At 45.7% G+C, this 115,343-nt stretch carries 97 protein-coding genes, 1 tRNA gene and 1 pseudogene (2 of these 99 cut by a window edge); 56 read left to right on the top strand and 43 right to left on the bottom strand.

Annotation, left to right across the window (positions count from 1 at the left end; genetic code table 11):
- Nucleotides 1-263, bottom strand: the start of a protein-coding gene (malQ, locus tag ACYVE4_RS06665; protein ID WP_460996201.1) for a 4-alpha-glucanotransferase. It extends 1,318 nt beyond the left edge of the window; the window shows 263 of its 1,581 coding nt (coding positions 1-263); its start codon is at nt 261-263; the stop codon falls past the left edge of the window.
- 299 nt (nt 264-562) lie between these two features.
- On the opposite strand from malQ, the gene atpD reads away from it, so the two are divergent.
- The 4 genes from atpD (at nt 563) to udk (ending at nt 3,934) form a co-directional block, all read left to right on the top strand.
- Nucleotides 563-2,089 carry a F0F1 ATP synthase subunit beta gene (atpD, locus tag ACYVE4_RS06660; RefSeq protein WP_460996200.1) on the top strand — a complete coding sequence of 509 codons (1,527 nt, stop codon included), beginning with the start codon at nt 563-565 and terminating at the stop codon, nt 2,087-2,089.
- 108 nt (nt 2,090-2,197) lie between these two features.
- Nucleotides 2,198-2,833 carry a hypothetical protein gene (locus ACYVE4_RS06655; protein ID WP_460996199.1) on the top strand — a complete coding sequence of 212 codons (636 nt, stop codon included), beginning with the start codon at nt 2,198-2,200 and terminating at the stop codon, nt 2,831-2,833.
- Between the two features lie 79 nt (nt 2,834-2,912).
- On the top strand, nt 2,913-3,158 hold the full coding sequence (gene atpC / locus ACYVE4_RS06650) for an ATP synthase F1 subunit epsilon (RefSeq protein WP_460996198.1): 246 nt from the start codon (nt 2,913-2,915) through the stop codon (nt 3,156-3,158).
- A gap of 158 nt (nt 3,159-3,316) precedes the next feature.
- The gene (gene udk, locus ACYVE4_RS06645; protein WP_460996197.1) at nt 3,317-3,934 is read left to right on the top strand and encodes a uridine kinase; all 618 of its coding nucleotides are present in this window, start codon (nt 3,317-3,319) and stop codon (nt 3,932-3,934) included.
- A 19-nt stretch (nt 3,935-3,953) separates the two neighbouring features.
- Here the strand turns inward: udk and ACYVE4_RS06640 are convergent, their stop codons facing one another.
- Complete coding sequence (locus tag ACYVE4_RS06640; RefSeq protein WP_460996196.1) at nt 3,954-4,997, bottom strand: 2Fe-2S iron-sulfur cluster-binding protein; 1,044 nt, start codon at nt 4,995-4,997, stop codon at nt 3,954-3,956.
- Between the two features lie 197 nt (nt 4,998-5,194).
- On the opposite strand from ACYVE4_RS06640, the gene nadA reads away from it, so the two are divergent.
- The 17 genes from nadA to ACYVE4_RS06555 all read left to right on the top strand — a co-directional run bounded on the left by nadA (nt 5,195) and on the right by ACYVE4_RS06555 (nt 20,275).
- Entirely contained in the window at nt 5,195-6,184 is a 990-nt protein-coding gene (gene nadA, locus ACYVE4_RS06635; RefSeq protein WP_460996195.1) for a quinolinate synthase NadA, read from the top strand.
- 17 nt (nt 6,185-6,201) lie between these two features.
- Nucleotides 6,202-6,432, top strand: coding sequence for a DUF433 domain-containing protein (locus tag ACYVE4_RS06630; protein ID WP_460996194.1), 231 nt, complete (start codon nt 6,202-6,204; stop codon nt 6,430-6,432).
- 180 nt (nt 6,433-6,612) lie between these two features.
- On the top strand, nt 6,613-8,202 hold the full coding sequence (gene nadB / locus ACYVE4_RS06625) for an L-aspartate oxidase (RefSeq protein ID WP_460996193.1): 1,590 nt from the start codon (nt 6,613-6,615) through the stop codon (nt 8,200-8,202).
- A gap of 48 nt (nt 8,203-8,250) precedes the next feature.
- Nucleotides 8,251-9,624, top strand: coding sequence for a glutamine synthetase family protein (locus tag ACYVE4_RS06620; protein ID WP_460996192.1), 1,374 nt, complete (start codon nt 8,251-8,253; stop codon nt 9,622-9,624).
- Between the two features lie 42 nt (nt 9,625-9,666).
- Nucleotides 9,667-10,707, top strand: coding sequence for an aminoglycoside phosphotransferase/kinase family protein (locus ACYVE4_RS06615; RefSeq protein ID WP_460996789.1), 1,041 nt, complete (start codon nt 9,667-9,669; stop codon nt 10,705-10,707).
- Nucleotides 10,708-10,729: 22 nt separating this feature from the next.
- Nucleotides 10,730-11,326 carry an RNA polymerase sigma factor gene (locus ACYVE4_RS06610; RefSeq protein ID WP_460996191.1) on the top strand — a complete coding sequence of 199 codons (597 nt, stop codon included), beginning with the start codon at nt 10,730-10,732 and terminating at the stop codon, nt 11,324-11,326.
- Nucleotides 11,327-11,400: 74 nt separating this feature from the next.
- Nucleotides 11,401-11,700: a hypothetical protein gene (locus ACYVE4_RS06605; RefSeq protein WP_460996190.1), complete on the top strand. Its 300-nt coding sequence runs from the start codon at nt 11,401-11,403 to the stop codon at nt 11,698-11,700.
- 3 nt (nt 11,701-11,703) lie between these two features.
- The gene (locus tag ACYVE4_RS06600) at nt 11,704-12,252 is read left to right on the top strand and encodes a Spy/CpxP family protein refolding chaperone (protein ID WP_460996189.1); all 549 of its coding nucleotides are present in this window, start codon (nt 11,704-11,706) and stop codon (nt 12,250-12,252) included.
- Nucleotides 12,253-12,300: 48 nt separating this feature from the next.
- A complete protein-coding gene (locus tag ACYVE4_RS06595; protein WP_460996188.1) occupies nt 12,301-13,137 on the top strand; it encodes a YHYH protein in 837 nt (278 codons plus the stop codon).
- The gene (locus ACYVE4_RS06590) at nt 13,109-13,711 is read left to right on the top strand and encodes a toxin-antitoxin system YwqK family antitoxin (protein ID WP_460996187.1); all 603 of its coding nucleotides are present in this window, start codon (nt 13,109-13,111) and stop codon (nt 13,709-13,711) included. The genes ACYVE4_RS06595 and ACYVE4_RS06590 overlap by 29 nt, the downstream gene beginning before the upstream one ends.
- A complete protein-coding gene (locus ACYVE4_RS06585) occupies nt 13,680-14,351 on the top strand; it encodes an SCO family protein (RefSeq protein ID WP_460996186.1) in 672 nt (223 codons plus the stop codon). Before ACYVE4_RS06590 ends, ACYVE4_RS06585 begins: the two co-directional genes overlap by 32 nt.
- A 77-nt stretch (nt 14,352-14,428) precedes the next feature.
- Nucleotides 14,429-15,277 carry a TIGR01459 family HAD-type hydrolase gene (locus ACYVE4_RS06580; protein WP_460996185.1) on the top strand — a complete coding sequence of 283 codons (849 nt, stop codon included), beginning with the start codon at nt 14,429-14,431 and terminating at the stop codon, nt 15,275-15,277.
- Nucleotides 15,278-15,478: 201 nt separating this feature from the next.
- On the top strand, nt 15,479-15,718 hold the full coding sequence (locus ACYVE4_RS06575; RefSeq protein ID WP_018617787.1) for an acyl carrier protein: 240 nt from the start codon (nt 15,479-15,481) through the stop codon (nt 15,716-15,718).
- 92 nt (nt 15,719-15,810) lie between these two features.
- Entirely contained in the window at nt 15,811-17,061 is a 1,251-nt protein-coding gene (gene fabF / locus ACYVE4_RS06570) for a beta-ketoacyl-ACP synthase II (protein ID WP_460996184.1), read from the top strand.
- A gap of 3 nt (nt 17,062-17,064) precedes the next feature.
- Nucleotides 17,065-17,826, top strand: a complete 762-nt coding sequence (gene rnc / locus ACYVE4_RS06565; RefSeq protein WP_460996183.1) for a ribonuclease III — start codon at nt 17,065-17,067, stop codon at nt 17,824-17,826.
- 249 nt (nt 17,827-18,075) lie between these two features.
- Nucleotides 18,076-18,543 (top strand): Hsp20/alpha crystallin family protein, encoded by a 468-nt coding sequence (locus ACYVE4_RS06560; protein WP_460996182.1) that lies wholly within the window; start codon nt 18,076-18,078, stop codon nt 18,541-18,543.
- A 208-nt stretch (nt 18,544-18,751) separates the two neighbouring features.
- Nucleotides 18,752-20,275 carry a Do family serine endopeptidase gene (locus ACYVE4_RS06555; protein ID WP_460996181.1) on the top strand — a complete coding sequence of 508 codons (1,524 nt, stop codon included), beginning with the start codon at nt 18,752-18,754 and terminating at the stop codon, nt 20,273-20,275.
- A 128-nt stretch (nt 20,276-20,403) separates the two neighbouring features.
- Here the strand turns inward: ACYVE4_RS06555 and gmd are convergent, their stop codons facing one another.
- Nucleotides 20,404-21,516: a GDP-mannose 4,6-dehydratase gene (gene gmd, locus ACYVE4_RS06550; protein WP_460996180.1), complete on the bottom strand. Its 1,113-nt coding sequence runs from the start codon at nt 21,514-21,516 to the stop codon at nt 20,404-20,406.
- A gap of 80 nt (nt 21,517-21,596) precedes the next feature.
- Nucleotides 21,597-22,187, bottom strand: a complete 591-nt coding sequence (locus ACYVE4_RS06545; protein ID WP_460996179.1) for an SPOR domain-containing protein — start codon at nt 22,185-22,187, stop codon at nt 21,597-21,599.
- A 102-nt stretch (nt 22,188-22,289) separates the two neighbouring features.
- Between ACYVE4_RS06545 and murB the strand changes: the two genes are divergently transcribed.
- Entirely contained in the window at nt 22,290-23,318 is a 1,029-nt protein-coding gene (gene murB, locus ACYVE4_RS06540; RefSeq protein ID WP_460996178.1) for a UDP-N-acetylmuramate dehydrogenase, read from the top strand.
- 148 nt (nt 23,319-23,466) lie between these two features.
- Here the strand turns inward: murB and ACYVE4_RS06535 are convergent, their stop codons facing one another.
- Together ACYVE4_RS06535 and ACYVE4_RS06530 are read right to left on the bottom strand one after the other, a co-directional pair.
- Complete coding sequence (locus ACYVE4_RS06535; RefSeq protein WP_460996177.1) at nt 23,467-24,381, bottom strand: ROK family protein; 915 nt, start codon at nt 24,379-24,381, stop codon at nt 23,467-23,469.
- Nucleotides 24,382-24,602: 221 nt separating this feature from the next.
- On the bottom strand, nt 24,603-25,277 hold the full coding sequence (locus tag ACYVE4_RS06530; protein WP_460996176.1) for an SDR family oxidoreductase: 675 nt from the start codon (nt 25,275-25,277) through the stop codon (nt 24,603-24,605).
- A 152-nt stretch (nt 25,278-25,429) separates the two neighbouring features.
- On the opposite strand from ACYVE4_RS06530, the gene ACYVE4_RS06525 reads away from it, so the two are divergent.
- Together ACYVE4_RS06525 and ACYVE4_RS06520 are read left to right on the top strand one after the other, a co-directional pair.
- The gene (locus tag ACYVE4_RS06525) at nt 25,430-26,161 is read left to right on the top strand and encodes an MlaE family ABC transporter permease (protein WP_460996175.1); all 732 of its coding nucleotides are present in this window, start codon (nt 25,430-25,432) and stop codon (nt 26,159-26,161) included.
- 95 nt (nt 26,162-26,256) lie between these two features.
- Nucleotides 26,257-27,003 carry an ABC transporter ATP-binding protein gene (locus ACYVE4_RS06520; protein WP_460996174.1) on the top strand — a complete coding sequence of 249 codons (747 nt, stop codon included), beginning with the start codon at nt 26,257-26,259 and terminating at the stop codon, nt 27,001-27,003.
- Between the two features lie 279 nt (nt 27,004-27,282).
- Here ACYVE4_RS06520 and ACYVE4_RS06515 read toward each other — a convergent pair whose 3' ends face one another.
- Nucleotides 27,283-28,911: a YceI family protein gene (locus ACYVE4_RS06515; RefSeq protein WP_460996173.1), complete on the bottom strand. Its 1,629-nt coding sequence runs from the start codon at nt 28,909-28,911 to the stop codon at nt 27,283-27,285.
- A gap of 448 nt (nt 28,912-29,359) precedes the next feature.
- Between ACYVE4_RS06515 and ACYVE4_RS06510 the strand changes: the two genes are divergently transcribed.
- Nucleotides 29,360-31,111 (top strand): FAD/NAD(P)-binding protein, encoded by a 1,752-nt coding sequence (locus ACYVE4_RS06510; RefSeq protein WP_460996172.1) that lies wholly within the window; start codon nt 29,360-29,362, stop codon nt 31,109-31,111.
- A 173-nt stretch (nt 31,112-31,284) separates the two neighbouring features.
- A complete protein-coding gene (locus ACYVE4_RS06505; protein ID WP_460996171.1) occupies nt 31,285-31,452 on the top strand; it encodes a hypothetical protein in 168 nt (55 codons plus the stop codon).
- 262 nt (nt 31,453-31,714) lie between these two features.
- Here ACYVE4_RS06505 and ACYVE4_RS06500 read toward each other — a convergent pair whose 3' ends face one another.
- Both ACYVE4_RS06500 and ACYVE4_RS06495 read right to left on the bottom strand, forming a co-directional pair.
- Nucleotides 31,715-33,787, bottom strand: coding sequence for a ComEA family DNA-binding protein (locus ACYVE4_RS06500; RefSeq protein WP_460996170.1), 2,073 nt, complete (start codon nt 33,785-33,787; stop codon nt 31,715-31,717).
- A gap of 95 nt (nt 33,788-33,882) precedes the next feature.
- On the bottom strand, nt 33,883-35,142 hold the full coding sequence (locus ACYVE4_RS06495; protein WP_460996788.1) for a hypothetical protein: 1,260 nt from the start codon (nt 35,140-35,142) through the stop codon (nt 33,883-33,885).
- 203 nt (nt 35,143-35,345) lie between these two features.
- On the opposite strand from ACYVE4_RS06495, the gene ACYVE4_RS06490 reads away from it, so the two are divergent.
- On the top strand, nt 35,346-35,975 hold the full coding sequence (locus ACYVE4_RS06490) for a thymidine kinase (RefSeq protein WP_460996169.1): 630 nt from the start codon (nt 35,346-35,348) through the stop codon (nt 35,973-35,975).
- Nucleotides 35,976-36,044: 69 nt separating this feature from the next.
- On the top strand, nt 36,045-38,324 hold the full coding sequence (porZ, locus tag ACYVE4_RS06485; RefSeq protein ID WP_460996168.1) for a type IX secretion system anionic LPS delivery protein PorZ: 2,280 nt from the start codon (nt 36,045-36,047) through the stop codon (nt 38,322-38,324).
- Between the two features lie 188 nt (nt 38,325-38,512).
- On the opposite strand, the gene ACYVE4_RS06480 is transcribed toward porZ, so the two are convergent.
- Complete coding sequence (locus ACYVE4_RS06480) at nt 38,513-40,945, bottom strand: TonB-dependent receptor domain-containing protein (RefSeq protein WP_460996167.1); 2,433 nt, start codon at nt 40,943-40,945, stop codon at nt 38,513-38,515.
- A gap of 454 nt (nt 40,946-41,399) precedes the next feature.
- Between ACYVE4_RS06480 and ACYVE4_RS06475 the strand changes: the two genes are divergently transcribed.
- Both ACYVE4_RS06475 and ACYVE4_RS06470 read left to right on the top strand, forming a co-directional pair.
- On the top strand, nt 41,400-42,380 hold the full coding sequence (locus ACYVE4_RS06475; RefSeq protein ID WP_460996166.1) for a pyruvate dehydrogenase complex E1 component subunit beta: 981 nt from the start codon (nt 41,400-41,402) through the stop codon (nt 42,378-42,380).
- Nucleotides 42,381-42,586: 206 nt separating this feature from the next.
- Complete coding sequence (locus ACYVE4_RS06470) at nt 42,587-42,937, top strand: hypothetical protein (RefSeq protein ID WP_460996165.1); 351 nt, start codon at nt 42,587-42,589, stop codon at nt 42,935-42,937.
- Nucleotides 42,938-43,050: 113 nt separating this feature from the next.
- On the opposite strand, the gene nadC is transcribed toward ACYVE4_RS06470, so the two are convergent.
- The 3 genes from nadC to ACYVE4_RS06455 all read right to left on the bottom strand — a co-directional run bounded on the left by nadC (nt 43,051) and on the right by ACYVE4_RS06455 (nt 48,897).
- Nucleotides 43,051-43,884 (bottom strand): carboxylating nicotinate-nucleotide diphosphorylase, encoded by an 834-nt coding sequence (gene nadC / locus ACYVE4_RS06465; protein WP_460996164.1) that lies wholly within the window; start codon nt 43,882-43,884, stop codon nt 43,051-43,053.
- A 34-nt stretch (nt 43,885-43,918) separates the two neighbouring features.
- Entirely contained in the window at nt 43,919-44,896 is a 978-nt protein-coding gene (locus ACYVE4_RS06460; protein WP_460996163.1) for a hypothetical protein, read from the bottom strand.
- A gap of 404 nt (nt 44,897-45,300) precedes the next feature.
- The gene (locus tag ACYVE4_RS06455; protein ID WP_460996162.1) at nt 45,301-48,897 is read right to left on the bottom strand and encodes a T9SS type A sorting domain-containing protein; all 3,597 of its coding nucleotides are present in this window, start codon (nt 48,895-48,897) and stop codon (nt 45,301-45,303) included.
- Nucleotides 48,898-49,097: 200 nt separating this feature from the next.
- On the opposite strand from ACYVE4_RS06455, the gene ACYVE4_RS06450 reads away from it, so the two are divergent.
- From ACYVE4_RS06450 to ACYVE4_RS06430, 5 genes are all read left to right on the top strand, one after another.
- Complete coding sequence (locus ACYVE4_RS06450) at nt 49,098-49,484, top strand: hypothetical protein (protein ID WP_460996161.1); 387 nt, start codon at nt 49,098-49,100, stop codon at nt 49,482-49,484.
- Between the two features lie 123 nt (nt 49,485-49,607).
- Nucleotides 49,608-52,700, top strand: a complete 3,093-nt coding sequence (gene secDF, locus ACYVE4_RS06445; RefSeq protein WP_460996160.1) for a protein translocase subunit SecDF — start codon at nt 49,608-49,610, stop codon at nt 52,698-52,700.
- A gap of 168 nt (nt 52,701-52,868) precedes the next feature.
- Nucleotides 52,869-54,371, top strand: coding sequence for an APC family permease (locus ACYVE4_RS06440; RefSeq protein ID WP_460996159.1), 1,503 nt, complete (start codon nt 52,869-52,871; stop codon nt 54,369-54,371).
- A gap of 148 nt (nt 54,372-54,519) precedes the next feature.
- Nucleotides 54,520-55,317, top strand: a complete 798-nt coding sequence (locus ACYVE4_RS06435; RefSeq protein ID WP_460996158.1) for a sulfite exporter TauE/SafE family protein — start codon at nt 54,520-54,522, stop codon at nt 55,315-55,317.
- A 53-nt stretch (nt 55,318-55,370) separates the two neighbouring features.
- On the top strand, nt 55,371-56,774 hold the full coding sequence (locus tag ACYVE4_RS06430) for an MBL fold metallo-hydrolase (RefSeq protein ID WP_460996157.1): 1,404 nt from the start codon (nt 55,371-55,373) through the stop codon (nt 56,772-56,774).
- Nucleotides 56,775-56,990: 216 nt separating this feature from the next.
- Here ACYVE4_RS06430 and ACYVE4_RS06425 read toward each other — a convergent pair whose 3' ends face one another.
- Nucleotides 56,991-59,840 carry a M16 family metallopeptidase gene (locus ACYVE4_RS06425; protein ID WP_460996156.1) on the bottom strand — a complete coding sequence of 950 codons (2,850 nt, stop codon included), beginning with the start codon at nt 59,838-59,840 and terminating at the stop codon, nt 56,991-56,993.
- Nucleotides 59,841-59,908: 68 nt separating this feature from the next.
- Complete coding sequence (locus tag ACYVE4_RS06420) at nt 59,909-60,304, bottom strand: hypothetical protein (protein ID WP_460996155.1); 396 nt, start codon at nt 60,302-60,304, stop codon at nt 59,909-59,911.
- Between the two features lie 297 nt (nt 60,305-60,601).
- Here ACYVE4_RS06420 and ACYVE4_RS06415 point away from each other — a divergent pair, with 297 nt between their 5' ends.
- The 3 genes from ACYVE4_RS06415 to ACYVE4_RS06405 all read left to right on the top strand — a co-directional run bounded on the left by ACYVE4_RS06415 (nt 60,602) and on the right by ACYVE4_RS06405 (nt 66,310).
- Entirely contained in the window at nt 60,602-62,074 is a 1,473-nt protein-coding gene (locus tag ACYVE4_RS06415) for an ATP-binding protein (RefSeq protein WP_460996154.1), read from the top strand.
- 41 nt (nt 62,075-62,115) lie between these two features.
- On the top strand, nt 62,116-62,799 hold the full coding sequence (locus tag ACYVE4_RS06410; protein WP_460996153.1) for a response regulator: 684 nt from the start codon (nt 62,116-62,118) through the stop codon (nt 62,797-62,799).
- Nucleotides 62,800-62,938: 139 nt separating this feature from the next.
- Nucleotides 62,939-66,310 (top strand): fibronectin type III domain-containing protein, encoded by a 3,372-nt coding sequence (locus ACYVE4_RS06405; protein ID WP_460996152.1) that lies wholly within the window; start codon nt 62,939-62,941, stop codon nt 66,308-66,310.
- A 7-nt stretch (nt 66,311-66,317) separates the two neighbouring features.
- Here ACYVE4_RS06405 and ACYVE4_RS06400 read toward each other — a convergent pair whose 3' ends face one another.
- From ACYVE4_RS06400 to ACYVE4_RS06385, 4 genes are all read right to left on the bottom strand, one after another.
- The gene (locus tag ACYVE4_RS06400) at nt 66,318-67,481 is read right to left on the bottom strand and encodes an acyltransferase family protein (RefSeq protein WP_460996151.1); all 1,164 of its coding nucleotides are present in this window, start codon (nt 67,479-67,481) and stop codon (nt 66,318-66,320) included.
- Between the two features lie 45 nt (nt 67,482-67,526).
- Nucleotides 67,527-68,300, bottom strand: a complete 774-nt coding sequence (locus ACYVE4_RS06395; RefSeq protein ID WP_460996150.1) for a hypothetical protein — start codon at nt 68,298-68,300, stop codon at nt 67,527-67,529.
- Nucleotides 68,301-68,477: 177 nt separating this feature from the next.
- Nucleotides 68,478-70,442: a glucosamine-6-phosphate deaminase gene (gene nagB / locus ACYVE4_RS06390; RefSeq protein ID WP_460996149.1), complete on the bottom strand. Its 1,965-nt coding sequence runs from the start codon at nt 70,440-70,442 to the stop codon at nt 68,478-68,480.
- Between the two features lie 197 nt (nt 70,443-70,639).
- Nucleotides 70,640-71,404, bottom strand: coding sequence for an NUDIX hydrolase (locus tag ACYVE4_RS06385; RefSeq protein ID WP_460996148.1), 765 nt, complete (start codon nt 71,402-71,404; stop codon nt 70,640-70,642).
- Nucleotides 71,405-71,549: 145 nt separating this feature from the next.
- On the opposite strand from ACYVE4_RS06385, the gene ACYVE4_RS06380 reads away from it, so the two are divergent.
- The 8 genes from ACYVE4_RS06380 (at nt 71,550) to ACYVE4_RS06345 (ending at nt 78,833) form a co-directional block, all read left to right on the top strand.
- Nucleotides 71,550-72,056 carry a (2Fe-2S)-binding protein gene (locus ACYVE4_RS06380; protein WP_460996147.1) on the top strand — a complete coding sequence of 169 codons (507 nt, stop codon included), beginning with the start codon at nt 71,550-71,552 and terminating at the stop codon, nt 72,054-72,056.
- A complete protein-coding gene (locus ACYVE4_RS06375; protein ID WP_460996146.1) occupies nt 72,053-74,245 on the top strand; it encodes a molybdopterin cofactor-binding domain-containing protein in 2,193 nt (730 codons plus the stop codon). The genes ACYVE4_RS06380 and ACYVE4_RS06375 overlap by 4 nt, the downstream gene beginning before the upstream one ends.
- A 2-nt stretch (nt 74,246-74,247) precedes the next feature.
- Nucleotides 74,248-75,411 carry an XdhC family protein gene (locus ACYVE4_RS06370; RefSeq protein WP_460996145.1) on the top strand — a complete coding sequence of 388 codons (1,164 nt, stop codon included), beginning with the start codon at nt 74,248-74,250 and terminating at the stop codon, nt 75,409-75,411.
- Nucleotides 75,392-76,015 (top strand): nucleotidyltransferase family protein, encoded by a 624-nt coding sequence (locus ACYVE4_RS06365; RefSeq protein ID WP_460996144.1) that lies wholly within the window; start codon nt 75,392-75,394, stop codon nt 76,013-76,015. The genes ACYVE4_RS06370 and ACYVE4_RS06365 overlap by 20 nt, the downstream gene beginning before the upstream one ends.
- A gap of 93 nt (nt 76,016-76,108) precedes the next feature.
- The gene (gene ruvX / locus ACYVE4_RS06360; protein WP_460996143.1) at nt 76,109-76,522 is read left to right on the top strand and encodes a Holliday junction resolvase RuvX; all 414 of its coding nucleotides are present in this window, start codon (nt 76,109-76,111) and stop codon (nt 76,520-76,522) included.
- An 81-nt stretch (nt 76,523-76,603) separates the two neighbouring features.
- Entirely contained in the window at nt 76,604-77,176 is a 573-nt protein-coding gene (gene def, locus ACYVE4_RS06355; protein WP_460996142.1) for a peptide deformylase, read from the top strand.
- A gap of 74 nt (nt 77,177-77,250) precedes the next feature.
- Nucleotides 77,251-78,033 carry an amidohydrolase gene (locus ACYVE4_RS06350; RefSeq protein ID WP_460996141.1) on the top strand — a complete coding sequence of 261 codons (783 nt, stop codon included), beginning with the start codon at nt 77,251-77,253 and terminating at the stop codon, nt 78,031-78,033.
- A 14-nt stretch (nt 78,034-78,047) separates the two neighbouring features.
- Entirely contained in the window at nt 78,048-78,833 is a 786-nt protein-coding gene (locus ACYVE4_RS06345) for an HAD family hydrolase (protein WP_460996140.1), read from the top strand.
- 13 nt (nt 78,834-78,846) lie between these two features.
- On the opposite strand, the gene ACYVE4_RS06340 is transcribed toward ACYVE4_RS06345, so the two are convergent.
- Entirely contained in the window at nt 78,847-79,527 is a 681-nt protein-coding gene (locus tag ACYVE4_RS06340) for an HAD family hydrolase (RefSeq protein ID WP_460996139.1), read from the bottom strand.
- A 167-nt stretch (nt 79,528-79,694) separates the two neighbouring features.
- On the opposite strand from ACYVE4_RS06340, the gene ACYVE4_RS06335 reads away from it, so the two are divergent.
- Nucleotides 79,695-81,212 (top strand): DUF4301 family protein, encoded by a 1,518-nt coding sequence (locus ACYVE4_RS06335; protein WP_460996138.1) that lies wholly within the window; start codon nt 79,695-79,697, stop codon nt 81,210-81,212.
- Nucleotides 81,213-81,313: 101 nt separating this feature from the next.
- Here the strand turns inward: ACYVE4_RS06335 and ACYVE4_RS06330 are convergent, their stop codons facing one another.
- From ACYVE4_RS06330 to ACYVE4_RS06255, 16 genes are all read right to left on the bottom strand, one after another.
- The gene (locus tag ACYVE4_RS06330; RefSeq protein WP_460996137.1) at nt 81,314-81,763 is read right to left on the bottom strand and encodes an RrF2 family transcriptional regulator; all 450 of its coding nucleotides are present in this window, start codon (nt 81,761-81,763) and stop codon (nt 81,314-81,316) included.
- Between the two features lie 371 nt (nt 81,764-82,134).
- Entirely contained in the window at nt 82,135-82,470 is a 336-nt protein-coding gene (locus ACYVE4_RS06325) for a phage holin family protein (RefSeq protein ID WP_460996136.1), read from the bottom strand.
- 83 nt (nt 82,471-82,553) lie between these two features.
- Nucleotides 82,554-83,162: a bifunctional phosphoribosyl-AMP cyclohydrolase/phosphoribosyl-ATP diphosphatase HisIE gene (gene hisIE, locus ACYVE4_RS06320; RefSeq protein WP_460996135.1), complete on the bottom strand. Its 609-nt coding sequence runs from the start codon at nt 83,160-83,162 to the stop codon at nt 82,554-82,556.
- A 16-nt stretch (nt 83,163-83,178) separates the two neighbouring features.
- Nucleotides 83,179-83,970, bottom strand: a complete 792-nt coding sequence (gene trpA / locus ACYVE4_RS06315) for a tryptophan synthase subunit alpha (RefSeq protein WP_460996134.1) — start codon at nt 83,968-83,970, stop codon at nt 83,179-83,181.
- Nucleotides 83,971-83,985: 15 nt separating this feature from the next.
- Entirely contained in the window at nt 83,986-85,185 is a 1,200-nt protein-coding gene (gene trpB, locus ACYVE4_RS06310) for a tryptophan synthase subunit beta (protein WP_460996133.1), read from the bottom strand.
- Between the two features lie 4 nt (nt 85,186-85,189).
- Entirely contained in the window at nt 85,190-85,438 is a 249-nt protein-coding gene (locus ACYVE4_RS06305) for a PIN domain-containing protein (protein WP_460996132.1), read from the bottom strand.
- A 170-nt stretch (nt 85,439-85,608) separates the two neighbouring features.
- Nucleotides 85,609-85,764, bottom strand: a complete 156-nt coding sequence (locus ACYVE4_RS06300) for a hypothetical protein (protein WP_460996131.1) — start codon at nt 85,762-85,764, stop codon at nt 85,609-85,611.
- Between the two features lie 57 nt (nt 85,765-85,821).
- On the bottom strand, nt 85,822-86,460 hold the full coding sequence (locus ACYVE4_RS06295) for a phosphoribosylanthranilate isomerase (protein WP_460996130.1): 639 nt from the start codon (nt 86,458-86,460) through the stop codon (nt 85,822-85,824).
- The gene (gene trpC / locus ACYVE4_RS06290) at nt 86,457-87,281 is read right to left on the bottom strand and encodes an indole-3-glycerol phosphate synthase TrpC (protein WP_460996129.1); all 825 of its coding nucleotides are present in this window, start codon (nt 87,279-87,281) and stop codon (nt 86,457-86,459) included. The genes ACYVE4_RS06295 and trpC overlap by 4 nt, the downstream gene beginning before the upstream one ends.
- Nucleotides 87,282-87,370: 89 nt before the next feature.
- Nucleotides 87,371-88,360: an anthranilate phosphoribosyltransferase gene (gene trpD, locus ACYVE4_RS06285; protein ID WP_460996128.1), complete on the bottom strand. Its 990-nt coding sequence runs from the start codon at nt 88,358-88,360 to the stop codon at nt 87,371-87,373.
- 23 nt (nt 88,361-88,383) lie between these two features.
- A complete protein-coding gene (locus tag ACYVE4_RS06280) occupies nt 88,384-89,067 on the bottom strand; it encodes an SAM-dependent methyltransferase (RefSeq protein WP_460996127.1) in 684 nt (227 codons plus the stop codon).
- On the bottom strand, nt 89,064-89,630 hold the full coding sequence (locus ACYVE4_RS06275) for an anthranilate synthase component II (protein ID WP_460996126.1): 567 nt from the start codon (nt 89,628-89,630) through the stop codon (nt 89,064-89,066). Before ACYVE4_RS06275 ends, ACYVE4_RS06280 begins: the two co-directional genes overlap by 4 nt.
- 95 nt (nt 89,631-89,725) lie before the next feature.
- A complete protein-coding gene (locus ACYVE4_RS06270) occupies nt 89,726-91,162 on the bottom strand; it encodes an anthranilate synthase component I family protein (RefSeq protein ID WP_460996125.1) in 1,437 nt (478 codons plus the stop codon).
- 284 nt (nt 91,163-91,446) lie between these two features.
- Nucleotides 91,447-91,523 (bottom strand) — tRNA-Pro (locus tag ACYVE4_RS06265).
- A gap of 76 nt (nt 91,524-91,599) precedes the next feature.
- Entirely contained in the window at nt 91,600-92,067 is a 468-nt protein-coding gene (locus ACYVE4_RS06260; protein ID WP_460996124.1) for a DUF2141 domain-containing protein, read from the bottom strand.
- A gap of 150 nt (nt 92,068-92,217) precedes the next feature.
- Complete coding sequence (locus ACYVE4_RS06255) at nt 92,218-94,131, bottom strand: RecQ family ATP-dependent DNA helicase (RefSeq protein WP_460996123.1); 1,914 nt, start codon at nt 94,129-94,131, stop codon at nt 92,218-92,220.
- A 162-nt stretch (nt 94,132-94,293) separates the two neighbouring features.
- On the opposite strand from ACYVE4_RS06255, the gene msrB reads away from it, so the two are divergent.
- The 3 genes from msrB (at nt 94,294) to ACYVE4_RS06240 (ending at nt 98,780) form a co-directional block, all read left to right on the top strand.
- Nucleotides 94,294-94,701 carry a peptide-methionine (R)-S-oxide reductase MsrB gene (msrB, locus tag ACYVE4_RS06250; protein ID WP_460996122.1) on the top strand — a complete coding sequence of 136 codons (408 nt, stop codon included), beginning with the start codon at nt 94,294-94,296 and terminating at the stop codon, nt 94,699-94,701.
- 153 nt (nt 94,702-94,854) lie between these two features.
- Nucleotides 94,855-97,476: a T9SS type A sorting domain-containing protein gene (locus ACYVE4_RS06245; RefSeq protein WP_460996121.1), complete on the top strand. Its 2,622-nt coding sequence runs from the start codon at nt 94,855-94,857 to the stop codon at nt 97,474-97,476.
- A gap of 23 nt (nt 97,477-97,499) precedes the next feature.
- The gene (locus ACYVE4_RS06240; RefSeq protein WP_460996120.1) at nt 97,500-98,780 is read left to right on the top strand and encodes a D-alanyl-D-alanine carboxypeptidase; all 1,281 of its coding nucleotides are present in this window, start codon (nt 97,500-97,502) and stop codon (nt 98,778-98,780) included.
- 5 nt (nt 98,781-98,785) lie between these two features.
- Here the strand turns inward: ACYVE4_RS06240 and ACYVE4_RS06235 are convergent, their stop codons facing one another.
- The 4 genes from ACYVE4_RS06235 to ACYVE4_RS06220 form a co-directional block, all read right to left on the bottom strand.
- Complete coding sequence (locus ACYVE4_RS06235; protein WP_460996119.1) at nt 98,786-99,838, bottom strand: exo-alpha-sialidase; 1,053 nt, start codon at nt 99,836-99,838, stop codon at nt 98,786-98,788.
- Between the two features lie 29 nt (nt 99,839-99,867).
- Complete coding sequence (locus ACYVE4_RS06230) at nt 99,868-101,748, bottom strand: heparinase II/III domain-containing protein (RefSeq protein WP_460996118.1); 1,881 nt, start codon at nt 101,746-101,748, stop codon at nt 99,868-99,870.
- Between the two features lie 92 nt (nt 101,749-101,840).
- Nucleotides 101,841-102,347, bottom strand: a complete 507-nt coding sequence (locus ACYVE4_RS06225) for a hypothetical protein (RefSeq protein WP_460996117.1) — start codon at nt 102,345-102,347, stop codon at nt 101,841-101,843.
- Between the two features lie 203 nt (nt 102,348-102,550).
- The gene (locus ACYVE4_RS06220) at nt 102,551-103,852 is read right to left on the bottom strand and encodes an APC family permease (protein ID WP_460996116.1); all 1,302 of its coding nucleotides are present in this window, start codon (nt 103,850-103,852) and stop codon (nt 102,551-102,553) included.
- A gap of 117 nt (nt 103,853-103,969) precedes the next feature.
- Here ACYVE4_RS06220 and crcB point away from each other — a divergent pair, with 117 nt between their 5' ends.
- The 3 genes from crcB (at nt 103,970) to ACYVE4_RS06205 (ending at nt 106,494) form a co-directional block, all read left to right on the top strand.
- A complete protein-coding gene (gene crcB / locus ACYVE4_RS06215) occupies nt 103,970-104,359 on the top strand; it encodes a fluoride efflux transporter CrcB (protein ID WP_460996115.1) in 390 nt (129 codons plus the stop codon).
- A gap of 75 nt (nt 104,360-104,434) precedes the next feature.
- Complete coding sequence (locus tag ACYVE4_RS06210; RefSeq protein WP_460996114.1) at nt 104,435-105,892, top strand: M14 family zinc carboxypeptidase; 1,458 nt, start codon at nt 104,435-104,437, stop codon at nt 105,890-105,892.
- A gap of 227 nt (nt 105,893-106,119) precedes the next feature.
- Complete coding sequence (locus tag ACYVE4_RS06205; RefSeq protein WP_460996113.1) at nt 106,120-106,494, top strand: RidA family protein; 375 nt, start codon at nt 106,120-106,122, stop codon at nt 106,492-106,494.
- A gap of 74 nt (nt 106,495-106,568) precedes the next feature.
- Here ACYVE4_RS06205 and ACYVE4_RS06200 read toward each other — a convergent pair whose 3' ends face one another.
- Nucleotides 106,569-107,015: a TonB family protein gene (locus tag ACYVE4_RS06200; RefSeq protein ID WP_460996112.1), complete on the bottom strand. Its 447-nt coding sequence runs from the start codon at nt 107,013-107,015 to the stop codon at nt 106,569-106,571.
- Nucleotides 107,016-107,108: 93 nt separating this feature from the next.
- Nucleotides 107,109-113,519, bottom strand: coding sequence for an alpha-2-macroglobulin family protein (locus ACYVE4_RS06195; RefSeq protein WP_460996111.1), 6,411 nt, complete (start codon nt 113,517-113,519; stop codon nt 107,109-107,111).
- 317 nt (nt 113,520-113,836) lie between these two features.
- Here ACYVE4_RS06195 and ACYVE4_RS06190 point away from each other — a divergent pair.
- From ACYVE4_RS06190 to ACYVE4_RS06180, 3 genes and pseudogenes are all read left to right on the top strand, one after another.
- Nucleotides 113,837-113,917: pseudogene (locus tag ACYVE4_RS06190) on the top strand (hypothetical protein); the annotation flags it as partial.
- A 221-nt stretch (nt 113,918-114,138) separates the two neighbouring features.
- Nucleotides 114,139-114,336 carry a hypothetical protein gene (locus ACYVE4_RS06185; protein ID WP_460996110.1) on the top strand — a complete coding sequence of 66 codons (198 nt, stop codon included), beginning with the start codon at nt 114,139-114,141 and terminating at the stop codon, nt 114,334-114,336.
- A gap of 54 nt (nt 114,337-114,390) precedes the next feature.
- A complete protein-coding gene (locus ACYVE4_RS06180; RefSeq protein WP_460996109.1) occupies nt 114,391-114,972 on the top strand; it encodes a peptidylprolyl isomerase in 582 nt (193 codons plus the stop codon).
- A 2-nt stretch (nt 114,973-114,974) separates the two neighbouring features.
- Here ACYVE4_RS06180 and ACYVE4_RS06175 read toward each other — a convergent pair whose 3' ends face one another.
- A protein-coding gene (locus ACYVE4_RS06175; RefSeq protein WP_460996108.1) for a PVC-type heme-binding CxxCH protein crosses the window boundary here: on the bottom strand, nt 114,975-115,343 show its end. The gene runs 2,808 nt beyond the window's last position; the window shows 369 of its 3,177 coding nt (coding positions 2,809-3,177); the start codon falls outside the window, past its right edge — the gene reads right to left on this strand; the stop codon is at nt 114,975-114,977.

The following is a 115,343-nucleotide window of genomic DNA, read 5'->3' as shown; positions in this document are numbered from 1 at the left end:
TCCTGGCTCAACCAATTTTCATCCGCTAACTTTTCCAGACTGATCATCAAAATATTACCCGCAAATGCAGATGGACTGCTGTAGGGCGAAAAACCCGCACCCGGATCAACGGGCGTCAACGGCAGAATTTGCCAGTAAGTTTGCCCAGATGCTTCCAGAAAATCAGCAAAACGATACGCTTCAGGCCCTAAATCGCCGACACCATGTGCCGATGGCAGCGAAGTAATATGAAGCAATAAGCCACTTGAACGTTGTTGAAGCATGAAATGAAGTCATTGAGTAATAGTCGATAGTCACGGTCGCCGTTGCGGACCGTGAGCGTCATTCGCCGTACAGAATTAATTTCTATAGACTGATTAGTTGACCATCGACTTGTTTTTGTACAAATCCGCTCCAGACTGTTTTTGTTTGCCTTTTTTTGTAAAAAGCTTATTGCCAACCCTCTTCTATAAATGATTGCCTAGAAAATGAGTGGATTGCAACTTGACCTTACGCAGTTTTTCTCCTAATTTTGCAGTCCCAAATGAAGGGCAATAATTCAATAAAGTAATATCCTATACAAATGAATACGGCAACGGTAGTCAATACAGGTAAGATTACACAAATAATCGGACCGGTTGTGGACGTGAGTTTCGAGGGCGAAGGCACCCGGATTCCAGCCATTCTGGACGCGCTCAAAGTAACCAAAACCAATGGGCAAGAGGTAATTCTGGAAGTTCAGCAACACCTCGGCGAAGATCGCGTTCGGGCTATCGCGATGGATTCAACGGACGGATTGTTCCGTGGTTTAGATGTAATTGACCTCGGCACTCAAATCACAATGCCAGCTGGTGAAGGTATCCGTGGTCGGCTTTTCAACGTAGTGGGCCAAGCCATCGATGGTATTGTTCAGCCAACATCGACGGGTAAAGGTTTGCCAATTCACCGGAGCGCTCCCAAATTTGAAGATCTTGCTACCTCGACCGAAGTACTTTTCACGGGTATCAAAGTAATTGACCTGCTGGAGCCTTACGCAAAAGGTGGTAAAATTGGTCTGTTCGGTGGTGCCGGTGTAGGCAAAACCGTATTGATTCAGGAGTTAATTAACAATATCGCGAAAGCATACTCAGGTCTGTCAGTATTTGCCGGTGTGGGCGAACGTACTCGCGAAGGAAATGACCTGCTTCGCGAAATGATTGAAGCCGGTATCATCAAATATGGTGAAGGTTTCAAGCATTCGATGGAAGAAGGCGGTTGGGATTTGACCAAAGTTGATTTGGAAGAAATGACCAAAAGCCAGGCAACGTTCGTATTCGGTCAGATGAACGAGCCACCGGGAGCCCGCGCTCGGGTAGCCCTGTCAGGTCTGACGATCGCTGAACACTTCCGCGATGGTGATGGCGAAGGTGCTGGTCGTGATATTCTGTTCTTCGTTGACAACATTTTCCGCTTCACGCAGGCTGGTTCTGAAGTATCGGCTCTGTTAGGCCGGATGCCATCAGCCGTAGGTTATCAGCCTACGCTGGCTACCGAAATGGGTGTGATGCAAGAACGTATTACGTCGACCAAACGCGGTTCGATCACCTCTGTACAAGCCGTTTACGTACCTGCCGATGACTTAACTGACCCCGCTCCTGCTACGACCTTTGCTCACTTGGATGCAACGACTGTATTGAGCCGGAAAATTTCGGAATTAGGTATCTATCCTGCGGTGGACCCACTCGATTCTACGTCACGGATTCTGACCGCTGAAATCCTTGGCGATGAGCATTATAACACAGCTCAACGTGTAAAAGAAATTCTGCAACGCTACAAAGAATTGCAGGATATCATCGCGATTCTGGGTCTGGAAGAACTTTCGGAAGAAGATAAACTGGTTGTTGCCCGCGCTCGTCGTGTACAACGCTTCTTGTCGCAGCCGTTCTTCGTAGCTGAGCAGTTTACGGGTCTGAAAGGCGTTCTGGTTCCGATTGAAGATACCATCAAAGGTTTCAACCAGATCATCGACGGTAAATACGATCACCTTCCAGAAGCAGCGTTTAACCTGGTTGGTACCATCGAAGATGCGGTTGCCAAAGGAGAGAAACTGCTGAAAGAAGCTGGCCAGTAACTAACTAATTTCCAGCATACGGGTAATTTAATCGCGAATTAACCGTATGCTGGAAACGAAATCCTGTTCCTCAAGTCTAATACTCGTAATCAACATAAAACATAGTGTATGAAAACGATTCGATTGAGTGCAGGTATCGTATTACTGCCATTAACGCTTTTGACAGGGACTGTTACAATTGCCAAGGGGCTAACGCCTGTTACAAAGATAACCTCAGTCGCTCTGGTACAGGACAGCTCCGCTGTTACTCATTTGGATAACGCAGTGGCTGCTTTGGATAAAGGCGATAAAGCAGCAACGACGCAGGAATTGCAGGCAGGAATCACTGGTTTAGAAACACAGGCTAAAACAGCGCCACCATCTTTTAAAGATAAATTACTGAGCCAGGCAACCAAATTGAAAGCCTTGCTTCCGTTGATTCCAGATGGTGCTTTGGGCAATGGCGTACTAGGCAAGGCGGTCAGTTTAGCCAAATTAGCCTCTGGTGGTAGCAAACTTGAAGGGCTTTTGGCAGCTGGTTCATTGCTGGGTAAAGGCAGTCAGCTGACGAGCGGTTTATCAGGTATTAGTAGTGCTTTATCCGGTCTGGGTGGTAGCACTCAATCGTCAGGCCAGTCGCTGATTTCCAAAGCATTGTCTACGGTTGGTAAGCTTGATCAAGGCGGTTTAGTAGCTAAAGCCGCCGAACCCGTTGCCAAGACCGAAGTTGGCGGTGTACTTAATTTGATAAAAGGAGTTTTATAAAAGTGATGAGTGATAAACGATGAGTTTGCTGACGCAACCATAATACTCATCATTCATCACTCATCGTTCATCACTCAAAATGACACTAGATATTATCACTCCCGACCGTAAGGTCTTTTCTGGCGAAGCCAATGCGGTTACGTTTCCAGGTAGCGAAGGGCAGTTTCAGGTGCTGAATAATCATGCCCCACTGGTTAGTACGCTGGATCGTGGCCCCATTATTGTGCAAACTACTTCTGGCCAAGAAACCTTTACGGTTGATGGTGGAGTCGTAGAAGTACTTCAGAATAAAGTGCTTGTGCTGGCAGAAGCTATCGTAGCGTAGTTTTCAACGCATATAGTGCGATTTCTTACTCGAAAATTTGTCCTAAGAGTGCTAAAGCGATCTGTTTATGATGAACAGATCGCTTTTTTATGATTCTTACAAACGCTGTTTTTGATTTCGCGTAATCCTGTTTTCTTTGTTATTCAGCTTACTTCATCATGACTACTAAACCATTCATCGTTGGTATTACGGGCGGTAGTGCATCCGGTAAAACGTCGTTTCTAAAAGACGTACTAAACGCATTTACCGAAGACCAAATCTGCCTGATTTCGCAGGACAATTACTACCTCAGTCGCGATGTTATTCCAGTAGATGATCAGGGGATCCACAATTTTGATTTGCCAGAAACAATCGATCATCATCTCTATGCCCAACATATTGGTCAGTTACATAATGGCGAGATTGTAACGCAAATGGAATACACGTTCAACAATCCGACCATTATTCCTAAGCTATTAACCTTTAAGCCAGCGCCAATCATTATCGTTGAGGGAATTTTCGTTTTCCATTTCCGCGAACTAGCCGATCAGATGGATCTCAAAATTTTCATTGACGCCAAAAACAGCATTAAACTCGAACGACGTGTTCGACGAGATGCAGAAGAACGGGGCTACGATCTCGACGACGTGATGTATCGCTGGAAATATCACGTAAAGCCAACCTATCGGCAATTTATCAAGCCTTACCGCGCTGAAGCGGATATTGTTATTCCCAATAATCACCACTATAAAAGAGGCCTTGACGTAGTGGTTGCCTATCTGAAGACAAAGGTTTAATAGGTTGCCTAATCCGGTATTATACAACCTCAATCACGACCCCATCACTTTCAGGATAACCCGTGCAGGTTAATACCCAACCTTGGGATAAATCTCGTTCTGTCAATACATCATTGATCGTCATGTGAACGCTGCCCGATAGGCACCGAGCAGCGCAGGTAGAGCAGCGTCCACCTCGGCAACTGTATGGCAGCGTAATGCCTTCGTCCAGAGCCGCTTGCAAAATCGACTTGTAAGCTGGTACCTGAATCTCAACTTCATGGCCTCGAGAACGGAGCAAAACGGTTCGATCCTGAGCTGTAGTGGGCGGTGGAGCGAGAAATACAGGCTCAACCACGAAATTTTCCCGCCGAATCTGATCCAATCGAAAGCCGGTGAAAACTAGCGTGAACTGTGCCATTCGCATGTAATCGCTGGGGCCGCATATATAGAAACTGAGCGTGTTTAGATCTGAGGAACCAATTAGTTTAGGAAGTAATCGCTCAAGCAACACATTATTCAGACGCCCTCGCAATCCATTCCAATCGTCAGACGGGTTACTCAATAAATGAAGCAGTTCAAATCGAGAGGCAAATTGTTGCTGCAAGGCAATTAGTTCATCGTTGAAGGTAATGCTACGCTCATTCGTATTGCTATACAGTAATGTAATGCGCCGATTGGATTCTATATGTAAAACCTCTTTCAGTAACGAAAACAAAGGAGTAATACCACTTCCCGCGCCAATTAGAACTACATCACCTGATTGATCGTCATCAAATGTAAATCGGCCTGCGGGTTGTAAACTTGTTAATACATCCCCTACCCGCAACGTATCGTGCAAAAAGCGCGAAATCTCTCCATTCTGTACCCGCTTGATTGTTAAGCGCAACGGTTCATACGACGCCGAGCTAAGCGAATAGGATCTCCGTACTTCGTGGCCATTGTGCTGTAAAATCAACGTTAAAAACTGGCCAGCACGATAGTTAACGGGTTGACCATCTACAGATTCAAGGAAATAACTATTGGTATCGGCTATTTCCGACACGATTTGCACGATACGTAGTTTTAGAAAATCATCGGTCATAAACGGGAGGTCACTTTGTTCTAAAACTAATCAATTAGCCAACGTTGTTTGAAAGCCGGAAACGTTTCCTGAAATTCGCCCCGCGTGGACAAGTCCTCTGATGCGTCTTACACGGAACTACACAACATCAATTCTAACGATACCGTGACATTTTTGATACGGTATTGTTTATACTATAAACTGCAACTACACAACTAATGGAAGCACTCCTGGAAGAAGTTCAACGCGTGGGCTATGTCAATAAACCCGTCGCGACGGATATAGATTTAGTTGCCGAGATTAATCGGCTCAAAAAAGAGAAAAACGCCGTTATTCTGGCCCACTATTATGTCGATGGCGCTATCCAGGATTTAGCCGATTACATTGGCGATAGCCTTGGTTTGAGCCAGCAGGCAGCCGCTACACCTGCCGATATGATTGTTTTCTGTGGGGTGCATTTCATGGGCGAAACGGCCAAAGTATTATCTCCTCAAAAGAAAGTCGTTATTCCTGACCTAAACGCGGGTTGTTCATTAGCTGACTCAGCTCCCGCCGATAAGTTCGCGGAATTTAAAGCGCAGTACCCCGACCATATTGTACTATCCTATATCAACTGCTCGGCCGAAATCAAGGCCTTGTCCGACATTATTGTTACGTCGTCGAATGCGCTGAAAATTGTCGAAAGTCTGCCGAAGGATCAGAAAATCATTTTTGCGCCCGACGCCAATTTAGGCCGCTTCGTTTCGAAAAAGACAGGTCGTGATATGGTGCTTTGGGAAGGAGCGTGCATTGTTCACATCGATATTTCGCTTGAAAAATTGCATAAACTGCGTATTCAATATCCAGAAGCGAAGTTCATTGCCCACCCCGAGTGCCAGGAACATATTTTGAGCGAAGCCGATTACGTCGGCTCAACAACAGCGCTATTAAAATACGTAGTCGATAGTCCAGAGCAAACCTTTATTGTTGGAACCGAAGCGGGTATTCTGCACAAGATGCGACAGGCAGTGCCGCACAAAAAGATTATTCCAGCTCCTGCCAGCCAGAACAATACCTGCGCATGTTCGGAATGCCCTTATATGAAGATGAATACGCTTGAAAAAGTGTACAATTGCATGCTCTACGAACAACCCGAAATTATTGTACCGGAGGATGTACGTCTGAAAGCCTATGAATCGGTGGCACGCATGTTGGAGTTGAGTAAATAGATTAAACGCTAAAAATCATGACTTGGCAGAATAATAGTACGTCTGATCCAACTAGTATGTTTGGCAAACCAGTCATTCGGGGAACACGCATTCCTGTTGACCTTATTTTGGAGAAACTAGGAAATGGCGAAACAATCCCTCAACTTCTGGAAGACTATCCAAGAGCCACTGAAGCTGATTTATATGCCTGCCTCTTATTTGCCTCCGAAATCATAAAAAATGAGATCGTCTATGCCCAAGCTGGATAACCTTGTCTTCGTATGCCACACTGTGGTATTTTATTAGTTCGGCTTTTGAAAGTACCCAGCCTTGAAAAATCCGAACGCATTTGCACCGCAATTGAAACATTCGGACACGAGTTTTCCAACAGTTTCTCTGTTTTGAGCAACGATCAACTCCGAATCCGACCAGCCCAACCTAATTAAATAATGCCCCATCAATTCGATTTCCTGATTATTGGCTCTGGTATTGCGGGCCTAAGTTACGCCACCAAGCTGGCGATGCACTTTGAAAAAATTGGCCAGGATGTACGCATTGGCGTCATCACGAAAGTGCAGGCCGATGAGACCAACACAAAATACGCTCAAGGCGGTATTGCCGCAGTCTGGTCGGAAGATGACTCGTTTGAAAAGCATATCGAGGATACGATGATTGCGGGCGATTTTCTAAGCGACCGTCATATTGTTGAAATCGTTGTACGCGAAGCTCCAGCCCGTATTCAGGAATTGATTAGCTACGGCACCCGTTTTGATAAAGAACACGGCGGAACCGACTATGACCTAGCCAAAGAAGGTGGTCATTCTGATTTTCGGATTCTACATTTTAAAGATATTACCGGTGCCGAAATTGAGCGGGCTCTACTCGACAAGGCGAACTCGCTAAAATCCATCGAGATTTTCACGCATTACTATGCCGTTGAACTCATTACGCGTCACCAGCTCGGCGAAACCGTTCATCGATACGATACCGATAACAAATGCTTCGGCGCTTACGTACTAAATACCAAAACAGGCAAAGTTGAGCGTTTCTTGGCTAAGACTACCTTACTGGCTACAGGCGGCATTGGAAATATTTATCAAAGTACCACAAATCCAAGCATTGCTACGGGCGATGGTATCGCGATGGCGTATCGAGCTAAGGGAATTGGAAAAGACATGGAATTTATCCAATTCCACCCAACCGCCCTATACGAACCAGGAAAGAAACCCAACTTCCTGATTTCAGAAGCCGTACGCGGTTTTGGCGGTGTATTACGGACGAAAAAAGGCGAGACATTCATGGAAAACTACGACCCTCGCCTTTCTCTGGCTCCCCGCGACGTAGTAGCTCGGGCAATCGACTCCGAAATGAAAAAATCAGGCGATCCGCACGTCTATCTAGATGTGACCCATTGTGATTATGATCGATTTGTTGAGCATTTCCCAACCATTACTGCCTACTGTCGCGATCATCTCGGACTGGATCTACGCAAAGATTACATACCCGTTGTACCCGCCCAGCATTACCTCTGCGGAGGTATTCGCGTAAATGAATGGGGGCAGACTAATATTCAGTTTTTGTATGCCGTCGGCGAATGCTCATGCACCGGCCTTCACGGCGCTAATCGACTGGCTTCCAACTCATTGCTCGAAGCTGTCGTATTTGGACATCGCGCGTATGAGAAAACTGTCGAATTACTCGATCAGGCCGTGTCTCCAAGTAATATTCCTGAGTGGAACGATGCCGGAACAACTCATCCTGAAGAGTTGGTACTTGTAACAGAAATGCGAAAAGAGCTGGAATCTATTATGTCGAACTATGTCGGTATTGTCCGTACAAACCGACGTTTGAAGCGGGCTATGGATCGACTCGAATTGATCTATCTGGAACACGAAGAACTCTACCGTCAATCGAAAGTATCGGTTCCAATCTGCGAACTGCGGAATATGATCGAAGTGGCTTATCTAGTGATTAAAATGGCGATGGCCCGTCGCGAGAACACGGGATTACATTTCAATCTGGATAATGTAAAGTCGTAAGAAAATGCTCGCTTCTTCTACCTTTGCTCATCAAGTTGCCTATGCATCATGAATCAGCAAGATATAATCGACTTCATCAACCAAAGCGATAGTCCGAAAATTAAATACGCCTTTACGGATATAGACGGAGTTTTACGGGGTAAAATCATTCATCGACAAAAATTTCTGGACGGCCTGACCGATGGTTTTGGTTTTTGTGATGTAGTTTGGGGTTGGGATTCAGCCGATACACCTTATGACAATGGCCGTACAACGGGTTGGCATTCGGGTTATCCAGACACGCCCGTTCGGATTGATGTATCGACATTTCGACAACTTCCCTGGGAAGATAATATTCCATTTTTTCTGGCCGATTTTAGCCGTTCTTCCGATAATCAGTCGAATAATTACGCTTTAGCTGCTTGTCCACGGAGTTTACTCAAACGTGTAGCCGAGCAAGCCAGACAAATGGGTTTCCATGCCGAATTTGCGCAGGAGTTTGAGTGGTTCAATTTCCGGGAAACACCGCATAGTTTGCAGCAGAAGAATTTCCAACACATGGAACCGCTGACACCGGGGATGTTTGGTTATTCGATTCTACGTCCTTCGCTCGAAAGCGCTTTTTATCACGACTTGTTCGATCTGCTGGCCCAATTTGATATTCCACTCGAAGGGCTTCATACAGAGACGGGTCCTGGTGTTTACGAAGCAGCCATCATGCATGATGAGGTTATCCGGGCAGCCGATAAAGCGACGTTATTTAAAACAGCGGTCAAGGAAATTGCGTATCGGCATAATGTTGTCGCTACATTCATGGCAAAGTGGAATGCGGATTTACCCGGTTGTAGTGGCCATATTCACCAAAGTCTCTGGAATCCGGAACAAACAAAGAACCTGTTTTTCGACGCTACGCAACCGCATCACATGAGCGAATTGATGCGACAATACATAGCTGGTCAGTTGTATTGTCTGCCACACATTACGCCCATGTTTGCGCCGACCATCAATAGCTATAAACGGCTGGTCGAAGGGGCTTGGGCGCCTACTACAATTACCTGGTCGGTAGATAATCGGACGACGGCGCTTCGGGTATTGAACCATAAGGAAGCATATACTCGCGTTGAGCATCGGGTGTCGGGCGCCGATACGAATCCTTATTTAGCCATTGCGGCTTCGCTGGCATCGGGCTTATATGGCATTCGACATAAGCTAACGCTCACTATTCCAGCTTCGGAAGGAAATGGCTATGCGGATAAGCGAAACGGCATTTTACCGACCAATCTGGAGGAAGCAACGCGGGCAATGGCCAATTCACCAGTAGCGGCTGAACTGTTTGGTGCTGAATTTGTTGACCACTTTACGCGCACCCGCGACTGGGAATGGCGACAGTATTTACGCCAGGTCAGTGACTGGGAGCTGAAGCGATATTTTGAAATTATTTAATCTGTAAAACCGCAATAGATGACGGTTTTACAATCATTACCAATGCGGATTGTCGATTACCCTACGATAATTAAGAAGGCCTGGGCCGATTTTGATGGCTCAGTGCAGATACATACCATTGAAGACATTAGCGCTCGCGTTTCGACTAATCACGTTTTTAGAGTTCGATTTGAAGATGGTGAGCATATCATAGCCAAGCTATCCTACTTTGGCAAGCATGAACATTTCTTAGAAGATCATCGAATTATTCATGCCTTAGCCAATAATCTGCTTTATCCATTTGAAAACGTACTGGCGAAATCACTGGTACGAGATGGACAGGTTTACACGTATCGCTACAAAGATGCTTTTATTGATGCCTGGGTCGTGTTTTATAACCCAATTCGAATTCAGCAGAAGTTGCCGCGTCGGTTAGAAGAGCATCAAATTCAGATGCTGGGTCGGCAGATTGCGAAGTTTCATAAAGCTTGTTCCCGCGTCAGTACCGTACTTCCGAAATCATCTAAAACATTGCGTTCCGATGTTTGGGATTTACTTGATTTTCTGGATTCCGATGTCGGAAAATTTGAACATCGACAACATATTGAGGAATTAAAACGTCAGTGTGACTTATTCCTGACCAACCGTCAGAAGCTCGTGGCGGGTACGGTTGAAACGATGCCGGTATTTGTGGACTGGAATATTGGCAATTTTTCAGTTACCCAAAATCTGGAACTCTATTCGCGTTGGGATTACGACTGGTTCCGAATCAGTTACCGGGTGATGGATTTTTATTTTTTCAGTCGGGTGGTTTCCAATGTTGGCGACCGTACGGTATTTAGTTATGTGATTGGGCCATTGATGGAAGAACGTTTTCTACTGTTCCTGAAAGAATACCATCAGGTGTTTCCACTGACGGAAAACGAAATTCGATTTTTACCGGAAGCGTATCGGTTTTTCATACTCAACTACGTCATAAAATATGGTCGCTATTTTTTCCACCGAACCTACGCTACCAAACTGCAACGCGAAGCTTATCAGACCTATTTCCCGTCTATAGATCAATTCGATGCAGACAAAATCCTGAAGGCGTTAGGGATATAGCCAATGGGCGAGCAGTTCAGCAATGAACGAAGCAAATGAGCTGCGTGTAGCACTTCAAGGTATTCAGCAAGGCAGACAAACCGCCTTCAATAACTTTTACGAGCAAACCAAAAGTCGGATGTTCAATCTGGCGCTTGGCTATGCCCGTAATCGCGAAGATGCCGAAGAAATTACGCAGGATGTATTTGTAGAGGTTTTTCGTTCAGCCAATACCTATCAGGGAGCTTCTAGTGTAACAACCTGGTTGTATAGAATTACAGTCAATAAATCGCTGGATTTCCTAAAACATAAGAAACGCCGGAAGCGATTTGCCTTCTTCACTAGCCTGTTCGACCAACAAACGGGCGAACTTACCCACCAACCCACCGATTTCTTTCATCCTGGCATTGCTCTTGAAAATCAGGAGAAAGCATCTATTCTTTTCCGGGCAATTGATACGCTTTCGGAGAAGCAAAAAACTGCTTTTCTACTGACAAAAATTGAAGGGTTGAACAATATCGAAACGGCAGGCGTCATGAATATAAGCGTGGGGGCCGTTGAATCACTTTTAACCCGCGCGACTGAAAATCTCAAAAAACAATTAGCAGGAGTTTACCGATCAACCTTCTTCGATGGCTAACTATTTCCTGATCGACATTTTTTTTAACCAATAGCCGTAGGAATCCTCAACACTTGTCGTCTCAATCAATCAATATGGAACCGAAAAAAGAAAAATGGATTAACGATATTCTGAATAGCGCAGACGGTATTCAGCGCGCAGACCCGAATCCATTCCTATTCGCAAAAATTCGGAATCGACTCCAAGATGAACCAGCGACGGCTTATGTATCCATGCGCACGTTGTGGCTTACCATTGCCTCGTTTGCTTTGCTAGTCCTGCTTAACTGGCGAATAATTTATCAGCCATCCAATGCTTCGTCTTCCCAGTCCGGCGACTTATCGACGCTCATTACCGACATGAATCTCTTTCCAACAAGAAATCAACTCTATTAATCTATGGAGCGGACAAAACTACTGACGTTTGCGGTTATTGGCTTGCTCCTTCTCAATCTATTGACGATTGGTTTTCTGGTGTTAAAACCGGATCAATCGTCGCACTATGGCCCGCCGGGCACTCCACCCAGACCAGATGGACCTGTCAATATTATTATCGAGCGCCTTCACTTTGATCAGGATCAGCAAAAAGCTTATAAAGAATTAATTGACCAGCATCAAAGCCAAATGCGCGAACTAAATGAGCAGATGGCGCAATTGCATCGTGATTATTACAGGTTGCTAGCCTCTGATAAACCCGATTCAGCTCAGGCAAACGCATTAAGTCGTCAGATTGCCGATAATCAGAAAGCACAGGCCGAAGTTAATTTCAGACATTTTGAGCAGATAAAAGCGCTTTGCCATCCCGATCAGCAAGCGGCTTTCAAGCAGTTGGTGGGCGATCTGGCACGGCTATTTGGCCGACATCAGCATCCGCCCCACGCAGGAGTTGATGGTCCACCGGAAGGACATCGGGATGGTCCTCCTCAAAATTTTCCACCTCACCCGTAGGAATCAGTGACCAGCAGCGTCTAAGGAACCAAAACATCATTTTCTGTTATGAATCGTTCCTATTTATTCACTGTCGCTGCCTTGGCTTTTGGCCTATCGACATTCCTTGCCTGTCAGAAAAACGATAATACGGTTAACCCGTCAACTACAGGTACAACATCCGGTACCACATCGGGCACGACTTCCGGCACTACGACTAGCTCAACGAGTACGTCAACGTCTGTTGGAACGAATGTCCCAGATGTGTATAAGAAGATTTACGGAGCTACTGAGATTTACGTTGAAGGGACCAACATTGTGATTAAAACCAAAGGTCGGCCTGACCACAAAAGCCCATACTATAAAGGCACTCAGTGGGAAAGCTCGCTCTACGAAGCGTACAATGGCACAAATACCAAATTTGGCGTCAATCCAAATACGATCAGCGAAATAAATATGACGTTTAAAATTCCGATGAATCCTCAGGAAGATGCGTCACACGCCGAGACGCCCGGCGGCTCTATAGGCGTTTCACTGAATGGTGTTGCCTTCTTTAATCAATATGCTGCTCAACGAGCTGCTCTTACGGCGGAAATCAACGGTTTCGACCAATACGGTGGACATCCGCAGCAACAAGGCCAATATCACTACCACGTTGAACCTACATATCTAACCAAAACGAAAGGGAAAGATGTACTGCTAGGTTTCTTATTGGATGGCTTTCCAGTTTATGGCCCTACCGAAAATGGGAAAACCGTAACGAACTCTGACTTAGATAAATACCACGGTCATTCACATGTCACTACGGATTACCCCAAAGGTATTTATCACTATCACATCACAACTGAAGACCCTTACCTCAACGGCAGTGGATTTTATGGTAAAGCGGGCACAGTCACTCAGTAACTTCTTCTTAGTAGTAAGTCTTCTGCTGACCTTTTTTCAGTGTCAGCAGAAGACGCCTGAAGCCACTTCGATACCCGGCGTTTTTGAATCGGTCGATCAAGACGCCTGGACTCACGCTAATGGTCAATTATTACTCAAAAACAAGCCATTTAGTGGCTGGCAATATCAATTGTGGACCAATGGCGATACAGCTTATGTTGGTGCTTTTAGCGAAGGCAAAGCAGAAGGAATCCATAGACAATGGTATGCTAACCATAAGCCTAAAGAAGTTCGGCAGTATCGAAACGGTTGGCAGGAAGATGAACAACGCGGCTGGCATGAATCGGGCAAACCATCCTTCGTTTATCGTTTCCAGAATGACGTCTACGAAGGGAATGTAAAAGAGTGGTATGTAAACGGCCAACCTGCACGCGATGGCAATTATCACGAAGGTCAGGAAGCGGGTTCGCAACGGCAATGGTTTGCCGACGGAACACTAAAATTCAATTATGTAGCTCGCAATGGTCGAAATTATGGCTTTACGGGTGTCAAAAACTGTGTCAATGTCTGGGATTCGATTTCTGTTTCGCACTAGCTCATTTGTGGCCCTTGTAGCCTGTCTGATTGCTTGTCATAGTACCGAGCAATCGGCTACTGATGAATCGCTACCTTACTACAACACACCTGATTTTACGCCTATTTGGCTAACAAACCCAGCCGAGGTAGATCAAAAAATCACGCACCGTATTGCTGATTTTTCGTTTCAGGATCAGAACAATCAATTAGTTACGCAGAAGACGATAGCGAATAAAATTCACGTAGCGAACTTCTTCTTTACCTCCTGCCCGACCGTTTGCCCGAAGATGACTAATCTGCTCAAAGCAGTGCAGGATACGTTTCAGACTAATCCGAATGTGGTGCTTTTATCATATAGCGTGACGCCCTGGCTTGACTCTATCTCTCGTCTTCAACGTTATGCAGTTCAGAAAGGCGTACGGACTGATAAATGGCATTTGCTTACGGGTAGTCGAAGCCAGATTTATAACCTGGCCCGTCAATCATATTTTGCTGAAGAAGCCATCGGATTTAGCAAAGATTCGACAGAATTTCTACATACAGAGCATATACTACTGATCGACGCAAACCGCCGAATACGAGGAGTTTACAACGGAACGATACCGTTAGACATTGACAAATTAATCGTCGATATATATACTCTACTGAAAGAATCCTGATTGAAAATTCGGCATTCGTTGTACTTTTACGAATAATCTATAGATAGTCGGGAGTATGGCTATTAGTTTATTTTCGTATGCAACTTGTCGATTTTAAAACCGTTGCGGATAAGTATAAAGTCATTTTTTTCGACGCATTTGGCGTCCTGAAAAACTCAGAAGGTTTGTTACCCGGCATTGAAAATACGTTCAACTGGCTTCGGGAAACGGGTAAAGACTTTTACGTATTGACCAACGATGCCTCTCGTGGACCACATGAATTAGCGGAGTCTTATTATCGACAGGGCTTTTACGCAATTACACCTGAGCGTATTATTTCGTCTGGAATGTTGGCTCGGGAATATCTGGATTTAAAAGTCCGAAACGGTACCGTTGCTTATTTAGGCACCGAAAAATCAGCGCATTACCTTGAAACAACAGGACTGAAAACCCTACCAATTAGTCACGTTGACCTAAAAGATGTTGCTGATATCAATGCTTTAGTCTTACTAGACGATGAAGGGTTCGACTGGAATACGGACTTGACTAAAACGGTCAATTTGCTACGTAAGCGAAATATTCCGGTTATTGTGGCTAATACGGATGCTACTTATCCCGTCTCAAAAACTCAAATTGCTATTGCGATCGGGGCTGTCGCTAAGATGATTGAGGGCATCGTAGGCAAGCAGTTCATTCGATTTGGTAAACCCGATGCGCAACTTTTTATGTTTGCCTGCGAGCGGCTCGACAACGCGGCCGAGGTTAGCAAGCGAGATATTCTGATGGTCGGCGATACGCTTAAAACCGACATTTTAGGTGGTAATAAATTTGGGCTAGATACTGCTCTGGTACTCACTGGAAATACGCAACCGCAGGATGCAGAAATACTAATCCGGAGCACTGGCATTATTCCAACTTACGTCTGTAAGTCAGTAGTAATCCGATAAATGGCTATATTTTTTATCAAATATGGTCCAATACAGGCATTGATTCTATTAAATAAATTTCTTACTTAATAATCTGTTTTGCAGAAACATAAAGCCGTTTTGCAGGTTACTGCTAACGACCTGAATCCTAAAAAATTGTTTGATAATACAAAGGTAAATACGTTTCTTTGCGCAGTTTTTTAACTACAACGGACTACGAAAATGTCGGACATTGCACAAAAAGTTAAGAATATCATTGTTGAGAAACTAGGTGTTGAAGAGTCAGAAGTAACTCCAGAAGCAAGCTTCACCAACGACCTTGGAGCCGATTCGCTCGATACGGTTGAGCTGATTATGGAATTTGAAAAAGAATTCAACTTACCTATTCCAGACGACGAGGCTGAAAAAATCTCGACGGTTGGTCTAGCTATCGAATACCTGGAAAAACACATCGGTAAATAGGTCTTACCGAACCCCATTTAGTACCCGAAAGCCAGCGCCAACATTTAATAGCTTGGCGTTGTTTTTCTTTTTTCATTACGCAGTAAACCTGTATGACATTCAAACGAGTAGTAGTGACCGGCCTCGGTGCATTGACACCAATTGGCAATGATGTAGCCACTTATTGGAACAACTTAGCCGCCGGTGTAAGCGGGGCCGGTCCCATTACGAAGTTTGACGCCAGTAAATTTCGTACGCAATTTGCCTGCGAAGTAAAAGGGCTGGACGTCACCCAACATATCCCCCGGCAGGAAGCCCGCAAAATGGATGCGTTTACGCACTACGCACTCATTGCTACTGACGAAGCCATCAAAGACGCGGAATTGAATCTGGATACGCTCGATAAAAACAAAGTCGGCGTTATCTGGGGATCAGGCATTGGCGGTCTCAAATCGTTCGAGGATGAAATGATCGATTACGCCAAAGGTGATGGTACACCTCGTATTAATCCATTCTTTATTGTCAGAATGATTGCCGATAGTGCATCGGGGCAAATTTCGATGCGTTACGGGTTTCGGGGCACAAACTACGTGACGGTTTCGGCTTGTGCCTCCACCAATAATGCGATTATCGATGCTTTTAATTATATTCGCCTAGGTCGGCTGAATATGTGTGTTGTAGGTGGGTCTGAAGCCGCCGTTACGAAAGCGGGAATTGGTGGTTTCAATGCCAATCGTGCTTTGTCTGAGCGTAACGATTCTCCCGAAACAGCCTCCCGGCCTTATGATAAAGATCGCGACGGTTTTGTGATGGGCGAAGGAGCCGGTTCGATTATTCTTGAAGAGTACGAACATGCTCAAGCTCGGGGCGCAAAAATTTATGCTGAATTGATTGGTGGCGGTATGTCGTCAGATGCGTATCATATCACGGCTCCACACCCGGATGGGTTGGGGGCGTTTCTAGGTATGCAGGATGCGTTGAATGACGCTGGTATCGCTCCGAATGAAATTGACTACATTAACACGCATGGTACATCAACACCCATTGGTGATCCACAGGAGTTGAAAGCCATTCACCAATTGTTCGGCGAACATTCATTTAAGATGAATATCAGTTCGAGTAAATCGATGACTGGGCATTTGCTAGGCGCTGCTGGGGCTGTTGAAGCGATTGCGTGTATTAAAGCAATGGAACATCAACTTGTTCCGCCGACAATTAATCACTTCACCAACGACGATGAAATTGATTCGCGCTTCAATTTAACCTTCAATGTAGCTCAGCCCCGTTCGATAGAAACGGTTATGAGCAATGCATTTGGGTTTGGAGGCCACAATGCCATCGTCATTTTCCGAAAACTTAGCTGAGTCGTGCAACTCGCTCTGCCACGTAGTTTATTCAACCCTCTCGAATGGTTCCGGTCTGGAAACAAAGACCCGCGTAAAAACCTGCGTCGCTCAATTGGGCACATTATTGGCGCGCGGCCTTCTAATATTGGCCTCTATCAATTAGCCCTACGCCATACGTCGGCTTCCAAAGCGACAGCCATTGAAGGATTTCGAGAATCGAATGAACGACTGGAGTACCTGGGCGACGCGGTACTAGGCATGGTAATTGCCGAATTTCTCTTTAAGAAATACCCTTATAAAGACGAAGGTTTCTTAACCGAGATCCGCTCGCGAATTGTTAATCGGGAAACACTGAACGGTATTGCCCGCAAAATAGGTCTCGATCAATTGATTGAATACGATGGTAGCCGTACACGTAGCCTACCTGCTCGTACGTCGATGTATGGTGATGCGTTGGAAGCTTTGGTAGGTGCCGTTTATTTGGATAAAGGGTTCCGATTCTCTCGCCAGTTTATCCTCAAAGACTTACTCTCCCACTACGACATTGAATCGGTCGTACAGAACAACGGAAACTTCAAGAGCCGCCTGATTGAATGGGCGCAGCGTGAAGGGAAAGAAATCCGTTTTGAAATCGTCTCTGAAAAAGGGAACAGCCATTTCCGCGAGTTTATCGCTCAGGTACTTGTCAACGACGAGCCCTTTTCGACGGGTAGCGGCTATAGCAAGAAAAAAGCCGAGCAGGCAGCTGCTGAGAAAGCTTTTGAACTAATGGCCATAAAATAAGGCTGCCTCCTCCTCCTACATTTCTTGTCATGTGATAGGCGCTACGCGTATACCTCTTCAAAATACTGACTGTCAGATTTTTCCCATTTTTACTATTTCTACGCCATTTTGTCTAGTATTTTTTCTAGTTATTGGCTGAATAATGTCAAAATGGCTGGAATAATCATGACTTTTTAGCTGGCATAATGTTTGAAAAATAGTTTGCATAATCTGTTAACCTATTTTCTAACATAAAAACAACAAAGAGTCATGAATACGTTAGTGCGCAGAAACAGCAATTTTCCGTCGCTGATTGAAAATTTCTTTGGTCGCGACATGAACGATTTTTTTAATACGAATATGCCTTCGGTGCATAATGTACCAGCGGTAAACGTAGCAGAAAACAAAGATGGCTTTCGGATTGAAGTAGCCGCGCCGGGCCTTAAGAAAGATGATTTCAAACTCGATTTGAATCACAATAACCTGACGATCTCAGCTTATCAGGAAACACATAAGGATGAGGCTGATGGTGAGAAGGAGAATCAGAACACGAATCAGGAGCGATATACCCGCCGGGAATTTAGCTACTCTTCGTTTCAGCGGACCTTTACCTTACCAACCTCTGTAGACGCAGACAAGATTCACGCGTCCTATACAGATGGATTACTGAAAATTGAGCTTCCTAAACGGGAAGAAGCGAAAGTAAAACCACCGCGTCAGATCGAGATTAATGCTTAGTTAAACCCGATTACGCATTTTAATGAAAAGCCTGTAAGGGATTCTTGCAGGCTTTTTCTTAACTTGACAGCCCCTTAACAAAGCCTTGTTAAATATTGTTAAGGACGTGCATAATCCGAATTTTTCAGAAGGCTCTTTCCGTTATACCAGCAGAGTAAGATTTGATTCCAACACAAAAAGAAAGCAATTAGATTTTCCCAATTAAACCATGAAAAGCAACTGGAAATTATTAGCGGTGATGGCTCTCCTGTCGAGCGTAGTCACGCTGGCCGTTTACAACCTGTTGGGATTCAACAACCGGGATGTAATTTTTAACGAATCGTCGCCTACACCGACTATTATGGGCCGTTTGGCGTCAATGCCAGGTGGACCGAATGCAGCACCAGGCGATTTCTCTACTGCAGCCGAAGCCGTAACCCCAACGGTCGTTCATATTCGTACTACAATGACCCGTACCGTTCGTCAGCAACAAATTCCAGATATTTTCCGGGATTTTTTTGGTGATGATTTTGGTGGACAGCAGCGTCAACCTCGCCGTCAACAAGGACAGGCTTCTGGCTCAGGCGTAATCATCAGCAAAGACGGTTATATTGTTACGAATAACCACGTTGTGCAGGATGCTGACGAAGTGGAAGTCATTATGACCGATAAACGTAGCTTTAAAGCTAAAGTAATTGGTACTGACCCACTGACTGACTTAGCGGTTATCAAAGTAGATGCTAACAATCTGCCATCTATTACCTTAGGCGATTCTGACGCGCTGAAATTAGGCGAATGGGTATTAGCCGTTGGTTATCCGCTTGATCTGGAATCGACCGTTACGGCTGGTATTGTAAGTGCAAAAGGTCGTCGGATTGGTATTCTTGATCAGAATATCAACAAGAATGATGCAAAACCTGATTCTCCTGTTGAAGCGTTTATCCAAACGGATGCTGCTATTAACCCAGGCAACTCAGGCGGTGCATTGGTCAATTTACGTGGCGAACTGGTCGGTATTAACTCGGCGATTGCCTCTGCAACTGGTTACTACAGTGGTTATGGCTTCGCTGTTCCTGTATCGCTCGTGAAAAAAGTATCGGCTGATTTACTGAAATATGGTAATGTACAACGCGGTTATATCGGCATCATGCCTATAGAGCTGAACAGCACGGTAGCAAAAGAAAAAGGTGCTAAAATCGGTCGCGGTATCTATGTAGAAAGCGTGGTTGAAAACGGTGCTGCTGAAGCTGCTGGCCTGAAAAAAGGTGACGTTATTGTGAAAATGGAAGGACAGCCTCTTGATTCAGATGCTCAAATGCGTGAAATCATCGGTCGTCGTCGTCCAGGTGATGCAGTTTCTGTTACGGTTAACCGCGATGGTACCGAACGTGATTTCAAAGTAGAATTGCGCAACCGTAATGGTGGTCGCGATATCATCAAGAAATCTGACGTGACGGCTGCTGCCACTACATCGTTAAGCTCATTAGGTGCTCAATTCGAAGACTTATCGGCTCAAGATGCTAAACAATTAGGCATCAGTGGTGGCGTTCGAGTTAAGAAGGTTACAGACGGTAAAATGGCCGATGCCGATGTTGAAGATGGCTTTATCATTGTAAAAGCGAATGGTAAAAACATCAAATCAACGAAAGAGCTTCAAGCAATTATGTCGACTGTGCATGATGGCGATGGCTTGATGCTGATTGGCATGTATCCGAACAGTTCCCGGATGTACTACTACGCAGTACCAATGTAAGTACTCGTAAATAAGCAGATTCCCAAAGCGTCGGCCTCTCTAGCAGGTCGGCGCTTTTTTTACAGACAAAAAACGGTCGGGCCTTGAGACCCGACCGTTATCGTATAAATCGAATACTCGACTGACGACTATTCGTAGTAGTTTAAGATTTGATGACCACTGTTGGCTAACAACTGATCCCGTTTGAACAAGGCAATGTCAGCACTCATCATGTCGTTCACCAGCGCTGGCAGATCATATTTCGGCTTCCAGTTCAGCTTGGTCATCGCTTTGGTGGGATCGCCCAGCAGCAGATCCACTTCCGTTGGACGATAATAACGAGGATCAATGCAGACTACGGTTTTGCCAATCTCAACCGGAAACTCTGGATTCGTTGAACTCACCACTACACCCGTCTCCGCATCGCCTTCGCCCGAGAAGGCCAGCTCAACCCCAATTTCGCCAAACGCCATCCGAATGAAATCCCGAACCGTGGTGGTAACCCCCGTCGCAATTACAAAATCTTCTGGCGTGTCTTGCTGCAGGATCAAATACATCGCTTCCACATAGTCTTTCGCATGGCCCCAGTCCCGCAACGAATCCAGATTCCCCATGTATACTTTATCCTGCAAACCCAGCCCAATGCGCGAGACCGCCCGCGTAATTTTACGGGTTACGAACGTCTCACCCCGCAGTGGCGATTCATGGTTGAATAGAATACCATTACAGGCGTACATGTTGTAAGCCTCCCGGTAGTTGACTGTAATCCAGTAGCCGTATAATTTCGCAACCGCGTAGGGAGAGCGGGGATAGAATGGGGTTGTTTCCGATTGGGCATGTCCCTGTACCCCACCGTATAATTCAGACGTCGACGCTTGATAAATCCGGGTCTTTTCGGTCAGCCCCAGTAGGCGAACCGCTTCCAGAATGCGCAGTGTGCCGATGCCATCCACCTGGGCGGTGTACTCCGGCTCGTCGAAACTGACCCGCACGTGCGACATGGCGCCCAGGTTGTAGATTTCGTCGGGCTGCACTTCCTGGATGATGCGGATGACGTTGGTCGAATCGGACAGATCACCGTAGTGGAGAATAAAGTTTACGTTCTTCTCGTGGGGATCTTCGTACATGTGGTCGATCCGTTGGGTGTTGAAGAGGGAGCTACGGCGTTTGATACCGTGCACTTCGTAACCTTTACTTAAGAGCAGTTCGGCCAAATAGGCGCCATCCTGCCCGGTGATCCCCGTAATTAATGCTTTTTTCATACACTCTAACACTTAGGTTGACGCCAATTCGTATGGCCAAGAATATCAAAGTTAATTTATAACTCGCTAACTACCACCAATTACTTTATTAACAGGCTACGCCGAATGTCTACTTTATCTGCCTGCAACTGAGCGGATGTGATTAATCGATGAATTGATGTAAAGTATCGTTCAGCATCCAGACGACGCATGAAATCGCCTACTTTAAGTTTGTAAGTTGGTTGATTATAACTCAGGTAAGGGGTTAATTCCGGAAAATTCTGCGAGATTGCCAACTTAGCAGCTTCTGCTTCCTGGCGTTGATTGCCTACATACACCTGAATACGAAAACCTGGCGCATAACGAATGGTACGATTTTGAGTCGCTATCGTATCAAGCACTAAATCGAGTCGGCGATTGATATGCATAGCCTCAATAGGTGCACCCATCTTCCGATTATCGGTACGGCTTGGTGTCACAGACGAAGTTGTTGCTGGTACTGTTGGCTTTTTTGTAGACGACGAACTGGTTGGCGTTGAAGTTGAATTATACACAGGTCGTACCGAAGTAAGGTCTTCGTTATATCCATTATAATCCGTGGCCGATTTACCTGACGTAACGGCACGGCTACTGGCACAACCGCTAGCGATTAGTACAAACAACAGATATATCCAGCCTAACTTGTAACGCATATTTATTAGTTGATAGGGTACAAAAATAGCCATTCTGTTATTCCAATACGTCAAGCCCCTGTCGGATTTTCGCTACTTTTGGGAGATAATCCAAAACTCTACATGCTGAACATAGAAAGCCACGTGTCGCTTAAACCGTATAATACCTTTCGGATTGATGCTAACGCGCGGTACTGGGTTGATATTACTAACGAAGAAGATCTTCAAACGTTACTTCAGTTATCCGAATTTCTTGATACGCCTAAATTGATTCTTGGTGGTGGAAGTAATGTCTTACTATGCCGGAATTTTGATGGATTAGTGGTCAAAGTGAGCCTTCAGGGCCTTGAAATCGTTCGGGAAGACGACACTCATGTCTATCTGAAAGTAGGGGCTGGCATGGTGTGGCATGACTTAGTTATGTTTTGCGTAAACCGGGGTTATGCTGGAGTCGAAAACTTATCGCTTATTCCGGGAACCGTGGGCGCAGCGCCTATGCAAAATATTGGTGCTTACGGTGTTGAGTTAGAGCAGGTCTTTGAGTCATTAACCGCTGTTCATAGTACTACTGGCGAAAAAAGGACATTTACCCATGCAGACTGTGAATTTGGCTATCGCGAAAGCGTATTCAAACGAGCATTGAAAGGCCAGTATATTATTACAAGCGTTACACTGCAATTAGATAAACAGCCTACGTTTCATACTCGCTATGGTGCCATTCAGGAAACACTAACTGAAATGGGTATATCAGAAGACAAACTAACGATTAAAGCGATAAGTGAAGCTGTGATGCGCATTCGCCGAAGCAAACTTCCTGATCCAGCGCAAATTGGTAATGCAGGCAGTTTCTTCAAAAATCCTGAAATCCCTAAAGCGCAGTTTGATGCTTTGCAAATTGCTTATCCAACGTTACCGGGTTATCCTCTGGGCGATAAGGTAGTGAAAGTCCCGGCTGGCTGGCTGATTGAACAGGCTGGCTGGAAAGGCTATCGTTCTGGCGATGCGGGCGTTCATGCCAAGCAGGCCCTTGTTTTGGTCAACTACGATTCGGCAACAGGCGATCAGATTCTGGCCCTTGCTCAACAGGTTCAGAAATCGGTTCAGGAAAAATTTGGCATAACCATATCTCCCGAAGTGAATGTAGTGCAGTAAGCAATCTAAACTTTTGAATGTAAGACACTTCATAAACCTTTTTGTCCTTCTGAGGAAGGAAGAATCTTAACATTTCCTAATACGTAAATCAGAGTGTTTTTAAGATTCTACCTCCCTCAGAAGGACAAAAGCTGCTCTAAGACATGTTTTATTCAAAACAGAGCGAAGCAGCTCCAAGTAATCCGGCGTCATTTCCGAGCGTGGCCCGTTTGATGCTCAAGCCGTTTTTATAGTACGCATTCAACCAGTACTCAAGTGTTTTATGAACAGCTGGTAAAATATAATCAAATGAGGCCGATAAACCTCCTCCGATTAATACCTGCTTAATGTCTAATACTTTAATCAGAGACGCTAACCCTTCGCCCAGCATTTCGCCTACTTCCGTCCAGATTTGCAAAGCCAGTTCGTCGCCTTCAGCCGCAGCCGCAACCAAGCCAGTTGTCGAAATACTGCCATCAGCGGGTAAATGCGTATCCCCTTTGAAGTCTTTCCGGCGATCATTAGCCAATTGAAGCAATTCAACTTTGCCGATGTTTCGCTCAAGAACCCGTCCATTCCGGGAAGGAATATGGCCTGGTTCCATCGCGTTGCCGTCGCCACCCGTAAATATTTTCTTGTTGATGATAGCTGCCCCACCCACGCCCGTACCTAGCGTAATGAAGATGTAGTTCTCCGTGATTTTTTCTTCGGCAAAATAATACTCTCCCAGAGCAGCGGCATTGGCATCGTTTTCCAGAAAAAATTGAACACCAGGAAATCGTTTGCTCAATATATCCACCATAGGAACGCCGTTGATTTCCGGAATCGCCGTGATTTCAAGCGGGACAGTTCGCTCACGATTCAGCATGCCCGGCAAACCGATGCCGACCTGCTTTACGTCCTTATTGCTTAATAATTGGAGAGCAACGGCATCGCCAAAACGGTCGACGAAATGGCCCGATTCGCGCCAGCTAATGGTGTCGTGGCTGTAGAAATTAGAAATTTTACCAGTATTCGCATCGACAATGCCCATTTTGACGTTTGTACCGCCAACGTCAATACCCAGATACTCAACGGAAGCCATTCGTAGCAATAAGTCAGTTTAATTATGAATATTTTTTGCGTTTTGAAACGATGAAGTAGGGCGCAAGTTACAAAAGAGTCATCAGTCAACCGTCATTCTTCGGCAGCTGTTTATAATGTAAGTAGCCCAATACCTAGTATTCACTGCCCTACAGCCAGATAAAACTCAAATACGTAAACTATTAAGCTCCAGCTTTAACCTCGTTTAGATTATACTTGCTGTTAAATATCACCCAATTGTGGGCGGATTAATATTTCTTCAACAACGGCACTTTTCGATAAGGAAAAAGCGCCCCAAACGCTGTCGGCTACATCTTCGGGCTTCATAAATCGCTCCTCAGGTAAGTCGGTGCCTTCCCAACTGGCGGTAAGTGTAGCGCCCGGCAAAACAGCCGTCACTTTTACACCATGTGGCTTAAGTTCTTCGCGAAGCACTCGACTCATACCCAGCAACGCAAATTTAGAGATACAGTACGAACCACCATTTGTATAGGCCGTAATACTGGCAGTTGAACACATCATGAAAATATGCCCTTGGCGACGAGACATCATTTCTCCTACTAAACCACGAGTCAGATGATAAGCACTGGCGACGTTCGTGTTCATTACTTGCTCAAACGTACCTTCTGCTTCATTATGAATCTGTCCTGGCAGGAAAACACCCGTATTATTAACCAACACATCGACAGGCCGATTAAGCGTCTGAATATACTCGAGAAGGTTATTGACACCGGAACGGCTTGATAAATCGGCAGCAAATGGGAAAAGATTAGGACCATTTATACCATCTATCGACCGGGCACAGACAACGGCATCGAAACCTTCTGAGATGAATCGATCAGCAATAGCGCGACCGATTCCTTTGGTCCCTCCCGTAATAACAATGAGTGGATTCATTCAAAAAGTAATGAAATTTTATTCCTAGCGATTATGAAATAGTAAGGTTTAGCCTACGGCGCAAGTTACGTCAGAAACCATTCTATCTTTACGAGGGTTCTCCCGAATGACGATCATTCACGCTAAAGTTCGTACGTCTTCGCTACCGATTTATGTCACGATTAGGCAGTTACTTTATTTTTCTGGGTACACTCTTCCGCAATCGGGAGAAATTCCGCGTTTATATGGGGCTTATTCTCAATGAATGCACAAACATTGGAGTCGGCTCGATTTTCATTGTTGCTCTTGTCAACACTTTTATTGGCGCCGTCACGTGCGTACAAACAGCCTATAACCTCACAAACCCCTTCGTTCCAAAGAATATCATCGCATTAATTGTACGCGACAGTTCTATTCTGGAATTAGCGCCAACGCTTTCCTGTATTGTATTGGCCGGGAAAGTAGGATCGAATATTGCCAGTGAATTAGGTACAATGCGAATCACCGAACAGATTGACGCGCTAGAAGTAATGGGCATTAACTCTAGCTCTTATCTGGTTTTACCGAAGGTGATTGCGTCCGTTCTCATGTTTCCGCTACTAGTGATCATGGCTGGATTTCTGGCTATTTTAGGTGGCTACATTGCCGGAACTTTAGCAGGTGTGATCTCTTCGGAGGATTACATATCGGGCCTGCGATTCGAGTACAAGCCATTCGGTGTAACGTTCGCACTCATCAAAACGGTAGTATTCGCCTTTCTGATCTCAACCATTTCAGCTTATAGAGGCTACAATGTTCGTGGAGGTGCGCTGGAAGTGGGCGCTGCGTCGACAGCAGCCGTAACCAATAGTTGTGTAGCCATCGTAGCCGCCGATTTCATCCTTACGCAGATGTTACTCACCTAATTGTTGAATGATTGAGTGTATAGAATGATTGAATAGGCTTACGCAAAGTTTTATTGAATCATTCTATTACTCAATCATTCTATCATTGAACCCCCATGATTGAAATAAAAAATATATCGAAATCCTTTAACGATCGTCAGATTCTGGCGGGAGTTAGTGGAACGTTTAAACCTGGCGATACGAGTCTGGTTATTGGCAGTAGCGGAACAGGTAAGAGCGTTCTGCTCAAATGCATGATTGGTTTAGTGCAACCTGATTCAGGAGAAGTTCTTTACGATGGACGTAATTTTCTAAAAGCCGATCTGAACGAACAGAAAACGATTCGTCGGGAGATGGGCGTTCTATTTCAGGGCTCGGCGCTGTTCGATTCGAAAACGGTGTTGGAAAATGTTCGTTTTCCGCTTGATATGTTGACGGAGCAGGCAGAAAGCGAAAAAATAGATCGTGCCCAGGAATGCTTACGCCGAGTGGGGCTAGAAAATGCGGCCGACCGGATGCCTTCTGAAATTAGTGGTGGGATGAAAAAACGGGTTGGTATCGCCCGCGCTATCGTCTTGAATCCGAAATACTTATTCTGCGATGAGCCAAATTCAGGTCTTGATCCGCTTACATCGATCAAAATTGATCAGCTCATTTCTGAAATCACCGACGAGTTTCAAATTACAACTGTTGTGATCACGCACGACATGAATTCGATGTTGGAAATCGGCGAGAAGATTATGTTTCTATATCAGGGCAAGAAACTCTGGGAAGGTAATAGTAATACCCTTACCGAGTCGGGAGTAAACGAATTGAATGAGTTTATTAACGCGAATAAACTCATTCGGGAAATGGAAAAATAGTCGAGTTGGCCGCTGTTACAGATCAAATGAGCAGGTCGCAGGTTCGAATTCCGTAGGGGTAGGCTCTGTTTTTAAATGAAGGATAATCCGTTGATTTTTAGGCTTTTTCACTTTATCATACTGAAGTCCTCCCAATTACTGAACCGCTCAACGATTGAGGATCGGACGTTCATGAGGTACCACCAACTCTAAGCTGTTATCGATCAATTGTATTACAAACTCAAATAGTACAGAGAAAATGGGACTTTGAATTGTTTTATTGCAAAGCCTGCTACCTACTTATTTTTTCGCTACGATTTTCACAAAGAGTTTAACCTCGTCCGAAAAAACTCCATCAATAGACTGATTAAAGTTCTTTTTTGATCCATAATCGATACCCCAATCTGTTCGATCAATGGTCAGCGTGCCATTCAACTCGACAGTTCCGTCCATTCCGTCCTTAAAATGCATTTTGGCTGGAAAAGTAACTGCCTTCGTGATACCTTCAATAGTTAGGTTCCCTGTAACTTTTATATTTCCATCATTAACTCTTATACTGCCATCAGTTGGAACTTTTGTATTTCTATCATTCCATGTTTCAACCTTTGTAATGGCGAATGTAGAAACCGGGAATTTTTTGATATCAAAAAATGGAGGGTATTTATTGAGTGAACGTTGATCAACAAAATTTTCAATTGTATTCATGTCGACTTCAACAGCACCGCCCACTAAATGACGGTTGTCGATGACCAATTCTCCTTTTACTATATCGACGTCTCCTGTATTGGAACCATCGCCAAGAAACGTAGTACCTTCCCATCCACCAAGTAACATAGAACCTTTCCATACGACAGCACTTTGCTTCGTATCGATGCTATATTTTTTCTGGCCCTCTTTCTTATAAAAGTCCGTGATTGTCTTTCCATCATACCGATATACGCCGGTCGCATCGCCAAACCAAATACTGCCGTCATTAGCTTCCGAAAGCCCCAGAAAAGCCTTTCCTGACATAACTTCGGTTACCGTGGGCTCATTCGTGTATAAGGACTTCGCATCATACCGCGAAACTGCCTGAACCGTCCAATTAGCCGGATTTACTGGACCAGTAGTCCAGATGTCCCCTTTTTTATCCTGGATTATCGCATAAGCACCTCGCTCCGATACCTTCGTAAAGGTACTGCCGTCGTAGCGATAGAGGCCACCGGTCCGGCCTACTTTAAAGCCATTGTAACCGCTGAGCCAGATAGTTCCCTTGTTATCTTCCAGTATAGCCCAAACGTCGAGAAAGGGTTCGCCTTTATGGGTTAACGTGGTAAATTTCCCTCCGTCATAAACAAAGGCGTCGCCCCTTGTGCCAACCCACAATTTCCCTGTTTTATCTTCAAGAATTGTATGAATATCATTATTCCAATGCCCTTCTTTATAAAAAAGCGGGGCATTGGGAGAGGTAAAATTTCGAAACGATTTCCCATCGTACCGACTTAGTCCACCTCCAGTGCCAAACCAAATAATGCCAGTTTTATCTTCATAAACAGACGTAACTCGATTATTGGAAAGACCCTCCGTGGTCGTGAAATGCTGAATGGATTTGCCGTTGTCATAATAAACGCCTGAATCAGTAGAAGCGAACCACCTATTTCCTTGTCGATCTTCCAGAACATCCCAGAATGTGTGCTGACCTAGTTTACTGGTAAGATTAGTAAACGATTGTCCATCGTATCGAAACACATCACCAAATGATGCGTTGTTGGGGCCAGCCATCAAAATAGTGCCATTTCTGCCTTTTTTTATATTCCGCACCATTATGTTAGGCCCTATGTCTTTGATCTCGGACTTGATGGTGTCTTTTGGTCCGTTTGTTTGGTTTTGCCCACAGGATGTGCAAAAAACAACCATCAGGAACAGAGCATATGCGGGGGAATAGTTCATTCTTTTTCTTTTTGCTACCAATGAATGTCAACCACTACGTGGGCCGCAAACCTAGCCGTCTTCGTGCTGAAATGTGTTGGAGGGTTAGTAAAAGAATGTTAACGAAACGTAAAAGTTGATTTTACGGATTGCTGTGAATTTGTGCCTCTAAGAAGTTGGATCTACTACACAAAAATGTTGCCCATACAACTGTCTCACAAAACAGTTACTTAATCGGACTACGAATTCCCTCAGGCGTGTTGACAGAAGTAGAGCTTGGCCGTAATGGTTGACGCTAGGCAGTAAACAATTTGCTTCATTATCGACTTTGGTTGAAAGCTATCAATTCATATGAAAATTAGTCTTTTTTTATCCATCTACGTTTTTTCAAGACCACCTGGCTGGCATTCTTTACTACACCTTTCCAGAGGGGTCAAGTGTATAGTTCCCGTAACGGATTAGTTTATTTATGCCATCACCAACACCACAACTTCGCATTGCCATCCTGGGCGGGGGGCCGAGCGCTTTATTTACGTATAAACGCCTGATTGAATCCGATCGAAATGACTTACATGTTCACATCTTTGAGCGGTCCGCTCAATTAGGGGCTGGCATGCCTTACAGTATGGCCGGAGCCAACGTCGAACATGTAACCAATGTATCCGGCAATGAAATTCCCAATTTGATAACCTCCCTGCCAGAATGGATAAAAACTCAGCCAGTGGAACGGCTTGCCTTGTTTCAACTCGATCCACGGCAAATTAGCCCATATCAGGTGGTTCCTCGGTTACTATTCGGGCAATACCTATCGGCCCAGTTTGATTTACTGCAACAACGAGCGCGGGCTCGAGGGCTGGATACGCAGGTTCATCTCAACTGTACCGTGAGCGACATCCGCAATGAACCGACCAGCCAGACAGTATGGATAGAAACCGCTGACAAACACCGCTACAGCTTTGATATTGTGATTGTTTGTACAGGCCATTACTGGCCGATTAGCCACGAAGGCACGGTGCCAGGTTATTTTGATTCACCTTACCCACCAACTAAACTGGCCTTGACACTGAATCATCCCGTTGCCATCCGGGGGGCTTCTCTGACGGCCATAGACGCCATCCGTACACTGGCTCGGCATAATGGGCATTTCGAACCTGATTCAACCGGGCAGCTTCGGTATTATCGGTCGAAAGCAGTCCCTGATTTTCAGTTGGTGATGCATTCCCGGCAGGGGCTTTTACCCGCCATTCGGTTTCATCTGGATGAACCCCTGATTTCTCAGGACGACCAACTAAGTCCGGATCTCATTGCGGCCAACCGGCAACAAAATCAAGGGTTTCTATCGTTGGATTTCGTCTTCGAAAAAGCGTTCAAACAGGCTTTACGAAAGAAAGATCCGGTTTTTTACGAACGTATCCGAGACATGGACCTGGAGACTTTCGTCGACACAATGATGGGCATGCGTGAGCATCAGGATCCGTTTGTTCTGTTTGCGAAAGAATATCAGCAGGCCGAACAATCCATCAAGCAACGCGAGTCCATTCACTGGAAAGAAACGCTGGCGGTCCTGAGTTACGCCCTGAATTATCCAGCCAAATATTTTTCGGCAGAAGACAGCGAACGGTTAAAAAAAGTGCTGATGCCGTTAATCGCTATCGTTATTGCTTTTGTGCCACAGCAATCCGCTCAGGAGTTATTAGCGCTTTATCAGGCTGGCATACTGACACTTAAAACGGCTGGCGAAGACAGTAAAGTCACTCCTCATCCGGAAGGCGGGGCCACATATGACAACCCGGAAGATACCGATCAGCCCCAGCCGGTGCATTATCAAACATTTGTCGATTGTATAGGGCAGCCTCATCTGGCATTTGAGGAATTTCCCTTTAAAACCTTAGTAAGAGATCAGACGGTAAGCCGGGCGCGACTGCGTTATCAGTCGGATGAAGTGGGTCTGAAGGCTATGCAGCAAGGCAATGGCGATGTGGAGCAACTAGCTGATGGTAAGTTTTATCTGACCGTACCGGGTTTGGCTATCAATGATGATTTTCAGGTTATTGATCCGCAGGGGCAACCCAACCCCCGGCTCTATATAATGGCAGTGCCGCACATCGGGGGCTATAATCCGGATTACTCTGGATTGGATTTTGCCGAAGCTGCTTCCACTCGCATTGTCAAACACTTATTGCAAATTGACCGTACGGTTAACGAATCAATAGCTTCCTGAACGATCGGTTAGCTCAAATGAACCAGAAATGAAAATATGGAGTGATTGTTAGTCATAAATACTTTAGATGGAAGGCATCCACCAGCAGGATCATGGGTGTTAGCTTTTCAACTGGCGCTGCAATAGGCTACGACAAAGCAACCTAGTTCTAGATCGGCCGAACCGTCTCATCGATGACGTTTCTGGCCAACACCGATGCGATCATTATTGATATTCGCAAGAACCACGGGTTTGCCGACGGTGGCTATTTGATTGCAAGTTATTTCTTTACTGATGCGGTCCATTGGAGTGACAGCTATGACCCTTACACTGATGCCACCTCCCATCAAAATTGTTCATAAAAACGCCGTTTGATTTATCCTGGCCGACATCATCAGTGCTTTTCTTTATGAATCGAAAAACTCCCAAACGATTTGATCAATCTTGTGAATCAACTTTTGCGCTCTGACCAGTCCAAGTAGCTAATTATGCCGTTTGTACAAAAACAAAAATACATATACCCCCAATTTTATTATTTATTCCCAGATCCGTCAGACGCTTAAAAACCCCAACAATCACCTGATAACCAGTGCTATTTTGAGTTTCGCAGGAGGATCGTGATCCTCAGAATCGCCAACGTACTTGCATTTTCACTTCGGTTTTGTGAGGGGCATTAATTTGATCAAGGTCGGAGCCAACGGTTATCTGATTTGTCAAATCCGTTCTTGCCCAGCGAATCCATACATCCAAATGACGATTTAGGCTATACTGCGCCAATACGTAATGGCGAACGCCATGATTGAAATAGGCTGGAAACGAGAAGGCATAGAGCACATCTCGCTCATAAACATATTGCCGACTATCATAATCATCTGTACCAAACAGAGCAATTCGACCACTCACAGTTAATCGCTTGTGTTCAACCGTAGCATCCTGAACGAGTGTAAAACCTCTTGAAGCAGCTTGCCCAGCATAACTAAAACTACCCCATTGTATACGAGAGCGCAGTGACAGTCCTCTTGCTAGTTTATAATCAGCATTTAGAGCAAAACTTCGGCGCATTGTTCCGACTACCTCTTTCTCTTTATTGATTGTGAGGTTCTTTTGCTTATGCTCTTCATGGTAGATGGCGTAAAAGGTCGTTTGACGATTGGGCATGTAGCGAGTCTGTAACAAATAGTCAAACCCATTCGACGGTTTATCAACGAGATATTTTAACCAGGGAAAACGAAAATAATCGACAAATCCGCCAACAGTCAATTTTCGATACAACGTATATTTCATTCCCATATAAATACCTGATTCATTGATCGTTCGACTCCCTTCAGCGAAAGCGTTGCCATAAAAACTATGGAAATTCCGATTGTAATGCCGGAATACAACAGACAAATCAATTTTTTTGGTCAGGCTGGCTAACGCACCTCCTACCGCGCCAATGCCACCCGAATTTGTTGCAGAACCGCCACTATGCGCTATTTCTGTGAAGAAATTCCAGTTGTGCCAGATGTAGCCAGCGTGAACGCCCGCGACTAGGTTATTCTTACCCGTAAATTCATACTGATTATAAGGCAAATTGCGCTTCTGGAGAAACGTATCAAATGTGGTTCGTAAAAGCGTAAAGCCAACCTGAACTTGATGGTGGTTTTGATACAGTATATGCGCACCCAGATTGGTTTCAAGCAAACTTCCCTGATCGTCGATTTCCGATTGCGTACGATGAAACCCGGACGTTTGTAGAGAAGTAGCAATAAATCCCGTTCCCAAACTATCGGATGTTAGATTCGCGTCGCGACGATTCCGGGCAATCAACAACGTTGCTGTTAAATTCCGGTGTAATGCGTAAGTAGCCGTTATACCTCGAAAATAGCCGTATTCAGTCAGAGAATTGTAGGGCCGTGCACCTAGTGTCGGCCGCCGGATCGACTGGACTGTTTCGCTGCTTTTACCTAGCACAAAGCCTCCAGACAACACTAAGCCTTGTCCGGCCTGTATTTGATAATCACCTAAAAGGATATTTTTCCAACGACCTCGATTCTGAAATTGTGCATGAAATGATACGTAATCAGCGCCATTCCGATTAGCTGATGGCTGCCAGTCTAATCGCTCACCAGGGTCTTTTTCCAGAGTAAAACCCATACTAAAATTCCGCGACCGACTATAGCGATACCGCATATACCATTGATTGGCATCGCCTAGATATCGAGTCGGTAAAGCGCCTTTTTTATCTGGAATAGCTTCAGTAAAGCCTTTTTGCTGTTCGAGCAGTCGCTCGTATCGGACAATCAGATAGTTATCCGTTGCGCCCGATCCGGTTAAATTTCCCGCAACTGCGACAAAAGGCAGTAGTCGCCGAATGGTTGGTAGATCAAAATCAGGTATAGCCTGAAGCTCGTAAACAGAGATCAAATCACCGAACTCTGCCCGGTAAGTCGCCAAACTATTAAGTTGGCGTTCAGAGAGAAGGTAGGTTGCTTCTAATTCATCCCGACTGGCGCTGTTCAGGTCAAGTGGATTCGCATAAAGTTGCGTCAGGGCGTCATAAATCGATTGGTAGTCAACTCCTTCGGTCTGAACGGGGAACAAATCCTGTAGGTGCAGACTAATATCGATTTCGCGACGCGCTGGTACATTCGTTTGCGCAAAACCAGCAAACGACAACCGTAATCCAATCAGTACGATCAGGGAAAGAATTCGCAAAAGCTTTTTTGTTCAAATAGCGAAAGTGCATTGGACGATGAAAGCGCCAAAAAGACACACTTATGAACAAAAAATATACTTAAGGAAGCTCCAGATCAGGCGAAACGCCGTTTCAGAATTTCAACCAGTTCACTTACCTCATCGCTACTCATGTCCCATAGATACTGAGAAGCATATCGATACGAGATCAAATCCAGTGCTTCACCATAATTATTCAAGGTATCGATCTCTTCAACAGCCTGATTATACGCATTGGCATTGCCGTTGAAAAGCTGATTGATAAAGCGGAATTTCTGGTTTAATGAAATACTACGAGCTACGCTTTCAATGGGCGCACGATGGAATGTCTCGGCAATCGTAGGGGGCTCCGTAACGGGTGTTTCGCGTAAGGTATCGTTTAAAGTGACTGGCGTTTCTTCCGCTTCTGGAAGCGGTTTGATTTCTGGTGTGATTGTCGCCTGAACGGGTTCCGCATCCAGCCGCGATGGCTGACTAGTTGGTGCTACCGGTACTGGTCCTGGCGTACCATTCAGGAATTTCACTCCCCCCGAACTATCTGAATCATTTGTATCCGTAACTGATGAAATCTCAGGCTTGGACGACAACGATTGAATTGTAGTTTCTGAAACTGAGTTGGCCGGTACTAATGGAGCCGGTGGAACTGTCGTCTCGGCTGCGGTATCGAAAAAGGATCGCGCAGGAGTGGAGAGCATTGCATCAGGCACGTGGCTACGTAGCAACACGGCTGGATTCATTGGATGCTTTTCCGAAAATTGAGTCACAAATTTTTCGTAAGGCTCCAGTTCGTGCGCTTTTTGGGTAAGCGCTTCGTCCAGATAAATCAGCGCCTGATTGACATATACGAATGGCTTACCATTCATCCGTTGCATAATATGCGTCGGAATAAACTGATTAATTTTCGTATACCGGATGATTTGTTTGATCGCAGCAGCCGTAACGGTAAAATCAGGCTGACTCCGAAGCACATCATCGAAATACGAGCGAGGATCGAAAATCATGATGATCGTCCGACGTACGGCGTCGGTCAACAGCGGTTCGAGATGCTCACGACGAACCGAAATATGTTGTGAGACCACGTTCATGAAATTCTGTAATGCTTCCTGTACTTCATCGCTGTTAAAATCGAAGTAAGGACTCCTGAATTTCTCCGCATCCGCCTGCCATTTATCCGATAAGCTACTGATAACAAACAGGTTTATTTGACTAATAGGTGTCAAAGAAAGAATTTGTTGACCATTAATTGTCGTATGGTTTTGATAAAAATCAGACGCAATCCGACGGGCGTAGGACTTACTGTATTCAGATAGAGCGTTGGCGTTAAACTTGTTCGACATCAGGAAAAGCCTTTGTTTTGTAAATATATAGCTTTCAGCTACAAACCGATTGTTATCACTGAAGAAATCAAATGCAGCGGGTTGTAATCCATGGTTTAGCCCAACAACGGGCAAACCGTGTGGATAAATAAAGCAGTGACCTTGCCGGCTAGTCATAATAGGTATAGTTTATTCAGGTTACGGTATAGTTTTAAGAATTACGGATGTTTATAGAACCCACTCGACGTCGTGAACCACCCCATCTCCGCACCGGCTGGATCGAAGTAATCTGCGGATCAATGTTTTCTGGAAAGACAGAAGAATTAATTCGTAGGCTCACTCGTGCGCGGATTGCCAAGCTGAACGTTCAAATTTTTAAACCCGCTTTGGACACCCGCTACCATGCCGAAAACATCGTTTCTCATTCGGCGCATGCGATTCATTCAACCCCCGTGCAAACAGCGAGCCAAATTTTAAAATCAGCGGGTGATTGTGAAGTAGTTGGTATCGACGAGGCCCAATTTTTCGATAAAGAGATTACCGAAGTGTGCAATACACTGGCGAATCAGGGCAAACGGGTGATTGTTGCAGGGCTAGATATGGATTTTGCCGGGAATCCATTTGGTTGTATGCCACAGTTAATGGGTATTGCTGAGTATGTTACCAAAGTTCACGCCATTTGTGTGGTTTGTGGCGACATTGCCCAATATTCGTACCGACTTGTGCCTTCTCAGGATCGTGTATTACTCGGAGAAACAGATAGTTACGAAGCCCGTTGCCGTCGTTGTTTTAATCTGGGAGAGAAAGCGGGACAAAAGGAATGGGCGTATGAAGACGTTAATAATGATGAATGATGAATGATGAATGATGAATGATGAATGATGAATGATGAATGATGAATGATGAATGATTTACAAAAAATATTGTATAAAAAATTAAGATTCAGAAAGTTATCTTCTATATACTATTGGTGTACTGTATTTTTTTTACTCTCATCACTCATCACTTATAGTTCATCGCTCGCTCAAATAGGCGTCTGGCAAACTCATTTTAGTTATCAATCGGGGCAATCGGTAGCTGTAATTGGTAATAAAGTTTACGCAGCTACGCAAAATGGATTTTTCTATTATGACAAAGTAACCAAGGAGTCGACTACCCTTAGCAAAGCAGATGGCCTGAGTGGTGTAGGAATTAGCCGAATTCTTTATTTAGCTGATCAAAAACGTCTTCTCATTGCGTATCAGAACGGAAATCTGGATTTCATCGCCATAAACGATGCTGGTGAGCCTGGCCAGATTACCAATCTGAACACTATTTTTTCGGCGTCGAACTTGCCGACGGCACGCGGAATCAATCACCTGAATCGTATCGACAATGTTCTTTATCTGAGCACTGATTTTGGGATTGTCGTTTTGGATTTAGCGAGGAATGAAATCCGAGACACCTATTTTAGCCTACGCTCCGACGGCACTCCTTTACCGATTTATCAGACAGCTGCTACAACTGATAGTTTGTATGCACTAACGGGGGCTCTAACTCTGGGAGGAACTGGTCGTCGATTGCGCGCTATTCGCTTTGCAACCAGTGTAAATATCGTTGATCCGGCAAACTGGCGAAATGTTACCGAACCTGGTCAGCCACTCGAATCGATTGTTGCCAACCAGGGAAAGTTATCAGCAACCGTAAATGGTGTAGGTATTTACGAACGACAAAGTGGTAGGTGGACGTTAACACAATCATTGGCCAATCCGATTATCAGGCAATTTCCATTTTCACAGAGCCCGATTCTGGCGACGGACAAAGCCATTACCCTTTCTGGAACAGGATCATTTTCGGGTGCCTTACTCGCCGATCCGCGCGAACTAATCGTAGACGGAAATACAATATGGGTCGCTGATACAAAAAATGGTTTATTGCTCGGAAATGCAGGTCAGTTTACTCGAATCGCTCCCGAAGGCCCGACCCGCGACCATTTTGTCAGCTTATATGGTTATCCACAGGGACTTATTGGTTTACCTGTTGTTCCTCTGGATGACAGAACGTTAGCAACTCCCTATGAAGCTTTTTCAGTACCAAATGGCCGCTGGACTAGTGGTCAGGTTTCGGGGTTAACCCGTGGTTTTAACAGTGCGGCCTACTTATCATCAGAGCAAAAACTTTATCTAAGCAGCTTTGGATCAGGTTTATGGAGTCAGGCAGACGGACAATCCCCAACTGCTGTTACGCTACCAGCAACCATTAGCCCATTCATCACCAGTATAGCAGCAGATATCGATGGAAATTTATGGCTAACCACCTGGACTCCACCGTACTCGACACAAACCATCTTACATGTTCGTCGGCCAGATGGCAAGTTTGAATCATTTCCGGTGCTCGTTCCGACTATTATTACCCAACTTGTCCCAGACGACAATGGCTTTCTTTGGATGCGTACGAGCCGGAACGAGGATATTTTCGTCGTTGATCCAGCAGGCAATCGAACCCGCTATTTATCGACCCTAACCGGGCAAGGCGGTTTATTATCCTCTACAATTCTTGCTTTAGTAAAAGATCGTACGGGCGTTATCTGGGTTGGCACCGATTTGGGGCCAACAGTATTTGATAATCCAGCCGGTGCCTTCGATGTTGCCATCGATGCACAACCCCCAATCCTGAATCGCCGTCGATTACTCGCTAATGAGCAGATTACTTCAATAGCGGTCGACGGGGGGAATCGAAAATGGATCGGTACGACAAAAGGCGTTTATCATGTCGCGCCAGATGGGTCGCAATTGCTGGATACATTCACCGCCGAAAATAGCCCGTTGCCCAATAATTCGGTCCAAGCAATAGCTATAGAACCTACCAGCGGCAAAGTCTTTATCCAAACCGGAACAGCTGACCGTCCATACGGCATTGTATCATATCAAGGGCCAGCTACTGAACCTGCCGATGCATTAAGCACCTTAACCATTTTCCCGAATCCAGTACGACCGGATTTTCAGGGGAATGTTGGGATTAAAGGCTTGACCGATAATGCTACCGTAAAGATTCTTGATGCGGGCGGTAAACTGGTCTATGAAACAAAATCGCAGGGCGGAACAGCTAGCTGGAATCTCATTGATTATTTAGGTCGTTCAGTCCAAACAGGGATTTATTTAGTTGTGGTGGTGACAAAAGATGGGTCAGAAGGATTAGCCGGGAAACTAGCCGTGGTTCGCTAGGAAGGTACTATTGAGTTGCATTCATTAATCGCCGAAACGACCAATAGCCGTTTCCCGTTTCCTGGGTCTGTGTCCTCACAGACCCTGTACCGAATGATAGCGTTGGCCGAACTCCCCGTGTCTGTGCGGCCGGCGTCCCGGTCCTCACAGACACGGGGAGCTCGGCCCTTAGTTGATTCAAATCAATTTCATCGTCGGCCATCGTCATTGCTTATTTTTTTACTCTGTTTACCCCCCGAACTCATCTGACCAAACTTATAACTCAAGGTCAGGCGTACTGATCGATTGACAAACAGCGACGTATTTTGTGCCGTGAAAGTCGGCGCAAACTGCTCACCAGTTTGCCGATTACTCCGGTTGAACGGATTATTGAGGTTGAGTGTCAGCGTGATTTTCTTATCCATAAACTCTTTCTTCGCCGACAAGCCGTAATAATACCAACCCGAATTACGGCTTTGCAACGATACCCATCCCGAACTTACATAGCCATTTGCCTGCAAAGTGAAATCTTTCGGTAATTTATACGACGCATTTGGCCCCACGCTCCAGACCCAACCGCTCGTACGCTGATTGAGCGCAATACTTGTTAAATCGACATACGTAAGGTCGGCATTCAGGCTGATAGTTGTCTGTTTATTAGGCTGAAGCGAAAAATTCATATTCGCGCCGTAGCTGGCATTTCGCCCAATATTTTGTGGTGCCGATAGTGCCGCTCCCTGCGCATCGACAGTCGATAGCCATTCGATGGAATTATTCGTCTGTCGCCAGAATAATGCGGCATTAAATGACGAGCCTTCTTTGCCAAATGTGCTATAGGATAGTTCGGTAGCATGAGTCAATTCGGGATTCAAAAATGGGTTACCCGTCTGGACGTTTTTGGGATCGCTGTAATTCTTGTATGGATTTAGGAACCAGATCATTGGGCGCGAAATCCGTTGTGTATAACTAACCTTTACCGTATGCTTCGTATGGAATGTTTTCGCCAACGTAAAACTCGGAATCAGGTTCTGATATTGGTTTGAGAATCGACTTTGTGTTGTTACAAAATCGCCATGAATACGCGTGTTTTCAAGTCGGACACCCGCTGTTAAATTCCATTTTCGTTTCGAGTCCATTTTCAGCGACGTATACCCCGACGTAACCCGTTGACTATACGTAAACTCGTTCGAACGATTTGGGTCAATCACATAATCCTGTTCAAGACCAGTCGTTGCCTGTTCGATAACATATTCACTACCGATGTTCCGCAAAATTGTCTTAGCTCCGGCTTCCAGTTTGAAACTCAGTGTATCACGTTTCGTCCGGGCCATTAATGGATGCACATAATCCGTCTGGAGCGTGTATTCATTATTGCGACTAAGGTTTGTGCTTCGCTCCAGATAAGTCGGTATGGTCGATTCAATGCCGGTTTGCTGAATCGTATAGTAATAATTATCAGGCATCCGGGCGTATTGCGTCAGTACCGAAAACTCGCGCCCTGGCTTCTTAAACGACTTGGTCCAGCCAAGATTAAACTCCGTATTGCCGTAAGGATTTCGAAACTTAATATCGCGGTGATAGGCTTGTAATACGGCCCCCTGTGTATCAGTCAGGCGGCTATCTAATGTGCTATTATTTGGATAAGCCCCTCCCCAGGCATTGGCTGAAAAATTTATCCGGTTCGTCGTATCAGGGTCATAATCAAAGCTCATTTCTCCGTAACCGCCCGAGCCTGTGTTATCACGAAACGTACTTTGGCTTAGAATACTTGTTGGAACCCCGTTTGCCAAAGCCGTACGGGTGCTGTTAGTTTCGCCAATATTTCGAAACTGATAACCATTCAGCGAAATCGCCATACCGAGCTTTTTACCTTTTACATTCAGATTCCCACCAATTGATCGATTTAAGTTTCCTGCTGTCAGATTAACGGTCCCATTTGTTCCCTGAATAGCCTTTTTGGTAATAATATTGATAACCCCTGCCGATCCTTCGGCATCATATTTTGCCCCTGGACTCGTAATTACCTCGACCGATTTGATAATATTAGCAGGCATCTGTTTCAGGGCATCAGCCAGATTACGAGCCATAATACTGGACGGCTTTCCATTTACCAGCACTTTAATATTGCCACTGCCCCGCATTTTCAAATTGCCATCCAGATCAACCGTAAGCATCGGCACTTTACGAAGTACATCGGCCGCTGTCCCGCCCGTATTTGTTGCGTCTTTTTCGGCATTATAAACCAGTCGATCCCCTTTATCCTCAACTAAAGCTTTCTGCCCAACCACAGCCACTTCCTTCAAATTCCTCGTATCTGCTACCACATTAATTTGCCCTAGATCAATCAGCGGTTTCTCCGCTGTTATCCTGATAGTCTCCATCGTTTTGGTGCGATAACCGACAAAGGAAATTTCAAGTTTATACGCACCAACAGCAATTTTTTCGAGGAGAAAGGCTCCTTTGTCATTCGTAGTCACGCCCGTAACGATCTTATTATCTGCAGTTTTAAGGGCTACCGTAGCAAAAGGAATTGGCTTAGTCGTTAGTGAATCACTAAGCACACCACCGATATGACCAATAGTTGATTGGCTAAAGGCAAGACATGGCGATAAGTAAAGGAGAATCAGGAAAAGGTTTTTCATAACGGAGCAATCAAAATTTCATAGCTGTGGAGCAAAAGTAATGTGACAAAAATTAGCGGTTGATGACGTTATGATTCTTTAACATACTTTGACATTCTTTAACATTTTTACCGATTGACGCGACCAAATCGGCTCTTACACTGCTTCACGATAGCTTTTCGTGTTACCCCCAACCCCCAGAAGGGGGCTCCACTTGACTATTCTCTGACTTAATCCCCTTCAGGGGTTGGGGGTAATACGCAGTACCTACTTATTATGACCAACATCGTGGTTCATCTGTGCATACCAGGCAGCCTGTTTTCCTAGTTAGTAGCTCCCGATTCCAAGATTTGGGAAAGCCTTCGATCGGATTTGATGAATCAGGGCATTTTGCCTAATTTTGGCTGATTTTTAGCCCCTCACCCGCTGCGATAGTGCGATTGGGTAAGTACTAACCGAAATTAATACACTCAGCATGAGAGAAATACAATTCCGTGAAGCCCTGCGGGAAGCCATGACGGAAGAAATGCGTCGGGACCCGCTGGTTTATCTGATGGGCGAAGAAGTCGCCGAATACAACGGAGCCTATAAAGTTAGTCAGGGTATGCTGGACGAATTCGGTCCAGAGCGCGTAATCGATACCCCTATTGCTGAGCTTGGTTTTGCCGGTATTGGTGTCGGCTCGGCAATCAATGGCTTACGGCCTATTATTGAGTTCATGACGTTCAACTTCTCGCTGGTGGCCATCGATCAGGTGATTAACTCAGCGGCTAAAGTAATGTCGATGTCGGGCGGGCAATATTCCTGCCCGATTGTGTTTCGGGGCCCTACGGGTAACGCCGGTATGCTATCGTCGCAACACTCGCAGAACTTCGAAAACTGGTTTGCCAATACATCAGGTCTGAAAGTTGTCGTTCCGTCGAATCCATACGATGCGAAAGGTCTCCTGAAATCCTGTATCCGTGATAACGATCCGGTGATCTTTATGGAATCGGAATTGATGTATGGCGACAAAGGACAGGTTCCTGAAGAAGAATACCTGATTCCGATTGGACAGGCCAACATTGTTCGCGAAGGAAACGACGTAACAATCGTGTCGTTCGGTAAGATCATGAAAGTAGCGATTGCTGCTGCGGAAGAGTTAGCGAAAAATGGCGTTTCTGCCGAAGTAATCGACTTGCGTTCAGTTCGCCCGATTGATTACGCTACGATTATCAACTCGGTGAAGAAAACAAACCGATGCGTGATTGTTGAAGAAGCCTGGCCATTGGCAGCTATTTCGTCTGAATTGACTTACAACATCCAACGCAATGCGTTCGATTATTTAGATGCGCCAGTCGTTCGGGTCAATAGCATGGACTTACCTCTCCCCTACGCGCCAACGCTTATCGAAGCGATTTTGCCCAACGTAAAACGTACGTTGCAGGCCGTAGAAACAGTGATGTACAAGAAATAGTGATTACCTCTACCACAATAAAAAAGCGTCGGCCTATTAGATCGACGCTTTTTTATTGCATAAAAATACCCGGCTAGCTGGAACTGCCGGGTTGCTGATTAGCGCAATTGTAGGTAAAACGCCTGAACAATCCTTTTGGTTCAGTATGTGAAAAATAGTTAAATAGTTTTCCAACTTATTCAGCTTTTGAATAAACTTGGCTAAAAATGACTAAAAAGGTGGCAAAAAGCACGATTATGCGCCCTACCGGCCGAACGATTTACGAAGTCACAACACAACATATAGGAACGCTAACAACCCTACGGCACCGTGAATCGACCACCATCTTTTTCTCGAATCTTCGCAAAGCGGTCGATGCTATTTCAGCCGAACTAGCGTTGAATAACTGGCCACCAAAAGTAAATTATACAGCAGTATATAGAGGAGTAAAACAGCGCGAATTTTACAGCTGCGATTTTCACATGGCCGACTTGCGGGTATTCCGAATCAAAATAGTACCGCGCCTATTAAATCCAGCGCTACCCAGATTGGGAATTGATGAGAATCCGGCGAAGTAAACGCAAGGATAACTTTATTCCCGTTGCTGTGTCCTCACAGCAACCTGTCCGGCAGGTAAACGCTGGCTGACGCATAGGTCGCTGTGAGGACACAGCAACGGGAGTGCACTTATTTAATACGCTTTCAAACTCAAATCCAGGCTTTTAATTTGATGGGTAAGCGCACCAGATGAGATAAAGTCTACACCTGTTTCGGCATAGGCTCGCAGGTTTGTTTCATCAATCCCTCCAGATGCTTCGGTTACATATTGACCGTTAATAAGTCGAACCATATCGCGAATACCGTCGGGCGTGAAATTGTCCAATAAAATCACATCGACTTGTCCAACCCGCAGGACTTCTTCTACCTCCGCTCGGTTACGCGTTTCAACTTCGATGCGAAGGCTCCGACCTGTTTCTTTTAAATACGCTACAGCTTTTGTAATAGCCGCTTCGATGCTTCCGGCATAATCGACATGATTGTCTTTAATCAGAATCATGTCGTACAAACCAAAGCGGTGATTTACAGCGCCCCCGATTTTCGTCGCCATCTTTTCGCAGATACGAAAGTTAGGCGTTGTCTTGCGGGTATCTAAAAGTTTTGCCCGCGTCCCTTCGAGTAGGTTGACCAGCTCCCGCGTATGCGTGGCGATACCGCTCATCCGCTGCATGCAGTTTAAGACCAGTCGTTCAGCGGTTAGAATATTACGGGCGTTTCCGCTTACCGTCAAGACAACATCACCGGGCTTGATGCTAGCACCATCCTGCATCAATACTTCCACGACAAACGTTGGATCGACTTCGGCGAAAATGGCTTTGGCTACGTCAACACCAGCCAGAATGCCCGTTTCTTTTACCAGCAAACGAGCCCGTTTCTGAGCATCAGCAGGAATGGTAGAGAGAGATGTATGATCGCCGTCGCCAACATCCTCGGCTAAGGCTAATTGAATAAATTCGTGCAAATTCATGGGCGCAAGGTAGCAAATTTTATAGCGTACTGGTTTAGGGAGCCTCAGGATGATTCGGTCGATTAGGACATAAATAAGTACCATTACTTCCGCAGGCCGGACAGGTAATCGTTCTGGTATAGGTATTAAATGGTTTGAAAGGCTGCCCAAATTGCCTTTGCTCAGTTACGGTAATCGTTTTAGTACCCTGACACGTCGGGCAGCGCACCGTACCAATATCTCCACAGGTTATACAATGCGTTTTCGTTTCGCCAAAAGCAAGAGCCGTTTCTGATGAAGCGTTGATCAAATCAGCAGTTGATAGATCGACCGTTGATAGTCCAATAATTCGGTAGCCGCCCGTTGGACCACCAAGCAAACCCGCTGCAATAGGAATACTTTTAAAGTTAATCGTTTGTATTTCTGGCGACACTCGTTCGAAATACAAGTCATATTGAAGCGAGTCTACACCTGTTGGAATCGTAATTGGAACATCCAGATCAAACTTTCCGGCATTCATAATTCGAAAGGCCTGCCGAACGTCCTGTCGATTATATAAATACGTAGCCGAACTAATAATAAATCGACCTTCGCTACCCCCACTCCGTCTCCGAACAAATGTCAGTATCGTGCTTTTCTGGTCGTTTCTGATACGGGTCAGGATAATACCGTTGCCCAGAAAATTCGAGGACTCATAAGCAACTGGCCGGGGAGAGCCGTCGTCAGCCGCAAACCGTTGAGCTTCTTGCTTAATAAATAATGCGATCTGATCGGTTGGAGACCGGCGCAGGTTAATGTCAGTTGAGACTAGTACGTTACCATCTTCCATAACAATACGTTCAATGGTATTCTTCGGGATTTCCTGAAGCGGAGCGCGCGGATTATCGAAACTCTTCAGCAACAGCGTTTTCTCCTTAAACTCAACTTTACTAACCCGTCCAGAATGACCATTCTTGAAATAAATAGTGTGTTGAGCCAGTATGTGCCCTGATAACAATAGCCATGAAGCGCAGAAAGCTAATACAGTTTTCATCAGGTAGGGAGTTTATATTTCTTTCAGAAACAGATAGTCAAAGCTAATGTTTGTGGGAAAATAGTACACTAATCTAAGGACAGGATCGTCTTTTTTAATGGATGTATACTTACCATTCCTTTCTAAGAGTATTCTCAGAGAGAAGCGACTGATCATCTGTATTATAGCCTCGAATTCATTGATTTGAAGAAATTAATCGCTGCCCCCCGTGTCTGTGTCCTCACAGATACCCGTGCGTCAGCCAGTGCTGCCATCCGGTAAGGGGTCTGTGAGGACACAGACCTAGGAAGCCTACTTATTCTTTTCGGCAGTTATTTAGTGCAAATCAATCCATTTGGCAACTACCTTATAAACAAAAAAGACCCACCGGTGGATGAGTCTTTTTTGTTTATGATCTTATTTGATTAATGCACTTTCAATAGTTTCCTGATCGTTCGGTCGGTGCCCTGGTTTATTTCAAGTAAATAAATGCCATAAGGGAGCGCCGACAAATCGACTTTTTCAGAAAATACGGTCGTGTTTTTTTGTAGGGCAACCTGATGTCGGGACACGCCCAGATTAGCATCGATCAACTTGATGTCCACATTGCCTACATAGGGACTGTTGAGCTGAACGACGACATGATCTGTCGATGGATTCGGATAAACACGTACTGGCTCAGTATCAATCGAACCCGTTCCCAATCGTGCAGCAGTCGACCCAGCCCTCGAAACGAATATGGGGGTTTCGGTTAGCGTTAGGTTGATCTGATTATTGACAGTTGGCAGTACCTGCAAGGCCATCGAATCACATCCGGCTTTAGGGGTGTACACGTTTGCCGCACTCGCTGACCCTAAGTTCAACGTATATTGACCTGTACGCCCAACTTCGTCCGGAATCCAGAGCGCGTAGATCGATCGTCCATTGTGTTCATATCGGTCAACATTCGGATTCGTACTCAGTGACTCTTTAAATACATAGTCGCCAATTAGTTTTTTCGCCTGGTAGAAATAGTCGGCGGTGGGTTTACGTGTGAAATTGGCGTTTATAAAACCCATTGAGCAGAACTGTGTAGAACAGTCCAGATTCTGATCGTAGGTCTGATAAAAATCAACTCGATCTACGCCTTCCCGGCCGTATAAAAGGGCTGTTCTAAGGTTCCAATCAGCTTGTGTAGTCATTACTGATTTATTACCAATAGCGATGGCGCGTAGTGGACTTCCCTGATTCAGGTCATAACCCGATTCGGACACATAAACTGGCATATCATAGCAGGCATCGTGCGCCAGCTTCAACACATTTCGAACGACCTGAGCAGCCACCGATACTTCAGGAGCAGCACCTCGTGCCGAAGGACCGCTACCATTCTGCATCGAATTGGAATTATCGGGATAGAGGTGGTAATTAATAACATCCCAGCAAAGGTCGACACGCCCATCCGGTTTATATCCTCGAAATTCTTTACACCAGTCGATCATCCCCCGGATGTAATCGGTACCATTGGCAATTGAGCATAAACCGCCCATTACCACGGTCATGCTGGGGTCCGCATTTTTCACACCCACACCGGCGCCCATCGTGTTTTTATGTCCATCGTAAAACGCCGACATATTAGCTGCATACTCCCGACCCGTTTGGTAGGCGAGTCGTCCGCGCCACCACTTATCGCGCTCGTTATCGCACTCGATGTAGTTAATCAGTCCAAGACCAATTTTCACCACATTGGGAGGATCGTTCGTCCAGCGTGGATTGGGATTTACTTTCACCAAAGCCGGATCTACGGATGTATTCTTGCCATAGCGAGCAGCATACTGAAACGCCACTTTGGCCTGTTCGACATACGAAAGCGGGTTTGCATAGTCTTTGCCGAAGCGCAATGGCACATGATCGCTCCCCTGCTGATCGGCAGGATAGGTTGCGTTCATCCAGGGGGTCATATCTTTCAGACAGGCCATTACCTCAATACCATCTGCTTTGCAGCGTTCATACATGAGGTCATAATTCCAACCGCCAGCGTGGGTGGGGTTGAACGTATAATTGCCTTCGGTCAATTCCAGCTTTTCCCAGTCCATGTAGTGCCGTATCACCCCGAACGACTGCAATGCCTTTATTTTAGGTGCCGAAATACCTTCTACACCTGTCTGATAAAAATCCCATTCAAACCCATTGATACCGAGCAGGTTTTTAAATGTTGGGCTTTTTTGGGGCAATGAAGTCGCCGTTCTACTTCCAGACTGGTACGTTCCGTACAATTCTATTTCACGCGGCCAGAAATCTGTGGTATTAATCACCAGGTAACGTGCTCCCGTCACGACACTATCAAGCAGAAATTTAGCGTCTCCTGTCGTGTTTCGCGTTGGATAGGGCCCTACCCAGGCATCGTACTCCAACCCCTGGAATTGAGCGAGTTCGATGCGCTTCCAGTCGCTGGTGATAATCGAGATACGCATTGGGTTGGTGGAATTACTACCATTCCCGTCATACAACTTAATGGCTTTAATAGCCATCGACTCGCCAGCCAGCAAGGGATAATAGGCATCGTAGGTACTCAGGACTTTACCCCAGCCCGTTTGTATTTCATCGCTTGTATTTCCATCAAACAAGGCATTCAGGCCATTACTAACATTATTTAGCTGATACCATCGACTGGCATCAATCGGAATTTTGTCGCCTAAAACGACCGGAGTAGCCGTGGTTGTGCTACCGGGTGGTGTTACTGTTCCAGCATCGTCAAGTGGATGGCCGTATACCCGAATTTTAACCGGTAGTGCGTTACAATATTTGTGAATCACGATAGCCTCAGCGACCACCGATGGGAACGATAATTCCTGCCACTTCATGTAATCTGGCCCTGTAAAGGAGCCAAGTAGCGTTTTCTGCGTTCCGTTGAGGGCATAAATCAAGGCAGGATTGTCCGAAAATTGATCCTCGCCATCATAAAGTTCCAGTTTGGTCAGCGTGCTTTTGGCTTCCAGCTTGAGGGTCAGGTCCATCCATCGACAATTGTCGCTACTCCAGTCTGTCTGGACCAGACTACTCATGTTATCATTGAGATACGGCGTATAGTTCTGCGAGGTGGGCAGGCTCGATGTGACACTCGTTACGTTTACGCGCTCCTGGGCGTACAAAATAGCGTCGAGCGGATCGACGGGTAAGACCTTTCCATAAGCTCGAATCTTGACGGGTATATTATTGCAGTATTTATGAATCACGATTCCCTCAGCAACTATCGGCTCTGTCAATGGATATGATTTAAACTCCATGTATTTGTCGCCCGTAAAGGTGCCAAGCAAGGTTTTCTCTTTCCCGTTTAGCGCGTAGATCTGGGCCGGTGCCGACTCAAATGTTCCTTCCGCATCGTATAAGTCTAGCTTGGTTAGCAGGCTCTTTTTGCTGAATTTGACCGTAACATCCGTCCATTGAAAATTCGAGGGTTCCCAATAACTCTGCACCAGCTTCGCCATGTCATCGTTCAGATAGTCTGAATAATTCTGACCCGTTACAGGCTTGTCTTTTGCGGAAGCAAGCGTCAGTAAATCGAGTGGTTGCGGAATAGCCGTTGCCGACGTTATAACCTGACCGAATGCTTTGATCTTCTGAGGAATATTATTGCCGTATTTATAAATCATGATGGCATCGGCCACAAGCGGCTGAAACGGCGTAAGTGTTACCCAGCTCTTATAAGCAGAACCGTCAAAAGAGCCAATCAGCACGCGTTGAGTACCATTCATTGCATACAGCAAAGCCGGTTTATCTGAAAACGATCCTTCATAATCATACAAAGATAAGCTCGATATCAGACTTTTTTTCTCCAGTTTAAGCGTAACCTGTACCCAATTTTCATTGTTAGACCAGGCACTCTGCACGAGCTTATTCAGGTCATCGCTGAGCCACGGAGAATAATCCTGGCCGGTGTTTTCGCTGGGTGTGATTGATACAACTTTGAGTCGAACAGGAGCAGCAGCTGTATACCCTATCGTAAAAAGTAACAGCAAGAGGGCGGATAGAAGAAGTTTGAACATAGATGGTGATTGATATTAACCATTTATCATCAAACACCATACCATTTAGCTAAAACAGCCTGATAATCTGAAAGTTGAACCGTTTACTGCATTTTAGTATAGTTATTAGGAGAGTACTAGTTGTTTTTTGAAACTCTATAAAACTTATACTTGCATTCTACCGAAAATGGTACGAAATTTGTCATCCGCTAAGGAAATTTATGAAGCAACCCCGCGTCATACAACGTCTTTCGAGCTTGCTACTGGCTACCTTATTGCTGTTTACAGCAGTTGGAGGGTATAGTCATTCAGTCCAATCAAAGGCGTTACTGGCGAAAAAACAAGTTGCTGAGCAAGCCAAATCGAGCAAATCGACGGATGCTCCCTCATCGGATGCCCAACTAAGTTCGGCCCAATTTGAAGCGGTCGTAACCCCTGCTGTTCAACTCGGCGAATCAGGTCAGACGGCGTTTCTGCTTCCTGCGCCCACGCTTGTGATTTTACTGCTGATTAGTGTTGTACTGCTTCAGCATTTCACGCTGCCGCATTTTTACTTCTCGTATTTCAGGCACGTATTCGGGCACCATATTGCTACAAATGCGCCCTAGGCTTTCCGCCGATTGGCTTCCAATCTGATTTTACCTTCTCTTTTCCTGACAGATTACGTCTGTAAGGGGCATTTTTCTTTCTAATTCAATTTTCCAAAAGCAGGTATTTACCTGTGATTCCCAATGCAAAACAAAACCGGAATTCTTATTCTGACAGGAGTTATTGCTGCAATCTGCATCTACTTCCTGTCGTTTACCTTCGTCTCGCGAAGCATAAAGAGCGATGCCGAAACCTATGCTACTGACAAGCAAGGGGTTGTCGATCGGACGAAAAAACAACATTACCTTGATTCGCTCTGGAAAGAGCCTGTTTATTTGGGCAGTACGCTTCAGGAAGTAAGTGAACGTGAGCTTGGCCTGGGTCTTGACCTTCAAGGTGGTATGCACGTTGTATTGGAAGTGTCACCTGCCGATATTCTTCGTGGGCTATCGGGCAATAACCGCGATCCTAAATTCAATCAGGCGCTGAAACTGGCGTTGGAAGATCAGAAAACCAGCACCACCAAGTTTGTGGACCTGTTTGCTGATGAATTCAAGAAACTGGCTCCAGATACCAAACTGGCAACCGTTTTTGCAACCAGCGCAAACCGCAGCAAAATCAACTTCCAATCGTCGGATACAGAAGTTCGGAAGTTACTAAACACGGAAGTTGAAGGTGCCATTACGCGGGCTTATCAGATCATCCAGGCTCGGGTCGATAAATTCGGGGTAGCTAACCCAAACATTCAACGTCTGCCGGGTTCAGGTCGGATTCAGATCGAATTGCCAGGTGTTGACAACCCAGATCGCGTTCGTCGTCTGTTGACTGGCGCTGCGAAACTTGAATTTACCGAAGTGTATCGGCTGAATGAACTAGCTCCAGCCATTGAAGGCATGGGCGCTTATCTATTACGTGAAGAAACAGCTCTTAAAGCAGCTCTGAAAACAACTGCTCCGACTGCTGGAACGGCGACAAAAGGCGCATCAGGAACCTCTAGCCTGGAATCGCAATTAGCGCAAGGTTCTAAAACAGACTCAACGGGTAAAGCGAAAACCGATACAGCAGCCGCTGCTGCTCAGGGAAATGCGCTTACACAATTATTCCTGCCTGTTGGTCAGGATCAATTAGGTGTTTATTTGAAGGATACGTCTCGCGCTAACGCGGTATTAAATGCATCAGAAGTTCGTGGGCTGTTCCCTGCCGATGTGGTATTTGCTTGGGATCGTAAGGCGTTTAAAGCGACGGATGGCAAAGAAATTCTACCCCTTTATTTCGTCAAAAAGCCAAGTGGGCGTGCTCCGCTAGAAGGGGATGTAATCACCGATGCGACGAACGATTACGATGATCGTGGTCGTCCGGAAGTTACGATGAACATGAACGCGGAAGGTGCCCGTAAATGGCGCAATCTGACAGCGGCTAATGTAAACCGCCCCGTAGCGATCTTGCTGGATAATCTGGTTTACACGGCGCCAAACGTACAGAACGAAATTCCAAACGGCCGCTCGAGCATCTCGGGTAACTTCACTGTTGAAGAAACTAAAGACTTATCGAACGTACTGAAAGCCGGTAAATTACCTGCGCCAACCAACATTGTTGAAGAAAGCGTTGTGGGTGCTACATTGGGTTCAGAAGCCGTTAGCGCTGGTGTTCTTTCGTCGCTGGTAGGTATTCTGCTGGTATTAGGCTTTGTTGTATTCTACTACAATCGCGCAGGTCTCATTGCTGATATTGCTCTGATTGTCAACCTGTTCTTCTTACTAGGCGTAATGGCTTCCCTAGGTGCGGTATTGACCATGCCAGGTATTGCTGGTATCGTACTCTCGATTGGTATGGCCGTTGACGCGAACGTACTGATTTTTGAGCGTATAAAGGAAGAACTCGCCGAAGGTAAAGCCTTCAAAGTTGCGGTTGCCGACGGGTTTAAAAACGCCATGTCGTCGATCATCGACTCAAACGTAACGACGTTCCTGACGGGTATCGTTCTCTTTATTTTCGGTACAGGTCTGATTCTGGGCTTTGCGACTACGCTGATCATTGGTATTTTGACATCATTATTCGCGGCTATTTTCATTACCCGCCTGATTCTGGAATACTATATCCGTAATGGTCAGACGCTCACCTTTAGCTCGTCTTGGGCAAAGAACCTGTTTGCCGATTCCAACTTCGATTTCGTATCGCGCCGGAAGCTGTATTATACGGTTTCGTCGGTGATTATTGCAGCGGGTATCATTTCTGTCCTTTTCAAAGGTTTCGGTCTGGGCGTTGATTTCAAAGGTGGTCGTTCTTACGTTATTCGTTTCGAAAAATCGGTAAGTACCGACGACGTTCGTAACTCGCTGGAGGGTGTTTTAGGCGCATCACCGGAAGTTAAAACCTATGGTGGTACGGGTATTGGTGCCAATCAGGTGAAAGTTACGACGCCTTATCTGGTGGATGATAATTCGCAAGGCGCTGATAAGCGAGCTGAAGCGGCTGTCTATAAAGGGTTGAGTAGTCTGCAAGGCAACCCCGCTAAAATCGAAAGCTCTCAGAAAGTTGGTCCAACGATCGCCAACGATATCATGACCTCTGCTTTGTGGTCTATTCTTTTAGCGGTAGCCGTCGTATTCATCTACATTCTGATTCGATTCAAACGCCTGGCGTTTGGTTACGGTGCCGTAGTCGCTATGTTCCACGACGTACTGATCATTCTGGCTATCTTCTCGATTTTCAACGGTTGGTTGCCATTCTCATTAGACGTTGACCAAGCGTTTGTTGGTGCTCTGCTTACAATTATGGGTTACTCGATGAACGATACCGTTGTCGTGTTTGACCGGGTTCGTGAATACCTGGCTGAAAACCGGGGTAAGAGAGAAAGTATTCCGACGATTATCAACAACGCGTTGAACAGCACGCTAAGCCGTACGGCCGTAACGGGTTTCTCAACAATTCTGGTTCTGCTGGTTCTATTCATCTTTGGTGGCGAAACCATCCGAGGTTTCTCGTTCGCCATGTTGATCGGTGTTATCGTTGGTACCTATTCATCGCTGTTCGTCGCTACGCCAATTGTGGTTGATGCGCTTAGCCGCGATCAGGAAAAGGATGAAGCTGCACCAGCTCTGGCCGAAAAGAAAACGGGTTACGACGCCATTCCAGCTGACTTTACAACCAAAGCAGCGCCAACGCCAGAAGAATTTACGGCGACTAAAAAAGAGAAGAAAGACAAAAAACCATTGATTCGTCCTTCTCAATCGTAATGAATTAAGTGATTGAGCGAATGAGTGATTGAGTGAAAAAATGTAGCGAGAAATAATTCGCACAATCACTCAATCACTCATTCGCTCATTTTATTTCGTATCTTTCCCAACGTTTTAACCTAAGAATCTTTTTCAAAAAGACACAATCACCAAACTCTATTTCCCTACATGGAGACTAAATTTAAACCAGTTGATACGAGTGTCATGCGCAAAAAGCCGCTTTCGGCTTATGCCGCAGATGCACAAAAAAGCGAGCTGAAACGTGTACTAACCCGCTGGGGCTTAACCTCACTAGGTATCGGCGCTGTAATTGGGGGCGGTATTTTCGTACTGACCGGTATTGCCGCTCGCGAATGGGCTGGACCAGCCCTAGCACTGGCCTTTATCATTGCAGGGGTTGCTTGTACATTTGCCGCGTTATGCTACGCTGAATTTGCATCGATCCTACCAGTGGAAGGCTCTGCTTATGCCTATTCATACGGTACAGTTGGTGAGTTGTTTGCCTGGTTGATTGGCTGGAATCTGATTCTAGAATACATGATGGGAGCCACAACGGTAGCCGTGAGCTGGTCGGGATATTTTGAGAAATTTCTCCATCTCTTCCATATAGAACCGCCTATATGGTTGATGAACGACCCGGTAACTGCCCATGAAAAGGCTGACGCGCTGCGTGCAGCTGGCACTGCCGTTCCTGATTTCACTTTTGCCGTTAATTTACCCGCTCTGCTGATCGTTTGGGTCGTAACGTATATTCTTGTCAAAGGAATCAAAGAAGCGGCCAGCACCAACAATCTGATCGTAATGCTGAAGGTAGCTACAGTTATTTTCGTCATCATAGCTGGTGCCTTCTTCGTGGATACAGCTAACTGGACCCCATTCATTCCAAACGCTGTCGTTGACGATTCTGGTCAAACCCATTTTGGTATGCCAGGTATTGTTACCGCTGCTGGTATTGTGTTCTTCGCGTATATCGGATTTGATGCCGTTTCAACACAAGCCGGTGAAGCGATCAACCCGAAGAAAGACGTTCCATTCGCCATTATCGCGTCGTTGCTGATCTGTACAGCGCTCTACATTTTGGTTTCGCTCGTTCTGACAGGTATGGTCAAATTTGATACACTCGACCTAAAAGCTCCTGTTGCGCAAGCTTTCGCTGATGCTGGCCTAACCTGGGCGGTTTATCTGATTACAATTGCAGCCATTGCCGGTTTAACTTCTGTAATGCTGGTGATGATGCTTGGCCAGACTCGCGTTTTCCTCGGTATGGCTAAAGATGGTCTGTTGCCAAAGGGCCTTTTCGCGTCAATTCACCCAACCTTTAAAACGCCCTGGAAAAGCACGATTTTCGTTGGTACGATTGTCTCAATCGTAGCAGCCGTTACACCGATTGACAAAGTGTCGCAGTTGACTAGCTCAGGAACGCTGTTTGCCTTTGCCATGATTTGCGGTGCTGTATGGCTACTTCGTGTTCGGGAGCCGAATCTGGAGCGTCCTTACAAAACGCCTGCTCTACCCGTCATTGCTACGCTGGGTATTTTGGCCAATCTCTATCTAATGTGGAACCTGCGTACGGATACCAAAATCACATTTGTTGTCTGGTGTATTCTGGGCCTTATCGTGTATTTTGCTTATAGCCGCAACCATAGTAATTTGAATAATCCAGAGGAATAGTCTCTGTTACTTTTATTTAATACACGAAAACCCTTCGGCTACGTCGAGGGGTTTTCGTGTATATACCCGTTGAATCTGCCTAACTATTCTAGTTTCCATTAGTCTATAGACTAATGATCTCACGTATGAAGCGTAGTTTTGTCTTCTAATGAGTGTACAGGAAATAATTGGCTACGCTTCGGCTATTCTGGTGGGATTAGTAATTGGGCTTGCAGGAGGTGGTGGTTCCATCCTGACAGTACCAATCTTTGTGTATGTTTTCAACGTTCCTCCTGTGTTAGCCACAACGTATTCGCTATTTGTCGTTGGCTCAACGTCATTAGTTGGTTCGGTAAATCATATCTGGAAAAAACAGGTAAACCTGCCTGTTACGTTGGCTTTCGCTCTTCCTTCTTTCTTATCGGTTTATTTAAGCCGACGCTTTTTAGTACCCAATTTACCCGATCCTTTATTTCAATTCAATCAATTTAGGCTTTCGAAAAGCGACGCGATTTTATACTTCTTTTCAATTGTCATGATCATAGCCGCTCGGGCAATGATTCGTAATGACCGACCTGAGCAAGGTGAAGCCGCCGATGGCCATCCACGATACGGCAGTTTATCCCTTGACGGACTCGCTGTCGGATTGTTAACTGGAACGATTGGCGCGGGTGGAGGCTTTCTGATCGTACCCATGCTTGTACTACTGGCTGGCTTACCCATGCATCGGGCTGTAGCCACATCCGTACTTATCATTGCGGTAAATTCGTCAGTTGGTTTTTTGGGCGATATCCACCATACGGAGCTAGATTGGAATTTTCTGCTGCCGTTTACGGGTTTATCCATCATCGGAATCTTTATTGGGATGTATTTATCCCGATTTATGCCGCCTGATAGGCTCAAAAAAAGCTTCGGCTGGTTCGTATTGATTGTAGCCGTTTACATGATTTTGAAAGAGACTTTCTAAACGTTTTTCAGGTTTAATACTAAGACTGAAGCGTGAAACCCAAAACAATAGATATGATAATTGAACAACTATATACAGGTTGCCTTGCACAGGGTGCCTATTATATTGAAAGCAACGGCGAAGCCGCTATTATCGACCCACTTCGAGAAACCGCACCCTATATTCGGAAAGCAGAAAAAGCAGGGGCGAAAATAAAGTACGTTTTTGAGACCCATTTCCATGCTGATTTTGTCTCAGGCCATCTGGATTTAGCGAATAAAACGGGAGCAGCTATTGTGTATGGTCCAAATGCCAATACAGCCTACCAGGCACATCATGCTCAGGATGGCGAGCTTTTTTCACTAGGAAGCGTCACGATTAAAGTATTGCATACACCAGGCCATACGCCGGAATCTGCTACGTATTTACTCATCGACGAAACTGGCAAAGACTACGCTATTTTCACCGGCGATACGCTCTTCATTGGCGATGTTGGTCGGCCTGATTTAGCAATTAAAGGTGATTTAACTGAGCGAGATTTGGCAGGTATGCTTTATGATAGTCTGCATACCAAAATTATGCCGCTTGCCGATGATGTCATCGTTTATCCTGCCCATGGAGCTGGTTCGGCCTGTGGCAAGAATATGAGCAAGGAAACGACTGATAAGTTGGGCAATCAGAAACGATTCAATTACGCCCTGCGCGCTAAATCGAAAGAAGAATTTATCGAAAAAGTGCTGGATGGGTTGACTACAGCCCCAGCCTATTTTGCTGAAAATGCCCGTTTGAACAAAGAAGGTTACGAATCAATTGACCGAGTTCTTCAACGTGGAAGTCAGCCACTTTCGCCAGCTGCCTTTGAAGCTGCGGTAAATGAAACAAGCGCTTTAGTTCTGGACGTTCGGAATGCGGCTGATTTTGCGCAGGGCTTCATTCCAAATTCAATCAATATTGGATTAAATGGCCAATTTGCCCCATGGGTCGGCTCGCTTATCCCCGATTTAACCCAGCCTATCGCACTTGTTACACCCGTTGGTCAGGAATCCGAAACAGTACTTCGACTGGCTCGCGTTGGCTATGATAATTGTATAGGTTTTCTAGAAGGCGGCTTTTCCAGTTGGCAACAGGCAGACAAAGAAGTCGACACGATTGAGTCAATTTCGGCAGAAGAGTTTGCGAATCGTTGGGAGCAGGATTCTAGTCTATCTGTTGTCGACGTCCGGAAACCCACCGAGTTTGCAGTTGACCATGTTCAGGATGCAGAAAATTTTCCACTAGATAATCTAAACGATTACATGGCTGAAATTCCGCGCAATGAGCCTGTTTACGTTCACTGCGCTGGCGGTTACCGTTCTATGGTCGCCAATTCGATCCTGAAAGCGCGTGGTTTTGATAATGTCGTGAACGTAGAAGGCGGTATTGCTGCGATCAAGAAAACAGCTGTACCAGTTATTGAGTCGACAGCGGTAAAACATTAGCTACTATTTATAATATATTCCTTTGTCCTCAGAATTAAGTGAATCCAGGATTCTCCTGATTGCGTAGCGATCCAAGGTTTGTAGTTAAAGAGAAAATTCACACCAACCAGCGTGCCGTAGGTACGCAACTAAATGTTAGTTGCGTACCTACGGCACGCTGAGCGTATTAAATGGCAATTATTTCTACAAACATGACGTGTCTACGTTAACCTTAGCCTACTGCTTTTTCTCCGGCATCAAAACCAATCGGATAAAGTTCTGGCCTAAGTACTGATTAGCAGCTGCTTTGGTACTTTCAACAGTGACTTTTTCTAACAGTTCTTTTTCGTGTAAAACCTCGTCTGGTGCATCACCATTGTAATATTGATTCTGTAGATAGCCGAGCCAGAACTGATTGTCTTTCAGTTGAACTTCGGTTTCGCGACGAGTTTCGGCTTTGAATTTGGCAATATCAGCAGGAAGAGCACCTTTTTGCTTTACATCATTAATCAACTCCTGCGTTTTCGCAATCAGTTTTTCGACGTTATCAGGTCCACAGCCGAAATTAATGCGGAACGTGTAACGCGATACAGGATACTTTGCATAGGCCGCACTAGCGCCAACTCCGTAAACCCCACTCTCCTCTTCCCGAAGCTTTTCTATCAATTTGATTTCCAGCACTTCGGCCAGCGCATCCAACTGCGTAGTCGTTTCGGGAGACCAGGTTAAATCGCCACTAAATACCAACTGCACCGAAGCTTTTGGATCAAGGCCGCGATAGACCGTTTTACTGATTTGACCCGATGGAATACGAATGCCTAAGTCTTTGAATTTCTCGTCTTTACCCGTCGTAGGCAGCCCACCGAGGTATTTTTCGACCAACGATTTTAGTTGGTCTTCTTTAAAATTACCGACGAAAAAGAATCGAAAATCCCCGCCATTAGCGAAGCGTTCCTGATAAATTTGTAAAGCTCGATCCAGATCAATTTTATCCAAATCTTCCGGCTTAAGCGGTTGGCGACGTGGGTTATTAGCGCCCAGCGTTACCGCTACCGTATCCTGAAATACCTTCGCTGGCGTAGGCGTATTGATCTGGTTCTGCAACCCACTCCGCTGATTCGACAGGAACCCTTTTATGACATCAGGATCTTTGCGCGGTTGGGTGAAATAGCTGTATAGTAATTGCAATGCCGTTTCCAGATCTTTTGGCGCTGCACTCCCGTTTACCCCCTCGCTCAATTCGCCTACATACGGAAACACATTGACTTGTTTACCAGCCAGGAATTTCCCTAACTGAATCTGATTATAGGCACCCGTTCCGCCCATTGCTGTCAATGTAGACGAAAACCGGGCTGATTGAAAATCTTTCAGATCGTAAAGCGACGTACCGCCGAAGCTATTGGCCGAGAACAGAATCTGATCATTTTTAAAATCAGTTGGTTTCAAGACGACCTTTACGCCGTTTTTAAGCGTCCACTCCGTTACGCCGATATCGGTGATTTTCTTCTCGTTTACAACGGGCGATCCGGTAGGTTGTGTAGCCAATAATGGACTGTCGATGGTTTTATCTTCGTAGGCAGTCAGGCCTTTTCCGGCGTCATTCACGTAGCCGAGAATCTGCTCTACCGTCGGGAGTTTGTCTTTCTCTTTTTCAGGAGCCATCACAATTACGGCCCGATTGTCATTATGAATAAACTGATCGACTAGTTTATTGACTTCATCCAGTTTGATTCCATCCTGTACTTTTTTCAGGAAGTTGTAATAGAATTCGATGCTGGTATACGGCTCTTTATCCGTAAAATTCTGGACGTACTCATTAATATAATTGGCTGATCGCGTTTTATTCCGTTCGCTATAAGCCTGCTCCACATTGGTCATAAACTCCTGTTTGGCGCGCGCCAACTCAGTGGTCGTAAAACCAAATTGTTTAACCCGGGCATTTTCGTCCAGTACGGCCCGGATCGCTTTTTCGACATTACCGCCTTTCGCAACGGCAATCGATGTAAACGCATCGAGGTTTCCCAAAAAGTCACCGTAATTGCTATAGCCTCCTAAAAAGGGCGGATCAGCTTTTTGCGTCAACTCCTGAATCCGGTTGCCTAACATTGTATTGAACAACCCTCTTTTGATGCTCTCGCGTAAATCGTTCAGAGTTTTCTCTTTGATTTCAGGTCGTTTATAAATTACCTGAATTACCGTGTTGGGCTGCTCAGGATCAGTTACGATCACGACTTTGGTGTCTTTGTGGGCAGGAATTTCATATTCCGTACGAGGTTTCGGGTTTTTAAGCGCCGGAATCCGACCGAATTTCTCCCGAATAATTCCTTCAACTTGTTTTTCATCAAAATCACCAACAGCAATCACAGCCATCAGATCGGGCCGATACCAATCAGCGTAGAATTGCCGTAACACTTCGGGTTTGAAGGTCGTCAGCACTTGTTCCGTACCAATTGGTAATCGTTTGGAATACTGCGAGTTATTTAAAAGAAGCGGAAAATACTTATCGCGCATCCGCTGACCAGCTCCGCGTCCAAGCCGACGCTCTTCCAGGACAACTCCGCGTTCTTTATCGACTTCCGTTGGATCGATGGTAGCATTATGCGCCCAGTCTTCCAGAATTTGAAATGCTTTGCTGAATACATTCGCTGAATCGGTCGGTACAGGAAGTTGATAAACCGTTTCGTCGAAGCCAGTGTACGCATTCAGGTCGGCGCCAAAGCGAACGCCCGCCGATTGGAGGAAATTGACCAGTTCGTTTTTGGGGAAGTTTTTGGTGCCGTTAAACTCCATGTGTTCCATGAAGTGCGCCAGTCCCTGCTGATTGTCCGTTTCCAGTACCGACCCCGCCCGAATCACCAGACGAAGTTCAGCGCGGTTTTTAGGTTCGGCATTTTTGCGGATGTAATAGGTTAGGCCATTCGGCAATTTACCGACTTTCACGGCTGGGTCAGTCGGTATGGTACTGTTCAGATTCATATCGGTCCGCGCAGCCTTAGCCTGTGCAGACGATTTAGTTTTCGGCGCGGGCTGGGCAATTACCAACGAAGCGCCACATAATAAACTCAGTACTAGCGGAAAACGTACCATTCGGTCGTTCGAATTAAGGATTTGATTAGTTGTTTCTCAGAACATAACGCGTTCGTTAGCCGAATCGTTTATCGTTTCCAGACTAACAAAATGGCAATGACCACTGATGTCAGAATTGAGAACCAGCAGATGGCAATAACCCAGCGAACCGGGATTTCCCACATGGGGGCGTGAAGCATTTCAGTTTCCTCATCGACCTTAATACGGCCATAAAAATTTCGGGTGCAGAAATCGTCCCAATCTGCATAATCAGCGAATCGAGCGAGGATATCCAGGAACGTAGGGGATGGAACGATCGAAAATCGCCAAAATTCCTGTAACGCCTGTGCGTCCAGACGTTGTTGTGTATGGGCAACGATCTGCTCGCTCAGATGTGCGAAATCGCGCAACCGCCAATGGGATGACTGTTCCCAGCGGAGGATGCGTTCAATTTGTTGTTTCAGTTCGTTCGTATGTCGAATCATACCTTAATACTAGCGTTTTTCGGGTCATTTTCCCACTCAGGCAAAACGATTATATCCCCAAAAACCCACGGATGACCTGTGATAATCAAAAGTACCAATCAACGAATTGTTGTCATATCTGGCTGCTGTTGACCGCTTGACGCTTAGCCACATATAACCTGTTTTATTCACATCTGGATAATTCTTAGAATAGAGGTCGCTACCGCTGTTTACGGCTGACAAATTGCTATCTTTTGAAAGCGGAACAGGGAATTCCGCAGGTATTTAATCGTATTCCGAATACCGAAACCTGCACGTATGTATCAACTCGACCAACAGGTAGCGAACCGATTGACCCGATTTTATATATTGGCCCTTACTGTTATTGCAGTATTGTCCTTATCAGGTCTTCTGTTTATCAAACATACCATCAGTAATCACTACGATGACAGTCGAGTTGTGAATGTAGCCGGTCGGCAACGGATGCTCAGTCAGCGACTGACAAAATTATCCTTATTACGCGCAACGAGTATCCCGTCGGCGGATACCGTTTCATTCGATTCACTACTAACGAATTGGAGTCAGACCCACATTCAGCTTCGAAGCGGGCTTCTGCAGATGGAAAAGTCCTATACTGTTCGTAAAAGCGACACATTAAACACCATGTTCGCTCAGATAGAACCGTATTATCAGGCTATTTACAAAAGTTTTGTACTCATCAATAATCCTCGCGCAACAACTACGGATCGCAAAGAAGCGCTGGCAACGATTATGCAGCACGAGCTTTCGTTCCTTCAGCAAATGAACGCCATTGTGTTTCAGTTCGATAAAGAAAGCTTTCAACGCGTTCGCGCACTGGAACGAATCGAATGGTTTTTAACCGCTGCCACCCTGATCATCCTGTTGATAGAAGGCATGTTTATTTTTCGGCCGGTCGTCAATCATACGAAAACCGTTATTGGTCGGCTGGCAAAATCTGAGCAGTCGTTACAGGTAGCCAACAATCGTCTGGAAATAGCGAACCGGGAATTAGGCATTACCAATGAAAATCTGGCTTTTACCAATCGAAAATTGCTGGATACTCAACAGGAGCTGGTTCGCACAACGGAAGAGAAATATGCCTTAAAACAGACTGAAGACCGCGTTCGCTCGGCTGCCTTACTCGAAGGACAGGAAGAAGAGCGTCGGCGATTTGCCAGAGAGCTGCACGATGGCATTGGTCAGATGCTGACCGGATTGAAATTGCACGCCGAAAAATTGAAATCCACTTCGTTTGCCGACGAAAAACAAAAAAAACGGTTTACTGAACTCTGTGAATTAATTGCAGAGATTATCCAGACAACCCGTCAAGTATCCTATAATTTGATGCCATCAACTTTAAGTGATTTTGGCCTGGGTGCTACCTTAAACCTGTTAGCCGAACAGGCAACCCGTGCTTCTGGCATAAACGTCGTTTTTTCGGGTCCTCGTGATGCTCCGAGGCTGAACCCCGCCATGGAAATTGGCCTTTACCGAATTGCCCAGGAAGCGCTACACAATTCAATAAAATATGCGAATGCTCAAACGATTCGTATTTTTTTACAGCAGGATATTGATAAATTAGTGCTTTCGGTGTCTGACGACGGAAAAGGGTTTTCCTTAAAAGCAGATCGTCAGAAGGAAACTATAGCACTGGGGGTAAATGGTCTGGAGAATATGCGGACCCGAGCCCAACTTCTCAACGGAAGCCTTACCATCCAATCAAAGCTTAAAAAAGGAACCACCATTCAGGTCGATGTTAACCTAGTGTAGAGACGGTATTCCATTTACCGAATACCGCAAACCAAAAAACTATGCCGATACGCGTTCTTATTACCGACGATCACTCAGTAGTCCGAAAAGGAATTTTGATGCTACTCGAAGATGAACCTGATATACAGATCGTTGGAGAAGCGTCTGATGGCGATGAGGCCATTAGCCTGCTGTCTGGTGTTGATACGGATGTGTTGTTGCTTGATATCACCATGCCTCGGATGTCGGGTATTGAGGCTCTGAAAGTTGTTTCCCAAAACTTTCCCAAGGTTCGCACGCTGATGTTCAGCATGCACAATAATCCCGATTACATTTTAAAAGCGGTGCAACACGGAGCCGCTGGCTATTTATTAAAAGATACGGGTCAGGAAGAGATTTTACGGGCAATTCGTACGGTAATTAATGGCGAACTATACTACCCGGCCAATATTTCATCCGTTATTATTCAACAATTGGTTTTGCCCAATACCCATACTACCCCGCGACAGACGGAGGCCGTCAACAGCATTCCTCAACCGGCGTCGATATGGAATAAAATTACGTCACGCGAAGCACAGATTTTAACTTGTCTTGTCGATGGAATGAGCAGTCCTGAAATTGCAGATCGCTTTGGAATCAGCGCCAATACAGTGGCTAATCAGCGGGCCAGCATTATGCGAAAAGCCGGGGTTAACACGACTGTCGATTTAATTCGGATTGTCCTCGAAGAGAAAAGTAGAAATTAATATCTACGCTAAACACTAGATATATAGACTAATTAGTTACCACATAAAAAATATACTTATTAATTGTCACTCATAAATAAAAAGTGATTTCGTTTTTGGCGTTATTTTTGAAGGATTTGTAGAACTTCTTCTTAGATATATGCCAAAAAATCTCTACGTAGGACTCTCTTTTTTTTTCTTCCTGCTTATACCTGCTTATACCTTAAAAGCGCAAAATCCACCCACTTCGGTGTCGCTTTCGTGTGGTATCGAAAACCTTAGCCGTCCTCAGGCGCTGTCGCTGAGTCAGATGGCTAATTTTGCGCTGCAACGAAAACGAGCGTCTGGAGCCGCTTTCAGTGCGATTACATACATACCAATTCGTCCGCATATTCTTCGCCGAAGCGATGGATCGGGCGGATTCAGTTTAGCTAGTTTGAACTATGTAATTGCCACAACAAACAGCTATTATCTGCTGAATGGTTTCGGTATCCAATTCTACTTTGCTGGCACATCGCCCGATTACATCGACAACGATACACAGTACAATACCTTTAGTGATGAATATGCAGTAGCCCAGAACCGGGATGCGACCAATGCACTGAATCAGTATTATGTAAACCAGTTTTCAAGTCCGGGTTTGGGAGGCTACGCATACTATCCGGCAGATGCCATCTACTCAACTCGTTCGTTTATTCTGACTGGCCCTGGAGAGTATGATGAAGATCTTGGTAACCGGCTGATTCCTCACGAATTAGGCCATACCTTTAACCTGATTCATACCTTCGGTAACAATAACGGCTATGGAGGTTCCACCGAACTGGTAACTCGCGGAGCAGGAGCCAATTGCTCAACCGATGCCGATTTAGTCTGTGATACGCCTGCTGACCCGTATAATATGACGGGCGCTTACTTGACCTATCCCAACGGTTGCCCCCAATATGATCCTAACAGTACCGCTCGTGATGCTAATGGAGCCGCATATAATCCGTCGATCACCAATATTATGTCGTACTATTTTCCCTGTACGCATGATTTCACGCCCGGCCAATACGATCGAATGCAGGCAGGGTTAGCCCTTCGCCAAAGCCATACGTCGTATACACTCAATGCCCCTCCATCTAACGTTGTTGCACCCAGTAATCTGACCGGAACACAGAACGGGTATACCGTCGCGTTGACCTGGCAGGATAACGCCGACAATGAAATGGGGTATTTTATTGAGCGATCGACCTCACCCTCGTCCGGCTTTGTGCCCATTGGCGGTGTAGCCCCTAATGTCACTACATTTACAGACACCAAAGCACTACTCCAGACGCTTTATTATCGTATTCGTCCGTCAAACACAACTACGGGTAGCCTTAGCCCTACGTTTTCAATACAGGTAAGCCCTCCCCTGGTAACCGGCCTGAATACAACAAACATTACGGGTAACAGTGCCCAGCTTAACTGGAACAGTCTTGGTAATGGCGCGACTTATGATCTCCAGTGGCGAGTTGTGGGGGAAGCAAACTGGATTACCTATTCATCCATATCAACAACAAGCTATGGACTATATGGATTAACCGCCAATACAAACTACGAATGGCAGGTTAAAGCATCAACGGGTACCCAATACGCTCCGGCGGTGACCTTTATGACTCCTTGCTCAGTACCAACTGGGTTATACACGTATACAACCCGTTTAACCGCATCCTTAAACTGGAATTACAATTCTGGGCAGACGTTCACAGTACAATGGCGCCCGAAAGGAACGGAGGATTGGAACACAAGTGCTGGTCTGGTCAGTGGTTATTATTCCTTAACAGGCTTGACTCCCGCAAGTGTTTATGAATGGCGTGTGCAGGCTACCTGTATAAATCCACCCGTTGCCACAACTGATTTCACCAGCATACAATCCTTTACGACGCTTTCCTGCCAGCTACCATATACGATTTCGGTAACGGATATTTTCTCGAACTCAGCTCGTCTTTACTGGTATGATTCCTACTATGAATCAGGCAAAACATATGAGATACGTTACCGACCCGTTGGAACAACAACCTGGACAGCCAATAGCGTAACCGCTTCGTACAACGGAACGTATACGTTAACTGGGCTGACCAATAACACGACCTATGAATGGCAATTCAGAAGTCTTTGTACGCCCACCGAGAGTTCCGATTATTCATCCATCAATACATTTACAACTACCTGTCGAATTCCAACCGGCCTTTCAACGAACGTAACGGCAACCATAGCCCGATTGTATTGGTATACTAACGGTTATTCGGAACCCGGTGCGACTTACGAATTACAACACCGGCCCGTTGGGTCAACTGACTGGGTAACGGTTAGCGGGATTCCGAGCAGTTTTTATTCATTATCAGGTCTTGCAACCAATGTCTCCTACGAATGGCGCGTCCGCAACGTATGTACTCCTACTGAACGGTCAGATTATTCGGCAACGAACACCTTTACGACAGCCTGTATTGCACCTTCGCCGTATAATTTATACGCGTCTTTCATTTCGTCGTCGTCCGTTCAATTCAATTGGTATGTTCAGGCAAATGATCCAGCAATGACTTACGAATTGCGGTATCGGCCTGTTGGAGCAGTCGATTGGGCAACCGTTAGCAGCTTAACAGTTAACTCAGGTAGTTATGGCGTTTATCAGGCTACGGCCTTGGCCGCAAATTCCCAATATGAATGGCAACTTCGAACGCTCTGTACAGGCGTCCAGAGTTCGACTTATGTAAACGGGCCTAACTTTACGACTCAGTGCGCCGTTCCGTACTTATACACACTGAATTATACAGGCGTTAACTCAGCAACTATAGCCTGGAACCAAACCGGACTCGATGTTTCCTATGAATTTCGCTATCGAAAAGCCGGTACGACAGATTGGACAACGGTGACTAATCTAACCAGCACAACAATCGCCCTATCCGGTTTAACCGGTAATACGCAATATGAAACACAGGTAAGAACATTATGTATGTATGGGCTAGTTTCCGATTTTTCGTTTACGTATTCGTTCTACACAGCTCAGTGTTCAGTCCCGTATAGTTTGTATACAACCAATATACGACCTACCTCAGCTCGAGTATACTGGTCTTTCTCCCAACCGAATCCCGATTTACGATACGAAGTTCGGTATCGGCCTGTTGGTACTTCAGACTGGACATCGCTGTACAATCTGACTATCCCGAATTACACCGGCGCTGTTAGTTTGACCAACCTTGCCAGTAATACGCAATATGAATGGCAGGTAAAAACCCAGTGCTCCCCTACAGAAAGCTCAGCATTTTCATCGTCCGTACTTTTCCAGACCCCTCCTTATTGCCCAATTGTATACACAGTGCGAACAGGTTATTGGACCGATGCAACGATCTGGTCTTGTGGCTATATTCCTGATAATACGGATGTTGTGCAGATCAAACACCTGATCACTATTCCATACGGCTACGCGGCTACGGCCAAACAGATAGGCTTTGATATCGGGCAAACACTGCGTTATGAATACGGTGCCCAGCTAAGAATCGGCTTTTAAAGCAATCTTATACTTTGATAATCACTGATTTTCGGTACATCCACCACAAAATACCGAACCAGATCAGCACAAACGTCAACGCGCCAGCCAGCGACGCATTGCGGGGATCAGTAAAAGGCGGGGCAATGAAGGATCGATATAAATAATCTTTCAGGCCCTGCTCTGTTCCGTCTGGTTTCGTGATGTGAATCAGGTTCATAATGCGTGGAATCAACCCGGAAAGGAAGAAAACTGTAATGGCATTAACACCAAATGCCACAAATGGCAACACCCCTCTGCGATAGTGTTGAACATCGATCAGCCAATAGCATAAAGCTAGGCCAAGCATGGCTAAGCCGCCAGCCAGTAATACGTAGGAACTGGTCCAGAGCGCTTTGTTGATTGGGAAGAAGCTGTCCCAGATTAATCCAACAAGTGTAAGTATACAGCCCGCCGTAAATAGCCAGGCTACTTTTTCAGCGGCAATTTTATTGCTTCGCAACAAGGTCCCCGTTAGCATTCCCAGCAATCCCGTTCCGATTGCTGGCACCGTACTCAATATTCCTTCAGGATCCCAGACTTTGGCGGGTTTATAGACATGCGCGGGCGTCAGAATGATTCGGTCGAGCCAGGCCGCCATATTGGTTTCGGGTTCGAGATTCGCGAAGCCTACACCCGGAACGGGTACAGCAGTCATGAGTAGCCAATACCCAACTAATATACCGCAGAGAATATAAATCTGTTGGCGTGGATTTGTCGTCAGAAAAAGAATCGAGCAAATCAGGTAAACCAGGGCAATGCGCTGCAAAACACCTAAAAGTCGAACGGTCGAAATGTCGAATCTTGGGAAGAAATTCAGGAATAATCCCAGCAGAAAAAGCATGGCACTCCGCTTCACGATTTTACGTACCCCCCCCTGCCCCAAACCCAATGCCCTTTGCCCCGACAAGGCAAACGTGATCGATACACCAACGATAAACAGAAAAAACGGAAAAATCAGGTCAGTTGGCGTCCAACCGTTCCAGTGCGCATGTTCGAGGGGTGCATAAATATGATCCCAGCTCCCTGGGTTATTCACCAGAATCATAGCCGCAACGGTCAGGCCGCGAAAAAAATCAAGGGAAAGTAACCGACCTGATGAACTGGGTATTGTCTGGGATTTTTCGGGCCTGGTCGAAACGGAGGATTGCATAGTTGGCTGAAGTTTCCCGAAGATACACCAAGTAAAGGAAATGTATCAACTAAAGACTTTGGCCAGTTTTTTTTCCAGATCGGCCTCCAGTTTGAGCAATCCTTCCGCATTCGGCAAGTAAGTCAATGCCCGGTGATGCCGTAAATCGAACGGAATATCGCCAACCGATTGCGTCAACGGAATCACGAGTTTTCCCAGGGTATGCGCTACACCTGTTTCATAGAATACATTCGGATTCCGATCTGTAAAATCAGTAATGACAACTTGCGAGGTAAAAATCAGATCGAAAACATCCTGAATCAGGATGCTATTATCCCAAATATCATCCGCCCGTTTGCACTCGACACCCAACCTGGCGCACACATTCCGAATAGCGGCATACGTGCCCGAAAATTTACTCTCGAAGGGCATCATGACCGATAATAAATTGCCGTTAAGCGATTTATGAGGAATCCGAAATACATCCGGTGCAAACGTAATCACCCGCTCCGGCGCGATTGACTGAATGGTTGATACAAAATCAGGTATAATCCGAGTTACGCGATTCATCAATGCTTTTTTAGCCTCGACAAATCGCTCGATTTCATACAGATTACTGCTACTTTCAGTAATTAATTTTGACAACACCTGTAAGCAATTGCCTTCATAATCATCGTCTTTAAAATCCAGACTTCGTAACAAACGCGGGTGATCTTCAATTAGCTCATGACTATCCGTCAGATAAGCCACTTTAATCCAGTCTGATTTCGTAAAATGATCCTGAATAAATTCATGCAAGGCAAAAAGTCGAAGTGTTTTCTGTTTATTCTGTCTGGTCATGTGGTTAGTAGGTTGAAGCAATTTTATAATATAAGTATCATACAAAACACAATACTATTCAATTTTTATATTATATTAAATTAGGTATAAGAAATTTGCTGAAATAATTCTCCTTAAAAAACAAAAAGCTACTCCCAGTTGAGAGTAGCTTTTATGCCTTCGATCAGCAGTGACTATTTAGAAACGCCAGCGAACAAAGGCTTCCATGGCTTCGTATTCAGCCAGACCGAGTCGGTTATACAGGCCTGCGGTTGCGCGATTACGCTCTTCAGCCCGTTGCCAGAACTCCCTCGAATCGGTTCCCTGATAGACTACGCCGTCTTTCTGCGATTGATGTTTGAAAATACCCAGCCGTTTTTTCATCACCTGATCCGGCGACATGGGTACGGCCATTTCAATTTCGTGAATATCCCACTCGGCCCAGGCACCGCGATAAAGCCATACCCAGCAGTCTTTCATGAAATTCTTATGCTTCAACCGGCGAACAGCTTCCAGTACGGCATCCAGACAGACTTTATGCGTGCCGTGCGGATCAGCCAGATCACCAGCGGCATAGATTTGATGCGGTTTAACCTCTTCAATCAACGCCATCGTAATCTTAATATCGTCTTCGCTCAGCGGCTTTTTGGCAACCGTACCTGTTTCGTAAAACGGCATATTCATAAAATGTGCATTCTCAACCGGAATACCCACAAATCGGCAAGTCGATTTAGCTTCGCCCATCCGAATTAGCCCTTTTACATAACGTACTTCGGGCGTATCCATTTCGCTATCTTTCTTCTCCCGCAACGACGCAGCCGCATCCTGAAAAATTCGCGTAGCTTCGGGACTTTTGATGCCAAATTTGGCGTTGAAATCCACCACGTAATCTGCAAAACGTAAAGCTTCGTCATCGGCTACGGCAATGTTGCCGGATGTCTGGTAGCCAATATGTACCTCGTGTCCCTGATCGCGAAGGCGCTGGAACGTGCCTCCCATCGAGATAATGTCATCGTCGGGGTGTGGGCTGAAAATCAGGCAACGCTTGTGGGCAGGTAAGGCACGTTCGGGTCGATTGGTATCGTCGGCATCGGGTTTGCCGCCTGGCCAGCCCGTAATCGTATGCTGAAGCTGGTTGAAAACGTCAATATTGATATCGTATGCCTGGCCGTATTGAGCGAGTAAATCACTCATCCCGTTATCGTTATAATCGCGGTCGGTCAGTTTCAGGACAGGTTTACCCAGGGTCAGCGACAAATACGTGACGGCCTTTTTCTTCATTTTGTTATCCCAAACAACTGAATCCACCAGCCAGGGCGTTTTCATGCGGGTTAACTCCGAAGCAGCGGCTTCATCAATCACAAACAAGGCATTCGGATGCGTTTGCAGATACGATGCCGGATTCAACTCTGTCACGGTACCCTCAACGGCCCCCCGGATAACGGGTGCTTTGCGCTCACCCCACGCCAGTAACACAACTCGGTGGGCGCTCAAAATACTAGCGACGCCCATCGTAATAGCTTTGCGTGGTGTTTTCGGTAAACCGCCAAAATCAACCGAAGCAGCTGCCCGCGTTGAGTTATCAAGCATCATCAATCGTGTATGTGAATTGATGAGAGAACCCGGTTCGTTGAAGCCAATGTGTCCATTACCACCAATCCCCAGCAATTGAAAATCCAATCCACCAGCGGCTTCAATGGCATTTTCATACTGTTTCGAGAAATCAGCTACTTTATCTGTTCGAAGCGTACCATCTGGAACGTGATAATTTCCCTGCGGAATATCGACGTGATCGAATAATTGTTCGCGCATGAACCGCCAATAGCTTTGCAGCGAATCGGGTTCCATCGGATAATATTCATCCAGATTGAACGAGACCACATTGCGGAAGCTCAGACCTTCTTCGCGGTGCATCCGAATTAGTTCGGCATACACAGTCTTAGGCGATGAACCCGTTGCCAGACCAAGTATACAGGGTTTTCTTTCGGATTGTTTCTGGCGAATTAGATCCGCAATTTCCTGTGCAACCGCACGCGACGCATCTTTCGCATCGGCGTAAATGTGGGTTGGAATTTTTTCGTACGTGATGGCCGATTGAAGAGGTCCACCCGTAGGTGTCAATTGACCGTCAGGACTGTCGAGCAGAGTAGGCTCCGTAATCATGGTGTATTAGTCGGAGAAAAGATGAGGACGTAAAGTTCGCAAAAATTCAAGTAGTTTTCAGGTATTTCTACTATACGAGGTCGCCATCTTAAAAAATATTAATAAGTCGATCTATAGAAAAACCGCTGATAGTTATACAGTTAGAATAAGGTTTTGGACTACTTTCTTTTTATGTAACGGGATAAATATCTAAAGTCTCAAACAAAAATCAGGTTTCCATTGATGAGCGCTTTCTGGTAATTCTCCTTGTCGAATTGATATAGATAGGGGGACTTGTGCGCCTTCCCCGTCCGGCGTTCGTTCAGCCGAGTCAAAATAGTTAGCCCCATTATTTTCTTGTGAAAATTTCGCGCGTCCAACGGCCGACCCAGCACAACTTCATAGAGACGCTGCAATTCAGGAATCGTAAATTTTTCGGGCATCAGGTTCAGGCCAATAGGTTGCCAGTTCAATTGCAAGCGTAGCGTTTTCAAGGCAACGTCAATAATCTGCTGATGGTCATATAGTAAGGATGGCAATTCGCTAACATCCCACCAGCAGCATTCATCCGACATAAAATCAGTTGTAGGCGTCACTAGCGTATAATCAACCAGCGCATAATAGCCCATTGAGATGGTTCGTTCCGGCCATTTTGTACTGAACGGAATTGTCATTTTTTGACGATGCCACGTATCGATCCAATCATAGCGTATAGCTTCGCCAAATACATGGAATTGCTGAAGAAATAATTGCTCTAAGCCCGTCCGTTCGCGAAGCACTCGACTGGCTGCGGTATCAACGGATTCGGTTTTATAAATAAATCCACCTGGTAGACACCATTCGGTTGTGTCTTTCCACCGCAGTAGCAATACTTTCAATCGAGTATCGTGAAAACCGAAGATAACGCAGTCAAGCGACAAGCCTAAAATGCATTCGTCGGCAACGGTTTGATAGTACGTGGCTAATTGATTGGCAAAAGTCATGGGGAAAGTTAAAAAAGCTTTCCGTCATTTTGACATAATTATCGAAAACCCGATATCATTAAAGCCTTTTCGTGAACGTTTAAAGTACGTCAACCTAAAAAATCGTATCTTTCCTGATATAAGCGCTTATTCTATTTTATACGCTATGGCTGCGATAAAGCTTACTATTAATAATCAGGCCCATGCACTAGACATTGACCCGGAAATGCCTCTTTTGTGGGCTATCCGGGATGTGGTTGGCCTGACGGGCACTAAATTCGGCTGCGGAATTGCACAATGTGGTGCCTGTACAGTCCATTTGGATGGTGCTCCGATTCGCTCCTGTAGCTTTCCCGTATCGGCAGCTTCGGGACACAAAATCACAACAATTGAGGGCATTTCGAAAAATGCGGATCATCCTCTTCAGAAGGCCTGGATTCAGCATCAGGTGCCACAGTGTGGTTACTGCCAGTCGGGGCAAATTATGTCGGCCGTGGCTTTACTAAAACAAACGCCCAAACCGACTGATGCGGATATTGATGCAGCGATGCAGGGAAATATTTGTCGTTGTGGTACGTACAACCGCATTCGTCAGGCTATTCATACAGCTTCAGCCGAGATGACTTCTGCACCTAAACTCCCCAAGTCAGCGCCTAAAATTGGAGAACGATGAGCCATCAACCCAAGGAAAATAAAAACGCTCCCTCTCGTCGGGATTTCCTCAAAGCTGCAAGTCTTACTGGGGCTGCTTTTGCGCTGGGTCTTTCCTCCACTGATGCGCTGGCCAGTCCGGTATTAAATTTGAGTATGGCTCCGCTTGAAACCGTTGAGCTTACACCCTACATACTCATCGAAAAAACCGGCCGAATTATTCTGATGAATCCTCGCCCTGAAATCGGACAGGGTACATTCCAGTCGGTCCCGGCACTGATTGCCGAAGAGTTAGAAGTATCGCTGGATAAAGTGACGATCCGACAAACGGGTGGTGAAACTAAGTTCGGTGGTATGTGGTCGCAGGCTGTGGGCGGCAGCGGATCGATTCGCGGAGGGTATAAGCAAATGCGAAAAGTGGGCGCTTCTGCCCGAGAAATGCTTATCAAAGCTGCCAGCGATCAATGGAATGTACCAGTCGATGAATGTTTTGCCGAAAACGCGACAGTCATTCATAAACCAACTGGTAAAAAGCTGACCTACGGGCAATTGGCTGAAGCAGCCGCCAAACTTCCCGTTCCGAAAGAACCAGCACTAAAAGACCCCAAACAGTTTACCATCCTAGGCAAATCTGTACCTCGGCCTGATGTTCCGTTGAAAGTGACGGGCCAGGCTACGTTTGGTATTGATGCCAAAGTGCCGGGGATGGTGTATGCATCTATTGAACGCTGTCCTGTATTGGGTAGCAAACTCGTCAGTTTTGATGGCGCAAAATCGCTGAAAGTCAAAGGCGTTCAGAAGGTCGTCAAAGTGGAGCGTATCATGGGTAAGAATCGCTATGAGGGCGTAGCGGTGATTGCGGATACTTATTGGGCTGCTTTACAAGGACGAAAATCGCTTACGGTAAAATGGGACCATCAACAGCATGACTCGTTCAATTCGGCAGAGTACGAAAAAAGCCTGCGCGAATTGGCCAAACAGGATGGCGTAGTCGGTCATAATGCGGGTGATTTCGACAAAACATTTGCCGAATCTCCAACGAAACTGGAAGCCTTCTACGAGACGCCCATGGTGAGTCACTCGACTATGGAGCCGATGAATGCGTTAGCGCATTACAAGCCTGATGATAAAGTCGAACTCTGGGTTTCGTCGCAAGGGGGCGATTTGGTTCGTGGCGAGGTGGCTAAAGTGCTCAATATTCCGGCCGATAATATTACGGTACACGTCTTATTCAATGGCGGTGGCTTTGGTCGGCGACTCACGCAGGATTTTGCAACGGAAGCAACCTTACTCTCAAAAGCGATTGGCAAACCCGTAAAAGTTGTCTGGACGCGCGAAGACGACACCATATTAGGCCCCTTCCGCCCAATGACATTTTCGGCCATGAAAGGCGCTTTATCAGCCGACGGAAAAGCCGTTGCGTTTCAGCATAAAGTGATTTCTCCTTCCATCGATGCGACCATGGAGGAGAAATATGACAAAACCAAACCCGATGGCACCATGCTCGAAGGGACTGGCGAGCAGAAATATGAAATACCCAACCTGAATACGCGCTACGTCCATTCAGATATCCACATCCCACTCACCTATTGGCGATCCGTAACCAGCTCGACAGTGGCCTTTGCCCACGAATGTTTTTTGGATGAAATGGCTCACAAAGCAGGCAAAGATCCAATGGAATTCCGGCTTGGTATGTTGACAAAAGAAACCGACGCCAAACGAATGCTGACCAAGCTGAAAGAAGTGTCTGGCTGGGACAAACCGCTTCCGGCTGGAAAAGGTCGTGGAGTTGCGCAATGGGAGTTCTTTGCAGGCTTGGCTGGTCAGGTGGTTGAAGTATCGAAAAACAAAGCGGGTGGCGTTACGGTTGACAAAGTCTATTGCGTCATTGACCTGGGTACCGTAGTGAATCCTGATACGGTAAAAGCTCAGGTAGAAGGGGCTATCGCTATGGCGTTGACAGCCGCAACGAAAGATGGTATTACGTTCGAGAATGGCAAGGCGAAACAGACAAATTTCGACGCCAATCGGATGCTTCGTATTCAGGAAATGCCAGCGGTTGAAGTACATATTCTGGCAGAAGGCGGACCAACTATAAAAGGCGTTGGCGAACCGGGGCTTCCGCCTTTAGCACCTGCCCTGGCTAATGCCGTTTTTGCCGCCACAGGTAAACGCGTCCGGAAACTGCCGTTTGATTTGGAAAAAGTATAACGATGAAAGAAATAAGCCGCATTGTCGAAGTATTTGAGCAGATTGACTTCACGCAACGAAAAGCTGCGCTGGCTACGGTTGTTTGGGTCGAGGGTTCGTCGTATCGGCGGCCGGGGGCCCGTATGCTCATTACTGACGATGGGCGTTGGGAGGGTGCCATCAGCGGGGGGTGTCTGGAAGGTGATGCACTTCGTAAAGCCCGACAAGTGATGTTGGATGGCCAACCGATTGTGGTCACTTACGATACGATGGACGATGGGGCAAATAGTTTCGGTGTCGGACTTGGGTGCAATGGCATTATTGATGTACTGATCGAACCGATCAACCCCGCCGATGCACAAAATCCGGTAATTTTTCTAAAAGAATTTGCTCAGAAACGCGACGTTCGTGCCCTAGCTACCATATTGAAAAGTGATAGCAGTGAATTTTTGCCCGGCAATCGATTCGTACTGACAGAACAGGATGCCCAGCCTGTTCCCGATTGGCTTCTGGCTGATATGGCAAGTGTGTTAAGCATCGGGAAACCGCTGACAAAAGCCTACACGAATAACTCTGACGTAATTGAGATATTCATCGAACGAATTGATCCAGGTATTGAGCTAATTATTTTCGGCGCTGGATACGATGTGATTCCGGTAGCTAAGCTCGCCCGTGAACTCGGTTGGCAGGTGACCGTTACCGACGATTGTATTGCCCATCTTTCGCCTAAACGCTTTCCAGCGGCAACTTGTGTCCTCTACGCCAATCGCGATGTTGTGATTGATCAATTGGCAATTACGAATCGATCAGCAGCTGTGTTGATGTCGCACAATTTCAATTACGATCGGGCGGTTTTGCAAGAATTGCTCAAAACAGATATTCCATACATTGGAATGCTTGGCCCCCGCAAACGGTTCGACAAAATGCAGGATGAATTTGAGCGGGATAGGCAGTTCTACAGCGAATCAGCGTTGAATCGGGTTCACGCACCTATTGGCTTAGACTTAGGGGCTGAAACGCCTGATGAAATTGCGCTTTCCATCATTGCCGAAGTAAAAGCCTTCTTTATGAAACGAACAGGCAGTTTTCTTAAGGACAAATCTGGTCCGATTCACGAGCGCGTTTCTGGCAATGTGCCCAATCATAGCCGACAGGAAAATACGGCCGATGCAGGAATTTCAGGCTGATTCTATGCGAATTGCTACGATTATTTTAGCGGCTGGGAGTTCCAGTCGATTAGGTAATACGCCGAAGCAATTGCTTCAGTATGAAGGCAAAACATTACTTCGGCGTATTACCGATATGACCCTTTCTTTAGATATTGGCCCTGTTAGCGTCGTCCTAGGTGCTAATCGTGATCAGCTCTATTCTGAACTCGCAGATTTACCCATTCAGACAATTAACAATACTAATTGGCAGGAGGGAATGGCTTCTTCGCTCCGTGCGGGATTATCGGCAATTCCTGAAGCATCCATCGATGCTTTTCTAGTTGTATTGACCGACCAGCCTTACGTAACAGCCGATTTACTGCGACAATTGATCGATACACATCAGCAAACGAAAAAAGGTATTGTCGCCTGCCGTTATGGCGAAGCTAATCACCTCGGCGTACCCGCTTTGTTCAGTATTAACTACAAAGCTGAGTTTCTGAAGCTAACTGGCGATGTTGGTGCTCGAAAACTCATTCAGCAGCATAGTCAGGATTGTGTTGATATTCCTTTCCCACTGGCAACGATTGATTTAGATACGTGGGAAGACGTAACAAAATGGCAGCGAGATAACGAATTATAAAGGCTATCGACGTCATTTTCGCAAGTATATCCAACAATCCCTTCTCCGCGCTCCTTGTCCCTTGCCTATCCCCTTCGTACCTTTGTTACCGAAATGGCAAGACTTTTAGCAATCGACTATGGCGCCAAACGAACCGGCATTGCCGTTACTGATCCGTTGCAATTGATTGCATCGGCGTTGGAAACGGTGGCCTCGCATGAGGTACTGAAGTTCCTCAAAGCGTACGTACAGCGCGAACCCGTCGAAGCGTTTATTGTAGGCTTGCCAAAAGGATTAGACGGTGCAGATACAGAAAATACGGCTCGCGTCCGGAAATTTGTATCGCATCTGCAAACTGCCTTACCCGATATTCCAATTCACTGGCACGACGAACGCTTTACATCCGTAATGGCTTTACAAGCGATGATTGCCAGTGGAAGCACGAAAAAAGATCGACGCGAAAAAGGAAATATCGACAAAGTCAGCGCAGCCATAATCCTTCAATCGTATATGGAAAGTAAAAAATAGTGATGAGTGACAAACGATACGTGATAAGTTTTGATCTCAAAAACACTCATCGTTCATCACTCATCGCTCATCACTAAAAAAATGATTCTCCCAATAATTGCTTACGGTGATCCGGTTCTGCGAAAACGAGCCAAAGACATTGAACCCGGTAGTCTCGATGTCAAGACGTTGAGTGACAATATGTTCGAGACAATGTATGCGGCTTCGGGCGTTGGCTTGGCAGCCCCGCAGATTGGGCAGAGTATCCGCATATTCGTGGTCGATGGAGCGCCCTTGAATGAAGATGAGCCAGAAGAAGAGATTGACAAAAGCTTAATTGGCTTCAAAAAGGTCTTTATCAATCCTGAAATCGTTGAAGAAGCTGGCGACGATTGGGGTTTTGAAGAAGGTTGTTTGAGTATTCCCGGTATTCGGGGCGAAGTATTTCGTCCAGAAATCGTCGTTATTCGGTATTTCGATACCGATTGGAACGAACATGAAGAAGAATACGAAGGCATGGCCGCGCGAATCATTCAGCATGAATACGACCACCTCGACGGCAAACTTTTCACGGATTATTTGCCTCCCATCCGACGAACACTCATCAAGAAAAAATTGGCCGATATTTCAAAAGGCAAAACCGACGCCGAGTACAAAATGAAGTTCCCTAAATGAACGATAAGTGGTGAGTTTGCTGACGCTGGCAATTATAAGTGCGTCGGCAAACTCATCGCTCATAACTCATAACTATGCATATCACTCTTCTCCAAGCTGACTTATACTGGCACGATCCTGTGGCGAATCGGGCGATGCTGGAGGAGCGTATTTTTAACCTTCCTGAAAAGACCGATCTGATTGTGCTACCCGAAATGTTTACGACGGGTTTCACGATGGATGCTCGCGCGGTGGCTGAGCCCATGAACCTGACGACGTTTCGGTGGCTAAAGCAAATGGCGGCACAAACGGGTGCAGTCGTAACCGGAAGTTATGTTGTGCAGGAAGGCGGTCGATTTTTCAATCGATTAATCTGGATGCAGCCTGATAGTCAGTTCGATACATACGACAAGCGGCATCTGTTCCGAATGGCGGGTGAAGATGCGATCTATACGGCTGGCACACATAGAATTATTAAAGAATGGAAAGGCTGGCGTATTTGCCCACTCATTTGCTATGATCTGCGCTTTCCAGTCTGGAGCCGGAATACGGATGGCAAATCACAGGATTTTGCGTATGATATGCTTCTTTATGTTGCTAATTGGCCAGCCGCGCGTCGTCATCCTTGGAATGCACTTTTGCAAGGTCGTGCGATTGAAAACCTGAGCTATGTTGCAGGCGTCAATCGCGTTGGAACGGACGGAAATGGCCATCCGTACACAGGCGATTCAGCCATCATTGATTTTAAAGGAGATGTCCTTTTCCGGCATTCAGATACCGAAATCGTTCATCAGCGAACTTTATCGCTGGAAGATTTACAGGCGTTTCGAGCAAAATTCCCGGCCAATCTCGACGCGGACTCCTTTGTTATTCAATAGTTTATGTCATAGTGATGGATGCTAAAAAACTATTTGCTTTTGATCTGGATGGAACGCTACTCAGACGCGATAAATCTATTTCTGACAAATCAATTAAGCTTATTAATCAATTAGCCAATCAAGACCATTTAATCTGTATAGCCACCGCTCGTCCACCCAGAGACGTCGCCCGATTATTGCCAGAATCATTACTACGTCACTATGTTGTTTGCTACAACGGGGCTGAAGTTTACAAAGACGGCGATAAAATTTTCGAACAACACATCCCGTCCGATTTAGCTTATCGGCTCATTCATGAACTGAGTCAACATCACCCTGATGTATTTATTGGTATCGAATCGCGCGATACGTTTCATGTCAACCGATCTCCTGCGCATCTCTTTGGCGAAACTCCTCACCAATTAGCTTCTTTTCGCGACAGGCAGCACAGTATTTTTCAGGACGGTATAACCAAAATTATCCACGAAGGCTTGAGCAATCCGTCAGATGCTTTTTCGCTGGAACTCTTTCAGGACGTTTGCGCGATAACGCATACGGATAATGGCTCAATCGTGCAGATTATGGCGCTGGGTGTCAGCAAATGGGCAGCGCTTCAACACATTGCCGAACTAGAAAGCGTAGCTATACACAATACCGTCGCTTTTGGCGATGATCATAATGATCTGGCCATGCTTACGTCGTGTGGTATGGGCGTAGCGATGGCAAATGCTACTCAGGCTGTGCAGGACGTTGCCCAATACACAACCCTGTCAAATGACGAGGATGGCGTTGCTGTATTTCTGGAAGCTAATTGTCTATGATAAACGCTATTCTTTAAAGCAACGCCAGTAGCTCTCGAGCGCTCTCGAGCGTTACAAAGTTCTTTCCAACCAATTGCGCATCGTCTACCCGTTCATGTGCCCATGTTATTGAATAGGGAATATGGATCGCTCGCCCGCCGATGTGCACTACGGGTAGGATATCTGATTTCAGCGAGTTGCCAATCATGATGAAATCGGCAGGCTGCACATTGTATCGCTGCAAAACTCGTTGATATGCTTGCTCGTTTTTTTCACTAACAATCTCGACATGCTTAAAATAATGCCCTAAACCAGAACGGGCTATTTTACTTTCCTGATCGAACAAGTCACCTTTAGTAAGTACCATCAGATCGTGCCGTTTGGCAAGCACTTCCAATACTTCAGGAATACCATCCAGCACGTCGATAGGAAAATCCAGTAAACGTCGGCTTACATCAATAATCTGTTGAATTTCACGACCTGTAATAGCCCCGTCGGTTAATTCGATGGCCGTTTCGATCATGGAGAGAATAAAACTTTTGGCGCCGTACCCAAACAGATGCAGATTTCGAATCTGAGCGTTGTAAAACTTGTCTTCCAGTGTATACTGGTCGATATGATGCGATAGGAGTTCGCACAATTTCTGCTTAACATCTACGTAGTTTGGTTCGTTTACCCATAGCGTATCGTCAGCATCAAACGCAATTAGTTTCATAATCGTAATTCATCCAGTAAGCAATGACAAAGGTAAGCGATGGATGAGCAATCAGATAAAGCCAAAATTGGCATTTACACATTTGATTTTGTAATAATTTGATTTGCGTCGTATTGTCGAAATCCGCAATTTGCCGCCCGTTCTAACGCAATTTTTTTCTTATCCATATGCAGTTCACTGAGCAAGATCAGGATCAGATTCTGATACAGGGCGTCTCCCTCGACCAGATTGACCAGCAGATAAAACATTTCGTAGATGGTTTCCCATACCTGAACGTCATCAAAGCCGCTACAATTGGCGATGGGATTGTTCGCGTACCCGAAGACCAGATATCCGCCTATATTCACCGCTTTGATGAAGCGGCTCACGAACGCGATCTGGTCAAATTTGTTCCGGCATCGGGAGCAGCTACCCGGATGTTCAAGTCCTTGTTTGCCGCATTGGATGGTAAGATGGATAAATCAGTCGATGAGGTATTTGCTCGTATAACCGATTTTGCGTTTTATGAAGATTTGAAAGCTATCATGGCTGCCGACGGGCTCGATCTAGATAAAGCTGTCGCCGATAATGATCGAAAAACAGTATTAACCTATCTATTAACCAACAAAGGGCTTGATTACGGTAGTCTGCCAAAAGGATTATTAAAATTTCACCAATACCTGGATGGCCCCCGTACTCCTGTCGAAGAGCATTTGGTAGAAGGAGCAGCTTATGCGAATTCAGATGGTTTAGTGAAACTTCATTTCACGGTATCGCCCGAACACCGCACCCGCTTTGAGCAGTTGATCAACGAGCAAAAAGCAGATTACGAAGCCTGGCTTGGCGTAACATTCGATATTACGTTCTCTGAACAGAAAAAATCGACTGATACAATTTCAGTCAACATAGATAATTCCCCATTCCGAAATGGGGATGGATCGCTATTGTTTCGTCCGGCAGGCCACGGTGCCCTGATCGAAAACCTGAATGACATTCATGCCGATATCGTGTTTATCAAAAACATCGATAACGTTGTGCCTGACGAAATTAAAGAACCCACTATAACCTATAAGAAAGTTCTTGCCGCCGTTCTGCTCGATGCACAACAACAAATCGCTCGACTACAGGGCTTATTAGAAGGCAAAGAAGTTAGTGATGGCTACCTGGCCGAAGCCGATGAACTCTTCCGACGGACTCTCTATACGTTACCCCCCGAAGGATTCGAAAAACTAGATAAAGAGGAAAAACTAGATTACTTCCGTCGAAAACTGAATCGTCCGGTTCGCGTGTGTGGGATGGTTAAAAACGTAGGAGAACCCGGTGGTGGACCATTTTGGGCCAGAAATCAGGACGGTTCTGTATCACTACAAGTCGTAGAATCCGCCCAAATCGACTTAGACAATCCATCGCAGAAAGCCATTTTCGATGAAGCTACTCACTTCAATCCCGTTGATCTAGTTTGTGGTTTAAACGATCATCATGGCCGGAAATTTGATCTACCTGCTTATCGAGATCCGTTAACAGGATTTATCACGGCCAAATCGAAAGATGGAAAAGACCTTAAAGCTCAGGAATTACCGGGCCTATGGAACGGTGCTATGGCCGACTGGAATACGATTTTTGTTGAGGTACCGCTCATCACATTCAATCCAGTAAAAACGGTGAATGATCTGCTTCGGAAAGAGCATCAACCGGCTGAAGAGTAAGCTAATACCCTAAAAGTCAAAGGGTTATAGAGTTGTAAAGTTTTTCGGATGTATCCAAACTTTACAACTCTATAACCCTTTGACTTTTAACTCAGCGACTATTAGGCAACAACTGGAATTTGTTTAGTCTCGACACTAACTGATGGCTGAAAGGTTATGAGCGTCGTGTTTTCATAGACGCTGAGGTTTGCATCCCGAACCTGTTCCATAATAGGCCGCAAGGCACAGGTAACCTCGTCGTCGCAGTCATCGCACTTTACATAGAAGTTAAACGATACGCAGGGGGTTGGCGCAATTGGACCATCAATAACCCGCAATACCTGCGCCAGATTAACTCGTCCCGGATCGACCCGTAGCAAATAACCTCCGCCTTTCCCCTTCTGACTTTGAAGAATACCATGATTACGAAGTTCCAGCAGAATAGCCTCTAAAAACTTCTTTGGTATATTTTCTTTTGCAGAGATATAGGAAATTAATACGGGCCCTTTGCCGTATTCTTCAGTCAAAACCTTGAGAGCTTTGATGGCATACTTAGCTTTCTTAGAAATCATCGTTACGGTAGTTAGTGGGTGAACAAACGTAATAGGCTTTCGCCTGTGAATTTAGTAAATCGACAGACTATCAACTCCTTATTAGCAAAAACTTACGACTAATAAACTTGAAAAGACTGCAATATATACTTATGCATTATTTTAATCTTCTGCCTACGCAAGTTTAATGCCGAATATAAGCAAATTACCTAAAAGTTCATGGACTTAGTCGGGTATTGAGTACGCTGTATAGGGGAAGCAACAAATTAACTATTCATACTGATAAGTTGAGCAAAATCAGTTTGCTATAAAAACGATGGGCTAAAATAATACTTCAGAAGTATTATTTTAGCCCATTAATCATCACAGTATTTTCTCCTTTGTTACTTTTCCTAAACAATAGCATCAATTAATGCTGTTACAATAGAGACCACAATACTGAAAAGTAAAGCAGCTATGAATCCCGTAACATGAAAATTTGGTATTAAGTATGACGTTAAATAAACCATCATTACGTTCAGTACCAGCAAAAATAGCCCGAGGGTAACAATAGTAATCGGAATGGTCAGTACGGTTAGGATCGGCTTAATGAAGGCGTTTAGAAAGCCTAAGACAATAGCCACCATTAAGTAGGTTCCAGCGCCACCCGTTACCGAAACACCCGGAATAAAATAAGCAGCTACCCAAACGGCAACGGCACTAATCAGAATGCGAATTATCAATCCCATGAATTTGTTTGTGTTTGGTGAGAAAAGACTCAAATAGCGAATAAATATCGGCTACTATCGATCAACAAACTGCAAATCAGAAACTATTGTTTTTGATGTCGGGATTGTAAAACGGCTATTATATCATCGAGACTCATATTTTTCTGTTCCAGCAGTACTAAAAAATGGAATAGCAGATCGGCCGCTTCGCCCTTGAACAGATCATCATTATCATCTTTAGCCTCGATCACTAATTCAATGGCTTCTTCACCGACCTTCTGAGCAATTTTATTTACTCCTCGATTAAAGAGCGTTGTTGTATACGACTTTTCGGTTGGATTAACTTTTCGGTCGTGAATTACCGCTTGTAGGTAATTCAAAAACTGCCCTTTCCCGTGATTGACTTCGTCAAAACACGTATCAGCTCCCGTATGACAAACTGGACCAGCAGGGCTTGCTTTAATCAGTAGTGTATCGCCATCGCAATCGATCAGCGTTTCTCGAACGTGCAAAAAGTTATTTGACGTTTCGCCTTTTGTCCACAATCGCTGTTTGCTACGGCTGAAAAAGGTTACAATTTTTTCGGCAACCGTTTTATCGTACGCTTCACGATTCATGTAACCCACCATCAGGACTTTGCCCGTTTCGGCATCCTGAATCACCGCTGGGATAAGCCCATCAGGTGATTTATCGAAATTAATTTCGGAATTCATGTCGCAAAGGTAAGCCCTACGCCCGAATGGTCTGCACAAACTCGCGGATGCTATCCGCAGATGTACCTTTTTCTTCTACATGACGAATGAATGCACTCCCGACGATAGCCCCGTTGGCATACTGACTAGCCGTATCAAACGTTTCGTGATTATTGATGCCAAAGCCAATTAACCGTGGATTTCGCAGATTCATCGCCTGAATTCGCTCAAAATAACCGCGCATGGAATCGCTAATGCCTTTCGTGGAACCGGTAATGCTAGCCGACGAAACCATATAAATAAACCCGTCAGATTCTTGATCAATATGACGAATTCGGCTATCAGACGTTTGCGGAGTGATCAAATTGACATTCAACAGACCATACTCATGGAACGTATCGGCGTAGTCGTCCAGATACAAATCCAGCGGCAGATCAGGGACAATAATCCCATCAACGCCCACTTCCCGGCAAGTCTGGCAGAATTTTTCCAGGCCAAATTGCAATACCGGGTTAATATACCCCATCAGAAGAATAGGAACGGTTATTTCTTTCCGGCAATCAGCTAATTGCTCAAATAGTTTTTTGAGCGACATGCCGTTATCCAGCGCTTTCTCATTACTCTGCTGAATGGTTTCGCCGTCGGCAACGGGATCAGAATAAGGCATGCCGATTTCAACAATATCCACACCAGCCGCCTGTAACCCGTGTAGGATAGGCATTGTATCGTCAAGATTTGGAAATCCGGCGGTAAAATATACGTTGAGCAACCGATTACTTTTACGGGTAAATAGATCGGTGATGCGATTTTGAGTCAGTTCCTGAGTCATGATGTGGTGGGGAGCTTACAAATGTTTTGAATACGTACTTAAGTCTTTATCTCCTCTTCCAGACAGGCAAACGACGATGACATCACTTGGCTTAAGCTCCATTTTCTGTAAAGCAGCCAAAGCATGAGCCGATTCTAGCGCCGGAATAATCCCTTCCAATTTACTCAATTGAAAACCAGCTTGTAACGCTTCGTCGTCTGTAATAGCATAGAAATCACCGCGCTTTGAGTCGAACAGATGCGCATGAAGTGGGCCAATGCCCGGATAATCTAAACCTGCTGAAATTGAATACGGTTCTACAACCTGTCCATCTTCCGTTTGCATCAGAATTGTACGACTACCGTGCAATACGCCTGGTTTACCAAGCGCCGTTGTTGCCGCCGAATGCCCTGAATTTACACCTTGCCCAGCCGCTTCAGCAGCCACAAGTCGAACCGATGGCTCGTTCAGGTAATGGAAAAACGCGCCAGCCGCATTACTACCTCCACCTACGCAAGCCACCACGTAATCAGGATTTTCTCGACCCGTTTTGGCAGCTAACTGCTTCTTAATTTCCTGCGAAATCACGGATTGAAACCGAGCGACCATATCTGGATAGGGATGCGGGCCAACCACAGAACCGATGATGTAATGCGTATCGACTGGATTATTAATCCAATGCCGCATCGCTTCGTTCGTTGCATCTTTCAGCGTTTGACTACCCGACGTTGCCGGAACAACCGTAGCACCCAGCATTCGCATCCGATCAACGTTCGGTTTCTGGCGCTCCATATCAATGCTACCCATGTAGACAACACATTCAAGTCCCATCAGAGCGCAAACGGTTGCCGTAGCCACGCCATGCTGACCAGCTCCCGTTTCAGCTACAATTCGCTTTTTGCCGAGTCGTTGCGCTACCAGAATCTGACCAATGGTATTATTTACCTTGTGTGCACCAGTATGGCAAAGATCTTCACGTTTAAGGTAAACCGTCGCGCCAACTTGTTCCGACAGGCGTTTTGCAAGAAACAACGGGGTTGGCCGCCCGACATAATCTTCAAGTAATTGCCAGAATTCTGCCTGAAACGTTGGATCGGCGATAATGTTCAGATAATTCTGACGTAATTCTTCGACGTTTGGATAAAGCATTTCGGGAATGAACGCTCCGCCAAAATGGCCATAAAAGCCTTTATCAGATACCTCAAAAGAGGTTTGGGGTTCGAGAGTGGTTTGCATAGAATTAGTGCTTAACCAATTGTAATCCTAAAGTTGTTAGGTGGTCGAAATCGTTGTCGCTGGTGTGAAGTTCCATGTCTAGATATAAGGCTGTAGCCGCAATCCAGATGTCATTTTTACCCATATTTCGGGCGGAAGTGCCGAGAGCATAGCCAACTAATTTTCCTTGGCTAAACGAATCTATTTCAGCGTAATACCTTATTAGCTTACTTGTAATATCAACAGGTGGGTAGTGCTCAATCATGTCGCGCATAAAATCTACCTTTTGAACACCCACTAGTTCACCTATTACTACAACCGGCAATATTACTCTGGAGGGCGGCAACGTTTTATGCCGAATATATTGAATCAATAAGTCTGTGTCGTAAATCATTCACCACGGTCACCTTCAGCCAATAATTCATCCATTCGTCGGTTCTCTTCTTATGTAAAATCAGGAAACTGACGTGTAAACGGATTCTTAGGAGTAACAGCATCAAAGAAGTGCTCTACTCCCCACCGTTTTATGTCTTCAGGCTTATAGCTTCGTCCTCTTCTTAGAGGAGGAATTTCATCATTGATCTGCTTTGTCGTTTCCATTAGCGTTGTTGTTTAATGGTTAAATAGTATATACCCCGGAAAGATTTTCTACTGACCTTATACCGTTTCCTCTACCGGTCGTACGCGATCAATCAGTTCTTTCACTTTGGCGACGTCTTTTACGCCGGGGGAAATTTCAACCTGGCTGTTTACGTCGACACCGTATAGTTTCATCCCTTTCAATTGATCTAGCTGATCAAGATTGTCTAGGCCGATGCCTCCGCTGATGAAAAACGGTTTTTCGTTATCGTAGCGTTGTAGAATACTCCAGTCGAATGTAATGCCGTTACCGCCGGGTTGATCGCCTTTTGCATCGAACAGGAAAAAATCGCACTGGGCTTTGTAGTTGTTTAGCATCGAAAAATTAAACGACTCATCGACACGGAACGCTTTGATAATGTTGATACCCCGGTTTCGCAGACTCCGGCAATATTCAGGTGTTTCGGTTCCGTGTAACTGTACGTACTGAAAATCGTATTTCTTCACGTTGCGCAGAATATAATCGGGGCTGGCATTGACAAATACGCCAACTTTCCGAATCGAACGAGGTAAGGCTTTGACAACTTCTTCGTCCAACTCTTCGCCCACAAAACGCGGAGATTGATCGTAGAAGATAAAACCTATGAAATCAGGATTTAAAGCGGCAATTTCTTTCAGGTTGTCAGCGTCACGTAGACCGCACACTTTGATTTTCATGAGTTGTACAAGTTTGTAGATGAGAGCATGCGAGAACTAAAATCAGTTACTATAGTCTGTAAAGCTGCAGCTGGATCGGCTGTTTTCATGAACGCTTCGCCAATCAGAAAGCCGTCAAAACCAGCCCGGAATAAAGTCAACATGGTTTCGGCATCATGCAAGCCGCTTTCAGTGATTTTGGCAAATGTATCCGGAATGTATTCGACCAGTTCCAGCGACGTATCTATAGACGTTGTAAATGTTTTCAGGTTACGGTTATTTACGCCCACCAAATCAACATCTACGTTTAAACTCCGATCCAGTTCCTCTTTATCATGAACTTCGAGTAAAACCTGTAAGCTCAGGTCATGCGCCTGCATACTTAGTTCTTTCACTTCTTCCGGTGTCAGACAGGCCGCAATGAGTAGGACAACATCGGCACCCCATGCTTTAGCCTCGAGAAGCTGATAGCGATCAATCACGAAATCTTTCCGCAAAATGGGCGTTGATGGATTCGCCAACCGAGCAGCCTGTAAATCTGCGGGCGTTCCGCCAAAAAAAGGCTCATCGGTCAGTACGGATAGAACGGCGGCTCCTGCTTTTACGTAACCTTTTGTGGTTTCGGCGACATCGGCCCGATCGTTGATAATTCCTTTGGAAGGCGATTTGCGCTTGAACTCGGCAATAATTCCCGTCGAGCGAAAGTCCTGAACGGCATCTTTGGCGGATAAACAATACCGTTTAAAATCGGGCATTTGTTCCAGGGTCGCTATCGGAGTTTCGGCTTTTCGCTGCTCTACTTCGAGTTTTTTCTGGGCAAGAATCTGGTCAAGAATTGTCATACTTATGAAGAAGAGAGGAAATTCGACGAAAGAAGAAAGATGGTTATTTATAAATCCCGGCCTTTATTCTTACGCCTTACTTCTCACATCTAATTGTTTATCAATTTTTTAAAACTCTCCATCGCGCGCCCACTTTCCAACGATTCGCGAGCTATTGCTACAGCTTCCTCCTGAGTAACGGCCTTCCCGGCAGCGAGTAATGCCATCGCGGCATTTGCTAAAACGGCTTGTTTTTGGGCGGGAGTGGCTTCATTAGACAGTACATTCAAAAATATCTGCGCTGATTCGTCTAATGTTTGTCCACCTGCCAGCGATTCAGCCGTTAACGTATCCAAACCTAATTGCTCGGGTTTTACAACCTGCTCCGTCTGATTACTGATGACTTTGAAAGGCCCCGTTAACGAAATCTCATCGTAGCCATCCAGTGCGTGCAGAATCATAAACTGTTTATCAGTTTGCTGATAAAGGTACGCATATAATCGCGCCAATTCAAGGCTAAACACGCCAACGAGCTGTTTTTGAGGCTTTGCGGGGTTAATCATCGGACCTAAAACATTGAAGAATGTTTTCACACCAAGGTCCTTTCGAATGGGGGCTACGTTCTTCATCGCCGGGTGAAAAAGTGGCGCATGCAGGAAGCAAATACCGGCGGTTTCCATTCGACGCTGCAATTCGCCTTCGTCATTTGTAAACTTATGCCCCAATCGCTCCATCACCGTTGACGAACCCACCAGCGAGGATACACCATGATTACCATGCTTAGCGACGCGCTGCCCAGCGCCAGCCACCACGAATGACGATAGGGTCGAGATGTTAAACGTATCTTTCCCATCGCCCCCGGTACCGCATAAATCCATTGGATCGTAGGCAGCTAGATCTACGGGCAAACAGAGTTCGAGCATAGCGTCGCGAAACCCTTCCAGTTCTTCCAGGCGAAGGCTCCGCATCATATAAACGGTCAGAAACGACGCAATCTGAGCCGGATTATACTCACCCCGACCAATTCCCAACAAAACATCGCGAGCCTGGTCTTTGGTCAGTGATTTATACTCAAAAAGTTGATTTAGAACAGCTTTCATATATACAGTACGGCATAAATAAACTAGACACTTTTTCGGATTAAGCGAACCATTTGATACGCTCCTTTTTGAAAATGATAATTGGCAGTCAGTATATCGGCCTGAATCCCATTTACCTGACAATCAGTTAAAACGCTATGCAAATACGGTGATGTTTGTCCATTCAATGAAATAATCGGAAAAATACGAACGTCGTTTGCTACACGAGTTAGTTCACGAATAGAGGCCAGATGGAACGCTTCCGTTAACTGTTCTGAGTACAAAAAGAGCAGATGAGAACACAACGCCAGGTCGAAAGAGCCATCAGAAAAAGGGAGCGTAGGCAACGAAACCGGTAGGTATCGGTGTTGACATAAACCTTGTTCGTAATCGCCCAAAAACTGCGTCATTGCGGCCATACGTTCACGGGCAACTGATTCAACATCCTGAAAAGTCGTCCAGTTATATTGCTCACTATTAGTAGCTAGCTGTTCAGTTACTGTCTTATACGTATCATCAATACGGCGTTTTATATCTGTAGCCGAGAAAGCATAAATTGGATCAACAGATATGACTGATCGGCCAGCCGCGGTCATTTCAGCGTTGACACTGGCAGGTCCATCCCCTACCCCCAAAATACGTTTTGCCAGATCGGCATCCGTGAGGTTAAACATTCGTTGATATTCACTTAATGTTCGACCCCAGGGAACAACTTCGGTCAGTTTCATTGATTCAACCAGTTTTGGATCATCTTCACGCCATTCTCTGTCAACACCGATTCAGGGTGGAATTGTAACCCTTTCACGTCGTAGCGCGTGTGCGATAAACCCATTACGCGGCCTAATTCGTCAACCGCCGTAATACGTAAGTCATCGGGCATTGAATCCGGAACAACGGTCCAGGAATGGTAGCGACCTACGGTTAGTTCATCAGGAATATCCGTAAAAAGGGATTCGGAGCGATCTGTAATCTGGGCTTTATGTGCCACGCCATGTAATACATCGCCCAGATTCTCCAGTTGAGCACCGTACACTTCGCCAATTCCCTGATGGCCCAGGCAAATGCCCAGAATACTTTTCGAAGGACCATATTCGCGCACCAGATCCTGCATAATACCCGCTTCCGATGGAATACCCGGCCCCGGCGAAAGCATGATTTTATCGTACTGACTGACAGCCTCAAGTGCTATTTTATCATTCCGAATGACATCGGGTTTCAGCCCTAACTCCCGCAGAATATAAACGAGATTATAGGTGAATGAATCGTAATTATCTAAGACTAGAAGTCGCATTTTTAGTGATGAGTTATTGTGAGTGATGAATGATGAGTTATAAGTGATGAGTAATTGAGTTTTGCGGCAAAAGTTCATCACTTATAACTCATCATTCAAATAGATTTCGCTTGGTCAAGGGCCGTGCGTAGGGCAGCCAGTTTATTATGTACTTCCTGTAATTCGCTTTCAACGACTGATTTCGCTACAACGCCCGCTCCGGCCTGGTAATAGAGCGTGTTATCCTTACTCATGAACGTCCGAATCATGATCGCATGGTTGAACTCGCCATCGAAACCCATATACCCGATACTGCCAGCATAAAAACTGCGGCTTATATTTTCGTATCGATCAATCAGACGCATAGCCATATGCTTGGGGGCGCCTGAAAGCGTACCGGCAGGAAAGGTTTCCCCCACAATTTGTAGAGGATCAGCGTCAGGGGTCAAATCACCTACAACTTTCGAGACCAAGTGAATCACGTGAGAATAGTACTGTACTTCTTTAAATGTCTCTACGTTTACAACATCACAATTTCGGCTAAGGTCATTCCGGGCTAAATCGACGAGCATGACGTGTTCTGCCGATTCTTTCGGATCATCATGCAGTTTCTGAGCGAGTTCAGCATCGTGAGCGTCATCACCTGTACGCCGGAACGTACCCGCAATTGGATAGATTGTAGCCTGACGATTTTTAATAACAATCTGAGATTCAGGCGAAGAACCGAATAGTTTGTAATTGCCGTAGTCGAAGTAGAATAAGTAGGGGGAGGGATTCAATGATCGGAGCGCACGATATACATTGAACTCGTCACCGATAAAAGGCGTAGAAAACCGGCGCGATACTACAATCTGAAATACATCGCCCCGATGGCAATGGTCTTTCCCTTTCTGAATTACCTCCCGAAACTCATCGTCCGTAAAATTCGATACTTCGGGACCAGCCGGGCTAAACGAATACGTAGGATAGTTGCGACTAGTGATTAAATCACCGATGTAATCAAGCGTACTTTCTTGTTCGGTATCGCCATCGCGGAGGTAGCTATGTTCGAACAAATACAGCTCATCTTTAAAGTGATTAATTGCCAACACGTATCGATATACCGTAAAAACGGCCGCTGGAATCTGATTTTCGGTTGGTACGGTCGCTTGAAGTGTAATGTCTTCGAAACCTTGTACGGCCGGGTAAGCAAAATAACCAAACAAGCCATTGGTGATGAATGAAAACTTGGGCTTCTCATGCTTGAAAGAGTCTTTAAACTGTTGCAGCGCTTCCCGCATTTCCTGAACCGGAAGTTCGCGCGTTTGCTCTTCTTCGCCTGGCAATTGGGTCGTCAGTTTAGCATCCTGATACGAAAATCGGGCAACTGGATCGAAGGCGATGTACGAGAAGCTATTATCATTCCCGTGATAATCTGAGCTTTCGAGCAAAATGCTATTCAGAAAGCGATCGCGGATACGCAGATAGATACTCACGGGCGTGATAATGTCGGCCAGCATCCGCTTATGTCGGCTTACGACGCGATAGGTAGGAATTTGTAGGTCGATAGTCATATGTCGTTACGCGTTGGTTTTGGAAAATCGAGTAAAAAAATAAGGCTCACCGGGATGACGGTGAGCCTTTATAGAGTTTGTTGGTGAACAACAACAGCGGCAACCCTCATCCCAACGTAGGAGAGTGCCACCACCAAATCATGTTGTTAACCGTATTATTCATGTTTTTTTGCTATATCTGGTATTAAAACTTGCTCTGGTCGGGGTGGCGGGATTCGAATCGCGACGGCGACCCGGCCACGACCTCTACTTCCCAAACGTAACCCGCTACCAGTTCAATTTTCTGGTCGGGGTGGCGGGATTCGAACCCACGACCTCTACGTCCCGAACGTAGCACGCTACCAGGCTGCGCTACACCCCGCATTGAGGCCACAAATATATATGGTTTGTTTTATTCCAAACAAGGATAATTAATTTTTTCTAATCAAAATACCATTCTACATTTCCATCATTCGGATACGAATACTCTTGCTTTCATTCAGCTCAATGGCCGATTGGTCGAAATCGGGTGGTCCCATGAGCATGGCTACATTAGAAAGGCCAAACGGTTCGGCAGGCATTTGCCCGGAAAAATCCATCTTTTGATTTCCGTTCAAATCCTGCAAAACGCGAACGGCATATTTACCCGGCGCTAATCCTTCAAAAACAGTCGTGATTTCGCCAGAAGGCGGTACATCGATTGCTTTTCGTTGAATCGACTCACCCGTAAAACTCGCCTGATTGTTGGCCAAGCCTACATACAGTTTACCCGTTCGGTTATTTACATTGTGCATGACAACGGTTAATGAATAGGTGCCACTAGCCGTACCTGACGTCGCGGACGTTGACTGTTGCGCCAGACAAGGTTTGGCTAGATTGGCAATAAACAGGACAATGGTAAGAACAGCGGTGATGATCGTTTTCATAGCTCTTATTGATTTTGTTTTGTTCGATGTCACAAACATAGAGTGGTATCAAAGGTGTCTCCAACTGAAAGGGACAAACCGCATGATTTAGGGACAAATAACACGTTTGGGGCGAAATACAAGCCTTTTTGAGCTATTTGGAAAGGTTAATCACTCCAAGTTGAGCGTCAGATTTCCACTTTTTGTATAGCGAATTTCTTCTTCGGCCAGCATTTGTTTGAGGGTTTGCGCGAGTGCGTCGGCATCTGTCTCGGCAAAATGGTAGGCGAGTTGTTTGGGTGATACACCGGGGCCGTTGGCGAGTGCCACATAGTCACGCACTTGTTTACGCATGGCTACCAAGGCTGTTTCGGCGGCTTTTTTCTTTTTAAGGCAATTATCGCAAATGCCACATCGCTCGCCCGGTTTCTCACCAAAATAAGCTTGCAGCAAACGCGTACGGCATTGAGTTACGTGTTCGGTATAGAGCGTGGCCGCATTTACTTTTCTCAAGGCCAATTCCTTACGCCGGTTCAACTCCTGCGTATTGATCGGCAAGGAGTTCGCATCGAAACGGGGCGTTAGAAAGGTGAGTTGCGGTTTATCTTTTTGCTTTTCGTAGATAACTACGTTTCGCTCATGTAACTGATTCAGTAACTGCTCTATTTCAGACTGATTCAATAAAAACGTCCTCGCCAAGGTCGATTCGGAAATGGTCACGAAGTCGGTAAATAATTCGCCACCGTACATCCGCAACAGTAACTTCAGAAACGAATCAAAGCGGGGATTCATCACCTGAAATTCATAGAGTTGGCGATTATCGAGGACTAACGACAAGCGGGAAGGATGATAATAATTTTCATTTAGCTGAATAAATCCTTCCAATTGCAGTTGCTTCAGTGCATAATGCGTTTCTGACGAAGGTAGGCTAAACGTGGCCGTAAATGCCCCGAAATCAAAATCATAACTGATGAACTCACCTCCACCAATTGGCACTGCCGTGTAATTGGCCAATGCCTGATACACCCTCCGAAGCATTGCTACCGGTTGATAAAGCTGCTCAACCCGCTCTTGCAAATTGACGAGATCAGCAGGCGTGTAAAGTATTACCGCATACGCTTTCTGACCATCGCGACCCGCTCGGCCCGCTTCCTGATAATACGCTTCGAGCGAATCCGGCACATCCAGATGCACGACTACACGCACATCAGGCTTATCTATCCCCATCCCAAACGCATTGGTTGCCACCATAATGCGCGTCTGATTCTGAATCCAGGCATCCTGTTTCTCGGTTCGCTGCTGAGTCGTTAACCCGGCGTGGTAGAAATCAGCGGAAAATCCTTTCCGAACAAGCCATTGCGCTACCTGTTGCGTTTGTTTCCGACTACGGACATACACAATCGCACACCCCGGCACATTTTCCAGAACCCGTAATAACCGATTTGCTTTGGCTTCTTCCAATACGGCTGAATACGATAGATTTGGCCGGGCAAAGGTTTGCCGAAAAATTTGAGGTTGTCGTAAAACCAGCTTATCGACAATATCCGTCTGCACATCGGGCGTTGCCGAAGCCGTCAGTGCAATAATTGGAGTATCAGGAATCAGCTCCCGAAATTCAGCGATTTGCAGATACGGTGGACGAAAATCGTATCCCCAGGCCGAAATACAGTGCGCTTCGTCAACGGCTAGCAAACAAACGGTCATCTGTTTCGTCCGCTCGATCATAATTTCCGTCCGCAGCCGTTCGGGCGATACGTACAGAAATTTGGTATTCCCGTAAATACAGTTGTCCAGCGCAGTATCGATTTCCCGATAGTGCATTCCTGAGTAAATAGCCGCTGCCGGAATTCCGCGTTTGCGCAACTGCTCGACCTGATCTTTCATCAACGCAATGAGAGGGGTTACCACAATACAAACCCCTTTCATGGCCAGCGCCGGAACCTGAAAACAAATGGATTTTCCTCCACCTGTCGGCATCAACACAAGCGAATCCTGACGTTGCAGCACAGTCGTGACTATATCTTCCTGCATAGGTCGGAAGGCGTCATATCCCCAAAAGTGCTGTAAAATCTGTCGGATCGTCAAGGTAATCAGTCGTTAGCTGGTAGTCGATAGTCGTCAGTCGTTAGTCAAGAGTAGACGAATTGATACTATCGACTGCTTTGCAAATTTACAGCTTGAAACACAAATCAAAGACGGGGTGTTGTACGTATAAACGGAAATAGCTAATCATCAGCGCGAATAACCATGATTCAGAAAGTCATAAAATCTGACGAAGAATGGCGAAAAATCTTAACGCCAGAGCAATACCACGTAACACGTGAAAAAGGTACAGAACGGGCGTTTACCGGCGAATACTGCGAAGCACACGATCCGGGCATTTATGCGTGCGTCTGCTGTGATACGGAGCTTTTTGAGGCAACCGATAAGTTTGAATCTGGTACGGGCTGGCCTAGTTTTACCCAACCGATTGAGGAAGACCGAATCCGACTCGAAAAAGATTACAGTTACGGTATGCACCGGGTTGAGGTCCTGTGCAATATCTGCGATGCGCACCTCGGTCACGTATTCAACGACGGTCCTGCTCCGACCGGATTGCGCTATTGTCTGAACTCTGTAGCCCTCGTTTTGAAACGAACAGTTGATTCTAAGTAAGGGATTTGAGGCTTACGTACGACTCCTTCAGAGTCGTACGTAAGCCTATCCTATTAAAATCGTCTATACAGCAATTATCATTTTTAGCTTATGGTCTTGTTAATGGCCGTTTAGATGCGAGATTTGTATAGATTGAACTGTATTACAATTTCTATGAGTTACGGGAAGTGGCTGGGGTTGCTTATTCTGATTGGTTTTTTGGCAAATCCGGTACTTGCTCAGAAAGTTGTTTCATCAGGATCTACCTTGTCGGCTAATGCTCCCGTTAGCTTTTCGCTGGCTGGTACTAAAATCAAGTATTATAAAGATAATCGCGACGTATCTACGCGCGTTGCGGCTCCGGATGCGTTTCTGGAGCGAATTAACGCAAATGGCCGACAGGCTGCTCCAACAGCCCAATTCATTGTTACCTATACCAATTTTACACCCGAAGCACGGCGGGCGTTTCAATATGCGGTCGATATCTGGTCGACGCTGATTGTTTCGTCGGTACCCATTCGTATTCAAGCTAACTGGATTTCTGATGAACCTAATTTATTAGGTTCGGCCGGGCCGGGATCGTATTTGTATAATTTTGATGGCAGTCAGAAAGCGGCTGCTTTTTACCCGATTGCACTGGCAGAAAAAATCGCCCGGCGCGAATTAAATGACCCAAATGCCGCCGATATCGTTGCGGATTTTAACCGGAATAACGACTGGTATTATGGAACAGACGGCAAAACGCCCAAAGGCAGTACAGATTTAGTTACTGCGGTGCTGCATGAGTTATGCCATGGATTAGGTTTCATCGGGTTCTTCGGAATTTTTGATGATAATGGCATTTACATGGCGTCCTTACCCTCAATCTACGACCATTTTCTGGAAACGGGTCAGGGAAAACGGTTGGTAACATCCACTAAAGATTTCCCGAATAACTCAGAAGAACTCAAATTTCAGTTAGCCCAATATAATCTATACCTGAATGGTCCTGTTTTAAAGCAGAAAACCAATCAACGGATCAAGGTTTGGGTGCCTTATGAATACACACGGGCTGCCAGTATTTATCACCTCGATGAAACCGTTTATCCGCCTGGCAATCCGAACTCACTAATGACCCCTACACTCGCTTTAGGAGAGTCGATTCATTCACCGGGGCCGCTCGTACTGCAATTTTTGTCGGATATGGAATGGAAAACAACGTCTGTTTTACATAATCCGATCACAAACACGGAAGATGTTAAAGACTTGATTTTCAGCACGCGGATTAGTAGCGATACGACAATAATTCCAGGATCAATTCGATTCTTTTATCGCCGAACTTCTCCTACGGCTACTGATACCTTATTTACATCCGTTACGCCGACGCAGGTTGGTACTACCAACGAATATCAGTTTACCATTCCGGCGGCTCAGGCATCGGGCGATACCTGGTACTACTTTCAGGTACAGGATGCGTCGGGTCGTACGTTTACCAATCCGGGAAAAAAAACAACGGGGGCCCAACTCTGGAATCATGTGTATGTAGGTACCGATAATGTACCACCAATCATTCAGTATGCACCGTCTAAAACGAACATTCTCTCAACAACCGTTGCGGATAGCTTACCGATCTACGCTCGTATTTCGGATGCCCGGAATAGTATTTCCAACGCTTATGTCGACTACCAGATCAATGGTGTGGCCCAGCCTGCGCTACCCATGCGATACAGTCGCCAGACGGTCAACAATACCACATACGATAGCATTTATGTAGCCCGGATCAATTTCCCGGCGAATACATTAAAAGTTGGTGATAAGATTACCTATAGGATTATTGCTCAGGATGGATCGCGGGCTAAAAATCAGACCGTTAGCCCCGCTACTGGATTTCATCAACTAACGGTTACTGCTCTAAAACCAGTCAGAGATCAGTATATTACAACATTCAGCGATGCGACAGTCGCCAGCGATTTTGCAGGAAATGGACTCAGTATCGCCACGCCTACTGGTTTTACCGATCCGGCTCTTCACTCTGAACATCCGTATGGAAATGGTGCTGATTTTCAGTATCAGACAAACTACGAGTCTATTTTACTATCGCCAATTCGAATTAAAACCAATCCTGACAGCACGTACATTCGATTCGATGAAATCGTTTTGGTAGAACCGGGTGGGGATGGAAGTAAACTTGGCGATCCAACTTTTTACGACTATGTTATCGTAGAAGGCTCTCTTGATAACGGTCAAACCTGGAAGCCATTGGTCGATGCGTACAGTTCGGCGGATAGGAAAGAGTGGACAACTGCGTATAACCTCAATTTAAAGGCCGGTTTCTTTAATGAATGGAACTCAACGACTGCTGGCCTACCTGCTTTCTTCCGACGAAGAGAATTTCCGATTCTAAAAACGGGAAGTGCCTTTAAAACGGGTGATCAGATTCTGATTCGGTTTCGACTCTTTGCCGATCAATTGTCGTATGGCTGGGGCTGGGCCATTGACAACCTTCGAATTCAGGCTCCACCACCTCCCGTCCTATTAGGTACCGAACCGATAACCTCTACTTTATTTACGACTTATCCTAACCCGGTTAGTAACGGCCTGTTACGAATCGAAGCCGATCTGCCTAAACCATTGGCAGAAATTGGCCTGACCATCAACAACCTTACGGGTCAATCGCTCCAACAGCAAACCCTTAAAGTAAGCGGAACTAAGTTGAGTACGCAATTGGATGTAAGTCAGTTACCGAGCGGGTTATATTTGCTTCAGATCAAAGCGGGTGAATCAATACTGACAAAGAAGATTATACTTGCGAAGTAATTCACTACCAATCTCTTTGTTGTATGAAAGTATGGTTACTCCTTATTCTGGCAGGGCTTATCGCAGGCTGTTCTCCCGCCCGACGTATCAGCCGTGATCTTCAGAAAAATCCGCTGTATACCGACCATTTTACGGGTGTCGCACTGTATGATCCTGTTCGAAAACAATCGATTATTCAGTATAATGCCGATAAACCATTTACACCCGCATCCAATACAAAGCTCTTTAGCTTCTACGCGGGATTGCTAACTCTACCCGATTCACTACCAACAATACGCTACGCTGTTCAGAACGATTCGTTGATATTTTGGGGAACAGGCAATCCCCTCCTACTCCATCCCGATTTACCCGATACCACTGTATTAGCCTTTCTGCGCAAACGGCCCGAGCAATTATTTTTTTCTCCCCTTAATTATGAAGGCCCGCGTTTTGGCCCCGGCTGGGCCTGGGATGATTACAATGATGATTACTCACCCGAACTAGCGTCATTACCAATTTACGGAAATGTCGTACGGTTTCGGCTAGGCAAAATCAGTCCTCGTCGATTATCCGATAGTGTACGTGTTCTTCCAAAAGAAACAGCACCTATTGGCGTACGGCGGGCAGAATTTGCGAATCAGTTTGCGCAGTCGGTAGGTGATAAACCCATCAAACAGGACGTACCGTTTCGTTGGTCGGCTGAGTTAGCGGCTAAGTTATTGGCGGATACCTTACATCGTGAAATTGGCGTTGTTTCCATGCCCGTTTCGAGAAACACCAAATTACTACATGGCACATCAACCGACTCACTTTATAAACGAATGCTGTATGTCAGCGACAATCAGTTTGCGGAGCAGGTGCTTTTTATGGTTTCGGCAGAACGAAACTGGGCGAAACTGACACCAACACAAGAAATCGGTCGAATGGCAGACAGCGTGTTGCATTTTTCGGCTGGCGTAAAAGATCGGCGTCCTGCCCGCTGGGTCGATGGATCAGGATTATCACGCTACAACGTGTTCACGCCCAACGTATTAATTAGTTTACTCGACCGGATATATACGAAAGTACCTCAGCAACGATTATTTGCACTCTTACCGGCCGCCGGACAAACGGGAACCTTACAAAGCATATCTATGCCTGGAAAGCCCTACGTATTTGCCAAATCTGGTTCGATGACGGGTGTCTATAATCTGAGTGGTTATATAGTAGTACATTCAGGAAAAGTGCTCTTTTTCAGTATTATGCATAATAATTTCACCCAAACCGTCAGCGAAATGCGCAGACGAACGGGCGAATTATTAAAGGAAATCCATGAGACGTTTTGAGATTATTAGTTCTTACCAATATTCGTTATCATGACTTGACCTTCGGCTTCCCAAACGCATATCATTGATTTATCCACTAAGGCAATGCTGGGCAATTGCCCTTTTCCCAGGACAATAGGCGCATCATTATTCAGTTTTGCCCACACAGTACCTGCTTCATCCCAGGCGATGGCTGTTTGGGTAGCGTTAGTAGCTATTGTTACGTTACGACCCGTGGCTATACTTGTTTCAGGTGCATTGGGGCGGCAAGTGTATAAGGTGTTTTCTCTCCGCCACACGGTAAGTGGCTGCCCAGTTGCCGAAATGACCACTGCTCCACCGTCCATTGGACAGGCTTTTAACTTCCAGGTTCCCTCACCAAGTTTTTGCACGGAAGAGAAAGTTGCTCCACCATCAACAGAGTGAGCCAGATAAAGATCGCGAGAACCGTCCAGCCAGTTACGGAACTGGATGTATATATCGTTTGCTTTGGCAACAATCGATACCTTACAGCATTCGCAGACGGTACCGCTGGGTGAGCGGTACGCTACTCGATTGGGCAACCAGGTGCGCCCTCCATCGTGGGAGGTGGCTATTACAATTTTATTTTGCTTGTCTTCACGCAGGTCAAGCCATGCAGTATGAAACGTATTTGCCGATGCGCTGGTCACCGCCTGAAATCCCTCTTTAGCCACTTCCGGCACATCATTGATTGATATGGCAGATGACCATTTTCCGCTTTGCCGATCCAGCGAGTAGGCAAATAAATTCCCGGCTCGATTCACCACTGTAATGACAACGTATCGCTCAGAAACAGCTATTTGAGGACCTCGTTTAGCACTGGTTACCAATTGCGGTAAAGTGGCTACGGCAACTGGCTGATTAAATTGATCAGACTGCCTGCTCGTTACGGCATAGTAAATGGTTGAATCCTGACCATACGTTAAATGTACAAACCCCTTTTTGTCAGAGATAACCACTGGCAGATGTCCAGTCATCGTTTTCTGATTACGAATGGTTGGTTGGGCATTTGTTGAGAGAGCTAATAACAGCCCAAGAGCGTAAAACAGGTAATGCATAAAGGAATGCAGGTTTCAAAAACTAAAAATTAGTGCGGCCACTGTGCTAAAGGCTGAACATTTACTTTTGCCTGATTCGCGGCTTTTTCTGGTATCAACTTAACCGTGAGGGCTGTTTTCGTATTGGCTGGAACAGTTACCTCAAAACCAACCCGAATTGTACCGGGATTAGCAGCATCATAATCATTGGGCGGATCGGTCGACCAGGTTTTTAGATCAATTTTGGCAGGTTCAGCAACTTCCAGAATCAGCTTTTTCCCATCTTTCGTTAGTTCGGCCTTGGTTCCGTTGAGAATATTAACTGTGGCGGGTGTAAGCATTGTCCAGCGAACGGTGGTTTCGTTGGATGGCGTTTCGAGTTCATCCCGAACGACTACGTATGCTTTGTCAACAATCGCAACACCCCGGTTTGCTTTGGCAATTGAACCTGAATACATATCTGTCAGATCGGTTTGTGCATTCGTAAAAGACGGATTGCTGGAATGGCTTGTAACGGATGCCTTCCCAACCACTCGTTGAAGACCGTCATTGATTGTGAGCGTATTATGGGTAAAATTATTATACCGAAAGATTTGCCATCGTTGCGAGTCTTGTCTGCTATTCCACAAATCAACCTTTTTCGACTCCAGCGATTCATAATTCTGCATACCAAAATCCATCGCCCAGCGAACTCCATCCGACTCCATGATAAACGAGCCAACGTCCATGTGGGCGTGATTGACCGAAGGGCTTCCCGTTTTTAAACCAACAAATACAGCTGATGGGTCGGACCAGGACGTTCGCATGAGCGCAACGGGGTTTTTACCTTCGCCAACCCAAACCGTCGATTTGGGTTGGCGAATAGCATCCATACCCACTCCATTACTCCACAACATAATAGCCGGAAGCAGCCGATCATTCGTATGTTTCTTCGGGTCTTTAGTCATCAATTGACTACGTTCAACCCACAGCAAGGAGGGGTCGGCCATTTTTTGCGCGAACCAGAACATTGCTGGCTGCAACTCGCCTGATAGGCCAGAATCGGAATAGTTGAAGGCAGCCCCTGTTGGCCCAGTCATGTTTTCAAGATAGCCAGCCGTTTTCAAGAATCCCGGCTGTTTAGCCAGACCGAAATCCGTACCGTACGCTTTTTCGAGTGCGCTAATCAACATCACGTTAAAACTAGTACCATAGCCCCAATAGCTATACCCTTCCGGATACGCACCATCTGGGCGATAATCGCCCATAGGCAGCACAACCGATTCAATAGCCCGATTAATGATCGTTTTGGCTATTTCAGGTTGGTCTTCAGCAATCGCCAGTGCGCCGTACGACATACCGGCATTACAAACCTGATTCCAATTGTGCGATGCCTTGAGCCAACTATTGTATTTCGTATCCAGCGACGGTTCAATGCCTTTTTTCAGAATCGCATCTTTAATTATTGACCGCGACTGGCTGGATAAATCATTGTACAGCCAGTCGTATCCAATCGAAACGGCCATTGTCATTTCGGCTACGTCCAGAAAATGCGAAGGATTCCAATCAGTAAATGCGGATAGAGCCAGCAATTCTTTTTCGGCTCGTTTCAGGTATTTATCCTGATGGGTCAATCGCCAGGCATAGGATAAATAAAAGATTCGTCGCAGTCCTTCTCTGGACACCGAAAGCAATCGTCGACCAATCTGGATTCGTTCCTGGGGAGCTACGTCTATTAACCCGTTGCAGGTAGTCAGAATCGCCTGATGAAGATTATTCCAGGTCCTATCAGCGGCAATTGTGCGAGCAATGATTTTTTCTTCATCGTTCAGCAAAAGTAACCGGGGGTGAGCGGGAAGCGCCCTGGCCGAAGCCAGATGATCGACCTGAGCGTTTATTGACGGACTAACTAGTAACAGTAAACCAATCAGTCGAATGAGTACCTGATTCATAACGCTTATACGTGCTTTACGTAAATATTGTTATTCCGTATAAGCTATATAGAGAGTTGGTTTACCTACTGTTAACTGAAGAACGCATGATTTTACTTGTCCCGATAAATTTGGAGAAATGCGTCAATGATGCGGTCTTGTTCTGGATGATCTTTCCGATAGATAGCTGTAGCATAGATTCGTTTGCTATCTGAAAAGTCTATGCTTTTATAGTTGTCTCTGCATTGTAAGAACCACCGCCTGAATAATAGGGCGCGTTGTTTTTCCTGATTATTATCAGTACTGCAAGTATACGTTATAATGAGATTTGGGTTAGCGTCGAAAGCAGCCAGTAAACCGTATGTGACGGTATCTCTAATACGAGAATCAACTACTCCTGCTTTATCGCTAACTCTGGTTAGGATAAATGAATATGCATTCTCGGCCAGTGATTCATCTGGCAAATAATCAGAATCCGACTTAAAAACCAGTTCGTATTTGACGTTATAATCCGTTTCAAACCAATAAATAGTACTACTATTTTCCTTGTCCTTCTTCGGTACAAGCGGATACGGGGATAAGGGGGGCAAATTGAACTCCTTCCGGTCGTTTAGATTCATCTTTGGTTTTAAGATACTCCTGAATCTTTTTTTTGTCCTCAAGCATCTGTTTGGGGACACTTTTTGTGGGTGTGACTACAGTTGCCATTGATCGGAAGTTTATATTGGTTTGGTTGATTAGAGCGTAAAATTAAGTTCGCAAGGAAGTCAATTAAACAATTTTAAGCAATTCGTTAACAAATTAAAAGTGATAGAAAGTTCGATTACTTCTTGATGAGCAAATACACGGGATAGCTGACGACAATAAAGCCAATCGCGTACATGCTACTCGAAAAATCACCAACGACAACGCCAATTAGAAAAGCCAGCGATGCAATAAGCAAAATCCAGGTAGTAACCGGGTAACCCCAGGCCCGCACAGGTCGCGTAAGGCCTGGCTCGGTTTGGCGAAGGCGAATCAGGGCAGCAAATGCCGATGCATAACAAAGCACAAAGAAGAAGGTGGCAATGTCGGAGAGCTTACCGTAGGTATTGGTCAGGATCATCAGAATGGATGCGCTCGCGGTTAAAACAGTCGCATTCATAGGCGTTCCCCCAGTATTGACCTGCGTTACGAATCGAAAAAATAGCCCGTCGCGTCCCATGGCGAAAATGACCCGGGGATTAAACATAATCTGCGCGTTGATAATACCCATAATGGAAATCATCAACAGAAACGTAACGACCTGAGCACTACCAGGGCCAAATAAGAGTTGAACCGCATCAGCCGCAGGCAGTTTGGAACCAGCCAGATCCGATACAGGCAGCACATACAGCAGAGCCAGATTGACCAGTATATAAATGCCGATGATCAGCAATACACCGCTAATCATCGATCGAGGTAAATTGCGGCTTGGGTCGACATCTTCCTCGGTAAAATAAGCAGCCGTATGCCAGCCGTCGTACGTATAGAAAACGGACTGTAAGGCCGCCAGAATGCCTAGCCAAACACCACCTTCTGCCAATGGTTTAATAGAGTTTGCCACCAAAGCAGGCTCTTTGGGCGTTACGGTGAAGCATACAATGACGAAAGCCAGTAATCCAACGGCTTTTAATACGCTCATAACTTCCTGAGCCCGACTAGCCAAACGAACACCTACCGAGTGGAAGGCTACAAAGAGAGCCAAAATGCCAATAGCAATCAGCTTTTGGTACGCAACAACAGATGGATACAGCAACGCCGTGTACTCGCTCATGACAGCGGCCCCAAATGCCATCGCCGAAACACTGCCCAGCCAGCTGCTAATGCCAATGATAAATCCGGCGTAATTGCCAAATGCCCGGTGGGCAAACACATACCATCCACCGGCTTTCGGCAGCATCGTTCCCAACTCCATAACAGATAGTGAACCTGCCAGCGCATAAACGCCCACAATCAACCATACGGCAATAATTAGTGTAGGATCACCAATGTCCTGAGCAATTGGTCCAGGTTTCCGTAAAATACCTGTGCCAATTGTACCACCAATCGTTACGGCAATGCCAAAGCCGACGCCTAATAATTTTTTGAGTTGATTCTGAGCCATTGGATGGAATGAGTTGACAGGTTACGGTCTTTACAATGATAGCGAAAACTTTCTTGCATCAGTCGGTCTGGGAAGGCCAAACAGGCTATAATCTCGTTTTTTCGTAAGTTTGTCGATATGAGAGTATTGCTTACAAACCCTTCCGTATTAGTACTGATAGGCGGAGGAATGGGAAGTCTGATGCGCTATTGGGCCGGGCGACTGATTCCAGCAACCCTGACAGGATCACCGTTTCCAAATGCTATTCTGCTGGTTAATGTACTGGCCAGTTTTGTGCTGGGAGTTGTTGTCGGTTGGGTTATCAGCCGGTCGGCTGGCGAAGAGATGCGTTTGTTGATTGGCGTTGGTTTTTGCGGTGGCCTAAGCACTTTTTCGAGCTTTAGTTACGATACGGTTGTGTTGTTGCAAAACGGTCGGTTTATAGCTGCCCTTCTCAATATTAGCTTAAATGTGCTGCTCTGTTTGCTGGCTTCCTCGGGCGGTTTATTGCTTGGGAAATCACTATAAATTGTTCGACGTTTTACGCTCCAAGTTTGCTATTACGTTGAGGCTAAGAATTTGGACTACGAAACGGAGACATTTATGAAGAAGCACCTATTCATCGTCATTTTTTTATTAACACGGATGAGTTCAATACTTCAGGCTCAGGAGGTATCGCGTCGATTGTATGACGCTCATGAGACGTTCAAAGAAAAATCGCTAACCCATCGCCGGTTCAAGCACAGAGATATTCTACCCCTGCTGAACACTTTAAGCAAGCCACTAACGGTCAGCCAGGCTGGAGAGTCGCTAGAGAAAAGAGCTATTTACAAAGTTCAGGCTGGAACAGGCCCGACCAATGTATTGCTCTGGAGTCAGATGCATGGTGACGAAGCTACCGCCACGATGGCTCTGTTCGATATTTTCAACTTTCTACAGGCCAAAAACGATGGCTTCGACGAACTCCGGCAAAGTATTCTAACGAATACAACGCTCCATTTTGTGCCGATGCTTAATCCAGATGGCGCAGAGCGATTTCAGCGTCGGACGGCTACCGATATCGACATGAATCGCGATGCCCTTCGTTTGCAAACGCCCGAAGGGACGCTATTGAAATCGCTGCAGCAAACGCTTAAACCGTTAGTCGGATTCAATTTGCACGATCAGAATCCACGCTATGGGGTTGGCAAAACCGGCAAACAGGCAGTGGTGTCGTTTCTGGCAACGGCTTACGATGAAGATCGGAATGTGAACGATGTACGTCAGCGCTCTATGCAGTTAATTGTGGGAATGAATCGCGTATTGCAGCAATTTATACCCGGACAAGTTGCGCGGTATGATGATGAATTTGAGCCACGGGCATTTGGTGATAATATCCAGAAATGGGGAACAACGCTGATTTTGATCGAGTCAGGCGGCTATAAAGGTGATTCGGAGAAAATGGCCATCCGCCGATTGAATTTCGTCGCGATATTGATATCCTTAAAAGCCATTGCCGACGGTTCCTACAAACAGGAAAATCCAGCCGATTATACAGCTATACCCGAAAACGGACGAGCTTTGTTCGATGTGTTGATTCGAAACGCAACGGTCATGCGCGAGGGTCGGCCAGTTATCCTCGATGTGGGCATCAATCATCACGAAGTCAATAATGAAACGGCGCAGCATTTCCACTATAAAAGCACGATAGAAGACCTGGGTGATTTATCGACCTTCTACGGAATCGAAGAGATCGACGCTACCGGACTTACGCTGGTACCCGCCCTGATCTATCCCGATACACTCGATTCGATAGCCGAACTAGCTAAACTGGATTTACCCGCTCTCCGACGCGATGGCATTGTTGCTTTCAATGTCCGAAAAGCGCCCAAAAATGGTTATCCGGCTCAGTCTGTACATTTAGTACACGAAGGAGAATTACCCGCCCAGCCGCTCCAGCTTGAGCAAATTCCAACCTTCCTGTTGAAGAAAGGAAATCAGATTCAGTACCATTTTGTCAATGGCTTCTGGAAAGACAATTCGCCGAATTCGCTCAGCCCACAAAACGGTATCATTGATTGATCCGGTCAATAAGCATAATCCAAGCGTAACAATCTGGTAACGCTGGGATAATAACAGAGGGGTAGATTTGCCTGATAATCGGTTGAATCGCTTTCTAAAGCCATTCGATACATTTTCATATTGGTGTCGCACGAAAGGCCAGGGTCCTGCTCTGGCTTTTTTCTTTGGTAGCTTATCCCATTTTAAGCATCTTTAGGCACCGAACGGCCTATAAACTACCAACCAAAATGAAGTTTATCCAAGCACCGAATACACCCATACCCGGCGGACATTACTCACAGGCCGTCGTCCACAACGACCTGGTTTTTCTTTCGGGCATTTTACCCATCACACCCGACGGAATTAAATTGACTGATTCCACTGTGGCTGATCAAACGAAGCAAATCCTGGCCAATCTCGACGCTATTCTGCAAGCATCCGGAAGTAGCCGCGAAAAAGTGTTAAAAGTAAGCGTATTCATTTCCGACATACACGCCTGGGGTACCGTCAATGAATTGTATACAGACTTTTTCGGCGATCACCGCCCTGCCCGATCCATCGTCCCCGTTGGTCCTTTGCATTATGGGTTCAGTATTGAGCTAGAAGCGACGGCAGTTATTTAAGCGTCAATCCAGACTACGAATGCCAGCGAACTGAATAAAGCAGTGTTTTCGCTAAGCTTCTCTTGCCTTTACTATTACAGATAGGCAACCACATAAGCACCTTCTAAAAGCCCGCTTTTCGGCAACGATTCTATAAATGAGGAATCTTCTTCGCGAGGCTTAATGACCTTATTGGTGCCTTCTAACTGAAAGGCAATAGGCAGAACATAAGTCCCCGCATAGGTTTGTTTCTGAGCATGAAGTTGACTCATTACGCGATTGACCTCTTCCTTAAAAGAAGCATCCACGTTAGCCTGATTCAATACCTGAACATCAGTCACCTTACCCTGTCCATCTACTTTAAATCCGACATACGCTTTGGCTACTTTTTCAGATCGCTGAGCAGCCGCCGGATAACGGATCGATTTTGCTATCGCTTGGCGAAAAGCCTGATCGCTGCCTAACGACGGATCACTGGTTTGTGCCTGCGACAGGCAGGGAATCAGGAAGAGAAGCCCCAAATAACCGAACAATGTTTTCATTGCTATTAGATTTTGATGTTAGGAAAGTCTATCAATTATAGATGCACTCGCCTAACAAATTCCATAACCATTGCCTTGTTTGTATTAGCCTGCTTATTTTACGCGTACCCGTTCGCCAGTCGAGTAGGCAGAAAATTCAGGTGCATAAAAACACTGGACGGTAGCTACACCCGCCGAAAAATCGCCGGTTTGTGCCACACGCAGCTCGTATTCAAAAACGTGCGTTCCCTCAGGTAAATAGCTGATAAAGAAATCTGTACTGGCATCGCGGGGTGATTCGTAATAACCCAATCCATTTTGATATTTATAACCAGATAAAGCCGCAATCGGCTCAAAACCAGATGCCCGACCATCTTTTAAATGAACGTATTCCATAACCCGGTCGGTTTTCAGAATCAGTCGCACTTTAATTAAGTCACCCGGTTTTAGGTTTGCCTGCGAGGCCACTGGTGAAATCTGTGGGCCACTGGGCGAATCGCGTTGTACATACAGAGACTTTTGAATCGACAATCCGGCACTACCTGGCATAACTTTATCCAAGGGTTCAAAATGCTGCCAGTATAAAGCGCCCCAGGCAGGTCCGTCGGCTTTTTTTGTGATTTGGATAACGCCCATAGACGGCTTGATCTCGGTAGATACATAGGTTACTTTTTCGTAGCCTGTAATCGCATCGGCTTTCGTCACCCGACTTTCAATTGGCTGCCCGCCCAGACTAACCTGTGTGGTTACACCCGTTCCGAGCCAGTCGCTTCCGCGAAGTAAGAGGGCATAAATCGCTTCGGTCGTTGCTTTGGTCGACGACCACGACTGGGTTTGTTTCTGACGCAAAAGCCAGCGTTTCATATCATCGATCTCAGTTTGAACCGGATTGATTTCACCAAACGCTTCAATCAGATAAGCCTGCGTTTCGATGGGGGTTTGATACCAATATAGTCCGCCAATATTATCCGGCCAATACATTCCCAATTCTTCGCTTTTGCGAGTCCGCTCACGAAGCGAGGCTAAAATTGCGGTGGGTGTTTTTGCATCGTTAAACCGATAAAGCGCCATGGCCGTAAGGGCCTGCCCTTGCAAGCTCTGATCCAGCCATCGGTCCGCTGCATATTGCTTCAGATAGGCTAACAAGGCTTTATCGACTGGAGTATCGGTATAAAAACTCCGGGCGTAGAGATACTGGGTAACCGAAAAATACCGAATGCTCGTTTTCAATTTCTTCTTTTCAGCGTCCGTTTTCTTTTGCTCCTCAACCCATTTTTTCATTTCGGCATCGACATACTGAATAGCTTTGGCCTGCATTTCAGTGAGCTCGTCCTGTATCTCATCAGAAACCTGAACGCCTAATTTCTGCAAATGCCCCAACCCACTCAGAATGTGTAGCGTCATCGATAAATCGGGAGCCATTCCACCAAACCATCGGAAACCACCCGATTCCATTTGTAATTGTTCCAGCTTTTCAAACGCCCGAATCTGTTCGCTTTCCATTCGATTGGCATCGAGTAATTGCGCCAACTTCGCCAGTCGATCCGCTTCCGATCGCGCGTCTGCCAGCCAGGGCGAATTTTCCAGCGTTACCGACTTTACTTCCTGATTCGTTTCCAGTAAGCTTTTGGGCGGATTTTTCTGCCATTCAGCAATTACCTGTTTGAACGCAGGTTTACTCCCTACAATGTGAGCCGCCAAGCTATTGGCGTATAATCGACTGAATAATTGCTCGGCACATTCGTAGCGATATTCCATCAGATACGGCAGCGATTGCAACGCATACCAACTCGGATTGCTCGTAACTTCCACTGTCAGTCGTTCGTGCTGTACCGGCAATTCTGGATTTAGATTGATCAATGGTTTGAGTTTGAATTCCTTTGTTTCGCGACCATTTACCCAGAATGGCTGCGAATCCGTCACCAGCATCCGATTAGGCAAAATAGGCAACGAGAACTCTTCACCATCGGTAAAACTCCCCGACTGAGCGGTCAAACGGCAGGTTATGGCCTCAATACCAGCTGGCACAATAAGCGTCCAGCCCACGGCTTGCCCCTGTCCGGCGGCAATGTTCACGGTTGTTTGCGCTGTTGTAAGCTTTAACTTTTGATTGATTGGTTCCCCGGTCAGGGCATCTAATAGAGCCAGACTGGCGATAACAGGCAGCGTTTTTTCACTTAGATTATTGACGCGAGCTGTTACCCGAATGGTATCGCCTTCGCGCAGAAAACGAGGAGCATTCGCCGTAATCATTAACTCTTTCTGCGTAACGATTGCCCGTTCGAGTGTACCGATTTTTAGATCTTTAGTATGCGCAAACGCAAGTAGTCGCCAGCGGGTTAGAGCTTCCGGCATCGTAAATTTCAGCACAACCCTCCCCTGCTCATCGGTTTTAAGCTGCGGGATGAAAAAGGCTGTTTCATTAAAATTCCGTCGCGGATTGATCAGTTCAGGTTGCGTTGGTGTTGGTTTCGTCTCGGCCTGGGCATCGTCTGCATCAGCTTCTTTTTTTGCAAATCCCATCCCAGGCGCTGGTGCCGCTTCTGCAGCCATTGCATAGTTCATAGCTCCAGCGCTCTTTTGGGCAACAGCCCCCGTCATAGCCCGTCGCATTGGTTTGCCGTAGCCTGTAACGACTACTTCGGCCAACTGTTGGTTATCGGCTAGTAAATCGAACTTTCGCTCTTTTTTCGTTATGGTCACTTCCTGACTTACATAGCCAACAAACGAGAATACCAGTGTGACAGCTTTACTATCCGAATCAACTGATAAGGAGAATTTACCGGTGGTATTCGAGCTTGCTCCTTTACTAGTCCCTTTCTCCCAGATACTGACGCCTGGCGCACCTGAACCATCGCGATTTTTGATGGTACCAGAAATCACTTTCCCATTCCGCGTCACAGTCACTTTTAAGGCATTATCCTTACTACCGACTGAAGGTGCATGTTGAAACGGTCGGTTTCCGTAAAACGAGAATCGATAACCCAGCCAACTCAATTCATCATAGTGTCGCGCAGGAACATACGGTAGCAAGTTTTGCTGATAGATGATCGGATTGCTAATGGGTGCATAAAAACTATTGGATTGCCACTTGAAGTATATCGGATAATACGTCGAGTAAAATGATGTTTGCCAATCGAGTTTATCAAATACATCCAGCGACGCATCGTATAGCGTAGCGACCAGTTCAGCAGGTGTTTTATCCAATCCACTGATTTTTAACGTCCATTCTTCCCGTTCGCCCGGTTTGAGCTTATTGCGGAAGGTCTGCGTTTCAATTGTTAGCTGTTTGTTCGTAAAGGGTACGGTAATGGTCTGCGATTTCTCGTAAAGACGACCGTTCTGAATCATCGTAAAATGAACAGCAAATCCCCCACGGGATTTTTCCGTTACAGGCAACGCAACACGTTTGGGCCGTCCCTCAGTTTGAATCCATTCCTGCCGAACCATTTTATGATTTTCTTCGACCGAGAATAAAATCCAGCCCGGTTGAGCGTTTCCAACCCAGAAAATAGCCTCGCTCCCAGGTTCAACTGTAGTTTTGCGAACTTGTACCCAATTGTCGATTCGAGCTGAAGCGGTTGGTTCTTTATCGCTAGCGACGGCAAAAAAAGCCTGATCCTTGGCCGTTTCGCCGGCCGAATCTGTAACTGTGATCTCAGCCAGATATTCACCGATCGGATAGCGATTTAGGTCTGGTTTGAAGGTCGAATCAGCTAGCGACGTAACGGTTTGTTCCTGCACGATTTCGCCTTTTGCCCAAAAACGCGGATCGTTTTCGTTGGCATACAAATCATTCGGGAATAGTCGCTCAAACTCGGCCTGACTTAACAATTGCCGATCCGGGCGATTCCATAACCGATTGCGGAGAGGGCGTGCCGGAGGAGCCAGTTTATAGATCGTTATTTTCCCTTTCGCCGACACTTTTTCGTCCGATTGATTAGTGATTTTGATCGGGAATGTAGATGGATCATCTTTTTCAATCTGTGCAGGTAATGCCAATTCAGCCTGTAGCGCCGAATATCCAATTCGAAGCGTTTGAGAGGTACTTCGCGTTTCGCCCGCCTGATCGCTAACATCGATCGTTACCTCAAACTCGAAGATTGGATTGTCTTGACGCGCTTGTTCAAGATCAGGCAGTGCCGTGAACAAAATCGTTGCATTACCCTTCGTGTCGGTTAGCGCAGTTCCGCTAGTAATTTCGGTTTGGCTCGTGTTTCTGGGCGTATACCACCAATACCACCGTTGACGAAGGCGTCGAACAACGTGATACCGGACTTCGGCTTTATCAACTACTGCGCCGGAAAATGTTTTAGCCTCAGCCGTAAGCTTAACGGTCTGCCCAAGTTTGAATGATTCCTTGATAGGCTTAATTTTCACTTCAAACGTAGGCCGTTTATATTCCTCTACCCGAATGCTGACGCTCCCATACCCGGTCTCAAGGTTCATAACGCCAGTTAGTCGCCCCACTGGAGCCGTAAACGTAGCCGTGAAGGTTCCGAACTCATTCGTTTTTAGGGTTTGCGAGGTAATATTCGCGTCATTTTGATCTTGAAAATTAACCTTAACGTCTTTGTTGACGACTACTTCAAACTGGTTTTGCTTGCCTTCATATAGTAACCCTTTTACGTAGATTAACTGGCCGGGTCGATAAATAGCCCGATCTGTAAACAGTACGATATGCGTTTGCACTCGTTCTTCCTCTTGTCTTGTCGAGTAATTATTGTACTGATACTGGTTTGCTGAAATCAACGTATCCGGCCCGTCGGCCATGAGTATGTGATAGGCTGTTTGCGTTGGAAGGCTGCTGAGTGACAACTTAAATCGACCATCAGTATCTGTTTTCAGCGTATTATTTTTAAATCGACTCAGTTCAGGGATACTAACCGAAATACCGTTCACAGGCTTACCCGTAACCCGATTCGTTACGTATAGCGCTTTTGTAGCCCCGTCTGTACTGGTTGGTGAGAGCAGGTAACTCAGTGAAGAGATGCTGAATAGTGTAAATTGAATTGACTCAATTTTCGCCTGAAAATTATTATCCGACGTTGCCAGCAGTAGATATTGCCCAACGGGTAATCCCGTGAATGGAACCTCAACCGAATGTTCATTCAGATCGCCATCATCCGGTAATGTAACTGTATTTGCTGCAACGTTCGATCGTTTAAGCCAGCCTGAAATGACCCGTTTTTTCTCCTCTTCATCCCGATTGAAATTATCTCGGTAGGTAATCATTTCAGCCACCGTTATCGGAATAATCCGATACGTCAACTTAGGCACATTCTGATAGGTTACTAACGTTCGAAAAGGCTGGCTGGGAGCGGTTACATTTTCCAGTTGGAGCCTGAAAGAAGGATAGACTAATTGGGCTAGTAATCGAGCAGCTTTTTGCCCAGCCAACGATTTTGGATACTGTTTTACCAGATTGCGACAAAGATCAGCCGCCTGTTTGCGATTCCAGTGGTTCGGGCCTATTGTTGTTACAGATGAAAGCTCATTATCGTCTAAGATTCGATTGCGTTCTCCGCGATTAGCCAGGTATTCGGCAAGCTGGTAGGTATAGATGGCTTCGGCTGGACCATTTTTGTATCGTCCAATTTGTTCTTCCAGCGTTTGCCGATAGATCGAATCTTTGTTTGGAACAACACTGTTTCGGTACGCAAACTGCAGGCGCAGCACATCCACATCGGCCAGCGCTTCCGGGTTTGTGCCGGATAGGTGAAATGCTACTAATTGCTGGTACAATAACAGCGCCTGATAGCGTCCTGATAAGGAATCCAGACTTTGAATCTGGAGTTTGATAAATGCTTCAGGAGAGTCAAGATAGGCCGGTTGATTTAACTCGAATTTGAAAACTGGTTTCAGCAAATCAGGTTCAGTATTCTGGAAAAAACCCAATGCCCGATGCGCCAGTAAATCATGTAGCGTTGGCCGGAGTGGGCGCGCATCAGTATCACCTTTTTGTAATAAAACGTCAAAATCACCGATAGGCGTTTTCTGCAAAAGATTTTTTGCCCGTACAGAAGCCAGATAGGCCGAGGTTGTGGCTTCAACCAGATGGCGTGCATCCCACGTTCTGAAATCGGCCGCTGTAGAATCCGTCGATTTACCCGATTTGTCAGCTACTGTATTAACCGTAGCCCGGTTGTAAAACTTATAGCGATTCTGCTGAAAATACTGCCAGTAAATCTCCGCCAGCACCGATTGTAGCACCGATTTCGCTGGTTCGGGTGTATCGACAATATCAACCTGTACGGATTTTACCAATTCCACATACGCATTTTCATCTGCATAACTCCGGCAGATCATTCGATACATAGCCGCTTTCGCGACCTGCGGATAGTTTTTCTGTGCCTTTGCTTCGGCATAAATTCGGTTGACGATCTCCAACGCCGATTTCGGTAATCCCTTGTTGGTCAGTGTATCAACCCGTCGCCAATCGCGAGCATAATCGGGCTGCGTGCGATTTTGTGCCGATGCGGCCATGGCTATCAGGATGAAAAAAATAGACAGGTATGTATGCATGGTTTGGGAAATCAAATAGGTTGTCAGGATAGAAGAGAATCAGGCTGCTTTTCCACAACGTTTATGGCTATGGACTCGTATTTAGGCAGAAGGGTTTAATGGAAACCAGAAATCAGTCTTTCGTCTATCTTTGAAAATGATTTTGTTTGACTCGCGGGGGAATTTAACCCCTTATACACTTATACCTTGAAAGTTGACTAAGCTTGCAAGATTTTTTGTTACGAATTTCCCTAAATCAACGGCTCGGTCTATTCTTTATCAGCATTTTACAGACTATATTTCTGACTTAAGACGTCAGATTAAACCAATCTAATCAGCAATGGATTGGTGGTAGTTTTATTGGCATCAAACTAGACCCTAATGACATAGATAGCGTAAAATTTGATTTTATTCAATGAGCGAATACAACAAGCAATTGACTCGCTAATGCCATTTTTAGTAATAGGTGGTTCACGCGATACATATCGAGTTAATGGTCGTCTAATTGCTGTTTATCCCCAAACAGATGAGCGCTTCGAACTGATTACTGTTCCATCTATAGCCTATTGGCGATCATTTTTGATGAAGGATAGGCAGGATAATCCACGTGGTATTGTTGAACGGATTGATACTGAGTAATATGCAAAACCCTCATCATCCAGATACATTAGTTGCCGAATTAGACGAATTAAATCGTTTACTGGCGAATCATCGTCAGCTGCAAGCCAAGTATTCCTCAGATTCCTTATTAACCGTTTCTTTAAAGCAGTATGAACATCGAAAAACCCAGCTTCTAAAAGAATTGCATTTGAGCTTAAGCTTGTATTTTATTGAATAGGTTTCTCAATACTCTTCGTTAATTTTTTATATAATCTGGTCAATCTCAATCACTATGCCTCCGCTTCTGTTACTACTAACCTGCATATTAACATTTTCCGAGCCTCCCGTAAAAGAGAAAATCTATTCGGTGGGTCAGATTAAAACGAATATGGGCGAAATTCTTTTCTGGTTGTACGATGAAACTCCCAATCATAAAGCGAGCTTCGTTAAACTCGCCAATCAGCACTATTGGGATACGCTGACTTTCAATCGGGTCATTAAGAACTTTGTCGCTCAGGGTGGTTGCCCCGATACACCAGCAGGATTTGCTGATTCACCTTATTTATTGAAACCCGAATTCAGATCCAACATTCGCCACATATACGGAGCTGTAGGGGCCGGACGCGATAACAATCCGGAAAAACTATCGGCAGGTTGCCAGTTCTACATTGTTCAGAATAAGAAAGGCGAACACCGTCTTGATGATAGGTTTACCGTATTTGGACAGGTTTTTAAAGGCATGGACGTTGTTGATGCCATCGTTGCGGTCAAGACCGATTCGACGGATACGCCCCTATCGCCCATAACATTAAAGGTGAATGTACTTAACCTTACCGCCCCAGAATTAAAGAAGCTGGGTTATGTTGTTAGGTAATTTTATTGCTTTAGCAAAAAGGCCGTCAAATCGGCTAACTGCTGATCTTTTAGTCGTAACGCAGCGGCTTCCGGCATCAGACTGGTTTTGTATTCCCGACGCGATGCAATTTGATTAGTTGGGATGGTATGTCTACTTCCTTTAATGCCCTTTATTACGACTGACTGCTCCCCGTCACTAATAAGAAAACCATAGTACGTCTGCCCTTTTTTGGTCGTAATTAGCCAGGGCTCGTAACCAAATGCTAGCCCAGCACTGGGATTGACAATGGCATCCAACAAGCCATTTTTATCGAATTTCTGGTGAATTTCTGTTAAATCAGGTCCAATATCGGCACCTTGTTTTCCGTAGCGATGGCAGGTCAAACAATT

The organism is Spirosoma harenae, assembly GCF_054776975.1.
This window is presented reverse-complemented; position numbering and strand designations above follow the sequence as displayed.

What these genes read in the sequence shown, in the direction of transcription:
- ACYVE4_RS06365 (WP_460996144.1), top strand. Translation starts at nt 75,392, where the DNA reads ATGCAGGAATTTCAGGCTGATTCTATGCGAATTGCTACGATTATTTTA.
- murB (WP_460996178.1), top strand. Translation starts at nt 22,290, where the DNA reads ATGCTGAACATAGAAAGCCACGTGTCGCTTAAACCGTATAATACCTTT.
- def (WP_460996142.1), top strand. Translation starts at nt 76,604, where the DNA reads ATGATTCTCCCAATAATTGCTTACGGTGATCCGGTTCTGCGAAAACGA.
- ACYVE4_RS06225 (WP_460996117.1), bottom strand. Translation starts at nt 102,347, where the DNA reads ATGAATCTAAACGACCGGAAGGAGTTCAATTTGCCCCCCTTATCCCCG.
- ACYVE4_RS06235 (WP_460996119.1), bottom strand. Translation starts at nt 99,838, where the DNA reads ATGCATTACCTGTTTTACGCTCTTGGGCTGTTATTAGCTCTCTCAACA.
- ACYVE4_RS06655 (WP_460996199.1), top strand. Translation starts at nt 2,198, where the DNA reads ATGAAAACGATTCGATTGAGTGCAGGTATCGTATTACTGCCATTAACG.
- ACYVE4_RS06590 (WP_460996187.1), top strand. Translation starts at nt 13,109, where the DNA reads ATGGTAAAGCGGGCACAGTCACTCAGTAACTTCTTCTTAGTAGTAAGT.
- ACYVE4_RS06395 (WP_460996150.1), bottom strand. Translation starts at nt 68,300, where the DNA reads ATGACCAGACAGAATAAACAGAAAACACTTCGACTTTTTGCCTTGCAT.
- ACYVE4_RS06350 (WP_460996141.1), top strand. Translation starts at nt 77,251, where the DNA reads ATGCATATCACTCTTCTCCAAGCTGACTTATACTGGCACGATCCTGTG.
- atpC (WP_460996198.1), top strand. Translation starts at nt 2,913, where the DNA reads ATGACACTAGATATTATCACTCCCGACCGTAAGGTCTTTTCTGGCGAA.
- ACYVE4_RS06455 (WP_460996162.1), bottom strand. Translation starts at nt 48,897, where the DNA reads ATGTTCAAACTTCTTCTATCCGCCCTCTTGCTGTTACTTTTTACGATA.
- ACYVE4_RS06475 (WP_460996166.1), top strand. Translation starts at nt 41,400, where the DNA reads ATGAGAGAAATACAATTCCGTGAAGCCCTGCGGGAAGCCATGACGGAA.
- trpD (WP_460996128.1), bottom strand. Translation starts at nt 88,360, where the DNA reads ATGAAAGCTGTTCTAAATCAACTTTTTGAGTATAAATCACTGACCAAA.
- hisIE (WP_460996135.1), bottom strand. Translation starts at nt 83,162, where the DNA reads ATGAATTCCGAAATTAATTTCGATAAATCACCTGATGGGCTTATCCCA.
- nadC (WP_460996164.1), bottom strand. Translation starts at nt 43,884, where the DNA reads ATGAATTTGCACGAATTTATTCAATTAGCCTTAGCCGAGGATGTTGGC.
- fabF (WP_460996184.1), top strand. Translation starts at nt 15,811, where the DNA reads ATGACATTCAAACGAGTAGTAGTGACCGGCCTCGGTGCATTGACACCA.
- ACYVE4_RS06370 (WP_460996145.1), top strand. Translation starts at nt 74,248, where the DNA reads ATGAAAGAAATAAGCCGCATTGTCGAAGTATTTGAGCAGATTGACTTC.
- ACYVE4_RS06630 (WP_460996194.1), top strand. Translation starts at nt 6,202, where the DNA reads ATGACTTGGCAGAATAATAGTACGTCTGATCCAACTAGTATGTTTGGC.
- ACYVE4_RS06210 (WP_460996114.1), top strand. Translation starts at nt 104,435, where the DNA reads ATGAAGAAGCACCTATTCATCGTCATTTTTTTATTAACACGGATGAGT.
- ACYVE4_RS06325 (WP_460996136.1), bottom strand. Translation starts at nt 82,470, where the DNA reads ATGGGATTGATAATTCGCATTCTGATTAGTGCCGTTGCCGTTTGGGTA.
- ACYVE4_RS06410 (WP_460996153.1), top strand. Translation starts at nt 62,116, where the DNA reads ATGCCGATACGCGTTCTTATTACCGACGATCACTCAGTAGTCCGAAAA.
- ACYVE4_RS06415 (WP_460996154.1), top strand. Translation starts at nt 60,602, where the DNA reads ATGTATCAACTCGACCAACAGGTAGCGAACCGATTGACCCGATTTTAT.
- ACYVE4_RS06620 (WP_460996192.1), top strand. Translation starts at nt 8,251, where the DNA reads ATGAATCAGCAAGATATAATCGACTTCATCAACCAAAGCGATAGTCCG.
- ACYVE4_RS06615 (WP_460996789.1), top strand. Translation starts at nt 9,667, where the DNA reads ATGCGGATTGTCGATTACCCTACGATAATTAAGAAGGCCTGGGCCGAT.
- ACYVE4_RS06575 (WP_018617787.1), top strand. Translation starts at nt 15,479, where the DNA reads ATGTCGGACATTGCACAAAAAGTTAAGAATATCATTGTTGAGAAACTA.
- atpD (WP_460996200.1), top strand. Translation starts at nt 563, where the DNA reads ATGAATACGGCAACGGTAGTCAATACAGGTAAGATTACACAAATAATC.
- udk (WP_460996197.1), top strand. Translation starts at nt 3,317, where the DNA reads ATGACTACTAAACCATTCATCGTTGGTATTACGGGCGGTAGTGCATCC.
- ACYVE4_RS06345 (WP_460996140.1), top strand. Translation starts at nt 78,048, where the DNA reads ATGGATGCTAAAAAACTATTTGCTTTTGATCTGGATGGAACGCTACTC.
- ACYVE4_RS06440 (WP_460996159.1), top strand. Translation starts at nt 52,869, where the DNA reads ATGGAGACTAAATTTAAACCAGTTGATACGAGTGTCATGCGCAAAAAG.
- nadB (WP_460996193.1), top strand. Translation starts at nt 6,613, where the DNA reads ATGCCCCATCAATTCGATTTCCTGATTATTGGCTCTGGTATTGCGGGC.
- ACYVE4_RS06470 (WP_460996165.1), top strand. Translation starts at nt 42,587, where the DNA reads ATGACTAAAAAGGTGGCAAAAAGCACGATTATGCGCCCTACCGGCCGA.
- ACYVE4_RS06495 (WP_460996788.1), bottom strand. Translation starts at nt 35,142, where the DNA reads ATGTCGAACAAGTTTAACGCCAACGCTCTATCTGAATACAGTAAGTCC.
- ACYVE4_RS06490 (WP_460996169.1), top strand. Translation starts at nt 35,346, where the DNA reads ATGTTTATAGAACCCACTCGACGTCGTGAACCACCCCATCTCCGCACC.
- ACYVE4_RS06610 (WP_460996191.1), top strand. Translation starts at nt 10,730, where the DNA reads ATGAACGAAGCAAATGAGCTGCGTGTAGCACTTCAAGGTATTCAGCAA.
- trpC (WP_460996129.1), bottom strand. Translation starts at nt 87,281, where the DNA reads ATGACAATTCTTGACCAGATTCTTGCCCAGAAAAAACTCGAAGTAGAG.
- ACYVE4_RS06480 (WP_460996167.1), bottom strand. Translation starts at nt 40,945, where the DNA reads ATGAAAAACCTTTTCCTGATTCTCCTTTACTTATCGCCATGTCTTGCC.
- ACYVE4_RS06505 (WP_460996171.1), top strand. Translation starts at nt 31,285, where the DNA reads ATGACGTTTCTGGCCAACACCGATGCGATCATTATTGATATTCGCAAG.
- ACYVE4_RS06560 (WP_460996182.1), top strand. Translation starts at nt 18,076, where the DNA reads ATGAATACGTTAGTGCGCAGAAACAGCAATTTTCCGTCGCTGATTGAA.
- ACYVE4_RS06555 (WP_460996181.1), top strand. Translation starts at nt 18,752, where the DNA reads ATGAAAAGCAACTGGAAATTATTAGCGGTGATGGCTCTCCTGTCGAGC.
- ACYVE4_RS06510 (WP_460996172.1), top strand. Translation starts at nt 29,360, where the DNA reads ATGCCATCACCAACACCACAACTTCGCATTGCCATCCTGGGCGGGGGG.
- ACYVE4_RS06180 (WP_460996109.1), top strand. Translation starts at nt 114,391, where the DNA reads ATGCCTCCGCTTCTGTTACTACTAACCTGCATATTAACATTTTCCGAG.
- ACYVE4_RS06545 (WP_460996179.1), bottom strand. Translation starts at nt 22,187, where the DNA reads ATGCGTTACAAGTTAGGCTGGATATATCTGTTGTTTGTACTAATCGCT.
- msrB (WP_460996122.1), top strand. Translation starts at nt 94,294, where the DNA reads ATGATTCAGAAAGTCATAAAATCTGACGAAGAATGGCGAAAAATCTTA.
- ACYVE4_RS06205 (WP_460996113.1), top strand. Translation starts at nt 106,120, where the DNA reads ATGAAGTTTATCCAAGCACCGAATACACCCATACCCGGCGGACATTAC.
- ACYVE4_RS06600 (WP_460996189.1), top strand. Translation starts at nt 11,704, where the DNA reads ATGGAGCGGACAAAACTACTGACGTTTGCGGTTATTGGCTTGCTCCTT.
- ACYVE4_RS06405 (WP_460996152.1), top strand. Translation starts at nt 62,939, where the DNA reads ATGCCAAAAAATCTCTACGTAGGACTCTCTTTTTTTTTCTTCCTGCTT.
- trpB (WP_460996133.1), bottom strand. Translation starts at nt 85,185, where the DNA reads ATGCAAACCACTCTCGAACCCCAAACCTCTTTTGAGGTATCTGATAAA.
- ACYVE4_RS06185 (WP_460996110.1), top strand. Translation starts at nt 114,139, where the DNA reads ATGCAAAACCCTCATCATCCAGATACATTAGTTGCCGAATTAGACGAA.
- ACYVE4_RS06245 (WP_460996121.1), top strand. Translation starts at nt 94,855, where the DNA reads ATGAGTTACGGGAAGTGGCTGGGGTTGCTTATTCTGATTGGTTTTTTG.
- ACYVE4_RS06375 (WP_460996146.1), top strand. Translation starts at nt 72,053, where the DNA reads ATGAGCCATCAACCCAAGGAAAATAAAAACGCTCCCTCTCGTCGGGAT.
- ACYVE4_RS06335 (WP_460996138.1), top strand. Translation starts at nt 79,695, where the DNA reads ATGCAGTTCACTGAGCAAGATCAGGATCAGATTCTGATACAGGGCGTC.
- ACYVE4_RS06305 (WP_460996132.1), bottom strand. Translation starts at nt 85,438, where the DNA reads ATGCGCGACATGATTGAGCACTACCCACCTGTTGATATTACAAGTAAG.
- gmd (WP_460996180.1), bottom strand. Translation starts at nt 21,516, where the DNA reads ATGAAAAAAGCATTAATTACGGGGATCACCGGGCAGGATGGCGCCTAT.
- ACYVE4_RS06280 (WP_460996127.1), bottom strand. Translation starts at nt 89,067, where the DNA reads ATGAAACTGACCGAAGTTGTTCCCTGGGGTCGAACATTAAGTGAATAT.
- ACYVE4_RS06420 (WP_460996155.1), bottom strand. Translation starts at nt 60,304, where the DNA reads ATGATTCGACATACGAACGAACTGAAACAACAAATTGAACGCATCCTC.
- ACYVE4_RS06435 (WP_460996158.1), top strand. Translation starts at nt 54,520, where the DNA reads ATGAGTGTACAGGAAATAATTGGCTACGCTTCGGCTATTCTGGTGGGA.
- ACYVE4_RS06515 (WP_460996173.1), bottom strand. Translation starts at nt 28,911, where the DNA reads ATGAACTATTCCCCCGCATATGCTCTGTTCCTGATGGTTGTTTTTTGC.
- ACYVE4_RS06520 (WP_460996174.1), top strand. Translation starts at nt 26,257, where the DNA reads ATGATTGAAATAAAAAATATATCGAAATCCTTTAACGATCGTCAGATT.
- ACYVE4_RS06585 (WP_460996186.1), top strand. Translation starts at nt 13,680, where the DNA reads ATGTCTGGGATTCGATTTCTGTTTCGCACTAGCTCATTTGTGGCCCTT.
- ACYVE4_RS06385 (WP_460996148.1), bottom strand. Translation starts at nt 71,404, where the DNA reads ATGACTTTTGCCAATCAATTAGCCACGTACTATCAAACCGTTGCCGAC.
- ACYVE4_RS06275 (WP_460996126.1), bottom strand. Translation starts at nt 89,630, where the DNA reads ATGCGACTTCTAGTCTTAGATAATTACGATTCATTCACCTATAATCTC.
- ACYVE4_RS06425 (WP_460996156.1), bottom strand. Translation starts at nt 59,840, where the DNA reads ATGGTACGTTTTCCGCTAGTACTGAGTTTATTATGTGGCGCTTCGTTG.
- ACYVE4_RS06605 (WP_460996190.1), top strand. Translation starts at nt 11,401, where the DNA reads ATGGAACCGAAAAAAGAAAAATGGATTAACGATATTCTGAATAGCGCA.
- ACYVE4_RS06460 (WP_460996163.1), bottom strand. Translation starts at nt 44,896, where the DNA reads ATGAAAACTGTATTAGCTTTCTGCGCTTCATGGCTATTGTTATCAGGG.
- ACYVE4_RS06595 (WP_460996188.1), top strand. Translation starts at nt 12,301, where the DNA reads ATGAATCGTTCCTATTTATTCACTGTCGCTGCCTTGGCTTTTGGCCTA.
- ACYVE4_RS06530 (WP_460996176.1), bottom strand. Translation starts at nt 25,277, where the DNA reads ATGAATCCACTCATTGTTATTACGGGAGGGACCAAAGGAATCGGTCGC.
- nagB (WP_460996149.1), bottom strand. Translation starts at nt 70,442, where the DNA reads ATGATTACGGAGCCTACTCTGCTCGACAGTCCTGACGGTCAATTGACA.
- ACYVE4_RS06230 (WP_460996118.1), bottom strand. Translation starts at nt 101,748, where the DNA reads ATGAATCAGGTACTCATTCGACTGATTGGTTTACTGTTACTAGTTAGT.
- ACYVE4_RS06380 (WP_460996147.1), top strand. Translation starts at nt 71,550, where the DNA reads ATGGCTGCGATAAAGCTTACTATTAATAATCAGGCCCATGCACTAGAC.
- ACYVE4_RS06430 (WP_460996157.1), top strand. Translation starts at nt 55,371, where the DNA reads ATGATAATTGAACAACTATATACAGGTTGCCTTGCACAGGGTGCCTAT.
- trpA (WP_460996134.1), bottom strand. Translation starts at nt 83,970, where the DNA reads ATGACTCAGGAACTGACTCAAAATCGCATCACCGATCTATTTACCCGT.
- ACYVE4_RS06340 (WP_460996139.1), bottom strand. Translation starts at nt 79,527, where the DNA reads ATGAAACTAATTGCGTTTGATGCTGACGATACGCTATGGGTAAACGAA.
- ACYVE4_RS06300 (WP_460996131.1), bottom strand. Translation starts at nt 85,764, where the DNA reads ATGGAAACGACAAAGCAGATCAATGATGAAATTCCTCCTCTAAGAAGA.
- ACYVE4_RS06450 (WP_460996161.1), top strand. Translation starts at nt 49,098, where the DNA reads ATGAAGCAACCCCGCGTCATACAACGTCTTTCGAGCTTGCTACTGGCT.
- secDF (WP_460996160.1), top strand. Translation starts at nt 49,608, where the DNA reads ATGCAAAACAAAACCGGAATTCTTATTCTGACAGGAGTTATTGCTGCA.
- crcB (WP_460996115.1), top strand. Translation starts at nt 103,970, where the DNA reads ATGAGAGTATTGCTTACAAACCCTTCCGTATTAGTACTGATAGGCGGA.
- ACYVE4_RS06525 (WP_460996175.1), top strand. Translation starts at nt 25,430, where the DNA reads ATGTCACGATTAGGCAGTTACTTTATTTTTCTGGGTACACTCTTCCGC.
- nadA (WP_460996195.1), top strand. Translation starts at nt 5,195, where the DNA reads ATGGAAGCACTCCTGGAAGAAGTTCAACGCGTGGGCTATGTCAATAAA.
- ACYVE4_RS06330 (WP_460996137.1), bottom strand. Translation starts at nt 81,763, where the DNA reads ATGATTTCTAAGAAAGCTAAGTATGCCATCAAAGCTCTCAAGGTTTTG.
- ACYVE4_RS06295 (WP_460996130.1), bottom strand. Translation starts at nt 86,460, where the DNA reads ATGAAAATCAAAGTGTGCGGTCTACGTGACGCTGACAACCTGAAAGAA.
- ACYVE4_RS06200 (WP_460996112.1), bottom strand. Translation starts at nt 107,015, where the DNA reads ATGAAAACATTGTTCGGTTATTTGGGGCTTCTCTTCCTGATTCCCTGC.
- ruvX (WP_460996143.1), top strand. Translation starts at nt 76,109, where the DNA reads ATGGCAAGACTTTTAGCAATCGACTATGGCGCCAAACGAACCGGCATT.
- ACYVE4_RS06270 (WP_460996125.1), bottom strand. Translation starts at nt 91,162, where the DNA reads ATGACTATCGACCTACAAATTCCTACCTATCGCGTCGTAAGCCGACAT.
- ACYVE4_RS06195 (WP_460996111.1), bottom strand. Translation starts at nt 113,519, where the DNA reads ATGCATACATACCTGTCTATTTTTTTCATCCTGATAGCCATGGCCGCA.
- ACYVE4_RS06240 (WP_460996120.1), top strand. Translation starts at nt 97,500, where the DNA reads ATGAAAGTATGGTTACTCCTTATTCTGGCAGGGCTTATCGCAGGCTGT.
- ACYVE4_RS06260 (WP_460996124.1), bottom strand. Translation starts at nt 92,067, where the DNA reads ATGAAAACGATCATCACCGCTGTTCTTACCATTGTCCTGTTTATTGCC.
- ACYVE4_RS06580 (WP_460996185.1), top strand. Translation starts at nt 14,429, where the DNA reads ATGCAACTTGTCGATTTTAAAACCGTTGCGGATAAGTATAAAGTCATT.
- ACYVE4_RS06535 (WP_460996177.1), bottom strand. Translation starts at nt 24,381, where the DNA reads ATGGCTTCCGTTGAGTATCTGGGTATTGACGTTGGCGGTACAAACGTC.
- ACYVE4_RS06400 (WP_460996151.1), bottom strand. Translation starts at nt 67,481, where the DNA reads ATGCAATCCTCCGTTTCGACCAGGCCCGAAAAATCCCAGACAATACCC.
- ACYVE4_RS06640 (WP_460996196.1), bottom strand. Translation starts at nt 4,997, where the DNA reads ATGACCGATGATTTTCTAAAACTACGTATCGTGCAAATCGTGTCGGAA.
- ACYVE4_RS06220 (WP_460996116.1), bottom strand. Translation starts at nt 103,852, where the DNA reads ATGGCTCAGAATCAACTCAAAAAATTATTAGGCGTCGGCTTTGGCATT.